The organism is Amantichitinum ursilacus, assembly GCF_001294205.1.
Classification (GTDB): Bacteria; Pseudomonadota; Gammaproteobacteria; order Burkholderiales; family Chitinibacteraceae; genus Amantichitinum; species Amantichitinum ursilacus.
The window spans coordinates 230686-346028 of record NZ_LAQT01000001.1; the positions used below are offsets into that span (position 1 = coordinate 230686).

At 59.3% G+C, this 115343-nt stretch carries 98 protein-coding genes (2 of these 98 only partly in view); 55 read left to right on the top strand and 43 right to left on the bottom strand.

The genetic code is table 11. The features are described from left to right. Positions 1 to 146: the final stretch of a response regulator gene (locus tag WG78_RS00995; protein WP_083458677.1), read on the top strand. It extends 217 nt beyond the left edge of the window; 146 of the gene's 363 nt are visible here — the last part of the coding sequence; its start codon lies off the left edge, out of view; its stop codon occupies positions 144 to 146. Positions 147 to 262: 116 nt separating this feature from the next. Here WG78_RS00995 and WG78_RS01000 read toward each other — a convergent pair whose 3' ends face one another. Further along, positions 263 to 1195, bottom strand: coding sequence for an NADP-dependent oxidoreductase (locus WG78_RS01000; RefSeq protein WP_053935918.1), 933 nt, complete (start codon positions 1193 to 1195; stop codon positions 263 to 265). Between the two features lie 111 nt (positions 1196 to 1306). Between WG78_RS01000 and WG78_RS01005 the strand changes: the two genes are divergently transcribed. Next, entirely contained in the window at positions 1307 to 2188 is an 882-nt protein-coding gene (locus tag WG78_RS01005) for a LysR family transcriptional regulator (protein ID WP_053935919.1), read from the top strand. A gap of 38 nt (positions 2189 to 2226) precedes the next feature. Here the strand turns inward: WG78_RS01005 and WG78_RS01010 are convergent, their stop codons facing one another. Then, positions 2227 to 3837, bottom strand: coding sequence for a methyl-accepting chemotaxis protein (locus WG78_RS01010; protein WP_201782309.1), 1611 nt, complete (start codon positions 3835 to 3837; stop codon positions 2227 to 2229). 402 nt (positions 3838 to 4239) lie between these two features. On the opposite strand from WG78_RS01010, the gene uxaC reads away from it, so the two are divergent. The 4 genes from uxaC (at position 4240) to WG78_RS01030 (ending at position 10280) form a co-directional block, all read left to right on the top strand. After that, positions 4240 to 5634, top strand: a complete 1395-nt coding sequence (gene uxaC, locus WG78_RS01015) for a glucuronate isomerase (protein ID WP_053935920.1) — start codon at positions 4240 to 4242, stop codon at positions 5632 to 5634. Between the two features lie 69 nt (positions 5635 to 5703). Continuing rightward, the gene (locus WG78_RS01020; RefSeq protein ID WP_053935921.1) at positions 5704 to 7302 is read left to right on the top strand and encodes a UxaA family hydrolase; all 1599 of its coding nucleotides are present in this window, start codon (positions 5704 to 5706) and stop codon (positions 7300 to 7302) included. Between the two features lie 21 nt (positions 7303 to 7323). Then, on the top strand, positions 7324 to 8757 hold the full coding sequence (locus tag WG78_RS01025) for a tagaturonate reductase (RefSeq protein WP_053935922.1): 1434 nt from the start codon (positions 7324 to 7326) through the stop codon (positions 8755 to 8757). A 224-nt stretch (positions 8758 to 8981) separates the two neighbouring features. Continuing rightward, a complete protein-coding gene (locus WG78_RS01030; RefSeq protein ID WP_053935923.1) occupies positions 8982 to 10280 on the top strand; it encodes an MFS transporter in 1299 nt (432 codons plus the stop codon). A 130-nt stretch (positions 10281 to 10410) separates the two neighbouring features. On the opposite strand, the gene WG78_RS01035 is transcribed toward WG78_RS01030, so the two are convergent. The 5 genes from WG78_RS01035 to trxB all read right to left on the bottom strand — a co-directional run bounded on the left by WG78_RS01035 (position 10411) and on the right by trxB (position 16040). Beyond that, positions 10411 to 11142, bottom strand: coding sequence for a GntR family transcriptional regulator (locus tag WG78_RS01035; RefSeq protein ID WP_053935924.1), 732 nt, complete (start codon positions 11140 to 11142; stop codon positions 10411 to 10413). A 157-nt stretch (positions 11143 to 11299) separates the two neighbouring features. Then, on the bottom strand, positions 11300 to 12241 hold the full coding sequence (locus WG78_RS01040; RefSeq protein WP_053935925.1) for a sugar kinase: 942 nt from the start codon (positions 12239 to 12241) through the stop codon (positions 11300 to 11302). A gap of 256 nt (positions 12242 to 12497) precedes the next feature. Further along, positions 12498 to 13754, bottom strand: a complete 1257-nt coding sequence (locus WG78_RS01045; protein ID WP_083458678.1) for a porin — start codon at positions 13752 to 13754, stop codon at positions 12498 to 12500. A 562-nt stretch (positions 13755 to 14316) separates the two neighbouring features. Continuing rightward, positions 14317 to 14940 (bottom strand): Smr/MutS family protein, encoded by a 624-nt coding sequence (locus tag WG78_RS01050; RefSeq protein ID WP_083458679.1) that lies wholly within the window; start codon positions 14938 to 14940, stop codon positions 14317 to 14319. Positions 14941 to 15086: 146 nt separating this feature from the next. Beyond that, complete coding sequence (trxB, locus tag WG78_RS01055) at positions 15087 to 16040, bottom strand: thioredoxin-disulfide reductase (RefSeq protein WP_053935927.1); 954 nt, start codon at positions 16038 to 16040, stop codon at positions 15087 to 15089. Positions 16041 to 16287: 247 nt separating this feature from the next. Between trxB and WG78_RS01060 the strand changes: the two genes are divergently transcribed. From WG78_RS01060 to ung, 26 genes are all read left to right on the top strand, one after another. Continuing rightward, positions 16288 to 17040, top strand: a complete 753-nt coding sequence (locus WG78_RS01060) for an ABC transporter permease (protein ID WP_053935928.1) — start codon at positions 16288 to 16290, stop codon at positions 17038 to 17040. After that, a complete protein-coding gene (locus WG78_RS01065; RefSeq protein WP_053935929.1) occupies positions 17028 to 17588 on the top strand; it encodes a hypothetical protein in 561 nt (186 codons plus the stop codon). Before WG78_RS01060 ends, WG78_RS01065 begins: the two co-directional genes overlap by 13 nt. A gap of 13 nt (positions 17589 to 17601) precedes the next feature. Then, positions 17602 to 18576: an MlaD family protein gene (locus WG78_RS01070; protein WP_053935930.1), complete on the top strand. Its 975-nt coding sequence runs from the start codon at positions 17602 to 17604 to the stop codon at positions 18574 to 18576. After that, entirely contained in the window at positions 18573 to 19397 is an 825-nt protein-coding gene (locus WG78_RS01075) for a hypothetical protein (RefSeq protein ID WP_152969004.1), read from the top strand. Before WG78_RS01070 ends, WG78_RS01075 begins: the two co-directional genes overlap by 4 nt. A 130-nt stretch (positions 19398 to 19527) precedes the next feature. Next, complete coding sequence (gene rpsB, locus WG78_RS01080; protein WP_053935932.1) at positions 19528 to 20247, top strand: 30S ribosomal protein S2; 720 nt, start codon at positions 19528 to 19530, stop codon at positions 20245 to 20247. Positions 20248 to 20335: 88 nt separating this feature from the next. Beyond that, positions 20336 to 21211, top strand: a complete 876-nt coding sequence (tsf, locus tag WG78_RS01085; RefSeq protein ID WP_053935933.1) for a translation elongation factor Ts — start codon at positions 20336 to 20338, stop codon at positions 21209 to 21211. A 229-nt stretch (positions 21212 to 21440) separates the two neighbouring features. Further along, entirely contained in the window at positions 21441 to 22160 is a 720-nt protein-coding gene (gene pyrH / locus WG78_RS01090) for a UMP kinase (RefSeq protein WP_053935934.1), read from the top strand. Between the two features lie 78 nt (positions 22161 to 22238). Continuing rightward, entirely contained in the window at positions 22239 to 22796 is a 558-nt protein-coding gene (gene frr / locus WG78_RS01095) for a ribosome recycling factor (RefSeq protein WP_053935935.1), read from the top strand. An 88-nt stretch (positions 22797 to 22884) separates the two neighbouring features. Continuing rightward, the gene (gene uppS / locus WG78_RS01100; protein ID WP_373278967.1) at positions 22885 to 23640 is read left to right on the top strand and encodes a polyprenyl diphosphate synthase; all 756 of its coding nucleotides are present in this window, start codon (positions 22885 to 22887) and stop codon (positions 23638 to 23640) included. 1 nt (position 23641) lies between these two features. Further along, positions 23642 to 24448 (top strand): phosphatidate cytidylyltransferase, encoded by an 807-nt coding sequence (locus tag WG78_RS01105; RefSeq protein ID WP_053935937.1) that lies wholly within the window; start codon positions 23642 to 23644, stop codon positions 24446 to 24448. Between the two features lie 44 nt (positions 24449 to 24492). Continuing rightward, on the top strand, positions 24493 to 25701 hold the full coding sequence (ispC, locus tag WG78_RS01110) for a 1-deoxy-D-xylulose-5-phosphate reductoisomerase (protein ID WP_053935938.1): 1209 nt from the start codon (positions 24493 to 24495) through the stop codon (positions 25699 to 25701). 4 nt (positions 25702 to 25705) lie between these two features. Next, the gene (rseP, locus tag WG78_RS01115; protein WP_053935939.1) at positions 25706 to 27055 is read left to right on the top strand and encodes an RIP metalloprotease RseP; all 1350 of its coding nucleotides are present in this window, start codon (positions 25706 to 25708) and stop codon (positions 27053 to 27055) included. Positions 27056 to 27124: 69 nt separating this feature from the next. Beyond that, positions 27125 to 29365, top strand: coding sequence for an outer membrane protein assembly factor BamA (bamA, locus tag WG78_RS01120; RefSeq protein WP_236691955.1), 2241 nt, complete (start codon positions 27125 to 27127; stop codon positions 29363 to 29365). Positions 29366 to 29391: 26 nt separating this feature from the next. Then, the gene (locus WG78_RS01125; protein ID WP_053935941.1) at positions 29392 to 29892 is read left to right on the top strand and encodes an OmpH/Skp family outer membrane protein; all 501 of its coding nucleotides are present in this window, start codon (positions 29392 to 29394) and stop codon (positions 29890 to 29892) included. Between the two features lie 7 nt (positions 29893 to 29899). Then, positions 29900 to 30934 (top strand): UDP-3-O-(3-hydroxymyristoyl)glucosamine N-acyltransferase, encoded by a 1035-nt coding sequence (gene lpxD, locus WG78_RS01130; RefSeq protein ID WP_053935942.1) that lies wholly within the window; start codon positions 29900 to 29902, stop codon positions 30932 to 30934. Further along, positions 30931 to 31389, top strand: a complete 459-nt coding sequence (gene fabZ / locus WG78_RS01135; protein ID WP_201782310.1) for a 3-hydroxyacyl-ACP dehydratase FabZ — start codon at positions 30931 to 30933, stop codon at positions 31387 to 31389. The genes lpxD and fabZ overlap by 4 nt, the downstream gene beginning before the upstream one ends. A 78-nt stretch (positions 31390 to 31467) precedes the next feature. Further along, positions 31468 to 32244, top strand: coding sequence for an acyl-ACP--UDP-N-acetylglucosamine O-acyltransferase (gene lpxA / locus WG78_RS01140; RefSeq protein ID WP_053935943.1), 777 nt, complete (start codon positions 31468 to 31470; stop codon positions 32242 to 32244). Positions 32245 to 32293: 49 nt separating this feature from the next. Next, positions 32294 to 33478, top strand: a complete 1185-nt coding sequence (lpxB, locus tag WG78_RS01145) for a lipid-A-disaccharide synthase (protein WP_053935944.1) — start codon at positions 32294 to 32296, stop codon at positions 33476 to 33478. Next, positions 33468 to 34082: a ribonuclease HII gene (rnhB, locus tag WG78_RS01150; RefSeq protein ID WP_236691956.1), complete on the top strand. Its 615-nt coding sequence runs from the start codon at positions 33468 to 33470 to the stop codon at positions 34080 to 34082. The genes lpxB and rnhB overlap by 11 nt, the downstream gene beginning before the upstream one ends. 205 nt (positions 34083 to 34287) lie before the next feature. Then, the gene (motA, locus tag WG78_RS01155) at positions 34288 to 35148 is read left to right on the top strand and encodes a flagellar motor stator protein MotA (RefSeq protein ID WP_053935945.1); all 861 of its coding nucleotides are present in this window, start codon (positions 34288 to 34290) and stop codon (positions 35146 to 35148) included. A gap of 73 nt (positions 35149 to 35221) precedes the next feature. Continuing rightward, on the top strand, positions 35222 to 36223 hold the full coding sequence (gene motB / locus WG78_RS01160) for a flagellar motor protein MotB (protein ID WP_053935946.1): 1002 nt from the start codon (positions 35222 to 35224) through the stop codon (positions 36221 to 36223). Continuing rightward, complete coding sequence (locus WG78_RS01165) at positions 36223 to 36936, top strand: class I SAM-dependent methyltransferase (protein WP_053935947.1); 714 nt, start codon at positions 36223 to 36225, stop codon at positions 36934 to 36936. The genes motB and WG78_RS01165 overlap by 1 nt, the downstream gene beginning before the upstream one ends. Beyond that, the gene (locus tag WG78_RS01170) at positions 36921 to 38414 is read left to right on the top strand and encodes an HDOD domain-containing protein (protein WP_083458683.1); all 1494 of its coding nucleotides are present in this window, start codon (positions 36921 to 36923) and stop codon (positions 38412 to 38414) included. The genes WG78_RS01165 and WG78_RS01170 overlap by 16 nt, the downstream gene beginning before the upstream one ends. A 114-nt stretch (positions 38415 to 38528) precedes the next feature. After that, the gene (locus WG78_RS01175; RefSeq protein ID WP_236691957.1) at positions 38529 to 39407 is read left to right on the top strand and encodes a TrmH family RNA methyltransferase; all 879 of its coding nucleotides are present in this window, start codon (positions 38529 to 38531) and stop codon (positions 39405 to 39407) included. A gap of 36 nt (positions 39408 to 39443) precedes the next feature. Then, entirely contained in the window at positions 39444 to 39956 is a 513-nt protein-coding gene (locus tag WG78_RS01180) for a hypothetical protein (protein WP_053935949.1), read from the top strand. Then, a complete protein-coding gene (gene ung, locus WG78_RS01185; RefSeq protein WP_152969005.1) occupies positions 39946 to 40620 on the top strand; it encodes a uracil-DNA glycosylase in 675 nt (224 codons plus the stop codon). Before WG78_RS01180 ends, ung begins: the two co-directional genes overlap by 11 nt. A gap of 135 nt (positions 40621 to 40755) precedes the next feature. Here ung and WG78_RS01190 read toward each other — a convergent pair whose 3' ends face one another. Beyond that, positions 40756 to 42858, bottom strand: a complete 2103-nt coding sequence (locus tag WG78_RS01190) for a 5'-nucleotidase C-terminal domain-containing protein (RefSeq protein WP_053935950.1) — start codon at positions 42856 to 42858, stop codon at positions 40756 to 40758. Between the two features lie 206 nt (positions 42859 to 43064). On the opposite strand from WG78_RS01190, the gene WG78_RS01195 reads away from it, so the two are divergent. Both WG78_RS01195 and WG78_RS01200 read left to right on the top strand, forming a co-directional pair. After that, positions 43065 to 44858 (top strand): monovalent cation:proton antiporter-2 (CPA2) family protein, encoded by a 1794-nt coding sequence (locus WG78_RS01195; RefSeq protein ID WP_053935951.1) that lies wholly within the window; start codon positions 43065 to 43067, stop codon positions 44856 to 44858. A 125-nt stretch (positions 44859 to 44983) separates the two neighbouring features. Beyond that, the gene (locus tag WG78_RS01200; protein ID WP_053935952.1) at positions 44984 to 46675 is read left to right on the top strand and encodes a glycoside hydrolase family 9 protein; all 1692 of its coding nucleotides are present in this window, start codon (positions 44984 to 44986) and stop codon (positions 46673 to 46675) included. Between the two features lie 88 nt (positions 46676 to 46763). Here the strand turns inward: WG78_RS01200 and WG78_RS01205 are convergent, their stop codons facing one another. Together WG78_RS01205 and WG78_RS01210 are read right to left on the bottom strand one after the other, a co-directional pair. Then, positions 46764 to 49649 (bottom strand): PAS domain S-box protein, encoded by a 2886-nt coding sequence (locus tag WG78_RS01205; protein ID WP_053935953.1) that lies wholly within the window; start codon positions 49647 to 49649, stop codon positions 46764 to 46766. Further along, on the bottom strand, positions 49649 to 51547 hold the full coding sequence (locus WG78_RS01210) for an ATP-binding cassette domain-containing protein (protein ID WP_053935954.1): 1899 nt from the start codon (positions 51545 to 51547) through the stop codon (positions 49649 to 49651). Before WG78_RS01210 ends, WG78_RS01205 begins: the two co-directional genes overlap by 1 nt. A 97-nt stretch (positions 51548 to 51644) precedes the next feature. Between WG78_RS01210 and WG78_RS01215 the strand changes: the two genes are divergently transcribed. Further along, the gene (locus tag WG78_RS01215) at positions 51645 to 53189 is read left to right on the top strand and encodes an MltF family protein (RefSeq protein WP_161805044.1); all 1545 of its coding nucleotides are present in this window, start codon (positions 51645 to 51647) and stop codon (positions 53187 to 53189) included. A gap of 78 nt (positions 53190 to 53267) precedes the next feature. Here the strand turns inward: WG78_RS01215 and WG78_RS01220 are convergent, their stop codons facing one another. The 4 genes from WG78_RS01220 to WG78_RS01235 form a co-directional block, all read right to left on the bottom strand. Further along, positions 53268 to 54419: a trans-sulfuration enzyme family protein gene (locus tag WG78_RS01220; RefSeq protein ID WP_053935956.1), complete on the bottom strand. Its 1152-nt coding sequence runs from the start codon at positions 54417 to 54419 to the stop codon at positions 53268 to 53270. Between the two features lie 45 nt (positions 54420 to 54464). Further along, positions 54465 to 55832: a pyridoxal-phosphate dependent enzyme gene (locus tag WG78_RS01225; protein WP_053935957.1), complete on the bottom strand. Its 1368-nt coding sequence runs from the start codon at positions 55830 to 55832 to the stop codon at positions 54465 to 54467. 288 nt (positions 55833 to 56120) lie between these two features. Then, the gene (alaS, locus tag WG78_RS01230) at positions 56121 to 58748 is read right to left on the bottom strand and encodes an alanine--tRNA ligase (protein ID WP_053935958.1); all 2628 of its coding nucleotides are present in this window, start codon (positions 58746 to 58748) and stop codon (positions 56121 to 56123) included. A gap of 122 nt (positions 58749 to 58870) precedes the next feature. Then, positions 58871 to 60133 (bottom strand): Bcr/CflA family multidrug efflux MFS transporter, encoded by a 1263-nt coding sequence (locus WG78_RS01235; RefSeq protein WP_083458684.1) that lies wholly within the window; start codon positions 60131 to 60133, stop codon positions 58871 to 58873. A gap of 173 nt (positions 60134 to 60306) precedes the next feature. On the opposite strand from WG78_RS01235, the gene WG78_RS01240 reads away from it, so the two are divergent. Then, complete coding sequence (locus WG78_RS01240) at positions 60307 to 61254, top strand: LysR family transcriptional regulator (protein ID WP_053935959.1); 948 nt, start codon at positions 60307 to 60309, stop codon at positions 61252 to 61254. A 7-nt stretch (positions 61255 to 61261) separates the two neighbouring features. Here the strand turns inward: WG78_RS01240 and WG78_RS01245 are convergent, their stop codons facing one another. From WG78_RS01245 to WG78_RS01260, 4 genes are all read right to left on the bottom strand, one after another. Continuing rightward, positions 61262 to 63547 (bottom strand): putative bifunctional diguanylate cyclase/phosphodiesterase, encoded by a 2286-nt coding sequence (locus WG78_RS01245; protein ID WP_053935960.1) that lies wholly within the window; start codon positions 63545 to 63547, stop codon positions 61262 to 61264. A gap of 467 nt (positions 63548 to 64014) precedes the next feature. Then, complete coding sequence (recX, locus tag WG78_RS01250) at positions 64015 to 64509, bottom strand: recombination regulator RecX (protein ID WP_053935961.1); 495 nt, start codon at positions 64507 to 64509, stop codon at positions 64015 to 64017. A gap of 38 nt (positions 64510 to 64547) precedes the next feature. Continuing rightward, the gene (gene recA / locus WG78_RS01255; RefSeq protein WP_053935962.1) at positions 64548 to 65600 is read right to left on the bottom strand and encodes a recombinase RecA; all 1053 of its coding nucleotides are present in this window, start codon (positions 65598 to 65600) and stop codon (positions 64548 to 64550) included. 58 nt (positions 65601 to 65658) lie between these two features. After that, positions 65659 to 66747, bottom strand: coding sequence for an MBL fold metallo-hydrolase (locus WG78_RS01260; protein WP_053935963.1), 1089 nt, complete (start codon positions 66745 to 66747; stop codon positions 65659 to 65661). A gap of 93 nt (positions 66748 to 66840) precedes the next feature. On the opposite strand from WG78_RS01260, the gene WG78_RS01265 reads away from it, so the two are divergent. After that, complete coding sequence (locus tag WG78_RS01265) at positions 66841 to 67437, top strand: acyl carrier protein phosphodiesterase (protein ID WP_053935964.1); 597 nt, start codon at positions 66841 to 66843, stop codon at positions 67435 to 67437. Between the two features lie 12 nt (positions 67438 to 67449). Further along, positions 67450 to 68175, top strand: coding sequence for a phosphatase PAP2 family protein (locus WG78_RS01270; RefSeq protein ID WP_053935965.1), 726 nt, complete (start codon positions 67450 to 67452; stop codon positions 68173 to 68175). Here the strand turns inward: WG78_RS01270 and WG78_RS01275 are convergent. After that, complete coding sequence (locus tag WG78_RS01275) at positions 68139 to 69392, bottom strand: DUF1615 domain-containing protein (protein WP_161805045.1); 1254 nt, start codon at positions 69390 to 69392, stop codon at positions 68139 to 68141. The genes WG78_RS01270 and WG78_RS01275 overlap by 37 nt on opposite strands. Before the next feature lie 141 nt (positions 69393 to 69533). Here WG78_RS01275 and WG78_RS01280 point away from each other — a divergent pair, with 141 nt between their 5' ends. From WG78_RS01280 to WG78_RS01290, 3 genes are read left to right on the top strand one after another with little or no spacing between them, the layout of a single operon-like run. After that, positions 69534 to 70328, top strand: coding sequence for a MipA/OmpV family protein (locus WG78_RS01280; protein ID WP_201782314.1), 795 nt, complete (start codon positions 69534 to 69536; stop codon positions 70326 to 70328). Positions 70329 to 70373: 45 nt separating this feature from the next. Then, positions 70374 to 70946 (top strand): hypothetical protein, encoded by a 573-nt coding sequence (locus WG78_RS01285; protein ID WP_053935968.1) that lies wholly within the window; start codon positions 70374 to 70376, stop codon positions 70944 to 70946. 34 nt (positions 70947 to 70980) lie between these two features. After that, positions 70981 to 71550 carry a lipid-binding SYLF domain-containing protein gene (locus WG78_RS01290; RefSeq protein ID WP_152969007.1) on the top strand — a complete coding sequence of 190 codons (570 nt, stop codon included), beginning with the start codon at positions 70981 to 70983 and terminating at the stop codon, positions 71548 to 71550. 214 nt (positions 71551 to 71764) lie between these two features. Here WG78_RS01290 and WG78_RS01295 read toward each other — a convergent pair whose 3' ends face one another. The 4 genes from WG78_RS01295 to WG78_RS01310 form a co-directional block, all read right to left on the bottom strand. After that, positions 71765 to 71965 carry a hypothetical protein gene (locus WG78_RS01295; RefSeq protein ID WP_053935970.1) on the bottom strand — a complete coding sequence of 67 codons (201 nt, stop codon included), beginning with the start codon at positions 71963 to 71965 and terminating at the stop codon, positions 71765 to 71767. Positions 71966 to 72258: 293 nt separating this feature from the next. Next, entirely contained in the window at positions 72259 to 74139 is a 1881-nt protein-coding gene (locus WG78_RS01300) for an MFS transporter (protein WP_053935971.1), read from the bottom strand. Between the two features lie 93 nt (positions 74140 to 74232). Then, on the bottom strand, positions 74233 to 76272 hold the full coding sequence (locus WG78_RS01305) for a methyl-accepting chemotaxis protein (protein ID WP_053935972.1): 2040 nt from the start codon (positions 76270 to 76272) through the stop codon (positions 74233 to 74235). Between the two features lie 225 nt (positions 76273 to 76497). Beyond that, the gene (locus tag WG78_RS01310) at positions 76498 to 77628 is read right to left on the bottom strand and encodes an anhydro-N-acetylmuramic acid kinase (RefSeq protein ID WP_053935973.1); all 1131 of its coding nucleotides are present in this window, start codon (positions 77626 to 77628) and stop codon (positions 76498 to 76500) included. Positions 77629 to 77784: 156 nt separating this feature from the next. Between WG78_RS01310 and tyrS the strand changes: the two genes are divergently transcribed. Next, positions 77785 to 79023, top strand: coding sequence for a tyrosine--tRNA ligase (gene tyrS, locus WG78_RS01315; protein WP_053935974.1), 1239 nt, complete (start codon positions 77785 to 77787; stop codon positions 79021 to 79023). Positions 79024 to 79185: 162 nt separating this feature from the next. Then, positions 79186 to 79497, top strand: coding sequence for a hypothetical protein (locus WG78_RS01320; protein ID WP_152969008.1), 312 nt, complete (start codon positions 79186 to 79188; stop codon positions 79495 to 79497). A 23-nt stretch (positions 79498 to 79520) separates the two neighbouring features. Here the strand turns inward: WG78_RS01320 and WG78_RS01325 are convergent, their stop codons facing one another. From WG78_RS01325 to WG78_RS01365, 8 genes are all read right to left on the bottom strand, one after another. Then, complete coding sequence (locus WG78_RS01325; RefSeq protein ID WP_053935976.1) at positions 79521 to 80432, bottom strand: histone deacetylase family protein; 912 nt, start codon at positions 80430 to 80432, stop codon at positions 79521 to 79523. Positions 80433 to 80471: 39 nt separating this feature from the next. Next, complete coding sequence (gene lolD, locus WG78_RS01330; protein WP_053935977.1) at positions 80472 to 81182, bottom strand: lipoprotein-releasing ABC transporter ATP-binding protein LolD; 711 nt, start codon at positions 81180 to 81182, stop codon at positions 80472 to 80474. Then, positions 81175 to 82410 (bottom strand): lipoprotein-releasing ABC transporter permease subunit, encoded by a 1236-nt coding sequence (locus tag WG78_RS01335; RefSeq protein ID WP_201782316.1) that lies wholly within the window; start codon positions 82408 to 82410, stop codon positions 81175 to 81177. The genes lolD and WG78_RS01335 overlap by 8 nt, the downstream gene beginning before the upstream one ends. A 131-nt stretch (positions 82411 to 82541) precedes the next feature. Then, positions 82542 to 83333 carry a pyruvate formate-lyase-activating protein gene (pflA, locus tag WG78_RS01340; RefSeq protein WP_053935979.1) on the bottom strand — a complete coding sequence of 264 codons (792 nt, stop codon included), beginning with the start codon at positions 83331 to 83333 and terminating at the stop codon, positions 82542 to 82544. Positions 83334 to 83436: 103 nt separating this feature from the next. Then, a complete protein-coding gene (gene pflB / locus WG78_RS01345; protein WP_152969009.1) occupies positions 83437 to 85752 on the bottom strand; it encodes a formate C-acetyltransferase in 2316 nt (771 codons plus the stop codon). A gap of 387 nt (positions 85753 to 86139) precedes the next feature. Then, positions 86140 to 87729 (bottom strand): peptide chain release factor 3, encoded by a 1590-nt coding sequence (locus WG78_RS01350; RefSeq protein ID WP_053935981.1) that lies wholly within the window; start codon positions 87727 to 87729, stop codon positions 86140 to 86142. 96 nt (positions 87730 to 87825) lie between these two features. Next, a complete protein-coding gene (gene acnA, locus WG78_RS01355) occupies positions 87826 to 90519 on the bottom strand; it encodes an aconitate hydratase AcnA (RefSeq protein ID WP_053935982.1) in 2694 nt (897 codons plus the stop codon). A 192-nt stretch (positions 90520 to 90711) separates the two neighbouring features. Continuing rightward, entirely contained in the window at positions 90712 to 91167 is a 456-nt protein-coding gene (locus WG78_RS01365; RefSeq protein WP_053935984.1) for a hypothetical protein, read from the bottom strand. A gap of 353 nt (positions 91168 to 91520) precedes the next feature. On the opposite strand from WG78_RS01365, the gene WG78_RS01370 reads away from it, so the two are divergent. The 3 genes from WG78_RS01370 to WG78_RS01380 are packed head-to-tail and all read left to right on the top strand — an operon-like array spanning position 91521 to position 95997. Continuing rightward, positions 91521 to 93683: an SLBB domain-containing protein gene (locus WG78_RS01370; protein ID WP_083458685.1), complete on the top strand. Its 2163-nt coding sequence runs from the start codon at positions 91521 to 91523 to the stop codon at positions 93681 to 93683. Further along, positions 93683 to 94852 carry a GumC family protein gene (locus tag WG78_RS01375; RefSeq protein ID WP_053935986.1) on the top strand — a complete coding sequence of 390 codons (1170 nt, stop codon included), beginning with the start codon at positions 93683 to 93685 and terminating at the stop codon, positions 94850 to 94852. Before WG78_RS01370 ends, WG78_RS01375 begins: the two co-directional genes overlap by 1 nt. After that, entirely contained in the window at positions 94852 to 95997 is a 1146-nt protein-coding gene (locus WG78_RS01380; RefSeq protein ID WP_053936178.1) for an MraY family glycosyltransferase, read from the top strand. Before WG78_RS01375 ends, WG78_RS01380 begins: the two co-directional genes overlap by 1 nt. Here the strand turns inward: WG78_RS01380 and gcvA are convergent. Further along, the gene (gene gcvA / locus WG78_RS01385; protein WP_053935987.1) at positions 95994 to 96872 is read right to left on the bottom strand and encodes a transcriptional regulator GcvA; all 879 of its coding nucleotides are present in this window, start codon (positions 96870 to 96872) and stop codon (positions 95994 to 95996) included. The genes WG78_RS01380 and gcvA overlap by 4 nt on opposite strands. A 191-nt stretch (positions 96873 to 97063) precedes the next feature. On the opposite strand from gcvA, the gene acnB reads away from it, so the two are divergent. Further along, the gene (acnB, locus tag WG78_RS01390; RefSeq protein WP_053935988.1) at positions 97064 to 99649 is read left to right on the top strand and encodes a bifunctional aconitate hydratase 2/2-methylisocitrate dehydratase; all 2586 of its coding nucleotides are present in this window, start codon (positions 97064 to 97066) and stop codon (positions 99647 to 99649) included. 73 nt (positions 99650 to 99722) lie between these two features. On the opposite strand, the gene WG78_RS01395 is transcribed toward acnB, so the two are convergent. Next, positions 99723 to 100205, bottom strand: a complete 483-nt coding sequence (locus WG78_RS01395) for a hypothetical protein (RefSeq protein ID WP_053935989.1) — start codon at positions 100203 to 100205, stop codon at positions 99723 to 99725. A 128-nt stretch (positions 100206 to 100333) separates the two neighbouring features. Next, positions 100334 to 101176 carry a DUF2145 domain-containing protein gene (locus tag WG78_RS01400; protein ID WP_083458686.1) on the bottom strand — a complete coding sequence of 281 codons (843 nt, stop codon included), beginning with the start codon at positions 101174 to 101176 and terminating at the stop codon, positions 100334 to 100336. A gap of 24 nt (positions 101177 to 101200) precedes the next feature. Here WG78_RS01400 and WG78_RS01405 point away from each other — a divergent pair, with 24 nt between their 5' ends. Then, positions 101201 to 101404, top strand: a complete 204-nt coding sequence (locus tag WG78_RS01405; RefSeq protein WP_053935990.1) for a hypothetical protein — start codon at positions 101201 to 101203, stop codon at positions 101402 to 101404. Between the two features lie 116 nt (positions 101405 to 101520). Then, complete coding sequence (locus tag WG78_RS01410; RefSeq protein ID WP_053935991.1) at positions 101521 to 102627, top strand: aromatic ring-hydroxylating oxygenase subunit alpha; 1107 nt, start codon at positions 101521 to 101523, stop codon at positions 102625 to 102627. Between the two features lie 79 nt (positions 102628 to 102706). Here the strand turns inward: WG78_RS01410 and WG78_RS01415 are convergent, their stop codons facing one another. From WG78_RS01415 to WG78_RS01425, 3 genes are all read right to left on the bottom strand, one after another. Next, positions 102707 to 103375, bottom strand: a complete 669-nt coding sequence (locus WG78_RS01415) for a YiaD family glycine zipper/OmpA-like lipoprotein (protein ID WP_053935992.1) — start codon at positions 103373 to 103375, stop codon at positions 102707 to 102709. A 200-nt stretch (positions 103376 to 103575) separates the two neighbouring features. Beyond that, positions 103576 to 103893 (bottom strand): RnfH family protein, encoded by a 318-nt coding sequence (locus WG78_RS01420; protein ID WP_053935993.1) that lies wholly within the window; start codon positions 103891 to 103893, stop codon positions 103576 to 103578. Positions 103894 to 103899: 6 nt separating this feature from the next. Beyond that, entirely contained in the window at positions 103900 to 104280 is a 381-nt protein-coding gene (locus WG78_RS01425; protein WP_236691958.1) for a type II toxin-antitoxin system RatA family toxin, read from the bottom strand. A 141-nt stretch (positions 104281 to 104421) separates the two neighbouring features. On the opposite strand from WG78_RS01425, the gene dnaB reads away from it, so the two are divergent. Then, positions 104422 to 105834, top strand: a complete 1413-nt coding sequence (dnaB, locus tag WG78_RS01430; RefSeq protein ID WP_053935995.1) for a replicative DNA helicase — start codon at positions 104422 to 104424, stop codon at positions 105832 to 105834. A gap of 269 nt (positions 105835 to 106103) precedes the next feature. Further along, complete coding sequence (locus WG78_RS22260; protein WP_152969010.1) at positions 106104 to 106616, top strand: hypothetical protein; 513 nt, start codon at positions 106104 to 106106, stop codon at positions 106614 to 106616. Between the two features lie 53 nt (positions 106617 to 106669). Here WG78_RS22260 and WG78_RS01440 read toward each other — a convergent pair whose 3' ends face one another. Next, entirely contained in the window at positions 106670 to 107737 is a 1068-nt protein-coding gene (locus tag WG78_RS01440; RefSeq protein ID WP_053936179.1) for a type II asparaginase, read from the bottom strand. A 167-nt stretch (positions 107738 to 107904) separates the two neighbouring features. Between WG78_RS01440 and WG78_RS01445 the strand changes: the two genes are divergently transcribed. Beyond that, on the top strand, positions 107905 to 108255 hold the full coding sequence (locus WG78_RS01445; protein ID WP_053935997.1) for a cupin domain-containing protein: 351 nt from the start codon (positions 107905 to 107907) through the stop codon (positions 108253 to 108255). A gap of 71 nt (positions 108256 to 108326) precedes the next feature. Here the strand turns inward: WG78_RS01445 and WG78_RS22265 are convergent, their stop codons facing one another. From WG78_RS22265 to WG78_RS01460, 4 genes are all read right to left on the bottom strand, one after another. Continuing rightward, positions 108327 to 108626 carry a hypothetical protein gene (locus tag WG78_RS22265; protein ID WP_152969011.1) on the bottom strand — a complete coding sequence of 100 codons (300 nt, stop codon included), beginning with the start codon at positions 108624 to 108626 and terminating at the stop codon, positions 108327 to 108329. Positions 108627 to 108693: 67 nt separating this feature from the next. After that, positions 108694 to 109467, bottom strand: coding sequence for a ParA family protein (locus WG78_RS01450; protein ID WP_053935998.1), 774 nt, complete (start codon positions 109465 to 109467; stop codon positions 108694 to 108696). 258 nt (positions 109468 to 109725) lie between these two features. Next, the gene (locus WG78_RS01455) at positions 109726 to 111135 is read right to left on the bottom strand and encodes a PhoH family protein (RefSeq protein ID WP_201782317.1); all 1410 of its coding nucleotides are present in this window, start codon (positions 111133 to 111135) and stop codon (positions 109726 to 109728) included. 75 nt (positions 111136 to 111210) lie between these two features. Continuing rightward, complete coding sequence (locus WG78_RS01460) at positions 111211 to 111669, bottom strand: peroxiredoxin (RefSeq protein ID WP_053935999.1); 459 nt, start codon at positions 111667 to 111669, stop codon at positions 111211 to 111213. Between the two features lie 194 nt (positions 111670 to 111863). Here WG78_RS01460 and dcd point away from each other — a divergent pair, with 194 nt between their 5' ends. Next, entirely contained in the window at positions 111864 to 112439 is a 576-nt protein-coding gene (dcd, locus tag WG78_RS01465) for a dCTP deaminase (RefSeq protein ID WP_053936000.1), read from the top strand. 61 nt (positions 112440 to 112500) lie between these two features. Here the strand turns inward: dcd and WG78_RS01470 are convergent, their stop codons facing one another. Then, complete coding sequence (locus WG78_RS01470; RefSeq protein WP_161805046.1) at positions 112501 to 113262, bottom strand: carbonic anhydrase; 762 nt, start codon at positions 113260 to 113262, stop codon at positions 112501 to 112503. Positions 113263 to 113402: 140 nt separating this feature from the next. On the opposite strand from WG78_RS01470, the gene mgrA reads away from it, so the two are divergent. Both mgrA and cysS read left to right on the top strand, forming a co-directional pair. After that, positions 113403 to 114446 (top strand): L-glyceraldehyde 3-phosphate reductase, encoded by a 1044-nt coding sequence (gene mgrA, locus WG78_RS01475; protein ID WP_053936002.1) that lies wholly within the window; start codon positions 113403 to 113405, stop codon positions 114444 to 114446. 78 nt (positions 114447 to 114524) lie between these two features. Next, positions 114525 to 115343, top strand: partial view of a cysteine--tRNA ligase gene (cysS, locus tag WG78_RS01480; protein ID WP_053936003.1) — the 5' portion only. It continues 558 nt past the right edge of the window; only the first 819 of its 1377 coding nucleotides appear in the window; the start codon lies at positions 114525 to 114527; its stop codon lies off the right edge, out of view.

Consider the following 115343-nt stretch of genomic DNA (forward strand, 5'->3'; position numbering starts at 1 on the left):
CGGGCCACATCAAAGTGGTGGTGGTGACCGCATTTGCCATGAAAGGCGACGAGGCGCGCATGCTGGCTGCCGGTTGCGACGGCTATGTGGCCAAGCCGATTCATTACGGTGATTTTCTGGAAAAGGTGAATGCGGCATTGGCCTGATTGGCTTTTGCCAACGCCAATAAAAAAAAGCCAGCGAATGCTGGCTTTTTTGTTTTGCGGCTTAAGCGAAAGCGGGCGCCCGCCATGCTGTGGCCAATGCGCCACGTTAGCGTGGACTACAGCGAAAAATCGACCAAGCTCTTGCCGGGTTGCGGCTGCGTGCGATTGCGTTCGATGGCGGCGGGCAGATCAGCAAACGGCACCACCGCGCCGATCCGCGATTGCACGCGTTGCTGCGCCACGTCATCAGCCAGTTGTTGCAGCAAGGCGCTGTCCGGCGTGTTGATAAACCACAGGCCGCGGCGACCCGGCGGGGTGCTGGCCACGATGGCGGGCGAGGCGGTGCTGACGATCGCGCCGTCTTGCGCCAGCACGCGCCACGAGCGGTCGAGTACCTCGCCCCCGACGTAATCGAGCACCAGATCGATATCGCGCATCGTGTTCTCGAACTGCGCCTGGTCGTAGGCGACGACGTGGTCCGCGCCGAGGCGTTGGACTGTCGCGACCTGCGAACTACGCGTGGTGGCGTATACCACCGCACCGGCCCGATGGGCGTATTGCACGGCAAAACCGCCCAGGCCACCCGCCGCGCCGTGGATCAAAATGCGTTGCCCAGCGTGGAGCGGGCCGGCGTGGTGCAGGCTTTGCCAGGCCGAGACGGTAGCAACCGGCAGGGCGGCGGCGTCCACATCGCTTAAGGCATCCGGCGTTTTGATCAGATTGGCGGCATTGACCGCCACCAGCTCCGCATAAGCGCCGAGGTCGCCCAGAGCGCCCATCACCCGATCACCCTGACGCAGATGGGTGACATCCGGGCCGACGGCTTCGACGACGCCCGCCAGTTCGATACCCAGCACAGTGGGCAGTTGCAGCGGAAAGGCATCGCGGACATAGCCTTCACGGACTTTCCAGTCGAGGGCATTGATGCCCGCGGCGCGTACTCGCACCAGTACCTGGCCTGCGCCCGCCGTGGGGGCGGCGATGTGGCCGATCTGTGTCGCGTTCTGGTCGCCGTATTCGTTTAAAACCAATGCACGGATGGTATTCATGATGGAGCTCCTGTTGAGTGGTGGCGTTGCCGACAACCGAACAATAGGCAGTTTCATAAACAAAACACAGACGCTAAGATCGAGACATATCGGATCAAAAATGAGACACGCATGGATTTGAACGCGCTGGATGATTTTCAGTTGGTCGCTGCGCACGGCGGCTTTGGCCGGGCCAGTCGCGCCAGTGGCCGCTCCAAAGCCACGTTGTCGCGCCGGGTGACGGAGCTGGAAGAAGCGCTGGGCGTGCGCCTGGTGGAGCGCGGCGCGCGCAGCCTGCAATTGACTGAAGCTGGACAGCAGCTGCTCGCGCGCACCGAAGGCCCGATGTACGAAGTGGCGGATGCGATCGCTGCCGTACGCGAAGGCGTCGCCACGCCGCGCGGCAATCTGCGCATTGCCGCGCCCTCGCTGTTCGGACAACTGGCGCTGGGCACACTGGTTGCGCGGTTTCGCACGCTGTACCCGGACGTGGAGATTGAAGTCGTGGCCGATGACCGCCGGGTTAATCTGGTGGAAGAGCAATTTGATATCGCCATCCGCATTGATCCAGACCCGGACACCGCGCTGGTGGGCCGCTGCTTTGCGCGCGACCGGCTGGTGCTGGCTGCGCCCCCTTTGCTCGCCCCGCCCAGCGGCGATCTGGACGAGGTAGTCCCGGTGCCCGCCGTGGTGATGCCCAGTTATCGCGAGGGCGACATCTGGACTTTGCGCGATCGCGCGCCCAGGTTGCTGCCGCGCCCGGTGTTGCGGCTGTCCTCGTTGCTGATGGTGCGCGATGCCATCGTCGCGGGCGCGGGCGTGGGGCTGGTGCCGCAGTCGATTATTGGCGGGCAACTGCAACGCGGCGAGCTGGTCAGCTGGGGTACGCGCGGCGGCGACGTGGCGCTGTGGGTGCTGCACACCTCGCGCCGCTTGCAGAGCCCCAAGGTGCGCGCTTTTGTCGAGTTTTTATGCGACCAGTATCCGGACAAGGCGTTTCTCGCGTCGGTCTGACCTGAGCGCGCCCACGCAAGCCGGGGCTGGCGGGGGCGTTACAGCGTAAAGCGCGCTACCGATTGATGCAGCGCGGCCGCCAACTGCTTGAGCATGTCCACATTCTGGTTGGCCGCGTGCACCGACGTCACCGCGCTTTCCACCATCTGCGCGATTTTCTCGACGTTGTTGGCCACGGTATTGCTGGCCAGGCTTTGTTCAGCCGCCGCGTTGGCGACATCGCGCACGCGTTGCAGGCTGGCGTTAGCCCCGTCGTTGATCTGCTGCAACGCGCTGGCGGCATTGCGTGCCATGTTCACACTGCCGGTCACCAACGGCGTTACCGCCTGCATGCTTTTGACTGCATCGGCGGTGTCGCTGCGGATACGGTGCACCATGCTGTTGATCTGCGTGGTGGCCTGCGTAGTGCGCTCGGCCAGCTTGCGCACTTCGTCGGCCACCACGGTAAAGCCGCGCCCTTGTTCGCCGGCGCGGGCGGCTTCAATGGCGGCGTTCAGGGCCAACAGATTGGTCTGATTGGCGATCTCCTTGATCTGCGCCGACATCCCTTCGATCTCGCGTGACCGTTCGGCCAGGCCGGTGATCAGCTCGGCGGCGCACGTTACGTCCCCCAGCAATTCGCCGATCTGCGCGGCCACGTGGGCGACCAGATCGCCGCCCTGATCAGCCAGCTCGGTGGTGTGGGCGGAGTTCTTTTCGGTTTCGCGGGCGCTGATCGAAATCTGGTCGATGCTGACCGACATTTGTTCGATGGCGGCAGCGGTGGAGGCGGTGGCGTCGGACGACTGGCGCGACGACAGATGGATATGGCTCATTTCATTGGACAGGCTGCGCGCCGCGTCCGACAGCGCGGCTTCGCCTTGCTGGATGCCGTGGATCATGTCGCGCAGGCCGCTTTGCATCGCGGCAATCGCGCCCAGCACGCTTTCGCGCCCGCCGCGCAGATCAACCGGGTGGCTCAGGTCACCGCCCGCGATGGCCAGCGCCACGGCGCGGGCGTAATCGGGCTCACCGCCCAGTTGAAAATAAATGCGCCGCGACATCACCACCGCCAGGCCCGTCACCGCCGCCAATGCCACACCGCCGATTAACAAAAAATGCCATACCAGCTGCCACCAGGCCTGGTCGATATCGTCGACAAACACGCCAAAGCCAATCAGCCAACCCCAGCCTGCTACTTGAGTGACGCCGTTGATTTTGGGCGCGAGCGGACTGTCGGCGGCCCGTTTGCTCATGTCGTTAAAGAAGGCGAAATCGGTGTTTTGCAGCTGATACAGATATTCCTCGAAGTTGCGGCGTCCGCTGGCCACCGGCGCGCCCCAATCGACCTTGCCAATTACATCGGGATTGGGATGGACCAGACCGACCGCGTCTTTGCTGCGGGCCCACAAATAGAGCTTGCCGTCGCGTAAGCCACTCAGCGCCTGCAGCGCGCGGGCCTGCGCTTCTTCGTGGGACAGTTTTCCGTCTTTTTCCAGCGTCTGAAACAGGCTGACTTGCTGCCGGGCCAGGCCCAGGACGGCGCGGATTTCTTCATGCCGGTCTGCCAGCATGGTGGTGTGCAAAGTCTGCAAGGCAAACAGCGCCAGTAACAGCAGGCCCGCGATGGCGCTGCCCACGATGAATGCAAGCCGAGTTGATAATTTCAATTTTCATGCTCCGGTACTTCATGCAAAAGACGCCCGCCGGCGACGCATCAGCGTGTTGGCGCGGTGTCAGGAAGGTGTTTCCGGAGTCATTGTTGATCGGTGTTTAGCGCGACAACCTGACAAATATCAAAAAATATTACGGCAGATTACGATAAACATGTGCTGCTGAGGCGCCGCCTCGGCATGTCTTTGCGGTGCGCCTGCGCGCCTTCTGTTGTTTTCGCTCCACGGCACGTCGCCATCTCCACAATGTTTGATCCAAGTCAGATGTAACCGGTCGCGAAGAGCCTACAAATGCGCCTGTCATCCTGATATATCACAACGCGCCACTTGATATATCAGGAACGCAGGGCCGCGATCTGACTGGATTGCAGCCTTGCCCCCATACATCGAGGAGGCCGTATGACTGCATTTATGGACGAAGATTTTCTGCTGGACAGCCACGTGGCCAAGCGCCTGTATCACGAGGTGGCCGCCGATTTGCCCATCATTGATTACCACTCGCACCTGCAGCAGGGCGAGATTGCCAGCCGCAAGCAATTTCGCAATATCGCCGAACTATGGCTGGGGGGTGACCATTACAAGTGGCGCTTGATGCGTAGTGCTGGCGTAAGCGAAGACTTCATTACCGGTAATCGTACGGATGAAGAAAAATTCCGCGCTTTCTGCAAAGTGCTGCCCCTGGCGATTGGCAATCCGATCTACCACTGGAGCCATCTGGAACTGCGCCGCATCTTTGGCATTGATCTGCTGATCAACGAAAAAAACGCCGCGCAAATCTGGGAACGCGCCAACGCCAGACTGGCTGGCATGGATACCTGGGCCTTCCTCGAACAAGCCGGCGTTGAAGTGGCCTGCACGACGGACGATCCGGCCGATGATCTGGCGCAACACGCCGCGATCAAACAGATGGATCTTAAAACCCGCGTGCTGCCGGCTTACCGCCCCGACAAAGCCATGCGTATCAACCAGCAGGATTTTGTCGAGTATCTGCAAAGGCTGGGTGCGGTGGCCGACGTCCAGATCGCCAGCTTTGCCGACATGATGCAAGCGCTGGCCCAACGCGTGACCTTCTTCGATGAACAGGGCGCGCGCATTTCCGATCACGCCGTCGATGTGGCCTTGCCGGTAACGCCGTTGCCGCCGGAACAGATTGAACAGCTGTTCCAGAAGCGCCTCGGCGGCACGCTGCTGGAAGCGGCCGAAGTGGCGCAATACGTGCTGGCGGTACTGACCGGGCTGGGCCGGGTCTATGCCGCGCATGACTGGACCATGTGTCTGCACATTGGCGCGCAACGCAACAACAACCGCCGCATGCTGGCGCGCCTGGGGGCGGACACCGGCTACGACTCAATCTCCGACATGAGCTGCAGCGCCGGTCTGGCGGGCTTGCTGGATACGCTGGACAGCGAGGCGCGCCTGCCCAAAACCATGCTGTTCTGCCTGAACCCGGGTATGAACGAAATCCTCTCGACGTTGATCGGCAATTTCCAGGATGGCTCGGTGGCCGGCAAGGTGCAGTACGGCCCGGCGTGGTGGTTTAACGATCACAAAGAAGGCAATTTGCAGCAGCTGATTACCCTGGCCAACCACGGCGTGCTGGGCACGTCGGTGGGCATGGTCACCGATTCGCGCAGCTTTGCGTCTTATCCGCGGCACGATTATTTCCGGCGTTTGTTGTGCCGCCAACTGGGCCAGTGGGTGGCGGGCGGCGAGTTTCCCGATGACTTCGAAGCGCTGAGCACCGTGGTGCGCGGCATTTGCTACGAAAACGCCAAGCGCTACTTCGCGCTGTAACCCCCGCGCGCTGCGGCGGCGGGTTGCCGTCGCATCGCGCTAATCAGAACGCAAAGAGAGGCCACGGCCATGCAAACAATTCTCTGCATCCATCCGGACGACGACATGCTGGTGGCGCTGGTCGATCTGGCGGCGGGCCAACTGGTGAGCTGGGAAGGTGATTCGATCCTGATCAATACGCCGGTTGCCGCCAAACACAAATTTGCCCGTCGCAATCTGGCGCAAGGCGAATTGCTCAAGCTGTACGGCGTGCCGGTCGGTCGCGCCATGGCGCCGATCAGGCGCGGCGAAGCGGTGACCACCGAGAACCTGGAACACTACGCGGCCGATGTCGAAATAGCGGCCACCCAACCGTATCAATGGACCGCGCCCGATATGGCACGCTGGCAAGACGCCACCTTTGAGGGCGTGGTGCGCGCGGACGGTCGCGTGGGCACGGCCAATTACTGGCTGATTTTTCCGCTGGTGTTCTGCGAAAACCGCAATGTGGAACATCTGCGCAATGCGCTCGAAGGCCCGTTGGGTTACGCCACCCAGGATCTGGCCGCCTACACGCTGGCTTTGCTGGGTGAGGAGATGGCGGCGCCGCGCGCAGTAACGCGTCCGTTCGCCAACGTAGATGGCGTACGCATCATCACCCACGCTGGCGGCTGTGGCGGCACCCGCGCTGACGCGCGCTCGCTGTGCAAGGTGTTGGCCGCATATGCCGATCACCCCAATGTGGCCGGCATTACCGTGTTTAGCCTGGGTTGCCAGAACGCGCAGATCAGCATGTTCCAGGACGCGCTGAAAGCCCGCAATCCGGCATTCGACAAGCCCTGTCTGATCTACGAGCAGCAGAAGTGGGATAGCGAAGACGCCATGATGAAAGCCGTGTTGCAAGACACGCTGAATGGCTTGAAAGCGGCGAACGCGGTGACGCGCCAGCCGGTGCCGCTGTCCGCGCTGAAGATCGGCGTTAAATGCGGCGGCTCGGATGGCTTTTCGGGCTTGTCCGCCAATCCGGCGATGGGTCTGGTGTCCGACATGGTGGTGGCCGTCGGTGGCGGTTCCATCCTGGCGGAATTTCCCGAGCTGTGCGGCGTGGAAGCCAGCCTGATCGAGCGTTGCCAGAACGACGACGACAAGCGTCGCTTTCTGGGCATGATGCGCGATTTTGAAGCCAGGGCGCAGGCCGTGGGCACCAGCTTTGCCGCCAATCCCAGCCCCGGCAACATCCGCGATGGTTTGATCACCGACGCCATCAAATCGGCAGGCGCGGCCAAAAAGGGCGGTACGTCGCCGATCGTGTCGGTGCTGGATTACGGCGAGCCCGCCGCCAGGCCGGGGCTGTCTTTGCTGTGCACGCCCGGCGGCGACGTCGAATCGGTAACCGGCATCGTGGCTTCGGGCGCCAATGTGGTGTTGTTTTCCACGGGCCTGGGCACGCCCACCGGCAACCCCATCGTGCCGGTGCTGAAGATCGCCACCAACACCCGCATGGCCACGCGGCTGAAAGACATGATCGATTTCGATTGCGGCCCGGTGATATCCGGCACGCCGTTGCCCGAGGTGGCCGAGGGCCTGTTCGAGATGGTGCTGCAAACCGCGGGTGGCCGTTATCGCGCCAAAGCGGACCGCTTGCAGCAATACGATTTTATTTTCTGGAAACGCGATATCTCGCTTTAAGCCGTGTGCCACGGAGGACCTATGCAACAACTCGACCGAACCCAGCCTGATACCTCACCAATCCGTTTTGTGCAATTTGGCGAAGGCAATTTCTTGCGCGCATTTATTGATTGGCAAATCGATTTGCTCAATGAACGTGTAGGCCTGGATGCCAGTGTAGTCATCGTGCGCCCGATTGCGCGCCCCGATATGCCTTTGCTGAATACGCAAGGCGGCGTTTATACCACCTTGATACGCGGTCTGAATGAAGACGGTGTGCCAGTCAAGGAATATCGGCAGATTCAATGCGTGAAAGGTGAAGTGGATGCCACCGCGCGCTGGAATGATGTATTGGCCCTGGCGCATGTGCCGTCATTGCGCTTTGTGGTGTCCAATACCACCGAGGCGGGCATCTGTATTAATAATACGGATGGATTTGAAGATTTTCCGCCAAGCAGTTTTCCCGCCAAATTAACCCGGTTTCTGTTTGAACGTTATCGCCATTTTGAAGGCGCTACGGATAAAGGCGTCGTGTTATTGCCTTGCGAATTGATTGACCATAATGGCGATGCACTCAAACAGGCGGTGATCCATTTTGCGGCGTTGTGGAAACTGGGCGATGCATTTAATGGTTGGCTGGATTCCGCCTGCACATTTTGCTCCACCTTGGTGGACCGGATTGTGACGGGTTATCCGCGCGGCGAAATCGCGGCGATCGAAAAAGAATTGGGTTATACCGATGCATTTCTAGTCACTGCGGAATATTTTTATCTGTTTGTGATTGAGGGTCCGGCGTGGCTGGCCGATGAATTGAAACTGGCCGGCGCCGATCTGAATATCCAGTTGGTCGATGACATTACCCCATATAAGCAGCGCAAAGTCGGCGTGCTGAATGGGGGGCACACCAGCATGGTGCCGGTGGCGCTGCTGGCTGGATTGGAAACCGTGGGCGCCGCGATGGATGATCCGCTGGTAAGCCGCTTTCTGTTGCGCACTCTGGACGAAGAAATCATCCCTGCGTTGCCATTGCCGCGCGCCGAGCTTGATCCGTTTGCCGCTGATGTTTTGCTGCGATTTCGCAATCCCTATATCCAGCATCGGCTGGAATCAATTGCACTGAATAGCTGGAGCAAATTTGCCGCACGCGTGATGCCGCAATTGCTGCAATACCAGAAAACCAATGGCGTATTGCCGCAACGGTTGGTGTTTGCCTTGGCCGCCAATATGTTGTTGTACCGCGGTTTGATGGTGACGCTGACTGATGACCCTGCACATCTGGCCTGGTTTGAAGACGCCTGGGAGAAATTCCGCACACATCGAATCAACTTTGCCGAAATCGCCCAAGGCTGGTTGGCCAATAAAGCGGTGTGGGGTGCGGATTTAAATCAAGTACCACAGCTGACGGAAAGTCTGGAAAAAACTTTGCAATTGATTGATATAAACGGGGTTCGTAAAGCATTGCTCGAATTAGTATAGGAATAATCCTAACTATTCGCGGCAAGTCATGAAAATAAAAATCACGCATTGCATCGTCAAATCAATGCGTGATTCAAAAACGACACCGATATAAACGTATTTACGAGAGGCAACGGTTGTAATCAGGCAACCAGTTACCCGATACCTGTTTTGAAAGGCAGATACACCGGCGTTGGACCGGTTAATTGCCAGCTTGCAAAACTTAAAGGTGCGAGGAAAAAATCATGGGTAAAGTCAAGGGAATGCGCTGGTGGATGGTCGGGATGGTAACGGCCGGGTTGATTGTTAATTATCTGGCGCGAAATACATTGTCGGTGGCCGCGCCAACAATGATGCACGATCTGCATATGACCACCAAAGAGTATTCATATGTGGTTGTGGCATGGCAGGCATGTTATGCATTAATGCAGCCGGTGGCGGGTTATATTCTGGATGCAATTGGCACCAAGATTGGTTTTGCCATATTTGCTTGCGCGTGGTCGGTTGCGTGCGCGGCGGCCGCTTTTGCCGGTAACTGGCAAGGGCTGGCAGTATTTCGTGGCATGTTGGGGTTGACCGAAGCGGCGGGTATTCCCGCGGGCGTTAAAGCCACTACCGAATGGTTTCCGGCCAGGGAACGCTCGGTAGCAATCGGCTGGTTCAATATTGGTTCGTCGATTGGCGCGTTGCTGGCGCCGCCGCTGGTGGTCTGGGCCATCATGGCGGGCAGTTGGGAATGGGCGTTTGTGATTGTGGGTGTGCTGGGCGGCATCTGGACGGCATTGTGGATGCTGTTCTACAAGCACCCCAAAAACCAGAAAGCGCTGTCTGACGCCGAGCGCGACTACATTCTGGCGGGCCAGGAAGCGCAGTATCGCGAAGAGGGCGCGGCCGTTGCTCCGCGCGCCCGCTGGACCGCCATTGTCAAAAGCCGCAACTTCCGTGCCATTGCCATCCCGCGCTTTCTGTCGGAACCGGCCTGGCAAACCTTTAATGCGTGGATTCCGCTGTATATGGCCACCGAGCGCCATATGAATCTGAAAGAAATTGCCATGTTTGCCTGGCTGCCGTTTCTGGCTGCCGACATGGGCTGCGTGCTGGGCGGCTATCTAAGCCCGTTCTTCCACAAGTATTGCAATGTCGGTCTGTTCCAGTCGCGCAAGTTGGTGATGATTACCGGTGCGGTGTGCATGATTGGACCGGCATGTATCGGCCTGGTGAGCAGCCCGTATACCGCGATTGCCTTGCTGTGTGTGGGTGGCTTTGCCCATCAGACGCTGTCCGGCGCGCTGTATGCCATTACGTCCGACATGTTCGGCAAAAACGAAGTGGCGACGGCAACAGGCCTGGGCGGGATGTGTGGTTATCTGGGCGCGACGCTCTTTACGCTGTTCTTTGGCGTGCTGGTGACGCAAGTGGGCTACAGTCCGCTGTTTGTGATGTTGGCAATCTTTGATGTGATCGCTGCGATTACGCTGTGTTTGCTGGCCCGCGAACGGACCACGCCGCCCGCCCTGCCTTTGGCTGAACCGGCCATGGCTTGAGACACGCGCAGAGTGCGATGCGGGGTAGGGTAAGGAAGAGCGCAAAACGCCCGCTGAGCAGTCAGCGGGCGTTTTGTTGTGGCGTGTTGCGGTTGGATTCGGCCACGCCGCATGGGGCGCGGCATGGCTGCTAGCGCGGCGGTGTGGCGGTCGGCAAATGTGCGATGAAATATTCAGGCCGCATGGTGCGGGTGACTTCAAGAATCGGCAGCACGTGATCCAGATGGACACGCATGGCGGCGGTGGCGGCGTTGCTGTCGTTATTGGCGATGGCGGCGACGACTGCTTCGTGCTCGTCGACCACGCCTTCCATCCGGCCCGGCATCGGCAGAGTAAGGCGGCGATAGCGGTCGATCTGGGTTTTGGCCTGCAGCACCATCGGCCACACGCCCGGGTGGCCCGAGATTTCGGCCAACGCGGCATGAAACGCCTCGTCGCCCTGGTGAAAACCACGCGTGTCGCCCTGCTGCGCGCAGTACCGCTGCGCTTTAAGAATATCTTGCAGGCGCAGGATGGCTGGCGCATCGGCACGCTCGGCCGCTTTGGCGGCAATCGCCAGTTCCAGCGCGGTGCGCACCAGCATGGCTTCTTCCAGCGTATCCAGCGGAATGCGCGCTACAAACGTGCCCACGCGCGGCATGATTTCGATCAGGCCTTCATCCGCCAGCCGCTGCACCGCTTCATGCACCGGCGTACGGCTGGTGCCATGCGTCTGCGCGATGTCTTTTTCATTGATGCGGGTGCCGGGCAGCAGTGCCATATCAATGATCTGCTGGCGTAAATCCTGATAAACCCGTCGTGCGGCGCTGGGTTGCAGCGCTTGTTTGTCGACGGCCACGGCCGGCTGGCTTTGCGCCTTCATAGGACTGGTCCGGTTGAGTGTTTGGGCGGGGGGCAATGCCGCGCGGCCCGATGTTGCGCTGAGCGCCGGGCGCAGCGCGCGCCCGGTGGCGATTTTACGGCAATTGCCCCGAGGCGTAATCGTGCGCTGCGCCGCGCGGCCTTTCCGCAAATCCGCGCTAGAGCTGGATGGCGGGCATTGCGGTGGGCGCGATAATTGCGCCGCGATGGCGGATAACGGTGCCCGCCACGGTGTTGCCGATTTCGGCGGCGCTGATGACGTCATGGTCACACAGCCGTGCCGCCAGATAACCCGCAGCAAACGAATCACCGGCCGCAGTGGTATCCACCACTTGCGCCACAGGCGCGGGCGGGATCGAGACCGGCGGTTGGCCGACCAGCCGCACCAGCGTGTCGGCGCCGCCTTGTTTAACCACCACTTCGGGCGTGGGCAATGTCCAGACTTGCGCCAATGCATCGGCAACGCTGATCGGCGCTTCCTGCATGGCGATATGATCATCGAGCGTAATCAGGGCGATATCGGATTGCGCAAAAGCGCGCGCATACCAGCGACGAGCCTCGGCGCTATCGGGCCACAGCCGTGCACGGTAATTGTTGTCGAACACCACTTTGCCGCCGTGCTGACGCACGCTGTGAGCAGCGGCCAGCAAGCGTTCGCGCCCCGCTTGCGGCAGGATGGCCAGACTGATGCCGCTGAAATACAGCACATCCAGCGTGGCCAGCTCAAGCTCAAGCGCGCTGATTTCCGTCTCGAAATAGGCGCGGGCGGCACTGCTGTCGCGCCAGTAGCTGAAGGTGCGTTCGCCGGCCGCATCCACCTGGATCATGTACAGGCCCGGCACGCGGCCCGGCAGGCGCGATACCAGATGGGTGTCGATATTTTCGGCTTGCCACGCGTCAAGCATGGCCTGGCTATGGCGGTCGTCGCCCAACGCGGTGACGTAGCTGACCTCGGCCGGGCGGCCCGCCAGCATGCGCGCGAGGTAAATGGCTGTGTTAAGCGTGTCGCCGCCAAAACTGCGGCGTAATTGGCCGCCCACTTGTTCCTGCAGTTCGATCATGCATTCGCCAAACAAGGCAATGCGCTGGATGGATTTCATGGTTGAACGTCCTCGTAATCCCTGACAAGAAAAGAGCCGCGACAAGCGCTATCCACTCGGTGCGCGGCGGGCTAGCGCTATAGTGCGGCAAGCCGTAAAACCGGCGCTGATCCTGATCAAACTATGTAGATCTGGCGCGGGTTGGCGGTGGTTTGCCGAGCGCTTCGGTTAAAAAAAGACCGGAATAGCGCGACGGCCTTTTTGAGGAGGCAGGGCGATATTCCGGTTTCGGAAAACAGCGGTAACGCGTTACGGCTTAGAAGCGTGCGATCAAACCCACACCGAGGGCGCGGGGGCTATCACCGGGCGCCAGATAGGCCGAAGAGGTGCCGGCGTTGTTGCTATAAATGGGCGCCTGGCCCAGATCGACGCTTTGCAGCGCCTCGTTCCTGATTTCGGTGTAATACACATAAGTGGCGATATAACGATTGAAATTGTATTGCGCGCCAATCGCAAATTGTCTGGCGCCGTAATCATCGCTGCTGCCGGTCAGCGCATTGCTTAATCCACCCAATCTGGCATAGGCCACTTTGACGGAAACGTCATCCCGCAAATCCTGCGCGGCAGAAATCATCCAGCCATCTTGTTTCATGCTGCCTTCGGCATTGTGGCTGTTATAGCCGTAACTGCCGCGCTCCACGCCCACGCCTAAATAGGTTTTAGTGGGAAAAGTATAAGATGCCACGGCTTTATAGAAGGATGTATTGACGTTATTGACTGCGCCGGTGCTAAAGCCAGTGCCTTTGGCGATATTGTCGACCAGTACCCCGGTATTGGCCTGGCGGTCATAACCCAGGCCCAGCTGGAATCCGCTATAGCTATATTTGGCGGCCAATGAATAACGTTCGCGATTGCTGCCGCTGCTTTGCGCTTCGTCAAAGCCATACGAACCTGCCAGTTGCAAGCCTTTAAAATCGGGCGAGAAATAATGCACCGAGTTTTTCATGCGCGATTCACCGCGGCTGAAAATACTGTTGGCATTGCCGGTCATTTGCGCCGTGGTGTTATTGAAGACATCAAGGCCATTGACGGTCAGGCCCAGATTGCCGCCCAGCAAGCCGCCCGAGCCCACCAGGCTGCGATAGGCCGAGTCGTTATTGCCTGCAATCAGGCGACCAAAACGAGTGTCGTCGATACCGACAAACGAGTTGCGCGATTCCAGTGTGGCCGAGCTGCCCTGATCATTGACGCCGCCATTTTCAAAGTTATTAAGACCGCCTTCGAGCTGCCACACGGCTTTGGTGGTGGCATTAACCGGAATGGCGCCGGAGAAACCCAAGCGCGAATTACCGTCGGAAACGCGGCCGCGCGAGTCGTACGGTGTGGCGCCGCCGTCGGCTTTTACCGATTCGATCTGGGCATTTAAAAAGCCATATACTTTGGTTTCGATTTTGAGATCGCCAATGGTGGCAGTGCCCAGATCCGCTGCGGCGGCCAGGCCGGAAATGCCGGCAAACACACTGGCGCCGATGATCAGCATTGTTTTTAGATTGCAGCAGTCGACCTTCTTCATTGTTCTGACTCCCCGATTAATGAATTAATGCTTTTTATTAATGAATGACAAATGCAGAAATTCTGGGCGAATTAATCCCCGCCGCTGCCTACAGCGGGAAAGGCGCGGAATATTAGCGCACGATATTTACCGAATGCCCGAAATCGGGCTATCGATGCCTGATGGTGTTTTTATCCATATCCGCCCTTGATTTTTTATGCATTATTTGTGATATATCAGAATAACGGCGCTAATATATCAGCGAGTGTGCGCGGCAATAACTGATCTAGCGCAAACAATAATCGGATAAAGACGATAAATGCGCAGAAAGCTGCCGACGCAACATTGGCGCGGCCTGGCGGCTAATTGAGGGTGGAATTGGTTTTAAATTGAAGGTTACGCTGGCGTAATTTAACTTCGCCATTTTGGTGTGGCCATGCCGATAAAACTACAGCGAATACGTAAAAAAAAGCAGGCCTATGCAAGAGGGCGCGCCACCTTGCGCCAGCTTTAAACACAAAAGCAAATGTAGCGGAAAGCATCTGTTCGACGTTGGCGATGCATGCCCGAAGCACGCGGCCATTTATTTTTCGCGCCAGCCCTTCAACAGCACCAGCAAGGCGCCCGAGCCGCCATCCACGGCACGCGCCTGGCTAAACGCCAGTACCTCGTTGCGCTGCACCAGCCAGTTTTTCAGCTTCAGTTTCAGTACCGGCTCTCGGTTTTTCGAGCCCAACCCCTTGCCATGAATAATGCGCACGCAGCGTTTGTTGTTTTGCCGTGCCTGCAGCAAGAATCCGGCCACGGCAGTGCGCGCTTCGTCGGTGTTAAGGCCGTGCAGATCCAGTTCGCCCTGGATTACCCATTCGCCGCGGCGCAGCTTGCGTAGTGTGTCCAGCTTTTGCCCGGCGCGCAGGTAGAGCAATTCTTCGCCGGATTCCAGCTCATCCCACGGCCAGAAATCGGTCATGGCATCGGGCATGACAGCGGCTTCGTCTTTCATACGCTGGCGCGGCCACGGGCTGGGCCATTCTGGGGGATGTTGGTAGTCCGGTTTGCGATACAGCGGCGTCACGTCGCGCACTTCGGCCATAAACAATTCGTGATCAGTGGGCGCTGGCGGCGGCGCGGGCGCGGGCTTGGGGGCCGCGGCTTGCGTCTGCAGGCGCTTTTTGATCTGTTTGAGATTGTTTTTGAGGTCGGACATTACGGCGGGACGAAAGTGACGCGGGGCGGGCGGCCGCAATGGGCAAAACATAACATGCCAATGGCACAAACGGCAGGGGCGCACAGACACAAAAGGCGACCCGAAGGCCGCCTTTTACGTCGGGTGTGACTGGCTAAGCGCGTGGCTTAACGCAGTGTTTCCAGATACTTGTCTGCATCCAGCGCGGCCTGACAACCGCTGGCGGCCGAGGTGACCGCCTGACGGTAGATGTGGTCTTGCACATCGCCTGCGGCAAACACGCCCGGCACGCTGGTCGAGGTGGCGCCGCCATCACGGCCGCCCTTGGTGATGATGTAGCCGGTTTCGTCCATCTCCAGCTGGCCGCGGAAGATGTCGGTGTTGGGCTTGTGGCCAATTGCGATAAACACACCAGCCACGTCCAGATTGCTGGTCGCGCCATCAGTACTCGATTTCAGCCGCGCACCGGTTACGCCGGTGGCATCGCCCAGCACTTCGTCCAGCGTCTGGTTGGTGGCCAGCGTCATCTTGCCTTCGGCCACTTTCTCATGCAGATGGTCGACCAGAATCTTTTCGGCGCGGAAGGTATCGCGGCGATGTACCAGCGTTACGTGGCTGGCGATATTGCTGAGGTACAGCGCTTCTTCGACTGCGGTATTGCCGCCGCCGACCACCGCCACTTTCTGGCCGCGATAGAAGAAACCGTCACACGTGGCGCACGCCGAAACGCCCTTGCCGGCAAACGCTTCTTCGCTGGGCAGGCCCAGGTACTGGGCGGATGCGCCGGTGGCGATAATCAGTGCGTCGCAGGTGTATTCGCCCGCATCGCCCACCAGACGGATCGGCTTTTCTTGCAGATAGGTGGTGTGGATGTGGTCGAAGATCATTTCGGTGCCGAAGCGTTCCGCATGTTTCTGGAAACGGCTCATCAGTTCCGGACCCATCACGCCATCGTTATCGGCCGGCCAGTTATCCACGTCGGTGGTCGTCATCAACTGGCCGCCCTGGGCCAGACCGGTAATCAACACCGGCTTGAGGTTGGCGCGAGCAGCGTAAACAGCGGCGGTATAACCTGCAGGGCCGGAACCAAGAATCAGCAACGGCGAGTGTCGGGTGGACATGAGGGTTTCCTTTTTATCGTCAGTTAAGCGGCCGTTAGTCTAAGTCATACGATCACGCCGATCTAATCGAAAATGGCTATGGCCGCGATTACACAGTGCGTAATGCCTGTGCGCCAATTTTAATAGCGCCCCTGTTAGCCGAGTTATGGGCGTAAAGCCGTGTTGCAAGGGCGTTGCGCGTCACTGTGCGGGCAGATACATGCTGATACCAACTGCCATTCAGCCTGATGACAGTTTATAGTGCGGCTTGGCGCTAACCCAAGCCGCCGCCATCCCGCACATCAAAATCCAGACCATGCGCCTTGCCCAACTATTTGCCCCGATCACCACGCCGCTGGCTGGCTTGCGCCATCAGCCGGTGCGGCGCGTCTTGCTGCGGCAAATCTACTTTACCGGCAACGAGGCGGTGTTTCTGGTGCTGGCGATTGGCTTTGCGCTGGGCGCGATCGTGATTTCGCTATTACATGGTCAGTATGGCCAGAGCCGCGATGCATCGTTGCGCTTGCTGGCGTCGCTGAGCTTTAAAGAAATCAGCCCCTTGCTGGCGGCGATCATCCTGGTGGCGCGCTCGTCCTCCGCGGTGGCCAGCGAACTGGCCACCATGCAGGTGCATGGCGAAATCCGCAGCCTGTTTCGCATGGGTATTCCACCGGGCACTTATCTGATCATGCCGCGCGTGCTGGGTATGACCATCGCCTGCGTCGGGCTTACTTTATATATCGCGTTGATGTCGCAAGCGGGCGGCACGCTGTTTTCGGCCGGCACCGATGTCACGTATGAAATCCTGGCCATCGACCGCATCATGCGCATCGATTTGATGCTGACCTGCCTCGGCAAGGCGTTTGTGTTTGGTCTGGGTTGCTCGCTGACCGCGTGTTATGTGGGGCTGCGCGTGGGGCCGTATGTGACGGATATCCCCAAGGCGTCTTCGCGCGCCGTGATGCGCGGCTTGTTTGTGATTTTTTTGATCGAAACGGCGTGGACGCTATGTACGATCTGACGCTTGCGCCTACCGGCCCGATCCGGCTGGAACCCGGGCAGCGCTATTGGTGCGCCGCTCCGACGCGCGCCGAGGCCGAAACACTGCTGGATCTGGCGGCGGGGCTGGTGCAACTCAATTATCCGGGCCGGGTGGCGGTGCTGGAATCGAATGGTGGTTTGCTCAGCAACCTGCGTGTTTGGGAAAACCTGATCCTGCCCGCGTGGTATCAAAAGATAGCGCCGTTGCCCGAACTGGAAGCGCGCTTTGTTACTGCATTACAGCGCCTGGGAATCGGCGATACCGAAGTCGAGCGCATCGCCACTGCATTGCCCGTTACCTTGGAGCGCGACCGCAAACGCATGCTGTTGCTGGTGCGCGCGGCCATCTTGCGGCCCGGGCTGATGCTGCTGGACCAGGATATGTGGGGCCATTGCGCGCGCTCTGCCTTATTGCGACCGGTGCTGGATGAACTCAGCGCCAACGCCGCCGTGCTGGTGATCGGCCAGGGCGCGCCCGAGCAGGCATGGGGCCTGCATGATCTGACCCTGACCCCCGAAACAACATGAACAAGAATCGACAATGGCCTTGAAATATCTGCGGGACACCGATGCCCGTTTTCAGTGGTTGGGCTGGCGCGTGGCGATGTTTATCGCAATCGGGCTGGTGTGCTTTGGCCTGTTGCTGAGCCTGTTGGCGCTGAAGCAGGGCTATTTTGTCAGTCGCACCCGCTTGTCGTTTGTGGCCGAAAGCGGCAACGGCATGAACAACGGCATGCAGGTGCGCTTGTCCGGTTTCAAGATTGGCGTGGTGGATCAGGTGACGTTGAATGACCAGGCCAAAGTGGATGTGGAAATGCTGATCGACGACAAGTATCTGAAGTGGGTCAAGCCCGATTCGGTGGCATTGCTGCAGCAGGATGGCTTGCTGGGCGATCATTACATTGAAGTGGCGGGCGGCACGCCCGGCGCCGCGCCGATCAAGGAAGGCGGCAAGCTGGTGTTTGCGCCCGCGATGGGCTTGCCGGAGATTGCGGCGGATTTGCGTCAGCGCACCATCCCGATTATCGATTCGGTGCATGAGACGCTGGATTATGTGAATGACCCGAAAGGCGATATCCGCGGCACGCTGGCCAATGTGCAGGCGTTTTCGGCCGAACTGCGTGAGACCCGCAAAACGCTGGATCAGGTACTGGTTAATCTGGAGCACGTCAGCAAAAACGAACTGCCCGCCACCCTGGTGGCCAGCACCGATGCCGCGCGCCAGGCGCAATCGGTACTGAACAAAGCCGATCAGGTGGCGTCCGAAGTGGCGGCGCATGCGCCTGAAATCGTCGCCCATGCCAATACGGCCGCCAGTGAAGTGGCGCATATCACCACCACCACGCGCGAAGCCGTCGACCAGGCCGCGCCGCGCTTGCCGGGCCTGGTGCGTAACGCCGATGCGCTGGTGCAAACCGGTACCGAACTGGCCAATGGCGCCAGCCGTAGCTGGCCGTTTAACAAGTGGATGAGCGCGCCCGACGCGTCCGCGCCGATGCCCGATAGCCGCCAATGAAGCGCCTCGTTCCCGTTCTTCTATTAATACTGACCGCCTGCGCCAGTCAGCCCGCGCCGGTGCAACCTGCTGCGGTTAAACAATACAACGCACATGCGGTGGCGGCGCAACGCGCGGCCATGACAGGCGCGTGGGCTGATGCCGCCGCGCAATGGCAAGAGGCGCTGTTGCTGAGCGCCGCTGTGGATGATTGGGCCGGGCAGGGTGAAGCAAGGCTGGGATTGGCCAACGCCCAGGTTGAACTGACGCAACGGGATGCCGCACGCCAGACCATCGCGCCGATGCCGGGGCAAATGCTGTTCCCGCGTTTGCAACGCAGCCGCGCCCATTACCAGTTGGCCTTGCTGGGCCTGCCAGATACGCACGCCGCAGCGGACCACGTGCAGCAGGCGCGCGCGCTTTGCGATGCGCCGTGCGGATTGACGCCGTGGTTCGATAATCTGGATGCGCGCATTGCACTGGCCGAGCAAGACGGACCGCGCGCGGCAGCGTTGGCCTCCGCTGTGACCGCGCAAGCGGACGCGCCTGCATCCGAGCGCGCGCATGGCTGGCGGCTGCTGGCGGAGGCGCAATTGCAACAAGATCAGGGCGAAGCCGCTTGGGCATCGCTGCAATCGGCGCTGACGCTGGACCGGCAACTGGCTGTGCCGGCGTGGCTGGCTGATGACTTTGCCCTGCAGGTGCGTATCGGCCAGCAGCTCAAGCGTGCCGATGTGCGGGTGGATGGCCAGGCACGGCTGGACAGTGTGTGCGCCGCGGTCAGTGCGCCCGCATGTGCGACACGGCCGGTTGAACGGCAAGCCGGGCTTGAGGCGAAGTAACAATTACGGCATAATCCTGCGTTCCGCGCTGTGCGGAAAAACTTCCCGGTTCGCCCCTAAGGGTGCGTCAGATTCAATCTGGCGTGTCGCGCGAACGGTAGGCCATAACCCTTATCAAGGAATTTTTGCAATGTCTATCAGCATGCGTCAAATGCTCGAGGCCGGTGTTCACTTCGGCCACCAAACCCGTTACTGGCACCCGAAGATGGGTCAATACATCTTCGGCGCACGCAACAAGATTCACATCATCAACCTGGAAAAAACCCTGCCGCTGTTCGAAGAAGCACTGAAGTACGTGCGTCGTCTGTCGGCAAACAAGGGCACCGTGCTGTTCGTGGGCACCAAGCGTCAAGCACGCGAAATCCTGGCTGAAGAAGCACAACGCGCCGGCATGCCTTACGTCGACAACCGTTGGTTGGGCGGCATGCTGACCAACTTCAAGACCGTCAAGCAATCGATCAAGCGTCTGGAAGAGCTGACCGCCATCATCGCTGACGAAAACAACGGCTACGGCAAGAAAGAACTGCTAACCATCAAGCGCGAAGTTGAAAAGCTCGAGCGCTCGCTGGGCGGTATCAAGGATATGAAGGGTTTGCCGGACGCGCTGTTCGTGATCGACACCGGTTACCAACACGGCGCCATCGTCGAAGCCAAAAAACTGGGCATCCCGGTTATCGGCATCGTTGATACCAACAACAATCCAGATGGCATCGATTACGTGGTTCCGGGTAACGACGATTCCTCGCGCGCTATCCGTCTGTACGCTCGTGGCGTGGCTGACGCTGTGCTGGAAGGCCGTAACCAGGCTATCCAGGAAGTGGTTGAAGCTGCGACTGAAGCTCAAGCGTAATTAACGCTCGGTAATATCCAGTCGAAAAAGGGGCGCAACAGCCCCTTTTTCGTAAGTATTCAAAAATCATCGAATCAGGAGAAACACCATGGCCGAAATCACCGCGAAGCTGGTAGGCGAACTGCGTGAAATGACTGGCATGGGCATGATGGAGTGCAAAAAAGCACTCGTCGAAACCCAGGGCGACATCAAAGCTGCTGAAGAGCTGCTGCGGATCAAGTCCGGCAACAAAGCCACCAAGCTGGCTGGCCGTACCGCCGCTGAAGGCACCGTTGCTGTTTATATCTCCGACGACAAAAAGCTGGGCGCACTGCTCGAAGTCAACTGTGAAACCGACTTCGTGGCTAAAGATGCCAACTTTGCCGCCTTCGCTGCGCTGGCAGTGAAAGCTGTTGCCGAATCCAACGTGACCGACATCGACGCCCTGGCTAACGTCAGCGTTGAAGGCGCCACCGTTGAAGAAGCACGTAAAGCCATCGTGGCCAAGCTGGGCGAAAACATCACCCTGCGCCGTTCGGTGCGTTACGAAACCAACGGCGCGCTGTCCGCTTACCTGCACGGCTCCAAGATCGGTGTTCTGATCGCCGTTCAAGGTGGCGACGAGCAACTGGGCAAAGACATCGCCATGCACATCGCGGCCAGCAAGCCGGTTTGCGTGTCGAAGGATCAAGTGCCGGCCGAACTGCTGGAAACCGAACGCAAGATCTTCTCCGCGCAAGCCGCTGAATCGGGCAAGCCGGCAGAAATCGTCGCCAAGATGGTTGAAGGCCGTATCACCAAGTACCTGGCCGAAGTGACCCTGCTGGGCCAACCGTTCGTGAAGAACCCCGACCAGACCGTTGAAAAACTGCTGGCCGAGAAGGGCGCCAAAGTCGACGCATTCACCATGTTTGTGGTTGGCGAAGGCATTGAGAAGAAAGTGGTGGACTACGCAGCTGAAGTCGCTGCTGCCGCCAAGGTCTGATCAGCCTGACAGACAGTCGGGCCCTGCAACCCAGGGCCGGGCTGCGAAAACCGTATCATTCGTCTATGCTCCTTGATGGATGACACGCAATACCAACGCCGCGCGGCGACGCGCGGCGTTTGTTCGCCTGGTGTGTGCTTCGCCATGCTCACAAGGCATCGCCAAGTGCATACTTCGACCGTACCGCGGTCAAATTCCCGTTTTATACCCCTCGCTTAAGGAATCTCGCATGAGCCTCGAACCCAAATACAAACGTATCCTGGTCAAACTGTCTGGCGAGGCCTTGATGGGGGAAGATAGCTACGGCATCAACCGCGTGACCATCGAGCGCATCGTCAATGAAATCAAGGGCGTGGTGGATTTGGGCGTGCAGGTTGCCATCGTGATTGGCGGCGGTAACATCTTCCGCGGCGTGGCGCCGGCTGCCGCAGGTATGGACCGCGCCACGGCCGATTACATGGGCATGCTGGCCACCGTGATGAACGCGTTGGCCCTGCAAGACGCCATGCGCCATGCAGGCGTCGTCAGCCGCGTGCAATCTGCGCTGACCATCCAGCAAGTAGCCGAGCCGTATATCCGCGGCAAAGCCATCCGCTATCTGGAAGAAAACAAAGTGGTGATCTTTGGTGCCGGCACGGGCAACCCGTTCTTTACCACCGACACCGCCGCCGCGTTGCGCGGCATGGAAGTGGGTGCGGATATCGTGCTGAAAGCCACCAAGGTGGATGGCGTGTACACCGACGACCCCAAGAAGAATCCGGACGCCGTGCGTTATCACACCGTTACGTTTGACGAAGCCATCAGCCGTAATCTGAAGGTGATGGACGCCACTGCGTTTGCCTTGTGTCGTGACCAGAAGATGAATATCAGCGTGTTCAGCATCTTCAAGGCGGGCGCGCTCAAGCGCGTGGTGCTTGGGGAAGACGAGGGTACGCTGGTACACTGCTGAGCTTCTCTGGCATTACCTTACCGTTTTGACAGTCGGCGCCTTGCAAGGGGCCGACCTTCGCTTTAAAGAGGCTTAGTCATGATCCCCGAGATCAAAAAAGATACCGAAACCAGAATGCAGAAGACGCTGGAAGCGTTGAAGACCGATCTGATGAAGGTACGTACCGGCCGTGCACACACCGGCTTGCTGGACCATATCCAGGTCGATTACTACGGTTCGCCGGTGCCGGTAAACCAGGTCGCCAATATTTCGCTGGCCGATGCGCGCACGATCAGCGTGCAGCCGTACGAAAAGAACATGATCAGCAAGGTCGAAAAAGCGATTCGCGATTCCGACCTGGGCCTGAACCCGGCCACCAACGGTGACCAGATTCGTGTGCCGATGCCGATGCTGACCGAAGAGCGCCGGAAAGACCTGATCAAGGTGGTGCGCACCGAGGCCGAAGGTGCGCGTGTATCCACGCGTAACATCCGTCGCGATGCCAACAACGATCTGAAGAACATGCTCAAGGATAAAGAGATTTCGGAAGACGACGAGCGCCGTGGCCAGGAAGAAGTGCAGAAACTGACCGACCGCTTTATCGCCGAGATCGACAAGGCGTTGGCCGAGAAAGAAAAAGAGTTGATGACCGTCTGATTACGGCCACCGCAGCGGCGGCTTTCCAGCAATGGTGGCCGCCGTTTTGTATCAAAACCTGAAGTTTGTTCCGAGGTGCGGGTTGGGTATTTTTCGCAGTTCAACGGTAGACACGCCGCAAGATGTCGCCACTGTGCCCGAGCACATTGCCGTCATCATGGATGGCAACGGGCGCTGGGCCAAACAGCGGCTGATGCCGCGCGTATTTGGCCATAAAAAAGGCGTGGAAGCGCTGCGCCGCGCAGTGCGCGCGTGCGATACGCTGGGCGTGAAATATCTGACCGTGTTTGCATTCAGCAGCGAAAACTGGCGCCGCCCCGCGGACGAAGTCTCGTTCCTGATGAGTTTGTTCTTGCGCGTGTTGCAGTCCGAAATCGACCGCATGCACGAAAACGGCATCCGTCTGAAGATTGTGGGCGACCGCACCCACTTTTCCGCCGAGCTGGTCACGATGATCGAAGCCGCCGAAAGCCGCACCGCAGGCAATACCGGCGTGACGCTGTCGATTGCTGCGGATTACGGTGGACGTTGGGATGTGCTGCAGGCCACGCACCGCCTGCTGGCCGATCGCCCTGATCTGGCCACGCGTTTTACTGAAGCCGATATGGCGCCGTACTTTGCGATGTCGTACGCGCCCGAGCCTGATCTGTTTATCCGCACCGGGGGCGAGCGGCGCATCAGCAACTTTTTGCTGTGGCACCTGGCCTATACCGAACTGTATTTCACCGATATGTTGTGGCCCGATTTTGATCAGGCCGCCATCGAAACCGCCATTGACTGGTATCGCGGCCGCGAGCGTCGTTTTGGCCGTATCAGCGAACAACTGCAAAGCGTAACGCCCTGACATGCTGCTAACCCGAGTCATTACCGCGCTGATCCTGATTCCCGTGGTGCTGGCCGCCCTGTTTTTGCTGGGTGCGCCGGGCTGGGCCGCGTTTGCCGCCATTGTGACTGCGCTGGGCGCCTGGGAGTGGGGCGCGCTGTGCGGTTACCGCATGCCGGCCCGCGTGGCGCTGGGTGTGCTGGTCGGCGCGCTGGTGATGGCATTGTCGCCGGGCCAGACCTTTGTGTTTCATGCGCCGTGGCTGTGGCCTACGCTGGCTGCCGCCAGTGTGTTCTGGTTTGTGATTGCGCCGTTGTGGCTGCGCAAGCGCTGGACCTTGCGAAGCACGCTGGCCAACGGTGCGTTGCCGGGCGTGCTGCTGCTGGTTGCGGCCGGCCTGGCTCTGATTACCTTGCGCGCCGAAGCTGGCCCGTTGCCCTTGCTGTTGGTGATGGCGATTGCATGGGTGGCTGATACGGCCGCGTATTTCTCCGGCAAAGCCTTCGGTAAGCACAAGCTGGCACCCGCCATCAGTCCGGGCAAAACCTGGGAAGGCGTCGCGGGCGCGCTGGTCGGCATTACTATCTATGCGCTGGTGCTGGGCGCTTTTACCACGCTGCCCTTGTGGAAGCTGGTATTCGCCGCCTGGGCGCTGACCGCGGTTTCGATTGTGGGCGACCTCATGGAATCGTTGTTCAAGCGCCAGGCCGGTATCAAAGACAGCAGCCAGTTGCTGCCGGGCCACGGTGGCGTGCTTGATCGCGTCGACAGTCTGCTTGCCATCCTGCCCATCGCCGCCTTGCTCTGGCCCTGGCTGATCCAGCATTAATCGCCCGGTTGTTTCCGCGGCGCTCTAGAAAACTACGGCAATCCATGACCGCACCGACCCTCAGAACACTCACCGTCCTTGGCGCCACTGGCAGCATTGGCGTCAATACGCTCGATGTAGTGGCCCGCCATCCCGACCAATATCGCGTGTTTGCCATCAGTGGCGCCACGCAACTGGATCGGTTGCTGGAACAATGCAAACAGTTTGCGCCGCGTTACGCTGTGGTGCTAACCGAGCAATCCGCCGAAACCTTGCGTGGCATGGTGCGCGCTGCGGGGCTCGAAACCGAAGTGTTGTGTGGCGAAGCCGCGCTCGAACAAGTGGCCTGCGCGCCGGAAGTCGATACCGTCATGGCCGCCATCGTGGGTGCGGCCGGGATGAAGCCGACACTGGCCGCGGCGCAATGCGGCAAGCGCGTGTTATTGGCCAACAAAGAAACGCTGGTGCTGGCGGGCAAGCTGTTTATGGATGCCGTCACCGCTGCAGGCGCAGAACTGCTGCCGATCGATAGCGAACACAACGCCATCTTCCAGGTACTGCCGCGTGCGCATCGCGAACATCCGTATCACGGCACGCTGCAACAAGCCGGTGTGCGCCGGATTCTGCTAACCGCTTCAGGTGGCCCGTTCCGTACCCGTCCGTTGGAAACGTTGGCCGCCATCACTCCCGAAGAAGCGGTGCGCCATCCCAACTGGTCGATGGGTCGCAAGATTTCGGTGGATTCGGCCACCATGATGAACAAAGGCCTTGAGGTCATCGAGGCGCACTGGTTGTTTAATGCCCGCCCTGATGAAATCACGGTAGTAGTGCATCCGCAGAGCATCGTGCATTCGATGGTCGAATACGTAGATGGCTCGGTACTGGCCCAATTGGGCGCGCCCGACATGCGTACGCCGATCGCCTATGGCATGGCCTATCCGCAGCGCGTGGAATCGGGCGTCGAAAAACTCGACCTGTTTAAAGTAGGGCGCCTCGATTTCGAGGAGCCTGATCTCAAGCGCTTTCCATGTCTGCGGCTGGCGTTTGAAGCGTTGCGCCAGGGTGGCCCGGCTACCGCAATCGCCAACGCCGCCAACGAAGTCGCGGTAGCTGCTTTCCTCGATCATCAACTGGACTGGAATGGCATTCCGGCGTTAATCGAACACACGCTCGGCGTGTGCTGCAGCAATGCCAGCGACGCCTCCATCGATCTGCTGTTGCAAGCCGACGCGCACGCGCGCGAAGTGGCGCAACAGTGGCTGCGCGAGCGCTAACCCCATGAACGGCCTGGTCGCGGCGCTCTCGTTTATCGTTACACTGGGCATCCTCGTGACCGTGCATGAATTCGGTCACTACTGGGTGGCGCGCCGTTGCGGCGTCAAGGTGCTGACCTTCTCTATCGGTTTTGGCAAAGCGCTGTACCGTTGGCAGCGCGGCGAAACCACCTGGCAGATTGCCGCCATCCCGCTCGGTGGCTATGTGCGCATGCTGGATGAGCGCGAATCGCCCGTGCCTGCGGCTGATCTGGATCGCGCCTTCAATCGCCAGCATCCGCTCAAGAAAATGGCTGTGGTCGTGGCCGGTCCGGCCGCCAATCTGTTGTTGGCGCTCGCGTTTTACTGGGTGCTGTTTATGGTGGGCGTCTCCACGCTGGCCCCGGTGGTGGGCGATGTCGGCGTTGATACCGTCGCCAGCCATGTCGGCATCCGCGTGGGCGACCGTATCCAGCGCATTGATCAAACGCCGGTGCGCAGCTGGGACGATATCCAGACCGGTTTGCTTGATGCCGCCAGTCAGGGCAAAAAGTTCTCGGTGTTATTACAGCGTAATGGTGCGGATGTAGCCGTTTCTATCGACCCGGTCGCTTATGGTATCGAGAGCGTCGACGCCGACACGCTCAACAAGCTGGGCGTGTCCCCGATGCATATCGTGCCGCAGGTGTCCGAGGTGTCGCCGGGCAGTGCGGCCGCGCGTGCGGGCATCCAGCAAGGTGACCTTTTGCAGAGCCTGAACGGCCAGCCATTAACAGGCTGGAGCATGTTGCAGCATCAGCTTGCCCAAAGCGCCGGCGCCCCCTTGCGCATTGGTTTGCTGCGCCACGGTCAGCAAGTTGAGGTGACGGCGCACCCGGATGTGGTAACGGAAAAAGGTAAACAAATCGGGCGCTTGGGCGTCGCACCCACGCCGGACGAAAAACAATGGGCCAGTCAGCAAATGAAGTTGCGCTATGGCCCGGTAGCGGCATTGGGTGAGGCTGTCAATAAGGCCTGGCAAACCATCCGGCTGAACGGCGTGCTGTTTGGCCGCATGATCACCGGCCACGTTTCGGCCAGCCAGGTAGGTGGACCGCTGACGATTGCCAAGATGGCAGGGCAAAGCGCACAGGCCGGACTGGAGCCATTTATCGATACATTGGCGCTGGTCAGTTTGAGTCTGGCGATACTTAACCTGTTACCTGTGCCCCTGCTTGATGGCGGGCATTTGATGTATCATGCTGCCGAACTGTTGACCGGACGACCGGTGTCCGCCACAGTGGAAGCAGTCGGCATGCGGTTGGGCCTCCTCTTTCTTGCCGGCTTGATGGCGCTCGCGCTGTATAACGATTTCTACCGACTCATAACTGGCTGATTCCGCCAGAATCCGATCCGACACATGAAATTAAAAACGCTTTCCCTGTTGCTTGGCGCTGCACTGTCCGTGAGCGCACTCCCGGTATGGGCTATCGACGCATTCGTCGTTAAGGATATCCGCGTAGAAGGATTACAACGTACCGATGCGGGTACGGTTTTCAATTATCTGCCTCTTAAAGTCGGCGACACGCTCGACGACGAAAAGGCGCAGGCCGCCATCAAGGCGCTGTTCGCGACTGGCTTTTTCAACGATGTGCGCCTGGAGCGCAATGGTGAAGTGCTGGTGGTTACCGTCGACGAACGCCCCACTATCGCCCAGATCAACATCAATGGCTCCAAGCTGCTGGAGAAAGACCAGATCAAGCAGGCGCTGGGTAGCCAGAACTTCACTGAAGGCCGTATTTTCGAGCAGGCCACGCTCGATGCCGCAGTGCAGGAACTCAAACAACAGTACTACTCGCGCGGCCGTTATTCGGTGATCGTCAAGACCACGGTAACGCGTCTCGAACGCAACCGCGTGGGTATCGAATTCAATATCTCGGAAGGCGCAACCGCGCTGATCCAGCAAGTCAACCTGGTCGGCGCCAAGGTCTTTAAAGAAAAAGACCTGCTGGGTGAGCTGTCGTTAAGCACACCGGGCTGGATGAGCTGGTATACCAAGGACGATCAGTATTCGCGCCAGAAATTCCAGGCTGATCTGGAAACCCTGCGTTCGTACTACATGGACCGCGGCTATCTCGAATTCAATATCGATTCGACCCAGGTAGCGATCTCGGAAAGCAAGGAAGATGTTTTCCTGACGATCAATATCACCGAGGGTGAGAAGTACACCGTCACCGACGTCAAGTTCGCCGGCGACAGCACCATCCCGCAGGCCGAGCTGGAAAAACTGGTCAAGATCAAGGCCGGTGAGACCTTCTCGCGCCAGAAACTGAACAAAGCCACTGCGGCAATCACCGATCGCTTGGGTGTTGACGGTTACGCGTTTGCCAACGTCAATGCCGTACCGGACGTCGACAAGGTTAACCACACCGTCGCGTTTACCTTCTACGTGGATCCGGGTCGTCGCGTTTACGTGCGCAATATCAACGTGGTTGGCAACACCATGACGCGGGATGAAGTGGTGCGCCGCGAGCTGCGTCAGGTTGAATCCGCGCCGTATGATGGCTCGAAGATCAAGCGTTCCAAGCAGCGCCTGGAACAGCTGGATTATTTCCAGGAAGTGGCCATCGACACCCCGCCGGTGCCCGATGCGCCCGATCAGGTCGACATGAACGTCCGCGTCACCGAAAAGAAAACCGGCCAGTTCAACATCGGTGCGGGCTATGGTCAGTCGGAAGGCGTGGTGTTGATCGCGTCGATTTCGCAGACCAACTTCCTGGGTAGCGGTAAACAGTTCTCGGCTGAATTCAACAACAGCTCGTCGCAGCGCGTGTATTCGCTAGGCTTGACTGACCCGTACGCGACGCCGGATGGCATCTCGATGGGCTGGAACTTCTACAAGCGCGATACCGATCCGTCGTACAACAACCTGGGTAACTACACCACCAATGGTTGGGGCGGTGCGCTCACGTTCGGCTTGCCGGTGACGGAAGAAAACCGCATCGGCTGGTCCTTCGGTTACGACAATCTGAAGATCGATACCACGACGTCGACCCCGGCCTATGTCGAGGACTTCGTCAACAAATACGGCAACAAAACCGGCACATTCAACTCCACGATCCGCTTTGCGCGTGACACGCGTGACAGCGCTTCGTACCCCACGCAAGGCTGGTCGTTCAATACCTCGGCTGAAGCCTCGATCCCAGGTTCGGACCTCAAGTACTATCGCCTGAACGCCACCAGTCAGTACTGGGTGCCGATTGGCGAAGACTTTGCGGCGATGTGGAACCTGGCCGCCGGTTACGGCAATAGCTATGGCAACACCGACTTCCCGTTCTACAAGAACTTCTACGCCGGTGGTGTGAACTCGGTGCGCGGTTTCTCGTACGGCACGATTGGTCCGAAGGATGAATACGGCGACGGCATGGGCGGCAACAAGATGCTGACCAACAGCTTCGAGTTGTTCTTCCCGATGCCGGGCATGAAGAACGACCACAGCACGCGTCTGTCGGTATTTGCCGATTCGGGCGGCGTGTGGGGCCCGAACGACAAGTTCTCGTTCAGCGATAACCGTTATTCGGTGGGCGCCGCGTTCTCGTGGGTCTCGCCAATCGGTCCGCTCAAGTTCAGTATTGCCAAGCCGCTGAAGTCCAAGCCGGGCGATGAGACGGAATCGTTCCAGTTCCAGATCGGCAATATTTTCTGACCGGATATAGAAAAGAGGTTGCAAGCATGAAGTTAGCGCGACAGATCGGAATGTTGTTGTGCGTTGCGTTAGTCTCGACTGCAGCGATGGCCGCTGATGTCGGTCTGCGCATCGGCTTTGTGGATACCGATCGCATCCTGAAAGAATCGGCGCCGGCAGCACGTGCGGCCAAGCGGCTGGAGAAGGAATTCGAAGGCCGCCGGCAAGACGTGCAAAAGCTGGCGGATCAGGGCAAAGCCCTGCAGGCGCAGCTCGACAAGGGCGGCCTGGCCGACGCGGATCGCAAGGACAAAGAGCGCCAGCTGGTCAAGCTTAACCTCGATTACCAACGGATGCAGCGCGAGCTTAATGAAGACTTGAACTCGCGCCGCAATGAAGAGTTGTCGGGCATTCAGGAGCGTGTGAACAACGCGATCCAGCAAATTGCCAACAACGAAAAATATGATCTGATCTTGCAGGAAGCGGCCTATCGCAGTCCGCGCATTGATATCACCGACAAGGTGCTCAAGCTGCTGTCAGACAAGTGAGCGGTGTATGTTTTTATCAGAATTAATTACCGCCCTCGGCGGCACCCTGCAGGGTGAGGATGTCCAGGTCAGCCGCATCGCGGCACTGGAAAACGCGCAGTCCGATGCGTTGACCTTCTTGTCCAATTCGCGCTTTAAAAGCCAGGCGCTGGCCAGTCAGGCCGCCGCACTGCTGATTCGCCCGGCCGATGCCGAGGGGATCAGCAAGCCGGCCATCCTTACCGATGACCCTTATCTGTACTACGCGCGCGCTGCCGCCTTGCTGCATCCGGCCCCGGCCGTGCAGCCCGGCATTCATCCGCGCGCCACGGTGGATGAAACCGCGCAAGTACATCCCAGCGCGCAGATCGGCCCCAATGTGGTGGTCGAGGCGGGCGCGGTGATCGGCGCTAATGTGGTGTTGCGCGCCAATGTATTTGTCGGCGCCAATGCGCAGATCGGCGCGGGCAGCATTCTTTATCCCAATGTCACATTGATGAACGAATGTATTTTGGGCGAGCGCTGCATTTTGCATCCGGGCGCAGTCATCGGCGCGGATGGTTTCGGTAACGCGTGGGCCAAGGATCATTGGGAAAAAATCCCGCAAATTGGCCGTGTGGTGCTGGGCAATGACGTCGAGATCGGCGCCAATGCCACGGTCGATCGCGGCGCGATTGACGACACCGTGCTCAGCAACGGCGTGCGTATTGATAACCTGGTCATGCTGGGCCACAACGTCCACGTCGGGGAACACACCGCCATGGCCGCCATGAGTGGCATTTCGGGTTCGGTGCGCATCGGCGCGCGTTGCCAGTTTGGCGGCGCTACGCGTATGGGCGGCCATATCGAGATTGGCGACGACGTCATCTTGTTGAATTCGGCGCTGGTGTCCAAGTCGATCCGCAACAAAGGTATTTACGCGGGTAGCCCCGTGCAGACCCACGATCAGTGGCTCAAAAACGCCGCGCATTTGCGGCACCTTGATGCACTGAGCGGCAAGGTCAAACAACTGGAAAAAAAGCTGGCGGCGCAAGACACTGCCGCGGCGCAGGAGGAAGAATGAGCGAAACAATGGATATCAATGAAATCATCAAATACTTACCGCACCGGTATCCATTTTTGCTGATTGACCGCGTTATCGAACTTGAACTGGGCAAGTCGATCAAGGCCATCAAGAACGTCACCATCAACGAGCCGTTCTTTCCGGGCCATTTTCCGGGCTATCCGGTCATGCCGGGCGTGCTGATCATGGAAGCGCTGGCGCAAGCCGCTGGCGTGCTGTCGTTTAAAAGCGATGGCAAAGAGCCCGATGGTAGCTCGTTGTATTTCTTTGCCGGCATCGACAATGCGCGCTTCAAGCGCCAGGTGGTGCCCGGTGATCAATTAACGCTTTGCGTCGAGCTGCTGCAGTCCAAGCGTGGCATTTACAAGTACGCGGCCAAGGCCTATGTCGGCACCGAGCTGGCGGCGGAAGCCGAGCTGTTGTGCGCAGAACGCAAGGTTAACAAGAGCCTGTAACCGCGCCAGAGCAAGACCCATCAGGCAGGCAGTTGCGGCGGGCGTTATGCCCGCTTCATCCTTTCAGGACCCGCATTTATGGCACATATTCATCCCGCCGCCGTGGTTGATCCGCGCGCGGTTCTGCATGACAGCGTGGTGGTCGGCCCGTACGCCATTATTGGTGGCGATGTCACGATAGGCGCGGATACCGTGGTCGATGCGCACGTGGTCATCAGTGGCGTGACCACCATTGGCGCACGCAATCGCTTTCACTCGTTTGGCAGCATCGGTTGCGACCCGCAAGACAAAAAGTACAAGGGCGAACCGACCCGGCTAACCATCGGTGATGGCAATACGTTTTTCCAGTACGTCACCGTCTCGACCGGCACTACGCAAGACGAAGGCCTGACGCGCATAGGTGACAACAACTGGATCATGGCCTACGTGCATGTGGCGCACGATTGCCGCATTGGCAGCAACACCATCTTTGCCAATAACGTCACGCTGGCAGGCCATGTCCACGTAGAAGACTGGGTGTTCCTCGGTGGCTTTACCACCGTGCACCAGTTCTGCCGCATCGGCGCGCACGCGATGAGCGCGTTTACCGCCGCAATTTCGCAAGATGTGCCGCCGTTTGTGGTCGCCGCAGGCAATCGCGCCAAGCCGGCCGGCGTGCATAGCGAAGGCATGCGCCGTCACGGCTATAGCGCTGAGCAGATCAGCGCGGTCAAGCGTGCCTACAAAGCTATTTATCGGCAATCGCTGAGCATGGAAGACGCGCAAGCGGCGCTGGCCGAGATGGCGCAAAGCTCGCCTGAAGTGGGCCAGATGCTGGCATTTGTGCAAGCCAGCGACCGTGGCATTATCCGTTGAGCCGCGCCCGCGCTGGCTTGTTTGTTAACTCTGTACACCGTGTGAGCCGATGATAGATCGACTCTTTCCGCAAGCGGGCGGTCATCCGCGTATTGCCATTGTCGCGGGCGAAGCCTCGGGCGATCTGCTGGGCGCTGCGCTGATTGAAGCGCTACGTCAACGTTTGCCCAACGCCATTTACAGCGGCATTGCGGGCCCGCGTATGAAAGCCGAAGGCGCGCACAGCGTGGTGCCGATGGAAAAGCTGGCCGTGCGCGGCTATGCCGAGGTGATCAAACATCTGCCCGAGCTGCTGCGTATCCGGCGCGAGCTGAAAGACGCCATCCTGCGCGAGAAACCCGATCTGGTGATCGGCATCGATGCGCCCGATTTCAATCTGGGCCTCGAAGCTGCGTGCAAAGCCGCAGGCATTCCGGTGGTGCATTACGTCAGCCCATCGATCTGGGCGTGGCGCTCCGAGCGGCTGAAGAAAATTGGCCAGTCGGTGTCGCACGTGCTGTTGCTGTTTCCGTTTGAAGAAGCGCTGTACCGCCAGGCGGGCATTCCCGCCACCTATGTCGGCCATCCGCTGGCCGACCAGTTTCCGCTGCAGCCCGATCAACCGGCGTTGCGCGAGACGCTGGGCGTGCCCGTCGCATCGACCGTGTTCGCCATGCTGCCGGGCAGTCGCCAGAGCGAACTGGCGCTGCACGCGGCGTTGTTTGTCGAAACCGCGCGCAAACTGTTTGAACGCTATCCCAGCGCCGTCTTTCTGGTGCCGTTTATCACGCGTGAAACGCGCGATATGTTCGAAACCGAAATGTGGAAGCAGGGCGCGCAAGAACTGCCTTTCCGCTTGATGTTCGGGCACGCGCATGAAGCCATGCAGGCGTCCGACGCCATCGTGGTAGCGTCCGGCACCGCCGCGCTGGAAGCCATGCTGGCCAAACGCCCGACGGTGGTCACCTACCGGTTGACCAACTTCACCTATCGCATGGTGCGCAAAAAGATTAAAACGCCTTACATCAGCTTGCCCAACGCTTTGGCGGCGCGCTTTGTGGTGCCCGAATTACTGCAATACGAAGCCACCGCCGACAATATCGTCCAGGCGGTTTCCAACATGATCGATGACAAGCGCTTCGCGGCGCAGATCAACGCGTGTTTCACCGAGTTTCATGAGCAATTGCGCTGCGGCGCGGCCGACCGTGCCGCCGACGCGGTGGTCAAGGTTCTGGGGAAAGGACGTGCCGGCTAATCCGATCACGGCAAGCAAGCCGATCAAACTGGTGTGTGGTGTCGACGAAGCCGGACGCGGGCCGCTGGCGGGGTCGGTGTTTGCCGCGGCGGTGATCTTGCCGCAGCGCCATCGCATCAAGGGGCTGGACGATTCCAAAAAGCTGAGCGAAGCACAGCGCGAAAAGCTGTTTCCGCAAATCCAGGAAAAAGCGCTGGCCTGGTCCATCGCCTTTGCCACGCATGAAGAAATCGATCAGATCAATATTCTGCAGGCCACCATGCTGGCCATGCAGCGCGCCGTGTCGGGCCTGCATACACCGCCCGAACTGGCGTTGATCGACGGCAATCGCGCGCCGCAATTGTCGTGCGAAGTCCAAACCATCATAGGCGGCGATGCGCTGCAGGCGTGCATTTCGGCCGCGTCCATCCTGGCCAAAGTGGCGCGCGATCGCGAGCTGCTGCAGCACCACGAAACCTGGCCCGATTATGGTTTCGCCCGCCATAAAGGCTACGGCACCCCCGAACATCTGGCCGCGCTCAAACGCCTCGGGCCGTGTCCGATTCACCGCAACAGCTTTGCTCCGGTGCGCATGGCCGTCGCACAAATGTCGCTCTGGGAGTAAGCCTGGGTTGTCGCTTACAAGCCCTTGCCTCTAAACTGCGGGAATGCGGGATAAATGACATCCGGATAAGGGGCCACAAACGTTGGTGGTATCACGGATGTCTGTGTTGATCAGGCGCACAGCAGCGCGCTGGTCTACATAGAAAAATCAAAGCGCCGTTACTCACGGCAGACCCCCGGAATTCAATACAGGGAACACACGGCGCATGTTCGTCATCATTGGTTATATTTTCATGGTCGCCTGTATTTTTGGCGCCTATGCGGCACACGGCGGCGAATTGGGCGTGCTGTGGCAACCGGTCGAAATCATCATTATTTTTGGTGGCGGTATTGGCGCCACCATCGTCGGCTATGGCGGCAAGCCGATGAAGGCTTTCCTCAAGTCGATTCCCTTGCTGTTTAAAGGCCCGCCTTACAACAAAAACTTTTATATGGATTTGTTTGCGCTGATGTTTGAGCTGCTGTCCAAAATTCGTAAAGAAGGTTTGATGTCGATTGAAGGCGATGTGGAAGATCCGCATAACAGCCCGGTCTTCAGCAAATATCCCAAAGTGGCGCATGACCACCATCTGGTCGAATTCATCACCGATTATTTGCGATTGATGGTGGGCGGTAACCTCAACGCGTTTGAAATCGAAAACCTGATGGATGTGGAAATCGACACCCACCATCACGAAGCCGCCGACCCGGTCACCGTGGTGACCAAACTGGCCGATGGCTTGCCCGCTTTCGGTATTGTGGCGGCGGTGATGGGCGTGGTGCACACCATGGGTTCGCTGCACTTGCCGCCGTCCGAGCTGGGCAAGCTAATTGGCGCAGCGCTGGTGGGTACGTTTATGGGTATTTTGCTGGCCTACGGTTTTGTCGGCCCGCTGGCGGCCATTCTGGAAGCGCGCAATGCCGCCGTGCACCAGGCGTTTACCGTCATCAAGACCACCATGCTGGCCAGCCTGAATGGCTATGCGCCGCAAGTGGCGGTGGAATTTGGTCGCAAAGCGCTTAACTCCACCGAGCGCCCCAGCTTTAAAGAGCTGGAAGAATTCGTGAAGAACGCCAAATCCAAGTAAACCCTGGCGCTGATCCGATCAACCAACGCCGCGCAGCCTGGCTGCTGCGGCGTTCTGCCTTGCAGGGGCAACCATGAGCGACGACTCACAACGTCCCATTATCGTAAAGCGCATCAAGAAGGGCGAACACGGCCACCACGGCGGCGCGTGGAAAATTGCCTACGCCGATTTCATGACCGCCATGATGGCGTTCTTTTTGCTGATGTGGCTGCTGGGTTCAGTTTCCAAAGGCAATCTGAAAGGCATTGCCGATTACTTTTCCAATCCGCTCAAGATTGCGCGGCGTGGTGGCGAAGGCGCGGGCGATGCCGATTCGCTGGTTAAAGGCGGCGGCAAAGATCTGACGCAGCAAGTGGGCCAGATGAAAAAGGGCGCGGTGCAGCAAGACGAGCAGGCCAAAGATCGCCGACGCCTGTCCGAGCTGCAGAAAAAATTCCAGGCCATGATGGATGACAAGGCCAAAACCAACAGCAAGCTGGCGCAATTTAAAAACCAGCTCAAGCTGGATATGGTGGCCGAGGGCTTGCGTATTCAGATCGTCGATGCGCAAAACCGCCCGATGTTCAAATCCGGCAGCAGCGAGCTCGAACCGTATGCGCGCGATATTCTTGATGAAATCGGCAAGCTGCTGGTGGATGTGCCCAACGATATTTCGCTGTCCGGCCATACCGACGCCGCGCAATTTGCCGGGGGCCAACGCGGCTTTAGCAACTGGGAACTCTCGGCCGACCGCGCCAATGCATCACGCCGCGAATTGATCGATGGCGCAGGCGTGCCCGGCGAAAAAGTACTGCGCGTAAATGGCTTTGCCGACCAGATTCCGCTGGATAAAGGCAATATCTATGCGCCGGTTAACCGTCGCATCAGCATCGTGGTGCTGAACAAAGAAGCTGCTGACGAAATCCGCAGCCAGGCTGGTGTGTCACAAGACGCCTCGGCTCCGGCCGATGCCGCCAATCCGGGCGCGGCCGCCATGGCCACCACGCCGGATGCGCCAGCCGCCCCGGCCACGTCCACCACCGGGCGCGTGGCCGGCCCCGCCAACGCCCATCCCGTCGCACCTGCTCACGAGTAATGTCTCAGCCGCTGCGGTTTGTCTTGCTGCAACTGGCCGCGGTGCTGCTGGCGTTCTGGCTGCTACCGCGCGCCGGGGTGCTTGATCAGGCCATCACGGCGGGTCTGCTGGCTGCCGTCGTTGCCCGCGTAGTGCACGACCGGCGCTGGTGGATGCTGATCCACGCGGTTTTCCCTGTCGCCATTGTCGGCGCACTGGCGCTGGACGTACCGCCCTGGGTCTGGCTGGTCGCCTTTGTACTGATGTTTGTGGTGTATTCCGGCGCGGTGCGCAGCCGCGTGCCGCTCTATCTCAGCAATCAGCATGCGCTGGGCAAACTGTCCGAACATATTCCGCCCAATGCGCGGCTACTTGATATTGGCGCGGGCACCGGCACGGTGCTGGCGTGGTTACGCCGCCAGCGGCCCGACGTGCAACTGAGCGGCATCGAACTGGCCTGGTTGCCTTGGCTGATTGGCCGTTTGCGTCTGGGCAAAGCCGCCACCTGGTTGCGCGGCGATGCCATGGCGCTCAACCTGGGCGGGTATGACGTCATCTATGCCTATCTCTCGCCAGAGCCGATGGCCGATCTGTGGCTTAAACTGCAACAAGAGTGGCAGCCGGGCAGCCGTCTGATCAGCAACAGCTTTGCAATCCCCGGTGTTCCGCCTGACGAGATCGTCACCGTCGAAGACTGGAAAAACAGCAGACTTTATATATGGCATCACCGATGACGCATCAGCCGTGGATCGACTACTGGTCGGGCCGCGCGCTGCCCATGTTGCAGCGTAGCCACGAGCAATTGCAGCCCATGCTGCGACGCGCCGAACGCGTGCGCCCGGCCGACGTGGTGGATCTGGTGCTGCGCGATCCCTTGCTGACGGCGCAAGTGCTGCGCGTGGTCAACCAGCGTATGCGCTCCAGCCTGTCGGCCGACATCGTCAGTATCGATAACGCGCTGCAGCTATTTGGCACCGCGCCGTTTCTGGACCGCTTTAGTCGCATGCCGGTGCTGGAAGATCTGATTCTGCCGGGCCACCCGCAAGCCTATGAACGCATCCAGAAACTGGTGGTGGATGGCCGCTTTGCCGCGCGCCTGACGCGTGACTACGCCAATCGCCGCATGGATGCCCGGCTGGACGAAGTCTTTATTGCTGCGCTGATGGCCTGTGTGCCGCCGATTCTGTACACGCTGGCCAGCACCGAAACCGCGCAGCCACCGGCACCGGGCGCGGCGCACGAGCTGTTTGGCGCCTGGCGCTTTCCCGAGGCCGTGCTGACCCTGATGACGCCCGCTGCCGAAGGCGGCCCGCGTGTGGTGCTGCAACATTCGGCGCTGCGGCTGGCGCATGCGCTGGACCGCGGCTGGTGGCAAAACGAGGTGCAAACCGAACTGGCCACGCTCTCGGGCGTGCTGGCGGAGGATGTTGCCAATACCTGGGCCACCGCACGCAAGATGATGCTGACGCAAGTCATGCGCGAACCGTTTGGCGAGATGCGCCTGCAAGCGCCGCGCTGGCTGCCGATGTTGCCGGGCGAATGGCCGCGGCCGTCGCGCCCGGCCACCGCGCCGGTGATGGCGACGCTGCCCACCGTCGAAGTCAGCGCCGCCCCGCCGCCCCGCGCCGCACCACAGACCATGGCCCCTGCGGCACCCATCACCGCTGCGCCCGCGCCTGCTGCGCCGGCTGCTGCCGATATCCCAGTGCGCGACGTGCTGGCGATGCGCATGCAGGCGCTGCATCTGGCGGGCAAGCAGGGCGCCACCGCCCAGCAACTGATCAACCTGAGCCTGCGTGCGCTGGTTGAAGGTCTGAATATGAAACGCGCGGCGTTTCTGGTTTACGTGCCCGCAGACCAACGTTTGCAAGCGCGGCTGGTGCAAAGCGCCGACCCGCACGAGCCATTACGTGATCTGGTGCTGACGGCCGTTACGCCGCATCTATTCACGCGCTTGCTGAGCAAGCCGCAGGCGGCCTGGTTGCACAACGGTACGCGCGCCGAAATCCAGCCCTTGCTGCCCGCGCCTTGGCTGCAACGCTTTGGTAGCGGCGATTTCTGCGCGATGTCGCTATTTATGGGCGCGAAGCCCATCGGCATCTTTGTCGGCGAACGACCCAGCGACGATCCGCTGGCCGATGGCGACTTCGCCAGCTTTAAACAAGTCTGCCTGCTGGTCGGCCGCGCCTTGACCGACAGATCACCCAAATAGGGTGGGTCTGGACCCACCACCCAAAGCCATAACCACGGGCCGCGAAATGGGCCGCGATATGGGCGGGCGGCTTTGAATGGTGGGTCATGACCCACCCTATGCGATGGTGGCTTGTTGATCGGTTTGCGCGGGGTGGGCGTCTTCGTGGCCGATGCAATGATGTCCGACCGCGCCGCACGCGGTATCATCTCGCCTTTCTCGTCGTTAGCCCCCAATCCCATGGATCTGATCCAGTCCGCGCAGAACCCGCTCTACAAGCTCTGCCACAAGCTTGCCGAAAACCGACGCGACCGCCTCAAGCTTGGCCAGACCTTGCTGGATGGCCCGCACCTGGTGGCGGCGGCACTGGATGCCGGCTGGCCGCTGGAACGCATCCTGATCAGCCAGAGCGGCCTGCAGCGCCCGGAGCACCAAGCCTTGCTGGCACGCCATGGCAAAGCGCCGGCGCTGCTGGATGACGCGCTGTTCGCCACGCTGACCGAGCTACCCAGCGCCACCGGCCTGATCGCACTGGCCGCTATCCCCAATGCGCCCGCTGTGCGCCACGCTGGCCTGTGCTTATGGCTGGATGGTGTGCAAGATCCGGGCAATGTCGGTGCGATACTGCGCACCGCGGCGGCGGCAGGCGTGCAGCAAGTGGCGTTGTCGCTGCATAGCGCCGACGTCTGGTCGCCGCGCGTTTTGCGTGCGGGCATGGGGGCGCATTTTGCGCTGGAGATCGTCGAACGTGCCGATCTGTTGGCCGCCGCCAGCCAGTTTAAAGGCCGCATTGCCGCGCTGGTGCTCGACGGCGCAATCGATCTGTATGACAGTGATCTGCGCGGCGATGTCGCCCTGGTGATGGGCGCGGAAGGTCAGGGCGTCAGCGCCGAGCTGGAAGCGGCCGCCACCTTGCGCCTGAAGATCGCCATGCAGCCCGGCATCGAATCGCTCAACGTCGGCCACGCCGCCGCCATCTGCCTGTACGAGCGCGTACGGCAGAGCCGCGTATAATCTCGCCTCAGTCCAGTCCGCCCACGAGTGTCCGCCATGTCCGCGTCCAATTTGTCCGCCTCGGCGGAAAGCTTTTACGTGCCGGCCACCTTGCCGCTGCGCTGGTCCAGCCAGCCGGGGCAAAGCGCGCTGGAAGCCACGCGTTATCTGCAAGTGCTGATGCTGTTGGAGCATCCCGAAGACGATGAGCCCGATCCGCTGCAACGGCGACTGGATCTGCAATTGCTGTGGCTGGGCCGCTTGCTGACGCCGCACACGCCAGCGCCCGCGGACGTGCAGTTTGGACTGGATGATCTGCTCTGGACTTCGACCCAACCGTTGCTGGCCGGGCAGCAAGGCTGGCTGGACGTGTCGCTGAGTCACGAATTCGCTTATCTGATCAGCCTGCCGCTGGAAATCATCGCCGCCGAGCCGCAAGGCGACACCTGGCAAATCCGCGCCCGCTATCTGTGGCCGCAACAATCCCTGCGCGAGGCGTTTGAACGCGTGCTGTTCAGTCGCCATCGCGTGCATATCCGTACTTTGCGTGGAGCAAGTCTTGATTCTTGATGCCGTACCCGCCGCCTGGCAACCGCTGCTGCAATCGCTGCGACACGATCCCGTTCTGCTGGCCTTGTCTGATTTTCTGGAGGCCGAAGCCGCCGCCGGCAAGGCCATCTACCCGCCGCGCGAACACTGGTTTGCCGCCCTCGAACATACCCGGCCTGACGACGTGCGCGTGGTGATCCTGGGGCAAGACCCGTACCACGGTCCGGGCCAGGCGCACGGGCTGAGTTTTTCGGTGCCACCGGGTGTGCGCATGCCGCCGTCGCTCAACAACATCTGGAAAGAACTGGCGCGTGATTTTGGCCTGACGCCGCCGCAACACGGCACGTTAACGCGCTGGGCCGAGCAGGGCGTGTTGCTGCTGAACACGGTGTTGACCGTTGAAGCCAACAAGGCCGCGTCGCATGCCAAACGCGGTTGGGAAATTCTGACCGACACGCTGATCCGCGAACTGGCCGCGCGTGAAACCGGCGTGGTGTTTTTGCTGTGGGGCAGCCACGCGCAGAAAAAAGCGGCCCTGATCGACCGCCAGCGCCACTGCGTGCTGGAGTCGGTGCACCCCTCGCCGCTGTCCGCCTATCGCGGTTTTATCGGCTGCGGCCACTTCAGCGCCGCCAACCAGTACCTGCAACAGCACGGCCGCACGCCCATCGACTGGGCGATCTGATGCCGCCCAACGTGTGTCCGAAGAAAGTATAGGGTGGGTCTAGACCCACCACCCAAAGCCATTCGCAATTGCTGCGACCTTGGCAAACCACTTTGAGTGGTGGGTCTAGACCCACCCTATGAGACAGCGGTTACATCACTGCGCCAGGTTTAACTGATATTGCGTCAGCGACGTCACCGGGTCTGGCGTGGTGCTGTACACGCTCAGGTTGGTCACGCCATGCGCCGCTGCTAGCGCCAGACTGCTGGCCACGCTGCTGAACACCACCGGGCCGGACGGCGTCGCGGTCTTCACAAACGACCAGCTGCGCGCGCTGCCATAGGTGGCCAGGTCCAGCGTGTTGGCGCGTTTGATGTAGTTGATCAACACATCGCGGCTGGCATCGGGCGCCTTCAGCACGATATCGCCGGTGCCACCCACCAGTCCCGGAAAGTTGCCACCACCGCTGGCGCGGTAGTTGTTGGTGACCACCAGAAACTGCGCATTCAGATCCAGCGCCGCGCCGTTATAGGTCAGGTTGGCCACGCGCGAACCTACCGGCTTGGTCACGTCGATCTGGTATTGCAGCTTGTTGCCCTCGGCGTACAGCGCGTCAAAGTTGAAGGTCGGGAACGCCGTGTTGACCAGTTGCTGCACATCGGTCTTGCTGATGTCGATCTGGTTAAACTGCTGCGCGCTCATTTCCAGCCACTGCCGCACGATATCGCCCGATACGCGCACCACTTGCAGCGTGTTGGGGTACAGGTACAAGTCCGCCGCGTTGTTGATGGCAATCGGGCCTTGCTTCACAAAGGTAAAGTCGCCCGGACCATTGCGGCCACCCTTGAACGGCGCAGCGGCCGACAGCACCGGCAGATTGCCCCAGCTCGGGTTGTTGGCGGCCACATAGCTCTTCAGATAATCGATCTGCGCCATGTTGACGATCTGCAGCGCAGACACGTCGCCTTGCAGCGCGTAATAGGTCGACATATCAAAGCTGGCGGTGCCAATCGGCGTTTTTACATAAGCAACAGTGGCGTCATTCACCGACTGCACCAGCGCTTCCAGGCTGGTATCCGGTGTTACATAAGTGGCCGGGGTAGTGCCTGCGGCGGCCGTCAGCAGCGTGGTCTGGCGGGCGACTTTGGTGGCGGTCTTGTTGATGCTCCATTTGCCATCCGCATAAGCCAGTTGCAATTGCACGGTGCCCAGGTTGTTGCCCCACTGGCCCGGCTGCACGGTCGGCACGCCGTTGATAAAGCCATTGACCACATCCACACCCGGCTGGCCGGCAAAGGTGGATTTGCCACTGTTATCGGGGAACAGCAGATGCTGGTGGCCCGTCAGCAAGACGTCGATGCCCGGCACCTGGCTCAGGTAGCCCGCCCCGTTTTCCATATCCGGCGCATACGGCGTCACCATATCGATGCCGCCATGTGCCAGCGCCACGATGATGTCCGCGCCCGCTGCTTTCATTTCGGGAATGTACTTCTGCGCGGTTTCTTTCCAGCCCGTTACCAGCACATGGCCTTCCAGATTGCCTTTGTCCCACTGCATGATCGGCGGCGGCGCAAAGCCGATTACGCCGACCTTGATGGTGGCGTCGAACAGCTTGCCGTTAGCATCCTTGGCTTTAAAGGTGCGTTCCAGAATCTGGTAGGGCTTGAAGATGGGTGTTTGCGTGGCTGCGGACACCACGTTGGCCGACACAAACGGAAAGCTGGGAGCCGCACACGTGGCCGCATTGCCCGGATTGGTTTTGCTGGTGCCTTTGCTGATGCCGGCCAGTTTGAAGTCGGTGTTGGTGACTTGGGACAAAAATGGCAGGCCGTAATTGAACTCATGGTTGCCCATGGTGCCGGCGTCATAACCCAGCTGGTTCATCTGCTTGTACACGGCCAGCATGTCGGAACATTGCACCGGATTGATCAGCGCCTGGTAGTCCGACAGCACGGTGCCCTGGATGGTGTCGCCGTTATCAAACAGCAGCGAATTGGCCCACTGCTTGCGCGCATTGGCGATCAGCGTGGCGGTGCGATCCAGACCGTAGCTTTTGTCTTCGGCCAGTTTGTAATAATCGTAGCCGACCACATTGGAGTGGATGTCGCTGGTTTCCAGGATGGCCACATCCATGGTGCTGCCGGCGGGCAGGAGGGTGGTGCCCACCGGGCCATCGTTGCCACTGCCGCAGGCGCTCAGCAGCGCGGCGACGGCGGTCAGGCCCAGTACGGATTGCAGAGTGCGCGTTGACGTTATCATTTCTTGACGACTTCCTTGCGTGAGAGGTTCGCGCAGTATCAAGAAGCGATGTGACTGGTTCGTTACAGGCGTTACAAAACAGATACACCGTCCAACCGGTCAGGCAAGCCGCATCCGCTGCCGATCTAGCCCATCTGCCGGTTTGGCCGGGCGGCGAGGGCAGGTTACACTCGCGCATTCCCCCTTACACCCACGGCCGCACCCTGATGCCCGGATTGACCCAAGCCATACTTTTGCTGGCCGCCGCCGTACTGGTGGTGCCGATTCTCAAGCGCTTTGGCCTGGCCGCCGTGCTGGGTTATCTGGTCGCCGGCGTGCTGATCGGGCCATGGGGCCTCAAGCTGGTGGGCGAGCCCGAACAGATTCTGCAAACCACGGAATTTGGCGTGGTGCTGCTGATGTTTGTGATCGGGCTGGAATTGCAGCCGTCGCGGCTGTGGGTGCTGCGCCGTGCGGTGTTTGGCCTGGGCGGCGCGCAGGTGGTGTTGTGCAGCCTGGCGCTTGGCAGTATCGCCATGGCGTGCGGGCTGAGCTGGGAAGCCGCCGCCGTGGTGGGTGTTTCATTGTCTATGTCCTCTACCGCCTTTGTATTGCAGATGCTGGCCGAAAAAAACCAGCTGACCACGCAATACGGCCGCGACGCGTTCGCCGTGTTGTTGTTCCAGGATTTGTCGGTGATTCCGGTGCTGGCCGCGCTGCCGTGGCTATCACCCGGGCATGTGGATCAATCCGGTATTCCGTTGTGGATGTCGCTGTTGGCGCTGGTTGCCATCATCGCGGCCGGACGTTTTTTGCTGCGGCCGGCGTTTGGCCTGGTGGCGCGCGCCAAGAGCCGCGATCTGCTGACGATGGCTACGTTGCTGGTGGTCACCGGCACCGCATGGTTGATGGAAGCGGCGGGACTCAGCATGAGCCTGGGCGCGTTTGTCGCGGGCGTACTGCTGGCCGATTCCGAATTCCGCCACGAAGTCGAAGCCAATATCGAGCCATTTAAAGGCGTGCTGCTGGGTATGTTCTTTGTCGCGGTCGGGCTGTCCGCCAATATGGGGTTGCTGGTCGCCAAGCCCTTACTGGTGGTGCTGCTGGCGGTGGGCTTGATGGTGGTCAAGGCACTGATCTTGTGGGGCATCGAGCGCGTGGCCGGTGCCACTGGCAAGGTGTCGCGTCGCTTTGCGGTGTATCTGTGCCAGGGTGGCGAATTCGCGTTTGTGCTGCTGTCGCTGGCGGATGAAGGCCGCATCCTGCCGCAAGCCACCGCGCAGTTGCTCAGCCTGGCCGTCACCTTGTCGATGGCGCTGACGCCGTTTGTGGTATTGGGCCACGAACGCATCATCGTGCCGTGGCGCGAAAAGCGCGCGACCCGCGAATTTGATGAGCTGCCCGAGCTGGATAACCCGGTCATCGTGGCGGGCTTTGGTCGCTTTGGCCAAGTGGTGGCGCGGATGCTGCGCTCGAAACGCATCAAGGCCACGCTTCTGGAGATCAGTCCCGACCAGGTCGATTTTGTGAAGCGCTTTGGCAACCAGGTGTATTACGGCGATGCATCGCGCGTGGATTTGCTGCGTGCGGCCGGTGCCGACAAGGCCAAAGTGTTTGTGTTGGCCATCGACGATATTCCCGCCTCGATCAAAACCGCAGAAACCGTGCGCGAACACTTTCCGCATCTGAAGATTTTTGCGCGCGCACGTAACCGTTTTCATTATTACCGGTTGATGGATCTGGGCGTGGAATCGGCGGTGCGCGAGACCTTTCCGGCCAGCGTGGAGTTGGGTATTGATGTGCTGGAAGCGCTGGGCACCACGCGCCTGGACGCCGAACGCACGGGCCGTATCTTCCGCCAGCATGACGAGGCGCTGCTGCAACGGCAGATGGCGATCTATCACGACGAGGACAAACTGATTCAGGCCTCGCGCGATGCCATGCAAGAGCTGGAGGCCTTGTTTGAGGCCGATGAAATCCCGAGCGAGCCCGCGCCGTACCATCCGGCAGAAGCGCGCTAATTTGATCGGACGTAGCTGCAATACGTTTCGCCGGGCGCGTCTTTTGCCCGGCTTGTCCGCCCACTTGGTCACCCCGCCGCGTGGTGCCAGACTGGCGGCTTCGGCTCATCACAAAAGTCACCGCCATGAAAATCCTGCTGAACCATGTTGGCTATACGCCGTCCGCGCGCAAGGCTGCGCTGATCGAGGCGCCCGCCGCCGCGCCGCTGACCGGCTTTACCGTCTATGACGCCGAGACACGCGCCGCCGTGCATACCGGCGCGCTGGTGGCCACCGGTGGCGTCGACCAGTGGAAAGACTGGCATTTCTGGAGTGCGGATTTCTCTGCGGTGGCGACGCCCGGCGAGTACTTCATCGTGGTCGATGGGCCGCAGCCCGCGCTGACCTCGCATACCTTCGCTATCGCGGCCGATCTGTTTGGCGGCCAGATGCTGTCGGACCTGGTGCATTACATCAAAGGCCAGCGCTGCACCGGGTTGTACGACCTTGCTGATCGCAGCCGCCCCAAATTTGGCAGCGACGAGCGCCGCGATGTGCATGGCGGCTGGTTTGATGCTTCGGGCGACTGCTCCAAATATCTGTCGCATTTGTCGGTCGCCAATTTCATGAATCCACAGCAAACGCCGCAGGTGGTATGGAATCTGATTGATGGCTGGGCGCAATTGCCGCCGCAGCTCAAGTGGTTTAACGAACGCATGGTGGACGAAGCGCTGCATGGCGCGGATTTTCTGCTGCGTATGCAAGACCCGGCGGGCTTCTTTTACATGACCTTGTTTGACCGCTGGAGCAAAGACGAAAACCAGCGTGATCTGTGCGCATACGCCACGCAGCAAGGCACCAAGTCAGACCGCTATCAGGCTGCGTTTCGCCAGGGGGGCGGCATGGCGATTGCGGCGCTGGCGCGCGCCAGCCAGTTGCCACGGGATGGCGAGTTTTCGCGCGAACAATATCTGCACGCGGCGCGTAGCGGCTTTGCCCATCTGCAAGCACACAATCTCGAATACCTGGACGATGGCGCGGAAAACATCATTGATGATTTCTGCGCCTTGCTGGCCGCCACCGAATTGCTGGCGGTGACGGGCGAGGGCGAATATGCCGACGCTGCCATCCGCCGCGCGCTTGATCTGCTGCAACGCCAAAGCGCGGCCGGCTGGTTTGCCGCTGATGCAACCGGCGAGCGCAGCTGGTTCCACGCCGCCGATGCCGGTTTGCCGCTGATTGCGTTGCAGCGCTATGTGGAGGTGGTGCCCAGCAGCCCGGCGGCCGGGCGTATCCGCGCGGCATTACGCGATGCTTATGAATTTGAAATCGGCATCACCTTTAATGATGTCAACAACCCGTTTGGCTATCCGCGCCAGTACGTCAAGCAGCCGGGCAGCGCGGGCCAGACGCAGTTTTTTATTCCGCACGATAACGGCACCGGCTACTGGTGGCAGGGCGAAAACGCGCGTCTGGGCTCGCTGGCTGCGGCCGCGTCGCGCGCGCAAACGCTGTTTGAAGGCGAGGATGATCTGGTGGCCGCGTTGGAACGTTACGCCCAAAGCGCGCTGGACTGGGTGCTCGGCGCCAATCCCTACGACGCCTGCATGCTGCAAGGTTGGGGTCGCAACAACCCGCGCTACGAACCGGGCTATTACAACGCGCCGGGCGGCGTATGTAATGGCATCACGGCCGGTTTTGAGAATGAACGCGATATCGACTTCAAAAAATCCGAAATAGCCACCATGGCGCACAGCTGGCGTTGGGGCGAGCAATGGATGCCGCATGGCGCGTGGTTGTTTAATGCGCTGTGCCAGCGCTTTCCGCGCGCCGATTGACCGGGATTGCGGCTGGATCGAATGAATGAAATAAAAACGGGGCGTCCATTTGGATACCCCGTTTTATCTGGCCCGTTAATTCGATGCTTTAATCGTCTTCGCCCACCGGAATCCACACCGTAAACACCGCGCCGCCATGCGGATGATTGCTGGCCACAATGCGGCCGCCGTGGTCTTCCATAATCTGTTTGCTGATGGCCAGGCCCAGGCCGGTGCCGCTGACGCTGGAACGCACGCGCGTGCTCTGGATAAACTTGTCGAAAATCGCATCGAGTTCGTTATCGGGAATGCCGGGGCCATGATCGCGCACCGTCAAGCCAATGGCGGGCGCGCCGTCCAGCGTGGCGTCGCTGATAAAATTGATTTCGATGGTGCTTTCTGGTGGGCCAAATTTTATGGCATTCGACAATAGATTAACCACCACCTGCATCATGCGTGATTGGTCAAACCAGCCTTCCAGTGGCGGTGTCATATCATCGACAAACAGCTTGAGATGTTTGCCCGCCAGCAATGGCGCAATTTCGTTGGCCGCGCCTTGCACGGTGTGTTGCAAACAATGCCGCGTTTTGTCGTAACGCATCTTGTTGGCTTCCAGCCGCGACATATCCAGCAAATCATTCAGCAATACCAGCAAGCGATTGCCGCTGGAATGAATGCGTTCAAAATAACGCGCCATCGCTTGCGGATCGGCTTTGCCTGATTTGGAAATGCCCATTTCAGAGAAGCTAAGAATGGCGTGCATGGGCGTACGCAATTCGTGTGACATATTGGCGAGGAACGCGGATTTGGACACGTTGGCTTCTTCGGCCGATTCTTTGGCCTCCACCAGGCGTGATTCGATATCCTTGAGGTGCGAAATATTGGTCAGAAAGGCGAATGCATATTCCAGTCGCTGTTGCTCATCATTAATTGAGGCCGAATTAACCAGAAACGGCAGTTTTCGCCCGGTGTTATCAGGCAGACTGATTTCGGCAATATGACTGACGCCATTGCCGTCTTTAACCAGTTGTTCGGGGAATAATTGCTGCGCGGTATCGCCCCACAACATATGCGGTTGCTTGCCGATCAAATCTTCGCGCCGAAAGCCCAATTGCTGGCAGAACGCATTGTTGACGTCCACAATATGCCGATGCGTATCAATCAGAATAAAGCCATCGGCCGTGGTGTCGATAATGGTGCGCTTTAGCCGCTCGGACTGGCGCAAAGCCTGCGCGGCAATCCGTTGCGCGGTGACGTCTTCCACCACCGTAATCATGCCTTTGCCCGGATCGCCCGGCACCAGCGCCTTGGCATATAGCATGGCCCAGAAGCCAGAATGATCGCGCCGATATAATTCAATTTCGCCGCGAAATACGCCCCCGGTATTGATGCGACCCCAGATGGCGCTGATCAATTCGGAATAACGCTCTTCCGAAGCATGAATAACGCGGGTGGGCAATCCGATAATATCGCTGGCGGCATAGCCAAACAGAATCTCGAATGCCGGGTTAACCAGGCGGATGGTGTTGCGCACCGACAGCATGATGGCCAGCGGGCTGGCATCCAGCACCGTACGGATTTCGGCGGTGCGTTCCAGTACCAGATCTTGCAAATGATCGCGGTGGCGGCGCAATTCGCGTTCGGAGTTTTGTTGCTCGGTAATGTCGCGCACCGTGGTGCACGCATACGCTTCCTGGAAAAATTCGATGTAATTAAAGGTGATTTCCACTGGCAATAGATTGCCACTGCGATCGCGTTGATGCGTGATATAGACCAGGCGTTTATCAACGGTGAGCTTGTACCAGAAGTCCTGCCATTGCGGATCGGTGATATTGGGAAATAGATCGAGAAAGCGATAAGTAACCAATTCTTCATTGGTATAACCGCTGCTCATTGATGCGGCACGATTGGCGTAACGAATAAATGCTTGTCGATCGGCCCAAAGCATCGCATCGGGCGCTTCATCCACGGTAAATTGCGTTAAATACAAACGTGATTCAATCTGTTCCACCCGACGAATCTGGCGCAGCAGGATATATAGCAATACGCTCACCACCAGAATCAATACAATCGCTGAAATAGCACGGCTGACCAGGTCGCTATGGAATTTCTGCATGACGGTATTGACGTCTGAGCTGACGCTAACCACCAACGGCAAATCGCCATTGGACACCAGATAGGTCAATAACTCATCGGAGCCTTCGCTGCCCATATCGCGGTAATGCGAGCCGGGTGCGGATTCCGGACCATTAAAGCGCACGCCATCCGGCTGACGCACATTGCGCCCCAGTTCAGCCAGCGCAAACGGGTAATTCATCAAAACGACACCGTCGCTGCGCAATAATTTGATATGCGTGCCGCGCGGCAATTTCAGCGAATCATAAAAGCGCGTGAAATACGCCGGATCAATGCCGGTTAACAGTACGCCGCCAAAGCTGCCGTCCTGCTTATTAATGCGATGCGATACCGGAATCAGCCAGCGGCCATCGGTGCGCGATAGCACCGGCGGCGACAGCAAAAAGCGCGCGTCGTCCACGTCGCGGTGATAGCTGAAATACGTGCGGTCCGACATATCCATCGGCTTGGACGGATAGCGCAGGCTGCTGCTGTGCAAAATGCCCTGGCTGTCGATGGTGATCATCTCGCCCACTTGCGTGGTCTGCCGGGTGCGGTCGTGGGTTTCGGCGGAGAGGTCGTGTTCTTCGGTTGAATCGATACCGTTGCTGGCGGCCAGCCGTTCTATGGTGGCCTGTGCCGATTGCTCGGCGCCCAGAAAGGTGCGGCTGGCTTGCTCGTCCAGCGAGCGCGCCAGCAACAGATCTTGCGCACGTGCTTCTTCGATATTGGCGTTGTAGTCGCGTAAGGTGAGCCACGCCAGCGTCAAGCCGCTGAACAGCAGCAACGCAATATAAAACCAGAGTAAGGCCGTGCGCAGCGGCTTTAATGCGGGCTGCGGTGTGTGGTGGCGGTGCGCCAGGCGCTCAAGCCAGTTCATCAACTACCCTGTTGTCTGGCTTCCAGTTGTTCCCAGCGTTCCATTTTTTGCAGTAGATCGGTTTCGATCTGTTCAACCTGCTGTTGCATCTCGCGTGCCTTTTTTGGATCTTGATAAGTGGCCGGGTCCAGTAACGACGCCTGGACTTGCGCCAGCTGCGCTTCCAGCGACTCAAGATCAGCCGGCAAGCGTTCCAGTTCCCGCTGCTCGTTATAACTCAACTTGGCATTGCGCGTGCGTTGTCGGTCGGCCGGTTTGTCGGCTACCAACGGTGCTGGCTTTGCGGCCTCAACTCGTGCTTGTTGCATGCGCTGACGCGCAACTTGCCAATCCTGATAGCCGCCTGCGTTTTCCAGCAATACGCCATTGCCTTCAAAAGCAATGATTTGCGTGACCACATTGTCGAGAAAGGCCCGGTCATGCGACACCAGAAACACGGTGCCCGGATAGTCGATCAGCAACTGTTCCAGTAATTCGAGCGTATCAATATCCAGATCATTGGTCGGTTCGTCCAGCACCAGCACGTTAGCGGGGCGGGTAAAGAGGCGCGCAAGCAACAGCCGGTTGCGTTCGCCACCCGACAGCGAGCGCACCGGGCTGCGCGCGCGTTCGGCCGGAAACAGAAATTCTTCCAGATAACCCATGATGTGCTTGCGCTGGCCGCCGATCTCGACCCATTCATTGCCCTGGCTGACCACATCGGCCACGGAGGCATCTTCGTCCAGTTGCTCGCGGAACTGGTCAAAATAGGCGACTTCCAGCTTGGTGCCGTGGCTGACCGTGCCGCTATCGGGTTCCAGCTCGCCCAGCACTAATTTAAGGAAGGTGGTTTTACCGATGCCGTTGGCGCCGACCAGGCCGATCTTGTCGCCACGCAGCAGGCGCGAGGTGAAGTCGGTGATGATGGCTTTTTCGCCAAAGGCGAGGCTGACGTTTTCAAATTCCGCCACCAGCTTGCCCGAGCGTTCGCCCGCATCCACCTTGAACGACACATTGCCAACGCGTTCACGCCGCGCGGCGCGATCGCGGCGCAGTTGTTCCAGCCGACGCACGCGGCCTTCGTTACGCGTGCGGCGCGCTTCCACGCCTTTGCGGATCCACACTTCTTCGGCAGCCAGCACTTTGTCGAACTTGCGCGCGACGGTTTCTTCGGCCGCGATCAGTTCGGCTTTACGCGTTTCATAAGCGGTGAAGTTGCCAGGAAAGCTGGTGAGCGTGCCGCGATCCAGTTCCACAATGCGCGTGGCCACATTATCGAGAAAGCGCCGGTCGTGGGTGACGAACACCACGCAGCCGTTAAAGTTGTTGAGCAAACCTTCCAGCCATTCAATCGCTGACACATCCAGATGGTTGGTTGGCTCGTCCAGCAGCAGCAATTGCGGCTCGCAGACCAGGGCGCGCGCCAGGGCGACGCGTTTTTTCCAGCCGCCCGACAAATCCTTGATCTGTGTATGCGGCGGCAGGCCCAGCGTGGTGAGCGTGGAGGCGATCAGCGCATCAAAACGCCAACCATCGCGCGATTCCAGCGCGTGTTGCAGCGCCATCAGGCGGTCCAGCGCGGCTTCGCTGCCATCTTGCGCATCGGCGCAGGCGTGATAATCAATAATCAGCTGGCGCAAATCGCCCAGGCCCTCGGCCACCGCTTCAAACACGGTTTGCTCGGGCTGGAATTCGGGCTCTTGCGCCACAAACGCCATATGCGCCGATTGCGCGATGCGGATGTCGCCTTCGTCCAGTGCGTGCACGCCGGCAATCGCCTTCAGCAAGGTGGATTTGCCCTGGCCGTTGCGCCCGATCAAACCCACGCGTTCGCCTTCGTCCGCCGACAACATGGCGTGGTCGAGCAGGGGCCAGTGGCCGAAGGCAAGGCTGGCATTTTCTACATAGAGCAAGGGCATGGCGGGCAGCAATTCGCAAATTGGACAGGCCGCGATTATACGCGTGTGTGACGCGATCACTGGCACAACCACGCCAAACGCCCCTACAATGCTGGCCATGTCACAGGCCAAACCCCTGATTTTCCTCAATTTCCTGGCGATTTTACTGCTGTTGGGCAGCGCGCCAGGCTATGCCGCGAGCCATACCAAGGCGCACGCCAAGGCGACCAAAGCCGCTAAAACCCCGGCTAAAGCCAAGGATGCGTCCGTCGCCGACGCGACCGATGCCGCCGCCAATGGCGTGGCGGACGACGCCGATACCACCCTGGGCGACGCGGATTTCAATCCCTCTGACCCACCACGGCAGATACGCGTGCTGGTGGCGCTGGGCGCATCGACCTTCTTTTTTCAGCATGGACGCCCGCACGGCGTCGAGTATTCGATGCTGCAAGAGTTCGAAACCTGGTTAAACCGCAGTCGCGGCAAGAACGGCACGCCGATCAAGTTCACCTATTTGCCGGTGGACGCGGGCGAGTTGCTGCCGCAATTGCGCGCGGGCAAGGGCGACCTGGCGGCGGGGCTGATTCCTGCGTCCGCAGGCTTGAACCAACTGGCCGCCACATCAACGCCGTATCTGAAGGACACCTGGTGCGTGGTCCAGCCCAAAGGCGCAGCGTCGCTGAGCGACTGGAGTGCTTTGTCCGGCCACGCCTTAATGCAGCCACCGGCCAGCTACGCGCGCCGCGTGGTGACGCCCGACGTCAAAGTGCAATTGCAGGAGGCGGGCATCGGCACGACCGCGGAAAGCATCCTTGGCGAACTGAAAGACGACCAGGCGACCTTGGCCAGCCGCTATATCACCAAGCTCTGGAGCAAGCGCTTTGCCCAGATGCAGGTGGATGCCTGTGCGCCCGATGCCGTCGAATATGTCTGGGCCATGCCGCAAGACAAGCCGGTGTGGCAGACCCAGGTTAACCAGTTTCTGGCGGCCAAAGGCGATGGCCTGGCCAACCGCGCGCTGGCGGGCACGCAGCGCTATATCACCAAAGACAGTGACGGGCACGTCAGCAGCCCCGAGCAATTGTCGTCGATGGACAAGCTGGGCTTTTTTGCGCCGATGTTCCAACTGGTGGCCACGGCCAACAATATGGATTGGCTGTTGCTGGCCGCCATCGGGCAAAAAGAAACCTCGCTGAACCCAGTGGTGCGCACCAAAGGCGGTCCAACCGGACTGATGCAGATCAACCCGCTGACCGCGCGCAAAATGGGCGTCACCAATCCGCATGACAACCAGCAAAACGTGACTGCGGCGGCGCGCTATCTGGGTTATTTGCGCGATATGTTTACCAGTCCCAGCATCCGGCCCGACGACCAGATGGCCTTTATGATCGCTGCCTACAACGCGGGCGAAGGGCGCATCCAGCAATTGCGCAAAAAGGCGGCCGCACAAGGGCTGGACCCGGACAAGTGGAACGGCAATGTCGAAAAAGTGGCCCGGCAAAGCGTGGGCACGCATTTGCTGGCGTATGTAAATTCGGTAGGGCGGATTTACAGCTCGTATCAGAGCGCTTCAAAGGTGGCGTCCGCGCCCGAGGTGGCGGAGCGCGATGAGATGGGTAGCAAAGAAACCACCGGCGCATGGGGCGCCAAGCCGAAACGCTGACGTGCTGACGCTGCGTGGCGCAGATCAATCAAGGCCCGGCATTGCAGCAATGCCGGGCCTTGATTGATTGCGGCGGAATTACGCGGCTTGCAGCGCGGCCAAACCGGCGGCCAGGTCGGCCTGCAAATCCTCGATATGTTCTATCCCCACTGAAAAACGCAGCAGATTGGGGCCGATGCCACGGCCAACCCGATCCGCCTCCGGCAGCGACGCGTGCGTCATGAACCACGGCACATTCACCAGGCTTTCCACGCCGCCCAGGCTCTCGGCCAGCGTAAACAGCTTGAGTGCATTCAGAAAGCGCCGCACACCCGCATCGTCGGCATCCAGCCGCACGCTAACCACGCCGCCAAAGCCTTGCTTGAACTGCTGCTGCGCCAACGCGTGCTGCGGATGGCTGGCTAGCCCCGGATAGATTACGTCCTGCACGCCGACTTGCTGCTCCAGCCATTCGGCCAAGGCTTGCGCATTGCTGCAATGGCGTTGCATGCGCAGGCCCAGCGTTTTGAGGCCACGCAGCGCCAGAAAGCTGTCAAACGGGCTCATCACCGCACCGACCGCATTCTGCAGATAGCGCACGCGCTCGGCCAACTCGGGCGTACGCACAATCACCGCGCCGCCCAGCACATCGGAATGCCCATTCAGATATTTGGTGACCGAATGCAGCACGATATCCGCGCCCAGATCGAGCGGACGCAACAGGTACGGCGTGGCAAAGGTGGCATCAACCACTACCAGTGCGCCGACCGCATGCGCGGATTCGATCACGCTGGTAAGGTCGATGATTTTCAGCAGCGGATTGGTCGGGATTTCCAGCCACACCAGTTTGGTGTTGGCGGTGATGGTGGCTTTGAAAGCGGCCTCGTCGGCCACATAAGTAATGCGATGGCCTGCGCTGCGGCCGCGCACTTTTTCAAACAGACGCCATGCGCCGCCGTACAGATCATCAATCGCGACGATCTCGCTGCCCGCGTCGAGCAAATCCACGAGCGTCGCCATCGCGGCCAACCCTGAGGCGAAGGCAAAACCGGCCGCGCCACCTTCCAGTTCGGCCAGCGCTTGCTCGAAGGCATTGCGGGTGGGGTTGCCGCTGCGGATGTATTCATAGCCGGTGTGCTCGCCCGGCGCGGGCTGCGCGTAAGTGGAGCTGGTGTAAATCGGCGGCATCACCGCGCCAGTGGCATCGGGCGCGTAACCGGCGTGGACGGCCAGCGTATCGGGGTGGGGCATGCTTGCTCCTGCAAAGTCGGGGTTATGAATTCTGTGATAGCGCTGTTAGCGCTTGTTGCGCCAGTAATTGATTACGTCGGCTTGCGTAATCAGACCAATAAAGCGCGCTTGATCATTGACGATGAGGGCGACCTTGCCCTGGTTAAAGACCTGCAGCAAAGCGGCCATGCTATCGGCCGGCTTCAAAGTCACCAGATCGGTGCTCATGGTGTCGCGCACCGGCGCGGCAAAATGCGCGGGGGCGGCGCTGACGGCTTTCAGGATGTCCCATTCATCGATGATGCCGAGTACCTGGTCGTTGGCCTCCAATACTGGCAATTGCGAAATATCGTGCCGCCGCATGCGCGCATAAGCATCGGCCAGGCTTTCGTCGGCGCGCGCGGTAATGGTGGCGCCCTGGTCATGCCGCCGCGTGATCAGGTCGGTCAGGTCGCCGTGTTGCGGCAACTTCTGCAAGCCCTGGTCGATGAGCCAGCCTTCGTTGAACTGCTTGGACAGATATTTGTTGCCGCTATCTGCCACAAACGTCACCACGCGCTTGGGCGTGGTCTGCGCGCGGCAATAGCGTAGTGCCGCCGCCAACAGCGTACCGGTGGAAGAACCGGCCAGAATGGCCTCTTTCTCCAGCAACAAACGCGCGGTGGCGATGCTTTCTTCGTCGCTGATGCGATGCGCTTGCTGCACTTTGCTGAAGTCGGCCAACGGCGGAATAAAATCCTCGCCTATGCCCTCAACGCGCCAGCTACCCGCTTCGCCGTAGCTGCCGGTCTCAACATAATCAGCCAGCACCGAGCCGACCGGGTCGGCCAGAATAAACTCGACGTGCGGCGCAGCGCGGGCGAAGAAGTGCGACAGGCCGCTGAGCGTGCCGCTGGAGCCCACGCCGACCGCAATCGCATCAACGTCGTGCGCCATCTGCTGCCAGATTTCCGGGCCGGTGCCGTTTTCATGCGCGGCCGGGTTGGCCGGGTTGTTGAACTGATCGATATAGAACGCGCCTGGCGTCTCATCGGCCAGCCTGCGCGCGTAATCCTGGTAATAGGCCGGGTGGCCCTTGCCGACATCCGATCGCGTAATCAACACCTCGGCGCCCAGCGCTTTCAAGTTGGCAATCTTCTCCAGGCTCATCTTGTCCGGCACCACCAGCTTGAGCCTGTAGCCCTTGCGCGTGGCCACCAGCGCCAGGCCCAGGCCGGTATTGCCCGCGGTGGCTTCGATAATGGTGCCACCCGGTTGCAGGCGGCCATCACGCTCGGCTGCTTCAATCATGGTGAGCGCAATGCGGTCTTTGATGGAGCCACCGGGGTTCTGGTTTTCCAGTTTGACAAACAGCTCACACAGGCCGGTGTCGATGCGGGTGATTTTGAGTAGGGGCGTCTGGCCGATCAGGCCTAGCAGGGCGTCTTGTGACATGGCGGAAAATCCTGCGCCACGCGTCGATTGTGTCGGCGGCGGCGAGTGGTTTTAGGGGGATGAAATGGGCGCGGCATGCAGCGCGCTGCGCTCTTCGGTATAGCCCGCAAATGCTTGTGGCATGCGGGAGTGGGCAGTCTAGCGACGCGGCGAAACGGTGTTAAAGAATTAGGAGTGCGCTTAAAAGCGCTGAAAGGAATTAGCTGCGCCTCGGCGTGGCGTCTGCGCCAGACGTAAAAAACCCGGCGCGAGGCCGGGTTTGCGGTAATGCCTTGAATCGGTTGCCGATTACAGCTTGGCGCTAACCCAGGCCTGCACGCCGGACAGGGCCGTCGCCAGGTTTTCCGGTTGCGTGCCACCCGCCTGCGCCATATCCGGACGACCGCCGCCTTTGCCGCCCACTTGCTGCGCCACAAAGTTAACCAGTTCGCCCGCCTTGACCTTGCTGGTCAGATCGGCCGTAACGCCAGCCACCAGGCTGACTTTGCCGTCGGCGACTGCTGCCAGCACGATGGCCGCGCTGCCCAGCTTGTCTTTGAGCTTGTCCAGCGTTTCGCGCAGCGCGTTGGTGTCCGCGCCCGGCAGTTCGGCCGCCAATACTTTGGCGTTGCCGATGGCGACGGCGTTGTTGACCAGCTCGTCGCCCTTGCTGGCGGCCAGTTGGCCTTTCAGCTTGGCCAGCTCTTTTTCCAGCGCCTTGGCGTTGTCTTGTAGCTTTTCCAGTTTGGTCAGCAGCTCGCCCGGCTGCGCTTGCGCCAGTGCGGCAGCGGCTTTCAGTTCGCGTTCTTGTTGCTGGACCAATGCCAGTGCGCCTTCGCCGGTGGTGGCTTCCACGCGGCGGATGCCGGCAGCCACGCCGCCTTCCGACAGCACTTTAAAGAAGCCGATATCGCCGGTGCGGCTCACGTGCGTGCCACCACACAGTTCGGTGGAGAAATCGCCCATCTTCAGCACGCGCACTTCGTCGCCGTACTTCTCGCCAAACAGCGCCATTGCACCGGCCTTGATGGCGTCGTCGTAGCTCATATTGGCGGTGTGTACTTCGTGGTTATGCATTACCACGTGGTTAACCAGCGCTTCGATGCGCGCCAGCTCTTCCGCGGTCACCGGCTTCGGGTGGCTAAAGTCAAAACGGGTGCGTTCGGCGTTAACCAGCGAGCCCTTTTGCTCGACGTGCTTGCCCAGTACTTCGCGCAATGCGGCGTGCAGCAAGTGAGTGGCGGAGTGGTTGCGCTGGGTGGCGCTACGTTTGTGCTGGTCGATGCTGGCGGCGACGCGGTCGCCCACTTTCAGCGTGCCACGCACCAGACGGCCTTGATGACCGAAGACATCCGCTTTGACTTTCTGGGTGTCCGTTACGTCGAACAGCGCATCAATGCCGCCAGCCGCAGCGATTTCGCCGGTGTCGCCCACCTGGCCGCCCGATTCGGCATAAAACGGCGTGTTGTCGAGTACGACCACGCCATCTTCACCGGCTTGCAGTTGCTGCACCGGCTCGTTGCCGCGATACAGCGCCAGTACGGTGGCGTCGGCGTTGGCTTGTTGGTAGCCATGAAAGCAGGTGCCTTCGCCTTCATAGGCCAGACCTGCCGCCATCTTGAACGTGCCAGCCGCTTTCGATTGCGTGCGTTGCGCTTCGAGTGCGGCTTCGAAACCGGCCATATCGACCGTGACATTGCGTTCGCGACAGACATCGGCGGTCAGATCGATTGGAAACCCGAAGGTATCGGCCAGCTTGAACGCCGTTGCGCCGTCGAGTTCTTTCTTGTCGCCGGCCAGTGCCGATTCGAGCAGCGCCATGCCGTTTTCCAGCGTGCGGCCGAAGATCTCTTCTTCGAGGCGCAGCGCGTCTTCGATGGCGCTCTGGCGTTGGCGCAGTTCCGGATAAGCATCGCCCATCAGCTCGGCCAGTTTGGCCACCAGTTGATGGAAGAAGAAACCCTTCTGACCCAGCTTGTAGCCGTGGCGGATAGCGCGACGCACGATGCGACGCACCACATAACCGCGACCATCGTTGGCCGGCAGGGCGCCGTCGGCGATCAGGAACGCCGAGGAGCGGATGTGGTCGGCAATCACTTTCAGCGACGGGCTGTTGATGTCGGCCGCGCCGGTAACGCGTTGCGCGTCGGCGATCAGTTGCTTGAACAGATCGATGTCGTAATTGGAATTAACGTGCTGCATGACCGCAGCAATGCGCTCCAGGCCCATGCCGGTATCCACCGACGGCTTGGGGAGCTTGTGCAGCACGCCCGCTTCGTCGCGGTTGAACTGCATGAATACGTTGTTCCAGATTTCGATAAAGCGGTCGCCATCTTCATCCGGTGAGCCAGGCGGGCCGCCCGGAATATGCGCGCCATGATCGTAAAAAATCTCGGTACACGGGCCACACGGGCCGGTGTCGCCCATGGTCCAGAAGTTGTCGGATGCGTATTTGGCACCTTTGTTGTCGCCAATCCGGATCATGCGTTCAGCCGGCACACCTATGGTTTTGTGCCACAAGTCGTAGGCTTCGTCGTCTTCCGCATACACCGTCACCGACAGTTTTTCGGACGGCAGGCCCAGCCATTGCGGGCTGGTCAGGAATTCCCACGCGTATTTGATCGCGTCTTCCTTGAAATAATCGCCAAAGCTGAAGTTGCCCAGCATTTCAAAGAAGGTGTGATGGCGGGCGGTGTAGCCCACGTTTTCCAGATCGTTGTGCTTGCCGCCGGCGCGCACCACTTTCTGCGCCGTGGTGGCGCGCGTGTACGGACGTTTGTCAAAGCCGAGGAACACGTCTTTGAACTGGTTCATACCCGCGTTGGTAAACAGCAACGTCGGGTCATTGGCGGGAATCAGCGACGAAGAAGCCACAATCTGGTGGCCCTTCGAGGCGAAAAAATCGAGGAACTTCTGCCGGATCTCAGCGGATGTCATGGTCTGGGGCAAGTCACACATGAAAAGGAACCCGTGATTCTAGTGCAAACGCCCGGTAGAGGATAGCGGCGCGCCCTGATGCGGGGCGGCCGCGACAGCAAGCAGCGTGCGGCGGGCAGCGATTAATGCGGTTGTGCGTTGCGCGGGTCTTCGACGCGCACGACCAGCAGCCGATGCACCGTAAACGCGAGGATGCCGCACACCGCCATCAAGGTGGTCAGCGGGCGCGCGCTGGGGTCTTGCCAGGCGCCCATCAGCGTGCCAACCACGGTGGCCAGCACAAATTGCAGGCTGCCCATCAGCGCGGAGGCCAGACCGGCGCGCTGGCCCTGGTGGCGCATCGCCGAAGCCGAGCCGTTGGGGCCGACAAAACCGAGGCTGGCCACAAAGCAGAACAGGCCCGACAGCAACAGGGTAAGCGTTTCCAGTCGCAGCCACGCCACGGCGGCCAGCGCGATGCCGGCCAGCATCGGCACCCACAAAGCGCGCCGCAAAATGCTGTCGATCTCAAAGTGCTTGAGCAGACGGCTATTGATCTGCGCCGCAAAAATCATGCCGAACGCATTGCTGCCAAATACCCAGCCAAAATGCTCGGGCTTGATGCCGTGCAGGGTAATCAGCACATAGGGCGAGCCGGTGATGTAGGCAAACATGCCCGCCCAGCCGAGGCCGCTGGCCAGGGTGTAGCCCACAAACCAGCGGTCTTGCAGCAGATTAAAATAGCTGCCGAGGATGCGACCCAGATGCAGCGGTTGCGCGGTGTCGCGATTGTGGCTCTCGGTCAGGCCAAAATGCATGCCCAGCAAGCAAATCACCGCAAACGCCAGTTGCACCGCAAACAGCACGCGCCAGCCGGCAAACACCACCAGGCTTCCGCCCAACAAGGGGGCCAGGATGGGCGCCAGACCCATGGTCAGCATCAGCAAGGCAAACACCTTGGCCGCCTCGCGCGGTTCGCAGCGGTCGCGCACCACCGCGCGCGCCACCACCATGCCCGCGCATCCGCCCAGCGCCTGCACAAAGCGGCAGGCAATCAACCATTCGATCGACGTCGCCATCATGCAGCCGACGCAAGCCAGCGCGTACAGCATCATGCCGACATACATGGGTGGCTTGCGGCCAAAGCGATCCGAAATCGGACCGTAGAACAACTGGCCCAGCGCCAGGCCGATAAAGAAGCTGGCCAGCGTCCATTGCACCTGGCCTGCGGTGGCGTGCAGATCGCGCTCGATGGCCGGAAAGCCGGGCAGATACATATCGATCGAAATCGAGCCGATGGCAGTCAGCGTGCCCAGCAGGATAATGGCGCCCTTGCTCAGGTTGCGCGGCTTGGGTTGCGTGGTGGAATCGGGGCTGGACGGTGTCGCGGCGGGCGTGTCGGGCATGGGGCGGTGTTCCGGTCAAACGGGCGGGGATGGCCGCGCAGTGTACGCAGTGCGGCGGCTGTACTCCAGCTTAGCCAGGTACAGCGCTTGTAGCGCGCGGTTAGCTAAAATAACGCGGGCGGATTACGCTACCGCCGCGACGGCCAGATGGCGCAACAAAGGAAAGGGCGCACATGGATAAATTGCAGGCAATGGCGGTATTTGTGCGCGTCGTCGAGGCGGGTAGCTTTGTGGGCGCGGCGGACAAACTGGGCGTTTCCAGTTCGGTGGTATCGCGGCTGGTGGCCGATCTGGAAAGCAGGCTGGAGGCACGGCTACTGCAGCGCACCACGCGCCGGCTGGCGTTAACCGATGCCGGCCGTATTTATCTGGCGCGCTGCCAGCAAATCCTGGCCGACATTGCCGAAGCGGAAAGCGAGATCGGCAGCAACGATGCCGAGCCCACCGGCACGCTGCGGTTTACCGCGCCCGTGTCGCTGGGTACGCGTCATCTGGCCAGCTTGCTGCCGCAGTTTTGCGCGCGCTATCCGCAGGTGCAGCTGGATATTTCGCTGGCTGATCGCAGCGTTGATCTGGTGGAGGAAGGGCTGGATTTAGGGTTGCGCATCGCGGCGCAAATGCCGGGGTCGTATGTGGCGCGCAAGATTACGCCCATCCGCGTGGTGGTTTGCGCTGCGCCGGGTTATCTGATGCGCTTTGGCACGCCGACGACGCCCGAGGCATTACGCGAGCACCGCGCGCTGACCTATAGCTATGCCGCCGAGGGCGAAACCTGGAGTTTTACCGACGCGCAACAGCGGCGCAGCAGCGTGCCGGTGAGATCGGTCATGCGCGCTAATAACGGGGACGTGCTGGTGGCGGCGGCGCGGGCGGGGGAAGGCGTGATTTTGCAGCCAACGTTTCTGGTGGGTGATGACTTGCGTTCGGGCGCGCTGGTGCCTTTGCTGCAGGACTACCATCTGCCCGCACTGGCGTTGCAGGCCATCTACCCCAGCCGACGTCATGTATCGGCCAAGGTGCGGGCGTTTATCGCGTTTCTGCACAGCGAATGGGGCGACACGCCACCGTGGGATGCGTGGTTGCAACCTCCGGTTGGCAACGTGCCGCCGCTTTCGCGTTAAAGCACGATCACGCTGACGGGCTTACGGTGTGGCTGATTGCGCTCGCTGCCTGGCTTAACGCGACGCGGCCTTGGGTTTCGCGCAGCCATTGTCCCAACATGCGTGCGGGCGCGGGTTTGGCAAACAGATATCCTTGCGCTTCGTCACAGCCTGAAGCGCGCAGCAATGCGGCTTGCTCGGCGGTTTCAACGCCTTCGGCCAAAACAGCGATGCCCAATTTGTGGCCCAGATTAATCACCATTTCGGCAATGCTGAGTGAGCCTTCATTAACGCCAATCTCACGGATAAAACTGCGATCAATTTTCAGGCGATCGGCATTCAGCTTTTGCAAATACGCCAATGAGGAAAAGCCGGTGCCGAAGTCATCAATCGACACCGTCACGCCCAATTGTTTAAGGCGGCGGATGGTGTCGATCACATCTTCCAGCGTTTGCATCGCCACTGATTCGGTGATTTCGATTTCAATCTGGCTGGGCTTGACGCCGTATTGGCGTAAACGCAAGGCCAATTGGTCGACCAACGTGTCGTGATTGAATTGCACCATCGAGACATTAATCGCCACTTTCAGATCGCCCAAGCCCTCGTTGCGCCAGGACACAATCTGCTCACATACCTTGCCCAATAACCAGTCGCCCAATTCGATAATCAAACCGGATTGTTCGGCCAGCGGAATAAAGCGATCGGGGCCGATAAACTGGCCGTTGGCAGTCGGCCAACGTAATAACGCTTCCATGCCAATGACCGCGCCATCAGTCAGCGAGATTTGCGGTTGGTAATACACCAGCAATTGCTGTTGTCGAATGGCGGCTTCCAGGTCGTGCAGTAAGTCCAGCCGTTGGCGCGAAGCCAGACTCATGGCGGGCGAATACCAGGTAAAGCTGCCTGGGCCTTCTCGTTTGGCGAGATTAAGGCCGATCGTCACGTCTTTCAGGCAGCCAATGCCGGTGGATTCGGTGTCGGTCAGCCGCGCGGCCGAACTGGTGATTTTGATGCGCAATAAATGCGAACCGACGTTAAACGGCTTGGCGAATGCCGCATGCAGCCGATCCAGTCCGATATCGCTTTCGCGCCCGGCCAAGCCAAACAAATCCACGCCAATATGTGCCAATGCCACTGAAGGCGGCACCAATGCGCGCAAGCGCTGGCTGACGCTTTGCAATAACTGATCGCCAATCAAATGGCCCAATGCGTCATTGATTTGTGAAAACTGGGCAATATCAAGCAATACCACAATCTGGTCCGGCTGAGGATATTGCAGCAAATGGTTAAGCCGGCTCACAAATTGCGTGCGATTGGGGATATGGCACAGCGGATCAATATAGGCGAGGTCTTGCAGTTGTTTAAACAGCGCAATATTTTCGAAACCGACCGCAATATTGCTGCAGAAAATCTCCAGCAATTGCTGATCGGCCAGCGGAATAGGGCGACCCGTATCCAGATAAATCGCGGCTTCTTGTGCCGACGCCCGGCGCAGATACAGCACTGTATAGCGCGCTGCATAAATCGAACTGCGTGAGCGAATGGCGTGCTCGATGGCGTTGAGCACATCGGGCTTATCCAGTGCATGCAAGGGCTGGTTTATTAGCGGTTGCAGTTCGCCAGCTGCACTGACGATGGTCCAGTCTTGCGGCGGGCTGATGCCCGCGCCGCGCGGTTGGTGCGTGCAGATCAGGCCGTCAGGCGGCAAACCCAACAGCGCGGCCAGTTGCGTGAGCGCCCCAGCGGCAAAGCTTTCCAGCGAGCGTCGCTCGAACAGCAGCGCAGAAGCCTCGACGATCATTTCGAGACCACGGCGGCTGGTATTGATGATTTTGAGTTGCTGATACGAGCGGATGGCCGCTGTCAGCGTGGTCATCAGCCGGACTTGAGTCAGATCGGATTTGGTCTTGTAATCGTTGATGCCGTAATCGCGAATGACCTGATATTCAGGCGCGTAACCAGGGTGGCCGGTGCGCAATACGATGCGGATTTCCTGCAGGTTGAGTTGATCGCGAATCGCGCGCGCCACCAGCAAGCCGTCTTCTTCGCCTTCCATGACCACGTCGAGCAGAACGACTGCGATATCGGGTTCGGCGGCCAGCAGCTTGAGCGCCTGTTCGCCGTTATAGGCGTGCAGAAACTCAAGGCGCTTGTCCAGGATGACGGCTTCTTTCAGCGCAAAGGTGGTGGCCTGATGCACGTCGGGTTCGTCGTCGACGATCAGGACGCGCCAGCGCTCGAAGTCGGCCGCGACCGGCAGCGCTTCTTGTTCAAACGACATCTCGTCGCTGAGGGGAATGTTGCGGCTACTCATGCAGTGCCCCACTGCATGCTAACCGGGCGTAGCAACGGACGATCAAATCTATCTCCCCACTTCCGGCATCCATGCCGGCCTTGCGTCAACGTTTTAAGTGATCTGCTGCGTTGGTGTGTTTCTTATTTTAAAACTGTATGCAGAAGACGCTGCTGTAAGTTTGCTAAGCAAGAAGTGACAATATGGCACAACCCAAGGTAGATAGTCTGGCGCGAGCGTGCTGATTTAGCGCAAATGCGACGGCTTTTCTTTCTCGGCCAGACAGACGGCGGAGCGGGGCAGAGGGAGTTGTAGGGGGTGTAGACGGGTTAAGTGCGCAGGCTAGGCGCGCGACCGTCCCCGGCGCGGCGGGCTGATAGAAAGTCGGGTGACCGGGTAGGTGATTCCGGTTTGAGGCGAGGGAAAGTCGAGCAGGCTACAGGGAGGATCGCGCGGGAAGTGCTGCGGCAAGCGCAAGCGCGACCCGCCTAGTCTTCGTCGCCGCTGACATCGAATTCGTCATCCATTGCGCCACCGACGATGCGATAGATGACGGAAGGAGAAAAACCGCGTGCTGCCAGAAAGCGTAATTGCCTGGTGCGCTCTTTCGGGTCGTCACTGGCTTGACCAAAACGCCGCTGCCACAGCGCATGGGCGCGCTCGGCTTCGCCATCACGCACCTGGTCGAGCGCTTCGTTAATCACTTCGGAAGCCACGCCTTTCTGCCGCAGCTCGGCGGCAAGCCGGCGGCTGCCATAACGCTCCGAGCGGAAATGCGTCCATTGCTCGGCAAAGCGTTCGTCCGATAGCCATTTGCGCGCTTCAAAATCGTCGAGCAAGGCATTGAGCGTTTCTTCGTCGGGCGTGTAGGGCTTGAGCTTGCTGTGCATTTCGCCGCGCGAATGCTCGCGCCGCGCCAATAAACGCAAGCCCCGGTTACGCAGGTCAGCCGCAGTGGGCGTGGGGTCACGCTTGCTGCTCATCTTTACTGACCTGGCGCCGGGGCTTGGGTAGGCAATGCTTAAGCGTCCAGCTCGGCTTCATCCGAAATCGAACCGCCCACTTCAATCGGCGCGCTGCTGATGCCAATCTTCTCGCGGATTTTCTGCACGATCTCGGCAGCCACTTCCGGATTGTCTTTCAGATACTGGCGCGAGTTTTCGAGGCCCTGGCCGATCTTGTTGCCGTTGTAGCTATACCAGGCGCCCGCCTTCTCAACGATTTTGTGCGTAACGCCGTGCTCGACGATTTCGCCTTCGCGGCTGATGCCTTCGCCGTACAGGATGTCAAAAGTAATGACGCGGAACGGCGGTGCAACCTTGTTCTTGGCAACCTTCACCTTGGTCTGGTTGCCGATGACTTCTTCGCCTTTCTTCACCGAACCAATACGGCGAATGTCCAGGCGCACCGAAGCGTAGAACTTGAGCGCGTTACCACCCGTGGTGGTTTCCGGGCTCTGGCCAGGCATCATTGCGCCAATCTTCATCCGCAGCTGGTTAATAAAGATCACCAAAGTGTTGGTGCGCTTGATGTTGCCGGTGAGTTTACGCAGCGCCTGGCTCATCAAACGCGCTTGCAGGCCGACGTGCACGTCACCCATTTCGCCTTCGATTTCGGCCTTGGGCGTCAGCGCCGCCACCGAGTCGACCACGATGATGTCGACGCCGCCCGACCGCACCAGCATGTCGGCAATTTCCAGCGCTTGTTCGCCGGTGTCCGGTTGCGAAATCAGCATTTCGCCCACGTTAACGCCCAGCTTTTGCGCGTAGATCGGGTCCAGTGCGTTTTCTGCATCGATATAAGCCGCAGTGCCACCCAGCTTCTGGATTTCGGCCACCACGTGCAGACACAGCGTGGTTTTACCGGACGATTCCGGCCCGAAGATTTCGACGATACGGCCGCGCGGCAAACCGCCCACGCCCAAGCCCAGATCCAGACCCAGCGACCCGGTGGAAACTACTTGCAGATCGTTTTCGATCTGGTTGTCGCCCATCTTCATCACGGCGCCTTTGCCGAACTGACGTTCGATCTGGGCCAGGGCGGCGGCGAGCGCCTTGCTTTTGTTGTCGTCCATGAATTGGTGTCCTGCCGGGTGCGGTTGGAAAGTGATGGCGGATTATAGAACAAATGTTCTACAGATTGGAAGCGGCGTGCGTTTCGGCCGCCGATTGCAGCACGCGGGTCTGGCCGTGGCGCAACACAAAGAAAGCGTCCTCGGCCACGCCATGCTGCAACCGCGCTGCGGCCAGGTCCAGCGCGGGCTGATCAAGTGCCTCGTCAGCAAGTTCAAACGTGCCCCAATGAATGCCGATGGCCTGGCGCGCGCGGAGTTCCTGCATGATTTGCACGGCTTCGTCCGGATTGATGTGCTGGCTTTGCATAAACCAGCGCGGTTCGTATGCGCCGATGCCGATCGCGGCCAGATCAAAGCCGTCAAAGCGTTCGGCGATGTCGGCGATGTCACGCGAGTAACCCAGGTCGCCCGAGAAAAAGAAGCGGAAACCGGCCTTTTGCAGCACCCAACCGCCCCACAGCGTGGCATTGCGGTCCAACGGCGTGCGCGCGCTCCAATGTTGTACTGGCACAAAGGTCAGCGTGGTGCCGGCCACATCGGCGGTCTGCCACCAATCCAGACAGACCAGGTGATCAGCCGGTAGCTTGGGGACATGACGCTTGAACCAGAAATCCAGCCCCAGCGGCACCGCGAACACCGGCGGCCCGCCTGCTTGCTGCATCAGCGCGTGTACGCTGCGCGCGTCCAGATGGTCGTAATGGTTGTGTGACAGCAAGACCAGATCGATATGCGGTAGTTGGTCCAGCGCGATGCCAGGCGGCTGATGGCGCTTGGGCCCGGCGAACTGCACCGGCGAACATCGGTCTGAAAACACCGGGTCAGTCAGGATGTTGAGCCCTCCGGTTTGCAACAGCAGCGTGTTATGCCCCACCCAACTGACTGTGTCCTGGGTGCGATTGCCGTACAGCAACGCCAGATCGGGCGCCACGGCGCTCAGGTCGGACGAGGGTGGATGTGGCAGGCCTTTTGCTTTACGTTCTGCGCGCCAGCGCCGGAAATCTTCGCCGCTGGGACGGCTGTGCGGATAGCGGTTACGAAAACCGGTGGGCGTGTGATGCGGCCGCGCCGGATCAAAATGCAGATTACGGTGCGGGTTGCCCGTGGCGGCGGTCAGCACCGAAGCGAGAATAGTCTTGAACCACGACATGTGCGGTTTCCACGTTTGTTTTGTGATTGATATGCCCACAGGCCCGTTGGCGGCGCAAAAGTTCAGCGCGCGCCCTCTGTTAGCGGTGATGGCATGAATTATCTGGCGCATACGCTACTGGGCGGGCCCAGCGCGGCGGACAAGACTGGCGCCTTGCTTGGCGACTTTGTCAAAGGCACCTTGCCGGGTGCGCTGCCGCTGGATCTGGCGCACGGCGTGGCCTTGCATCGTAGCATCGACGCGTTTACCGATGCGCACCCGCTGTTTGCACGCAGTCGCGAACGGGTCAGCCCGGCGCGGCGGCGTTACGCCGGCATCATGATTGATATGTTTTATGACCATCTGCTGGCGCGGCACTGGGCCGATCTGGGGCGCGGCGATCTGGCGCAGTTTGCCCAGAGCGTTTATGCCGCGCTGGATGAACACGCGCATTGGTTGCCGCCGCGGCTGGCCAGCATCTCGCCGCGCATGCGCCAGTTTGACTGGCTGACGGCGTATCGGGAACTGTCGGCGGTGCGCCAGGCCATAGATTCGATGTCGGTGCATCGCTTGTCGCAACCCAATGCGCTGGCGGGCGCGGTGGATGAGCTGGAGCGCGATTACGCTGGTTTTGAGGCCGATTTTCTGGCGTTCTGGCCCGAAGTTTGCCACCATGCCGCCGCGTTCAAATGGCCGCCGGTCGCCCATTAACATAAAGAAACCATGAATCCGACTTCTTATATTCTGTATTCCACGCTGACTGATTTTGGTGATTCCGCGCTGCTGATGCCCGTGGCGGGTTTGTTCACGTTGTGGATGGTGTTTGAACGCGCCTGGCGTGCGCTGGGCTGGTGGCTGGTGTTGTTTGGCGGTGGCGCTACGTTGGTGGGGCTGACCAAGGTGGCGTTTCTGGGTTGGGGTGTGGGTATCGAGGCCATCGACTTCACCGGCTTTAGCGGCCACACCATGTTTTCCAGCACCATTTATCCGGCGCTACTGGTGTGGATGTCGCAGCGCCGGGGCATCAAGGTGCAAGCCGTGGCGTGGTTGCTGGGGGTGTTGTTTGCACTGGCGATCGGCGTATCGCGCGTGGTGCTGCATCTGCATTCGCAGTCCGAAGTATTGGGTGGCTTTATGCTGGGCACCAGCATCAGCCTGGCATGGGTATGGACCTCTGGCCGCGATTTGCGCGCGCATCCGTACCAGTTTGTCGCCTTGCTGGCGATTGCGTTGGTGATGGGCAGCGCACATGGCCATCACGCCCGGACGCAAAACATGATTACGCGAGTGGCGCTGGCGTTGTCGGGCCGCACCGTGCCTTATACGCGCAATAGCGCATGGCCCGACCGCTATCAAAAACGCAACGCCAATCCCACGCAGCAAGTGCTGCTCACGCCGCCTGCCGCAGTGCCTCAGGGCATGACCGGGCTGGTAGCCAGACACGCCTGATAACGCCCGTCCACGCGTTTGGCAAACCACTCTGTGGTTAGCTTGCGCGTGATTTTGGGGCTCACCAGCTTGATTTGCGGCAGCGCTTCACGCGGTTGTACTTTGCCCAGCGTCTTGTCGGCATAAGCATAAAACCGTGTGTAGGTCTGCGTTTGCGCGAAAGCGGCGTAACGCTCCTGCTTCAGGTCCGCCAGCATTTGTGCGCGCGACAGCCCGAGCTGACTGGTTAACGTAAACAAGGCGCGCTGGCTGTCCGTCACGGCGTTGGTCGGCACCGTGCCGTTGTAGCTCATCAAATAGCCATCCTGCTTGAGCGTCTGGTGCGTCAGCTTGCCCAGTACGCCTTGCAGCGCCGCATTACGGCTGGCGTAGCGCCCTGCGTTGTAATCGGCAAAGCGATAGATCATCTGCGTATAGGTGGTGGGGTACTGCAGCAAATGTGCGGTGCCAAAGTACACGCTGCCGCGCCGGGTAAACACTTCGTCGCGCAGACTGCGTTCAATTTTGTACGGATACGGCCACACCTTGGTGTGCGCGGTGGCGAAATCGACGCCCACCTGCATCGGGCCGCCGGTGCGGATTGGATTGTCGCCCGCCAGTTGTTGGCCAAACGGCAGCTCGGTGAGCATGTCTTCAAACAGCGCATTCATCTGGCGCTCGGTGCGCAAGGCGTCGATGCGCTGGTTATAACTGCGGCCATCGGGCGAGCTTTTGGCAAACGCTGCCTGCACCACCAGCCGCGGCATGCCAAAGCGATGAATGCGCTTGTCGATTTCGCCCCAAACGATCGTGGGCAAGCCTGGCACCACGGGGTCGCTCTGCCAGGTGGATTCTTGTGCGATGACTGCCATGGCGGCGCAGTAATACGACGGCGTGTAGGGAATCTTGAGCGCGGCAAAGGCCGTGAAAATATCGTTGCTCCAACCGGCTCTATCCTTGATGTCGCGCGGCAGCAGCTTGTCGAGCAGCCAGCGGCCGTCCTTGTCACCCACCACGGCCTGATTGGGCTGCAACGGGCGCGGCGCGGGCGCGGGTGTCGGCAGCGCCACCGCGCTGGCCGTGCTGGCAGGTAGTGGCGCAGGCGTGGGCGTAACCGTAGGCGGTTGGGTCGGTGAAACAGCTTCGGGGAACAGGGCATCGGCCACGGCCGACGCGGTGTCATCGGCAAATGCGCTGCCGGCGGCCGCCAGCAACAGGGCAAGAACACAAACTCGCACAAGAAATCCGTTGAGACATTTCGGAAAGACGTAAGGGTAGCAATGTTTTAGCGTGCGATACCACTTGGGGTTCGGCAATTCGTCATCTTTAATGAAGTGCCCGCGCCGAGCTTGTCCGATTGTTCAGCTGGAGTCGCCCCCTTGCGTAATCTGATACGAATTCTGTTTTGTGTGTGCATGAGCGCTGCTGGCCTGGCGCATGCCGCCATCGACCTGCCTGACTTGCCCAATCTGGCGGGCGTCGGCGTAGGGGTGACCACCCAGTGCACCGGCTGCAAAGACACGCTGGTGGGCGTGATGCCTGCGCTGGAATACCACAGCGAACATTACACGCTGGAATGGTATGGCCCGGTGGCGCAGCTGGACCTGGGCGCGCCCGGTTCGTCGTTCCGTTGGGGCCCGGTGTTGGGTATCCGGTTGGGGCGCAGCGATCTGGATGACCCGGTGCTGGACGCCTTGCCCGGCATCCACAACACCATGGAAGGCGGTGCGTTTGTTGGCTACGAATATCTGCATGCCGGGGGCGTGCCCTATCGCGTGCGTCTTTATACCTATGTGATGACCAATGCGGGCCAGGAATATACCGGCGCGCGCGGCTCGGTATATGGCTCTGTCTGGCTGCCCGCTTCGCCCCGAATATTGCTGGGCGCGGGCTTGGGCTATGGCTGGGGCAGCCATAGCTTTATGAATACCTATTACGGAGTGAGCAGCGCAGGCGCGGCGGCCAGCGGCTTGCCGGCCTTCGATGCCCACGGCGGCAGTCAGCAGGTGTACGGCTGGCTGGGCGCGGTGGTGCGCGTGGCGCCGAAATGGTTTGTCGGCGTGGGCGTGATCGAGCAACGCCTGATTGCCGCCGCCGCGGATACCCCGATCGTGACCCAACGCGGCACACCCAATCAGCTGACTTATGGCGCGGGCGTTGGCTACAGCTTTTAGCGCTGGGATCTTTTCCTTTTTTCTGGTCGTAATGGAGTCTGCCTCATGAAAAAAATGCATCTTTCGTTGTTGGCGTTAACGTTGGCTACCAGCCTGTCGGTGGCGATGGCTGAAGACGTGCCCAAAGTGGCTGACGCGGGCGTGGCGTCCACCGAAGAGCGCGCCGGTGGTGTCATCCAGGCCATTGATCCGGCCACGCGCGAGATCACCATCAAGGGCGACAAGGGCCGCGTTGTGCAGATTCGGGTGGACGAATCGGTCAAGAATTTTGCTCAACTGAAAGTGGGTGATCGCGTGCAGGCGGAATACAAAGTGGCCGTGGCGCTGGCTTTGCGCAAAGGCGGCGAGGGTATTCGTGAGGATGTCGAGACTTCTGTGCAAGCGTCCGCCCCACAGGGCGACAAGCCGGGCGGCTACGAAGCAAGACGCCAGACGCTGGTGGCTAATGTGCTCAAAGTGGACCATAAAACCGGCATAGCCACGCTGAAGGGGCCAAAGGGTCGCGTGGTGGACGTCAAGATCGACGACCCGGCCGTTTTGCGTGACATCAAGCAAGGTGATCAGGTGGTGGCGGTGATTACGGAAGAGATTGCCGTGGCCGTTACGCCTGCGCACTAAGCCTTACCCAAAAGCTAAAACACGGAGAAACAACATGACCCGATCCCGACTCTGGACCCAGGTATTACTGGCTGGCAGCTTGCTGGCCGTTGCGGTGCCCGGCTTTGCCGCCGAAAACGCCACCAGCAATGTGGCGGAAAAGCGTGACGCACTGCGCACGCAGTCGTCGCATGAACTGGACGCGCTGTACGCGGCCGACCCGTCCGCCAAGGCCAAAGTGAGTGCGGCTGCAGGCTACGCCACGTTTAGCAACGCCAGTAAAGTGCTGACGGGTGGCATTTTCGGTAACGGCATGGCCGTCGAGACTGCGACCAAACACGCCACCTATATGAAGATGTCGCACGCGCCCAGCAGCTGGGGCAAGGGCCACAAAACCTATAACGTGGTGTTTGTGTTCGACAAAGCCGATACCTACAACGAGTTTGTGACCAAGGGCTGGACCTTCAGCCCGGATGGCAAGGCCGGTGGCGCCGAGGAAGGCAAGGGCGTGGGTGAAGTCGCGCCGGGCGTATGGATGTATGAGGTGGATGTGAAGGGCAAAACGCTGGCGCCCAAGCTAAGCGGCCAGGGCGTCAAGTTCTACCCGGACGATTCGCTGAACTAAGCCAGGCGGTAGGGTGGGTCTAGACCCACCACTCAATGTGGTTTGCTATGTCGGGTGAGCTTGGCATGCCACTTTGGGTGGTGGGTCTAGACCCACCGTATGACACGGCATCCGTCAAAACATCTACGCAGGACGAGCAGGCATAAAAAAACGGCGCTCAAGGCGCCGTTTTTCTGTCGGTCATCCGCGTAAAGCGAATGCGCTACAAGCAGCCTTAGCTGTTCTTGTGGCTTTGGCGACCGGCATTAACGTGTTGCTCGTGCGAGCCACCTTGCTGGCCGCTCACCTGGTTCTTCGAAGACGCAGGGGAGCTGCTGCTACGGCTATTGCCGGTTTGCTGCTTGCTGCTGCCGGCTTGCGATTGTTGGGAATTCGATTTGGAATCGTTGTTCGTGTGTTGGTTGTTGTGCGCCATGATGTTTCTCCTTTTGAAGGGATTACGATCGTGCTACTTCACCATTCGGGCCAGCTGCCGGATTGCAGTGGCTCGACGTGGAGCCATCTTAGCGAGCGCCGCAGGTGCGTTAAGCCGGTGCATGGACGGCTATGGCGTAGGCGCTTTTCGGCCTGTTGCGGTGCGGAATCGGGGATGTTCTGACGGACAAGTGCAAGTGTTGTGCGCTTATGCACCGATATAAAAAAGCGGGTTTGCCCGCCTTGGCGCGCCGGGGCGCAGGCGGACAAACCCGTTTTTAACGATGCGGCGGCTTACTTCCAGTCGCCCCGCAGCTCGCGCACACGCGCCTCCAGCGCCATGCGGTCGGCCGCTTCGGCCGGTACTGGAGCGCCGACATTAAAGCCGATGCGGGACCAGAAGCGGCGCGGCATCTTCATCATCGCGGCGCCATCTTTACGGCTGAAGAAACTGCCCCACAGACCTTGCAGCGCAATCGGGATCACCGGCACGGGCGTGCGCTTGATGATTTCCTCAATGCCGGGGCGGAAGGTGCGAATTTCACCATCCCGCGTAATGGCGCCTTCCGGAAAAATGCACACCACTTCGCCTTCCGCCAGATATTGCGCCACGCGATCAAATGCTTTGTCTTTGAGCGTAGGGTCTTCTTTGGCGGGCGCAATCGGGATCGCCCCAGCCACGCGAAAGATAAAGTTAAGTACCGGAATCTTGAAGATACGATGGTCCATTACAAAACGCACCGGGCGGCGCACCGTGCCGGCGATGACCATGGCGTCCATAAAGCTGACGTGGTTGCAGATCAGCACGCACGGGCCTTCATCCGGAATGTTTTCCAGGCCGCGTTCTTTGATGCGGTACAAAAGACCGATCAAAATCCACACCAGAAAGCGCATCAAAAATTCGGGAATCAGCGTGTAGATATAGATGGCCACCAGCACATTCAGCAGCGCTACGGTCAATAGCAGTGCGGGAATGCTCAGGCCGGCTTTAATCAGCGCGATGCCCATCGCGGACGCCACCACCATAAACAGCGAGTTAAGGATGTTGTTGGCGGCGATGGCGCGCGAGACAAAGCGTTTGTCCGAGCGCGTCTGGATCAGTGCATACAACGGGACGGTATAGAAGCCGCCAAACACGCCCAGCAACGCCAGATCAAACATCACGCGCCAATGGCCACTGTCACGCAAAAAGCTGATCCAGTCGTAATTGCCCAGCGGGGAATGGCCCAGCGCAAAGTACAAATCAATGCCAAAGGCCGACAAACCCATCGAACCAAACGGCACCAGACCGACCTCGATCTTGTGGCCGGACAGCTTGTCGCACAGCACCGAACCCGCACCAATGCCCACCGAGAACAGCGTGATCAGCAGCGTGTAAACCGAGGCATCGCCGTGCAGCACCACTTTCGACATCTCAGGTAGATAGGTGAGATAGATGGCGCCGACAAACCAGAACCACGACAAGCCCAGCAAGCTGTTGAATACCGTCTTGTTCTGGCGCGAGAAATTGATGATGCGCCAGGTCTCGCCCAGCACATTCCACGAGATTTTCAGATCGGGCGCGGGGGCGGGCGCAGGCGGCATACTGCGGCTGGCCAGCAGACCAATGACGGCCACGGCCACGCAGGCCCAGATGATCATCGTTTCGCCATGCGGCTGATGCTGCACGATGACGGTGCCGGCAATCTGGCCCAGCAAAATGGCGATAAAGGTGCCGCCTTCGATCAGGCCATTGCCCGCCATCAGTTCGCGCGGCTGCAGATATTGCGGCAGCACCGAATATTTGAGCGGCCCAAACAAGGTGGAATGCACGCCCATCATGAACAGGCAGCCCAGTAACACATAGGCGTTGTGCTGCCAGAAGCCATAACCGGCCGCCAGCATGATCAGCACTTCGAGCAGTTTGACCGCCCGCGCCATCCTGGCCTTGTCGAACTTTTCCGCCAATTGACCCGACACGGCCGAGAACAAAAAGAACGGCAGGATAAAGATGCCGGCCGATGCGCCGATCAGTGTTTGCGAATCCATGCCGCCTGCACTTAACCCGGCATAGACGATCATTACCAGAAACGCATTCTTGAACAGGTTGTCGTTAAACGCGCCAAAAAACTGCGTGATAAACAGCGGCAGAAAACGGCGGGTACCGAACAGCGAAAACTGATTATGTGATTGCATGAACGAGCCAGGCTCCAGAGCGGATTCGGCCGTAGTCTACCTGATTGCCGCTGTCAGGGAATCGCGGTCATGTCAGTGTGGCAATTCTGCCGCTTACACCTGAAAGCGGGCGAGTTTACCTTGCAGCGTTTGCGCGTGTTGGCGTAGCTGGCGCGCCTCTTCGCGATTGGTTTCGACTACGCCGGCATTGCTTTGCGCGGTCTGCGCTACGGCCTCGACGTTCTGCGCCAGCACCGCACTGGCCGACGATTGTTCACGCGTGGCATGCGCGATATCGGCAATGATGGCGGCGGTGCGTCCGGTGTGGCCGGCGATGGTGGTCAGCGCATCGCCCGTAGCGCTGGCCAGCGTAACGCCGCTTTGCATGCGGCCGGACACATCCACGATTTCGGCGGCAACATGGCCGGTTTCGCTGACGATCATCTCGATCAGGCGACCGATTTGCTGAGTGGCGCCGGTAGTGCGTTCGGCCAACTGCCGCACCTCGTCCGCCACCACGGCAAAGCCGCGGCCTTGCTCGCCCGCACGCGCGGCTTCGATGGCCGCGTTCAGCGCCAGCAGATTGGTCTGGTCGGCGATGTCCTTGATTACTTTGACGATGCCGGAGATTTCCGCCGAGCGCTGGCCCAGCGTTTTGATGCGCACCGCCGCATGCTCGGCCGCGCCGCCCAGTTCACGCATTTGCGCTTCCATACGCGTCACCACCTGGTTGCCGGAGCACGATGCGCCCTCCGCTTGTTGTGCCGCGCCGGAGGCATCGCCGGCATGGTCGGCGATATGCGAGATGCTGACGGTGATTTGCTGCACCGTGGCGGCCATGGCCGAAGCGGATTCGCTTTGCTGGCGCATGTCACTGGCCATGCGTCCGATGGCGACGTCAAAACGGTCACTGGCCTGGTCGACCTGGCCCGCGGTCTGGCGCACGTCGCCAATCAGATTCTGCAAACCCTGCGCGGCCTGGTTGAACTGCAGCGACAGTTGGTCGATTTCATTCCGGCTATCCCGCGTGGCCGCCAGAGGGATTCGCGCGGTCAGGTCGCCCTTACCGAAGCGGTCGACCGCCCGCACCACATGGCCCAGCGGCGCCAGCTTGAGACGCAAGCCAAAGTACAGCAAAGCCAGCGTGACGACGGCCAGCGCAACGCTAAACATCAGCAAGCGATTACGCAGCGTGATGCTGTGGCCGATAAATTCGCGAGTAAAACTGCCCGCCGCCACGGTCCAGTTCCAGCCATCGACATGAGTAAACGCCACCATTTTGTCTTCCGGCTGGTTGTTGTTGGCCGGATTGGGTAATTGATAATGCTGCAAGCCGCTTTGCTGGCTGAACATGGCCTTGAACAAATCAATCTGATTGGTGCCGCCCGCGCCATCCACCGTTTTGCCTTCCAGCTGTGGATGCACCACAAAACGCGCGACATGCTCATCGTGCGTGGGCGCGACGGCGTACACGTAGCCGGTCTCGCCGATGGTGAGCTTGTGCATCATCGCGCGCAGCGAAGTCAGCTCGGGGGTGAGATCGACGCGCACCTGATACCAGCCGCCGACCTGGCCTTGCGCATTTTTGAGTGGCACCGCGCGCGTCATGTAGTACTTGTCGTTGCGTAGCACCACGCCGGTGTAAATCTGCCCGGCCAGCACGGCTTTGGCCACCGGGTCATCCGGCTTGATAACGCTGCCCACCATCGATTTGCCGGCGGGATCTTTAAGCAGCGTGCTAACGCGCACAAGCTTGCCTTGCGCGTCTTTGGCGATCAACGCGGCCTCGGCGCCGGTTTGCTGTTTGAAAGTCTGCAGCAGAGCACTATCGCCGTTAAGCGTGCGCGTGCCGGCTTTGATTTGTGCGATGCCTGCGCTGTCGCGCTCATCGCTCAGCGTTGGTGGGTCGGCTTCGAGGCGGTTGAAGGCGTTTTCGATGCTGGCGGTGCGCGCGCTGGCGTCGGTGTAGGCCAGCTTAAAGGCGTCGCTTAGCAATTGCAGTTCGGTTTGCAAGGAATGCTCGGCGATGGTCTGCGCGGTATCGCGCACGCTAAGGCTGGTGAACACCACCAGTGATCCAAACACAATTACGCAGACAAAAGTGCCCAGCAACACAAACTGCGACACGATAGGACGACGAGCCAGCGCCAGCATGTTGCCTCCACAGCTTGTTATGTGGATTCAGCATAGTTCACGGCTGCGGTGAAATCGGCGTTGTTTGCGCAAGCGGATTTTCTCCGGCAGTGGGCAAAGAATCTGACCGCATCGGGTGGGGCTAGACCCGCCCATCAAAGCCAGATGCTCGCGCCACACTGGCGCGTCCTGCCACTTTGGTGGGTGGATCTGGCCCCATCCTATGCGTGGCAGCGGCTCTGCCGCTTACGCGGGGTAGATGGCGCCGAGGATGCGGTAACCTTGCGCGCCCGTCACATTTGGCAAATTACCGGGCTGGCCGTTCAGGCAGCACCACGCCAGCCATGCAAACGCATAGGCCTCCACCCAGTCGGGATCCACGCCCAGCAAAGCGGTTGTGCCCACGCGCACGCCCGGCAGGCGGGTGGCCAGCATCTCGCGCAGGGTGTGGTTGTGCGCCCCGCCACCGCACAAATACACCGCGCGCGCGCCCGGGCCGTGGCGCGCAATCTCATCGGCCAGTGTTTGTGCCGTCAGTGCGCACAGCGTGGCTTGCACATCGACAGGCGCATAGGCGTTGGCCCAGACCTGATCACGCAACCAGTCGGCATGAAACAGATCGCGCCCCGTACTTTTGGGCGGCACCTGGGCAAAGTAGGGTAGTTGCAACCATTGTGCCAACAGCTCGGGTAACACCTTGCCGCTGGCGGCCCATGCGCCATCGGCGTCATAGCTATGGCCTTGATGTTGATGAATCCAGCTATCCATCAGCACATTGCCAGGACCCGTATCGAACCCCTTGATGCCGCCCGCGCCATCCAGCAGCGTGATATTGGCAATACCGCCCACATTGGCGATTACACACGGCTCGCCGGTCTGGCCAAAAATCGCCTGATGAAACGCGGGCACCAGTGGTGCGCCCTGGCCACCGGCCGCCACATCGCGGCTGCGAAAATCACCCACAACGGTGATGCCAGTCAGCTCGGCCAGCAAAGCGTGATTGCCCAATTGCACGGTGTAGCCCAGTTCCGGCCGATGTCGCACGGTCTGGCCATGATTGCCGATGGCACGAATTTCGGCGGGCGCTACGCTGCTTTGCGCCAGCAATTGCTCTACCGCAATCGCATACGCGCGCGCCAGCGCATTGCCCGCCAGACAGGCGTGATGGAGTTCATCGGGCGCAGCGGCTTGCAATTGCATCAGTTGCTGGCGCAGCTCGATGGGCAGCGGCATTGCCTGTGCGCCCAGCAATTGCGGCGTGGCGTCGGTCAGATCGACCAGCACGGCGTCGATGCCATCCAGGCTGGTGCCGGTCATCAAGCCAATATAAAGATCGCGTGGGGTGGCGGTCAGGTTAACGCTGGGAATGGCGCTCATGGGGACTTCCTGCGGCGGCGCTTCTGGCCAACCGCCTGATTGAGTTAGAATCGTGCACCAGCCGGTGCAGCCCTGCCGCCGAAGCGTAACAAAGCTGCCCGCCTTCTGCCATCATTCCCGGCCCATGTCGCCGCTTTGCCAGGTTGCCTTACATCCATGTCTGAACAAGAAAAAGCGCCTCTTCATCCTGCCACCCAAGCCGCCCTGGAGGTGTTTCAGCGCGGCGCGGATGAAATCCTGCCCGTTGATGATCTGATCAAGAAGCTGGAATACAGCCGCACCAGTGGCAAGCCATTGAAAGTAAAAGCCGGTTTTGATCCGACCGCGCCTGATCTGCATCTGGGTCACACGGTGCTGATCAACAAGATGCGGCAATTGCAAGACCTGGGCCACGATGCGCAGTTTCTGATCGGCGACTTTACCGGCCGCATTGGCGACCCCACCGGCAAGAACACCACGCGTCCGCCGCTGACTGAAGAAGACGTCAAGCGCAACGCCGAGACTTATGAGCGTCAGGTCTTCAAGATTCTGGATCGTGAAAAGACCGAGGTGATGTTCAACTCCACCTGGCACAACGCGTTGGGCGCGGCGGGCATGCTGAAGCTGGCATCCAGCATTACGGTGGCGCGCATGCTGGAACGCGATGATTTCAGCAAGCGCTTTGCCAACAACCAGCCGATTGCCGTGCATGAATTCATGTATCCGCTGCTGCAGGGTTATGACTCGGTGGCGATGAATAGTGATATCGAGCTGGGCGGCACCGACCAGAAATTCAATCTGCTGATGGGGCGTATGCTGCAGCAGCAAGCGGGCAAAGCGCCGCAAGTGGTGTTGATGATGCCGCTGCTGGAAGGCCTGGATGGCGTTAACAAGATGTCCAAATCGCTGGGCAACTATATCGGCATCGATGAGCCCGCCACCGAGATTTTCGGCAAGGTGATGAGCGTGTCAGACACGCTGATGTGGCGCTATTACGAGCTGCTATCGTTCCGCGGTCTGGACGAAATCGAGCGCTTCAAGCAGGAAATCGCCGACGGCCGCAATCCGCGCGATATCAAGGTGCTGCTGGCGCAAGAGCTGGTGGCGCGTTTCCATAGCCAGACAGCTGCCGAGCAGGCGCTGGCTGATTTTGAAGCGCGTTTTCAGAAAGGCGGCATTCCAGACGAGATGCCCGAATTTACGCTGACGGCCGAAGGCGACAGCCTGGCGATTGCGCAGGTGCTGAAAGAAGCGCAGCTGGTCCCTTCGACGTCGCAAGCGTTCCGCGACATCCAGGGTGGCGCAGTCAAGATTGATGGCGAGAAAGTGGCCAGCCGCGATGTGACCATTGCCAAGGGTGCAACCGTGGTACTGCAAGTGGGCAAACGCAAGTTTGCACGCGTCACCATCGCGTAATCGGTCATTAATCGATTGTAAAAACGGCGGCCTGCGGGTCGCCGTTTGTCGTTGAAAAGTCGCCGTAGATCAATGCGTTGGGGTAATCGGCGATGGCCGCGCGCAGCAGGCATGCGCTATGCTTTGTTGCTCTGCAACATAGACTGTCTGGAAAGGCTCGGTATGAGCAATGTAGTACTCGATATTCCCCGTCCCCGTCGCGCGCTGGGCGTCATGCGCCGGATGCAGGCGGGCCATCCGCTGCTGGAAGCGGGCCCGCTGTCGATGATGACTTATCTGGATGGCTACGGCGCGGAAGCGGCGTTATGGCTGCGCTTCTTCAAGCACTACGGCTGGGTAAGTCCGCGCGACTGGCCCAATGGCATGCGCGCATGGCATTTGTCCGAGAAAGGCCACGAAGTGCTGCAACGCGGTGAAGCATGGTGGCGCAGCCTGACCTGGTTTCAGCGGCTGTATATGTGGGTGGCCGGTTAACTGCTGCGCCGAGCGCCCGCCCGCTAATCCCCGATGTGGTGCGCGTGGCCGTAGCGGCGCACTGCCTCCGCCAGGGTGGCGGCGTGGATGGCAACGGTGTCCTCGATGGGCGTGGCATAACCGCCGCCCATGGTAATCGCCATTGGCACGCCAAAGCGGTCGCACCAATCCATCACCAGATGATCGCGCTGCGCCATGCCCGCTTTGGTGAGGCCCAGGCGGCCGAGCCGGTCCCCGGCATAGGCATCAGCCCCCGCCAGATAAATCACCAGATCAGGATGATGCGCGCCGAGCAAGCCAGGTAGCGTGCTTTCCAGTACGTCGAGGTAATGCTCGTCCTGGCAGCCGTCTTCCAGTTCGATATCGAGATCGCTGTGTTCTTTGGTGAAGGGAAAGTTGTGCGCGCCGTGGATGGACAGCGTAAACAGACAGGGCTCGTCAGCCAGTAGTTTGGCGGTGCCGTTGCCTTGATGTACGTCGAGGTCGATCACCATCGCGCGCCGCACCACGCCTTCCGCCAGCAATACTTTTAGCGCCACCGCGCTGTCATTGAATACGCAAAAACCGCTGCCGTGATCGGCATAGGCGTGATGCGTGCCGCCTGCGAGGCTGGCGCCGCAACCGCTGACCAATGCGCTGCGACAGGCCGCCAAGGTTGCGCCGACTGATCCGCGCGAGCGCTGCGGCAGTTCGGGCGACCAGGGCAGGCCGATCTGTTGCTGTTCGGCTTTGCTGAGTGTGCCGTGCGTGACTGCCTCGATATAGGCGGCGGTGTGGACGTGTGCCAGTTCGGCGTCGCTGGCCAGGGGCGCGTCTTCAAACAGATGCGCGGCAAATGCACTGACGGCGTCATACAATACGGCGTACTTGCGCGCCGGAAAGCGATGCCCCGGCGGCAGCCACAACGGATACTGATCGGTGCGGTAGATCTTCATGCCTGCCTCCACCGGTACCGATCCAGTCAGCGCGGCTTGCTACAGCGCGGGAACAGCCACCAGCGGGGTCAACTGACCATCCGCCAATTGCAGTTGCCGCTGGCAACGCTGCGCCAGGTCGGTATCGTGCGTAACGATCACAAAGCTGGTGCCCAGCTCGCGGTTCAGTTCCAGCATCAAGCCAAATACATTGCCGGCCGTGGTGCGGTCGAGGTTGCCGGTGGGCTCGTCGGCCAGCACGCAGGCTGGATGGGTGACCAGCGCGCGTGCAATGGCGGCGCGCTGGCGCTCACCGCCTGATAACTCGCCGGGCTTGTGATGGTCGCGATGGCCCAGGCCTACGCGCGCCAGCATCGCTTTGGCTTGCGTCAGTGCCTGCTCTCTGGGCATGCGCCGGATCAGCAATGGCATCGCCACATTCTCGGCCGCGGTAAATTCGGGCAGCAGATGATGGAACTGATACACAAAGCCTAGATGCTGATTGCGCAAAGCGCCGCGTTGCGGCTCAGACAATTTTTGCGGATCTTGCCCGAGGATGCGCAAACTGCCGTGATCCAGGCTGTCGAGCGCGCCCAGCAAGTGCAGCAAGGTGGATTTGCCGGAGCCTGATGCGCCGACAATGGCCACGGTTTCGCCCTTGGCCAAGGTAAAGTCGACCGCCTGCAAGACGGGCGTTTCGAGCTTGCCGCTTTGATAGGTTTTGCCGACGCCAACGGCTTCAATAATCAGCGTGGGTTGGGGGTTATTCATAACGCAACGCCTGCGCAGGATTGACGCGCGATGCGCGCCAGCTCGGGTAAATCGTCGCCAGCAGCGCCAGCAGCAATGAGATCAGCGCAATGCTGGTCACATCATTCCATTCGACGCGTGATGGCAGTTCGGTGATCAGATAAACCTCGGACGACAAAAAGCGGGTGTTAAACAGGCGCTCAAAAAAGGGCAGGATGGTGCCGATATTCAGCGCCACCAACACGCCGCCAATCACGCCCGTGGCCGTGCCGACAAAGCCCGAGACCGCGCCTTGCACCATAAAGATCTTCATGATCGAGCCCGGCGATGCGCCTAGCGTGCGCAGGATGGCGATATCGGCTTGTTTATCCGTCACCACCATCACCAACGTGGATACCAGGTTAAACGCCGCCACTGCCACGATCAGCGTCAGAATCAAAAACATCATGCGTTTTTCGATTTCTACAGCACGGAAATAGGTGGGATTTTCCATGCTCCAGTCGCTGACCAGATTGTTGGGCATCTGGCTGCTCAGGCCCATGGCCACGTCGCGCGCCAGCAATGGATCATCCAGGCGCAAACGTACGCCCGAAATATCGTCGCCCATGCGGAACAGCTTTTGCGCATCGTTGATATGAATCAGCGCTACGCCTGCGTCGTACGGGTAGTAATCGGCGCGGAACAGGCCAACCACGGTGAACTGGCGAAAGCGCGGAATCAATCCCGCCGGGGTCACCTGGCCATCGGGCGTAATCAGCGTCACCTTGTCACCCGGATGGATGCCCAGATCGGCCGCTAACTGCCAGCCCAGCACAATGCCAAAGCCGCCCGGGACCAGATTGGTGAGCTTGCCACCAAACACATTGCCCAGCGTGGGGCTGACGCCAGGCTCCTGTGCCGGATCGATGCCGCGCACCAGCGCGCCTTTCACCTGGCCGCCACTGGTCATCAGGCCTTGGCCGATGACATAGGGCGCGGTGGCGATCACGTGCGCCGTACCTTTAACCTGGTTAGCGGTGGCTTGCCAGTTGGCCAGATGGTTTTCCGGGCCGCTGATCTGCACATGTGCAGCCATCGCCAGAATGCGATCACGCACCTCGCTCTGAAAGCCATTCATGACCGACAGCACGATGATCAACGCAGCTACACCCAAGGCAATGCCGAGGATGGAAACGAGGGAGATAAACGAGATAAAACTATTGCGGCGCTTGGCGCGGGTATAGCGCAAGCCGATCAGGAGTTCGTACATGGGCTTCATCAATAAATAAGCCGCCCGAGTTTAACCGAAATGCGTGCGCGCCGCTGCAGCACGGCCATGCCGCAGCACCGCCAAAACCGGCGAGGTTTTCACGTCAGCGCGGGTGCGGGCGGCTGCGCACATCAATACGTGGTCAAACCATGCTCGCGAAATTGCGCCTGCACGCGCTTGATCAGATCGCGCGAGGGCGGTTGTACGTCGGTGAGCTCGTAGGTCAGGCCCAAGTCGGCCCACTTGTGTTCGCCGAGTTTGTGAAACGGCAGCACTTCCACACGCTCAACATTGCCGAGGCTGGCGGCAAAGCGCGCCAGTGCATCGACGTCTTCAGCGAAATCACTGAAGCCGGGCAGCAGGACATATCGCAACCAGACTTTTTTCTTAAGCCGCACCAGGCGCTCGGCAAACGCCAGTGTGGGTTCAACCGGCTTGCCGGTCAGGCGCTCATGCCGTGCTGAATTGAATTCCTTGATGTCCAGCAGCACCAGATCAATCGGCTCAAACCAGTCGTCATCAAGGTTGCCGGACAAAAAGCCCTGCGTATCGATGGCGGTATGCAGCTTCAGATCGTGTTTGGCGCGGCGGAAGATTTCGCCGGTGAAATGCGCTTGCATCATTGGCTCACCACCTGAAATGGTCAAGCCACCGGCCACCCGCAAAAAACTGGCGTATTTGCCGATCTCGGCCACAATCTCATCGACGGTGTAGAGCTTGCCGTTATGCAGCTTCCAGGTGTCCGGATTATGGCAGTACAAGCAACGGAACTGACAGCCGCTCACAAACAGCGCAAAGCGCATGCCGGGACCATCAACGGCTGCGCCGGTTTCGATGGAGTGCACGTAGCCACAGGGCTGACCCTGTTCGTTGAACAGAGGCGGTGCAATTTCGCCCACCTTTTTCAGTTCAATGATGTTCATGTTGGCTCCGTGCGGGTTGAGTTCAAAAATCCGGGTTGCAAAGCAAAGGCCGGGGTGACGCTTGCACGCCACCCCGGCCGGCACTACTGATCAGACTAGCGTTTTAGCAGCGTTCGTGGAATGTCCGGCTGATCACGTCCAGCTGTTGTTCGCGCGTCAGTTTGACAAAGTTGACGGCGTAGCCCGATACCCGCACGGTCAGTTGCGGATAGTTTTCCGGGTGTTCCATCGCATCTTGCAGAGTGTCGCGGTTTAGCACGTTCATGTTCAGATGGAACAACTGGTCCACTTGCTTCTTGACGGCCGCGGTTGCATCGCACGCAGAGCCACCACCTTCACCATGCGGGCCAAACAGGCCATCAATCGAAGCGGCGAGGGTACGCACCCGGTCTTGCTCGTTATGGCCCAGCGCATCCGGGGTCATCGAAGCCGTCCACGAGATGCCATCCAGTGCGGCATCGTACGGAATCTTCGAAACCGAGAAGCCTGCAGCGATAAAGCCGTTTTCGTCGCGGCCGTTCATGGGGTTTGCACCGGGCGAGAACGGTGCGCCAGCGCGGCGGCCATCCGGCGTATTGCCCGTCTTTTTGCCGTACACCACGTTCGACGTAATCGTCAACACCGATTGGGTCGGCGTGGCATCGCGATAGAACGCTGGTTGCGCCTTGATCTTGGACATCATCTGTTCGGTGATGGCAACGGCGATGGTGTCAACGCGATCATCGTTATTGCCGTAGGCCGGGTAGCTGCCCTCGATCTTGTAATCGACGGCCAGGCCTGCCTCGTTGCGAACTACGTGCACTTTGGCGTGCTTGATGGCCGACAGCGAATCTGCCGCCACCGACAAGCCCGCGATACCGCATGCCATGGTGCGCAGGATGTCGCGATCATGCAGCGCCATTTCGATCCTTTCGTAGGCGTATTTGTCGTGCATGTAGTGAATACAATTCAGTGCCGTCACATAGGTCTTGGCCAGCCAGTCCAGCATCTTGTCGTACTTGGCCGAGACTTCGGCAAAATCAAGCACGTCGGCCTTGATCGGTTCAAAACCCTTGGCCACTACTTTGCCGGTCTTTTCGTCCACGCCGCCGTTGATTGCGTACAGCAGCGCCTTGGCCACGTTGACGCGAGCGCCAAAGAACTGCATCTGCTTACCGACCGCCATGGCCGAGACGCAGCAGGCAATCGCATAATCGTCGCCCCATTTCGGACGCATCAAGTCATCGTTTTCATACTGGATGGCCGACGTGTCGATCGACACTTTCGAGCAGAACTCTTTAAAACCTTGCGGGAAAGAGGTGGACCACAACACAGTCAGGTTGGGTTCTGGCGCCGGGCCGAGGTTATACAGTGTGTGCAGCACACGGAAGCTGGTGCGGGTGACCAGCGGACGGCCGTCCATGCCGACGCCACCAATTGACTCGGTCACCCAGGTCGGGTCGCCCGAGAACAGTTCATCGTATTCCGGCGTACGCAAGAAGCGCACGATGCGCAATTTCATGACCATGTGGTCAATCATTTCTTGCGCTTGTTCTTCGGTTAAGCGGCCTTCGTCCAGATCGCGCTGAATGTAGATGTCGAGGAAGGTTGAAATGCGGCCAATCGACATGGCAGCACCGTTTTGCTCTTTAACCGCCGCCAGATAGCCGAGGTACAGCCACTGGATGGCTTCTTGCGCATTAGTTGCCGGACGGGCCAGATCAAAGCCGTAAGACTGGCCCATGCTTTTCAGCTCGGCCAGCGCCTTGATTTGCTCGGACAGTTCTTCACGCAGACGGATCACGTCTTCGGTAAAGGCCACGTCGTCAAGCTCGGCTTTTTCGCGTTTTTTGTCTTCGATCAGGAAATCAACGCCGTACAGGGCTACGCGGCGATAGTCACCGATGATACGGCCGCGGCCATAGGCGTCAGGCAGACCCGTAATCACGCCGGAGCGACGGCAGGCCATGATTTCAGGGGTGTAGGCGTCAAACACGCCCATGTTGTGGTCTTTACGATATTTGGTAAAGATTTCGGCAATCAGCGGCGATTCTTCAAAGTGATACGCGGCCAGCGAGTTCTGAACCATGCGCAAACCACCGTTGGGCATAATGGCGCGACGCAGCGGGGCATCGGTTTGCAGGCCTACGATGGTTTCCAGGTCTTTATTGATATAACCAGGGCCGTGCGAAGTGATCGAAGAGCCCACTTGCGCGGAGACTTCCAGCACGCCGCGCTTGCGTTCTTCTTTAAGCAGTACCGACAGTTCTTCCCAAAGCTGTGTGGTGCGGGCGGTGGGGCCAGCAAGGAACTGATCGTCACCGGCATACGGTGTGTAGTTCAACTGGATAAAATCGCGTGTGGCGACCTTCTTTTGCCAGTCGCCGGCGGCAAAGCCACGCCAGGCGTCCAGTTGCAGATTAATTTCCGGTGCGTTCATGTTCATGCTCCTTGGTGACTGTCTTATGGACAAACCGTGGTGCGGTACCCGAGTGGCTTACAAGGGCTTGCGCGAGTCTTGTCTGCGAGCAGAATAGCACCGCGCCCTTGTTAATTTCTCGCCACTATCTACGCCGTTTTGTGCGCGCTTTTCAGGCAATTACTTGATGTAAATCAACATATGACGGTGGCCTATTTGAATCGTTTTGCAAGGCTCCGGATGGCTTTAGACAGTAATTACGCGCGCGACTAGCAATGACGCCGCCTGGCGGCCGACTGCATCAGCATAGGAAAGCCCGGCCGTAGCGGGGGCAATAAAAAAAAGCACCGGACAACCGGTGCTTTTTGTAGCTTGGCGACGCACGATTACGTGCATTTTTAATCTTTTTTACAGTGTGACCGCGTGTTCCCGGGTGGCGTGGAACACGATATCGGGCCAGCGCTCGCGCGTCAGATCGAGGTTGACGCGGCTGGTGGCCAGATACGCCAGGCTGTTGGCGGCATCGCGCGCCAGGTTGTTTTCGAGCGCGCGCTCAAATTCAGCCAGTTTTTTGCTGTCCGGGCAGCTGACCCAACGCGCCGTGTAGATCGTGATCGGCTCAAACATGGCGTCCACCCCATATTCATTGGCCAGGCGACTGGCGACCACTTCAAATTGCAGTACACCCACGGCACCCAGGATCAGGTCCGAGCCATTCAGCGGCTTGAAGACCTGCACCGCGCCTTCCTCGCCCAGTTGCTGCAGACCCTTCTGCAACTGTTTGATTTTGAGCGGGTTACGGATGCGCACGATGCGGAACATTTCCGGTGCAAAGTAAGGAATGCCGGTAAACGCCAGCACTTCGCCTTCCGAGAACGAATCGCCGATCTGGATGTTGCCGTGATTAGGCAGGCCGATAATGTCGCCCGCATAGGCCTCTTCGACCTGCTCGCGGCCCTGCGCCATAAAGGTCACCACCGAGTTGGCGGCGATTTCGCGGCCAAGTCGCAGATGCTTGAACTTCATGCCGCGCTCAAACTGGCCCGAACACACCCGCAAGAACGCAATGCGGTCGCGATGGCGCGGGTCCATATTGGCTTGAATCTTGAAGACAAAGGCCGAGAATTTTTCCTCGGTGGGCGCAACGGCGCGCGAGGTGGCGTCGCGTTCGGCCGGGGCGGGCGCCCAATCGACCAGCGCATTCAGGATTTCGCGTACGCCAAAGTTGTTGATGGCCGAACCAAAGAACACCGGCGTGAGCGAGCCCGCCAAAAACTGTTCCAGATCAAACGGATGCGAAGCGCCGCGCACCAGTTCCAGTTCCATACGGGTCTGTTCGATTTCCAGCGGAAACAGCTCATCCAGCCGCGGGTTGTCCAGACCTTCGATAATCTCGCTGACGTCGTTGCGGCCTTCGCCCGATTTGAACAGCAGAATCTGGTCGTTAAGGATGTGGTACACGCCGCGGAAGGTTTTGCCCATCCCGATCGGCCACGTCACTGGCGCGCAATTGATATTGAGTACGGACTCGACTTCGTCCAGCAGCTCAAGATTGTCGCGCACTTCGCGGTCATATTTGTTCATGAACGTGACGATGGGCGTGTGGCGCAAGCGGCAGACGTTCAGTAATTTGATGGTTTGTTCTTCCACACCCTTGGCCGCGTCAATCACCATCAGCGCCGAATCGACAGCGGTCAACACGCGATAGGTATCTTCCGAGAAGTCCTGGTGGCCCGGGGTGTCGAGCAGATTGACCACGTGTTCACGATAATCAAACTGCATCACGGACGAGGCCACCGAAATGCCGCGTTGCTTTTCGATGTCCATCCAGTCGGAAGTGGCAAACTTGCCGCCTTTTTTGCCTTTGACGGTGCCGGCGAGCTGAATCGCGCCCGAAAACAGCAGCAGCTTTTCAGTCAACGTGGTTTTACCCGCATCCGGGTGCGAAATGATGGCGAACGTGCGGCGGCGGCCCACTTCGCGGATAAGGTCGGGCATGATCAATCCGGCTGGCAAAAAACGCGTAATTGTACGCGCAAACGCGGGCGCGCGCGAAACCGCCGCGCAGCGCCCGTCTTCAGGCCATCGCCAGGGTCAGTGCAGCAGGTCGCGCAACACATACGGCAAGATGCCGCCGTGTTTGTAGTAATCCACTTCGATTGGCGTATCGATGCGGCACAGCACCGGTATATGCTGTTTCTGGCCGTCCGGATGGCAGATCACCAGAGTCAGGTCTTGCTGCGGCTTCAGGTGTTCGTCCACGCCCAGCACAGCAAACAGTTCGTTGCCGGTAATGCCCAGCGATTGCACGCTGTCGTTGCCTTTAAATTGCAGCGGCAATACCCCCATGCCCACCAGATTGCTGCGGTGAATACGCTCAAAGCTCTTGGCAATCACGGCTTTTACACCCAGCAACAGCGTGCCTTTGGCGGCCCAGTCGCGGCTGGAGCCCGTGCCGTATTCTTCGCCGGCAAACACGATCGTCGGCGCGCCACGTTCCATATAGGCCTGCGCAGCGTCGTAGACGGTGGACAGCGTGTTATCCAGCAGCGTAAAGCCGCCTTCGACCCGCCCGCCATCGGCTTTGGCCGGCAACATCAGATTCTTGACGCGCACATTGGCAAAGGTGCCGCGGATCATCACATCGTGATTGCCGCGTCGTGAGCCATAACTATTGAAGTCCGGGCGCGCCACGCCATGGGCGATCAGATACTGTCCAGCCGGGGTTTTTTCGCCAAACGAGCCGGCCGGGCTGATATGGTCGGTGGTCACCGAATCACCCAGTACCAGCAAGGCCCGCGCGCCCTTGATGTCGTCAATGCTGCCCGGCGTAGGGCTGAACTGGTCAAAGAAAGGCGGCCGCGCAATATAGGTGGATTCGGGCCAGCTATAGACCTGGCCTTGCGGCGCGGGAATGTTGTTCCACAAATCCAGGTCCTTGGTCAGGTCGCTATACAGCGTGCGGAACACTTCAGGGTCGAGCGCAAATTTCAGCAGCTCGGCGACTTCATCGCTGCTGGGCCAGATGTCGCGCAAGTACACTGGCTGTCCATCCTTGCCCGTGCCCAGCGGTTCGGTGGTCAGATCAATATTGGCGCGGCCGGCGATGGCAAACGCCACCACGAGCGGCGGGCTGGCCAGAAAGTTGGCGCGGATATTCGGATGGATGCGCGCTTCAAAATTGCGGTTGCCCGAGAGCACGGCCGCCGCCACCACGTCATGCAGCTGGATGGCCTCGTTGAATTCGGGCGCCAGATCGCCCGCATTGCCGATACAGGTGGTACAGCCATAGCCGGCGAGGGCAAAGCCCAATTGCGCCAACGGCTCAAGCAAGCCGGTGCGCGTCAGGTATTCAGTGACCACGCGTGATCCGGGTGCCAGACTGGTTTTGATGTGCGGTTTAACGCTCAGCCCTTTCTCGACTGCCTTTTTGGCCAGCAGGCCCGAGGCCAGCATCACGCCCGGGTTGGACGTGTTGGTGCAACTGGTAATGGCGGCAATCAATATATCGCCATTGCCGATATCGATGCCTTGCCTGGCGGTGGGGTAGCGCTCAGCCAGTTGCGATGATTTCTTGTTGAAGCCATTCGCAGTAACCGGGGCGGCAAACAGGCTGTTAAAGCTGGTCTTCATCGCCGTCAATGCGATGCGGTCTTGCGGTCGTTTCGGGCCAGCCAGGCTGGGCACGATGCCATCCAGATCCAGCTTTACCACCCGGGTGTAATCGATCTCGCCCGCTTGCGGAATGCCGAACAGATTCTGCGCTTTAAAGTAGGCCTCGAATTGCGCGATTTCGGCATCGGTGCGCCCGGTGCCCTGCAGATAAGCGATGGTTTTCTCATCAACCGGAAAAAAGCCCATGGTTGCGCCATATTCCGGCGCCATATTGGCGATGGTGGCGCGGTCGGTTACGGTCAGGCTGGCGGTGCCCGGGCCGAAGAATTCGACGAATTTGCCCACTACTTTTTCATGGCGCAGCAATTCGGTAACGGCCAGCACCAGATCAGTGGCGGTGACGCCTTCACGCAAGTGGCCTGACAACTCCACGCCGATCACATCGGGCGTTAAAAAATACACGGGCTGGCCCAGCATGCCCGCTTCAGCCTCAATGCCGCCAACGCCCCAGCCCACCACGCCCACCGCATTGATCATGGTGGTGTGGCTATCGGTGCCGACCAGGGTATCTGGAAAGGCAATGCCATCGCGCACCTGCACGCCACGGAACAGATATTCCAGATTAACCTGGTGCACGATGCCGACGCCGGGCGGCACCACTTTGAAGGTATCGAAGGCCTGCATGCCCCATTTCATGAATTGATAGCGCTCGCTATTGCGCTGGAATTCCATTTCCATGTTCTTGCGCAGCGCGTCGGGCGTGCCGTAGTAATCCACTTGCACCGAGTGATCGACCACCAGATCCACCGGCACCAGCGGTTCGATCAACTTGGGGTTTTTGCCCAATTTGTCCGCCACATTGCGCATGGCGGCCAGGTCGGCCAGCAACGGTACGCCGGTAAAGTCCTGCAGCACCACGCGCGCCACTACAAACGGGATTTCGTCCACGCGGTGGCCGGTGGGCTTCCAGTTGGCCAGTTGCCGCACATGCTCTTCGGTCACCTTTTTGCCGTCGCAATTGCGCAGTACCGATTCCAGCACCAGCCGGATCGACACCGGCAAGCGGCTGATCGGGCCGATCCCTGCAGCTTCAAGCGCGGGCAGGCTGTAGTACTGCAAGGCAGGGGCGGTATCGGGCAGGGTTTTGAGCGTGTTGTGCAGAGCGTGAGGCATGGCGGGCTTCCTTTATGGGAACGTGCTTCGCATTATCCGGCGCGTGATCGCGGCGCAAACAAAGCGCCTGCGCCGAGGGCGAGGCGTGTTGTCGCTAAGGATAGAACTGCAAGGCGCGGCCCGAAAGCCAGCTTTGGCCTACATGCGGCGTAGCCGGATGACCTGGATCGTCACGCCCGGCGCGCGGCACGGTTAATGCGCCAGCATGCCTTTGGGGCGACCGCGCAGATGGGCCAGCGTGCCGCGTGCGGCTGGCGTGCACGCCAGCGCCAGTAGCGTGATCGCGGCGCTGGTCAGTCCATAAGCCGCCCAGATGGAGGCGGTGAGTGAGCCCGCCAGACTCAAATCCACGCCTTGCGCGCTAAGCGCATGAAAGCCCACGCGCAATAACAGCCAGAATATCCACCACACAACCACGCATAGGCCAATACGCAACAATATTTGCCAAAAGTGTTTGGCCACCCGTTTAAAAGCCAGTTTCAGAATATGCCGAGCCATATTGCCGACCAGCAATACACTGCAAAACAAACCTGGCAGGATAATTCGGAAAAATTCGGGTAATTCAGTCGGAGCCATGGCAACAACCAGCCCGGCTATGGCCGCCATATGAAAGGTAAATAACACGCGATGCGTTTTGCGATAAGCCATGCGGCTGATTCCGTTGGTTTTGTCAGCTGGCCATCATCCCCAACCGGGAATTGTCGCGTCAATATCCGCTTTTCCGGTTATTCAGTTTTTATTTGATAAAGCAATCGCACCGCGCGTTCTTCAGGCCGTGAGTTAATTCCGAAATTGGAGTTAACGACGGGCATTAATTGCCTTGTTGCGCGGAATGGTCAATTTAAAGTGGCGAGCTTGTTTTTGGATGCCGACTCGAATTCTCGGGCGGTTCTATTTATTGCCGAGGTTGGTCAGTGTATTCAGCAAAGAAGTTTTTCCGCAGGTGGGCGCGTTGGGTTCTGGCGCTCTTTATATTTAGCGCCGGACTAATTGCAGCCCCCATGGCCAATGCCATGTGCACACCGGGCGATTCCGCTTGCGTGATGCCCGCCACCGCGAGCGCTTCCCCAGCCCCGGCACCGACAGTCAGTCCGCGTTTGCCTGCACCCGCAGTGCGCCCCGCACCCCCGCCCGCGACGCCCGCCGATTGCGCCCACACCGAGCTGACCTTGCAGCGCTATCTATGCCAGACCGCTGATCAATTTCTGCCGGTGTACGGCCTCGATCTGTTTAGCCGCGACGCGCAAAACGGTTTTGGCGCCGAAGCGGTAGCCGTGCCTGCCGACTATTTGCTGGGCGTTAACGACACCTTCAATGTGCGCATCTGGGGCCAGCTGGAATCGGATCTGACGCTCACCGTCGACCGCACGGGCGCCATCTTTATTCCGCGCGTGGGCGCGATTCATGTGGTGGGCGTGCCATTTGGTTCGCTTAAAGGCCACCTTGATGCCGCCATCGGCAATGTGTTTCACGACTACGATCTTGCCGTCAGCATGGGCGAGCTCAAACAGCAGAATGTGTTTGTGGTGGGCTTTGTACGGCATCCGGGCAGCGTAAGCGTCAGTTCGCTTTCCACGATCGTGAATGCGTTGTACGCAGCCGGAGGGCCCAGCGCCAATGGCAGCCTGCGCCAGGTGCAGCTCAAGCGCGGCGGCGTGGTGGTGCGCACGCTCGATCTGTACCAGTTGCTGCTGCGCGGCGATAAACGCGGCGATGTGATGCTGCAGGCGGGCGACGTCATCCATGTGCCGCCCGCAGGTGCGCAAGTGGCGCTGCTGGGCGCGGTGCGTCAGCCCGGCATTTACGAAGCCTTACCCAATGAATCGCTGCAAGCGCTGCTGGACATGGCGGGGGGTACGGCCAGCGAGGTACTGGATCAGCCGGTCTCGGTAGAACGCATCGTGGCGCAACAGCATCGCGTTATCCAGAACGTGCCGTTGCCGCAACTGGCGGGTTATGCGCTGAAAGCCGGCGATATCGTGCGCTTTTATCATCTGTCGGGCCAGGTGGGGCAGTCGGTGGCTTTGCGCGGCAATGTCGCGCAGCCGGTGCGGCGCGCCTGGACTGAAGGCATGCGCGTCAGTGATCTGATCACCAGCCGCGACATGCTGCTGGACCCGGCGTTCTGGCTGCGCCGCGATCCGCCGGCGCAACTCGCGGCGACCGACGCTGGCACGGTGCGGCGCAATCTGACTGCCGCCGCGGACGAAATCAACTGGCACTACGCCACCATCGAACGGCTCGATCCCAAAACCCTGACGCGCAAACTGCTGCCATTTGATCTGGCGCAAGCCATCGACCATGCGCCCGACGCCGATTTGCCGCTGCAGGCCGATGACATCGTGCATGTGTTTTCGCGCGCCGATATCGAAGTGCGCAGCGACGACAAATCGCGCTATGTGCGGCTAGAAGGTGAAGTGGCCGTGCCGGGCATCTATGAAGTGCAGCCCGGGGAAACCTTGCGCGATCTGGTGGCGCGCATCGGCGGTCTGGGCCCTCAAGGCTGGCTGTACGCGGCCGAATTCACGCGGCCCAGCATCCAGCAACAGCAGCAGCGCGAGCTGGATCGCATGCTGGATGAACTGCACGCGCAAAACCAACGCCAGAGCGCCGAGCAAGCCGCCGCGCCCTCGCCGGACAATGCCAATGCCGCAGCCGACGCGCGGATGCAACAGCAAGCCAACGAGCAGATGTTGCGGCGCCTGGCCACCCAGAAAGCCACGGGGCGGATCGTGCTGGGCGTGTCCGCCGAGGCCACCGCAGTGACGGCGTTACCCGGCTTGCCATTGGAGGACGGCGATCGCTTTTACGTGCCACCGCGACCGTCGACCATTGCGGTGGTGGGCGAGGTGTACAACCGCCACGGCGCGTTTGCCTTTGACCAAGGCAAGCAGATTGGCGATTACCTTGATCTGGCAGGCGGGGCAACCGGGCACGCCGACACGGGCCAGATGTATGTGGTGCGCGCCGATGGCAGCGTGGTGAGTGCGGCGCAGCGACGTTGGCCCGGCAAACTGGGCAGTTTGATTGCGCGCCCTGGCGACACACTGATCGTGCCGACCCAGCTGATCCAGCCAAGCGGCATGCGCGTGGCGCTGGACTGGTCGCGCATCCTTGCCAACTTTGCGTTGGGTGCCGTCGCGATCAAGGTGTTGGGCGACTGATGATGACCCATTCCAATGAAGAAATTGATCTGCTGCAATTGCTCACTGACATGGGCCAGCACAAGCGGCTGATGGCGGTGACGTTTGTGTTGATTGCCGCGCTGGCGCTGGCCTATGCGCTATTGGCCCCGGATCGCTATCAGGCCCGCGCCGCCATCATGCCGCCGCAACCCCGTCCCGGTGCGGGCGCATTGTTGTTCCAGATGGCCAAAGACCCGGTGACGCCCGATACGATGCTGGGCCTGAAAAACCCCAATGATCTGTATGTGGGCATGCTCAATAGCCAGTCGGTGGCGCGCCGCCTGGTGCAGCGTTTTGATCTGCGCAAACACTACAACGTCAAGCTCGAAAGCCAGGCAATGCGTCGCATGCTGAATTCGGCCGAAATCAAAGCCAGCAATGACGGGCTGATCCAGGTGTGGTTTACCGATCACGACCCTGCGTTCGCTGCGAAGGTGGCCAACGGCTTTGTTGAAGAGTTGAGTACGGTCAGTCAGTTGCTGGCGCAAAACGAGGCGGCACATCGGCGAGATTTCTTTAATGGCCAGTTGAACAAAGCGCGCGCCGAATTGAGCGGTGCGGAAAGCGCGATGCGCGAATTACAGGAAAGCACCGGTTTGCTGCGTCCCGATGTGCAGGCTGATGCCACGCTCGCCGCGATTGCCGCGTTGCGGGCGCAAGTGGCCACCAAGTCGGTGGAACTGGCCGGACTTAAACGCGCGGGCACGGAGCAAAATCCGCTCGTGCAACGTGCGCGCGCCGAGCTGAACGGCTTGCGCCAACAATTGCAGGAAATGACGCAGGTTGACCCGGAGCGCGTGGTGCTGGCGCGCCGTCGCGTGCCCGCGCTGACGCAGGCGTTTGAAGGCCAGCAGCGCGAGCTCAGCCAGCAAGAGGCGATCTATCAGACGCTGATGCAGCAATACAAACTGGCGCGTATCGACGAGGCGATGGCCGTTGCGCCGTTGCAGGTGCTGGATGTGGCGGTGCCGCCCGATGCGCCGACCGCGCCACGCCGCCTGGCAGTGATGGCGGTGGGTCTGGTGGTTGCCACGCTCTGCGCATTGTTTATCGGATGCATTGCCGCCCTGTGGCGTCGAGCCCTGAAGCAACAATGCGGCTGGTCGGCCTTTGTCGCCACCTGGTGGCCGCGGACAGGGTGGCGCTGATGCAGATTGCAATCTGGTTTGGTTTGGCCCTGGTCGGCGCGCTGGTGGTGACGGGTTTGCTGGTGGCGTCGCAGCGCTGGCATGGCGCGTTGAGCGCGGATAGTCAGATGCGCGGCAAGCAAAAATTCCACGCACGCGCGGTGCCGCGTATCGGCGGCGTCGGCGTGGTGGCGGGTATGTTGCTGGCGGCCGCAGTGGCGCCGTGGTGGGCTAACGCCGTCGGTGGCGATCTGGGTTTGCTGCTGCTGGCCAGCGTGCCGGCCTTTGCAGTCGGTCTGGCCGAGGATCTGTGCAAACGCGTGCGGCCGCTGTGGCGCATGCTCGGCATCATGGGCGCGGCCGTGTTGGCGATCTGGTTGCTGGATGCGCAGCTCAAGCGGCTGGGCATCGTCCATCTGGACACGCTGATGCAGATCAATGCCATCGCCATCGTCATCACGGTGTTTGCGGTGGCCGGGGTCTCTAATGCGGTCAACATCATTGATGGTTACAACGGCCTGGCCGGGGGAGTGGCGTGTTTGATCTGCGTGGGGCTGGCTTATGTGGCCTGGCGCGTAGGCGATGCGCTGGTGCTGCATGCCAGCCTGGCCTTGCTGGCGGCTTTGTTGGGGTTTTTGTGCTGGAACTTTCCGCGCGGCGCGATCTTTCTGGGTGACGGTGGCGCGTATTTCATCGGCTTTATGCTGGCCGAGTTGGCGGTGCTGTTGCTGGCGCGTAATCCGCGCGTGTCGGTGTGGTATCCGCTGGTGTTGTGCGCTTATCCGGTGGTCGAAGTGTTGTTCTCGGTGTATCGCAAAAAGTTTGTGCGTGGTTTGTCGCCGGGCCAGCCCGATGGCGCGCATATGCATATGCTGATTTACAAGCGCTTGTTGCGGCAGGACGCCCATGCCCACAGCGCCGACATCAAAACCCGGCGCAACGCGCGCACGTCAATCTATCTGTGGGGTCTGGCGGCCAGCGCCAGTTTGCCCGCAATGTTGTTCTGGGATGTCGATGGTGTATTGCGCGTGCTGTTTGTGACGTTTTGCCTGCTGTATGTCTGGCTGTACCGGGCGATCGTGCGCTTTCATCGACCGGGCTGGCTGATGCTGTCGCCGGGCACCGAAGAGGGTGCCGCCCCTGCGCCTGATCAGGACGAGCGTTAGCGCTGTTGTTCCAACCAATGACAGAACGCGCCGATCGCAGGGTCGTCCATCAATAGTCGCGGCACCACCCAGCAATAACCGCGCACCGTGGCCAGCGGGCCGGTTAGCGGGGCAATCAGCCGGCCTGCGTCCAGTTCGGCCTGCATCATGGGCAGCGGTCCCAGCGTAACGCCCAGGCCTTCCATTGCCGCTTGCAGCGTCAGATAAAAATGGTCGAATTGCTGAGTGGCGGCCGGTTTCAGGTCCGGCATGCCCGCCAGCGTTAGCCAGCGTTGCCAGGCGGTGGGGCGGGTGTCGGCGTACAACAAAGTGTGATGCGCCAGATCTGCCGGGCGCGCCAGCGGCAACTGGTCCAGTAAGCGCGGGCTGCATAGCGGCAATTCACTTTCTTGCAAAAACGGCTTGGCCACGTAGCCTGGCCAGTCCGCCGGGCCGCGGCGGATAGCCACATCGAATGGGGTTTCCACGCGACCGATGTCGCGGTCCGACGTCATCAGCCGCAATTCCACATCGGGATGCTGCGCGCGGAAATGCTTAAGCCGTGGCATCAGCCAGTGCATTGCCAGGGTTGGCGTCGAGTTGATCACCAGGCGGCGTTGTTGATCGGGTTGCAGCAATTGCGCGGTGGCGTTGGAGATGATGTCCAGCCCGTCCTGCACCTGCACCAGATAGCGCCAACCGGCGTCTGTCAGACGAACGCGGCCGCCGGCGCGCTCAAACAAGCGGGCGCCCAGCCAGTCTTCGAGTTGTCTGATCTGCTTGCTCACAGCGCCGTGGGTCACAAACATCTCATCCGCGGCGGCCGAAAAGCTTTCCAGCCTTGCGGCCGACTCGAATGCGCGCAGCGCGTTTAACGGGGGTAGGGTAAGCGGCATGCTGTGAGTATATCTCACAGTGTCTGTGGCGATTACTCGTTTGTAGGCGGATGGCGCACGCGGTATCCTGCCTGGCATCGCTCGAAGGGCTGGCTCTGTACACAGCAGGGATGCGCCGGATGCCGCAATGGCATCGCGCTGGAACCCTGCACCGCGGGCGGCTTTAACCCATAAAATCAGAGGCATTCGCTATGTTAGAAAGTTATCGCCAACACGTCGCCGAACGCGCGGCGCTGGGTATTCCGCCGCTGCCGCTGACCGCGCAGCAAACTGCAGCGCTGGTTGAGCTGCTGCAAAACCCGCCTGCTGGCGAAGAAAGTTTTCTGCTGGATCTGATCACCCATCGCGTGCCGCCGGGCGTGGACGATGCCGCCAAGGTCAAGGCCGCCTTTCTGGCCGCCGTTGCGCAAGGCAAGGATTCCTGTGCGCTGATCAGCCGCGCCCACGCGGTTGAGTTGCTGGCCACCATGCTGGGCGGCTTTAACATCAAGCCGATGATTGATCTGCTGGGTGACGCCGAAGTCGGCGCTGTGGCGGCCGAAGGCCTGAAAAAAACGCTGTTGATGTTTGATTATTTCCACGACGTCAAAGCCTTGGCCGATAGCGGCAATGCCAACGCTAAAGCCGTGCTGCAAAGCTGGGCCGATGCCGAGTGGTTTACCAGCCGCCCCGAAGTGCCGCAGTCCGTTACGCTGACCGTGTTCAAAGTCACCGGCGAAACCAATACCGATGATTTGTCGCCCGCCCCCGATGCCTGGTCGCGCCCGGATATTCCGCTGCACGCGCTGGCCATGCTGAAGAACACGCGCGATGGCATCACGCCGGAAGAAGACGGCAAACGCGGTCCGATCAAGTTTCTGCAAGACCTGGCCGCCAAAGGCCACGCCGTGGCGTATGTCGGCGATGTGGTTGGCACCGGCTCCAGCCGTAAATCGGCCACCAATAGTGTGCTGTGGTGGACCGGTGAAGACATTCCCTATGTGCCCAACAAGCGTTTTGGTGGTTACTGCCTGGGCGGCAAGATCGCGCCGATCTTCTTTAATACGCAAGAAGACTCGGGTGCACTGCCGATCGAAGTGGATGTGTCGCAACTGAATATGGGCGACGTGATCGAGCTGTTGCCGTACGCGGGCCAGATCAAAAAGAACGGCGCGGTGGTCTCTGAATTCAAGGTCAAATCCGACGTGTTGTTTGATGAAGTGCGTGCCGGTGGCCGTATCAATCTGATTATTGGTCGCGGCCTGACCGCCAAGGCGCGCGAAGCGCTGGGGCTGCCGGTATCCACGCTGTTCCGTTTGCCGACCGCGCCGGTTACATCGACCAAAGGCTTTACCCAGGCGCAGAAAATGGTGGGCCGCGCCGTTGGTTTGCCGGAAGGCCAGGGCGTGCGTCCGGGTACCTATTGCGAACCGCGCATGACTTCGGTGGGCTCGCAAGATACTACTGGCCCGATGACCCGCGACGAGCTGAAAGATCTGGCTTGCCTGGGTTTCTCGGCCGATCTGGTGATGCAATCGTTCTGCCACACTGCGGCGTACCCGAAGCCGGTGGATGTTAAAACCCACCACGAGCTGCCCGAATTTATCCGCAATCGTGGCGGCGTTTCGCTGCGCCCGGGCGATGGCGTGATTCACTCGTGGCTGAACCGCATGTTGCTGCCCGATACCGTCGGCACCGGTGGCGACAGCCATACGCGCTTTCCGATCGGCATCTCGTTTCCGGCCGGTTCGGGCCTGGTCGCGTTTGGCGCCGCCACCGGCGTAATGCCGCTGGATATGCCGGAATCGGTGTTGGTGCGCTTTAAAGGCGAACTGCAACCGGGTATCACTTTGCGCGACCTGGTCAACGCCATTCCGCTGTACGCCATCAAGGCTGGTTTGCTGACCGTGGCTAAAGCAGGCAAGACCAATATCTTCTCCGGTCGCATTCTGGAAATCGAAGGCCTGCCCAAGCTGAAAGTGGAACAGGCGTTTGAGCTGACCGATGCTTCGGCTGAGCGCTCTGCAGCCGGTTGCTCGGTGCGTCTGGATAAAGAGCCGATCATCGAGTATCTGAACTCGAACATCACGCTGCTCAAGTCCATGATCGCCAATGGTTATGGCGATGCCAAAACGCTGGCGCGTCGCGTTAATGCCATGGAAGCCTGGCTGGCCAACCCCAACCTGATCGAACCTGATGCCGATGCCGAATACGCTGCCGTCATCGAGATTGATCTGGCCGACGTCAAAGAGCCGATTCTGGCCTGCCCGAACGACCCGGATGATGTGAAAGTGCTGAGCGAAGTGGCCGGCACGCATATCGACGAAGTGTTTATCGGTTCTTGCATGACCAACATCGGGCACTTCCGCGCAGCCGGCAAATTGCTGGAAGGCAAACGTGATATCCCGGTCAAATTGTGGATTGCGCCGCCGACCAAGATGGACGCGCAACAATTGACCGAAGAAGGCTATTACGGCACCTTCGGCACCGCAGGCGCGCGTACCGAAATGCCAGGCTGCTCGCTGTGCATGGGTAACCAGGCGCAAGTGCGCGAAGGCGCAACGGTGGTTTCGACCTCGACGCGTAACTTCCCCAACCGCTTGGGCAAGAACACCAATGTGTTCCTCAGCTCGGCCGAGTTGGCGGCAATTGCTTCGCGTCTGGGTCGTATTCCGACCGTGGCCGAATACATGGCGGATATTGGCGTGATCAACGAGAAGGGCGCTGAGGTGTATCGCTATCTGAACTTCAATCAGATCGAAACCTATCAGGCCGAAGCGGATACTGTGACGGTCTAAGCTTGTCGTTGCCAGCAATAAAAAAACCCCGCAAATCTGATTTGCGGGGTTTTTTGTTGGGCAACGCCAAGGCTTAATTGCTGGCGGGCGCGGAGGCGGCAGCCGAGATGCGGCTGTGTTGCAACAGCGACTGGCCTGTCTGATTGGGAATGAATGCCAGCAACTGGCCCGATGCAATCAGCGAATATCCGGTGGCTTCCGATACGCCTTGCACCACCGAGCCCGCCACCACGCCTGCTTTGCGCAGCGCTTGGGCCGATAGGCGAATCACGGCTTTGCTGCCGTCGGCGGTTTTGGTAACCGAGATTTCGGCCGTATCCGAAGCAACCATCACCACGCCCACCACCACCAGCGCAACACCGGCTGCGCTGCCCACCGGCGCGCCGATACTGCCTTCAAACGGCTTACCTTCGGTCGATACCAGCACCCCTGCAGTGCTGAGCGCGAAGCCGCTGCCGATTGTGGTTGAGGCGTCGGTGGCAGCCTGAGACAGCAGCGGGCTGGCGGCCAGCACCGCAGCGGTAAACAGAGAGGCAAATAAACGGGTGCATAGCATGGTGTTGATTCCTTGAAATGATGATGTGGCGGCGGGTATGCGCCGCGCTGCAATGCATTTAGCCAGAGCGTGTGGGCGTCGGGTGGCGCGCATGGGGCGTATCGGATTTCGATACAACGGGTGGCAGATCAGAGCGCCTTGGCTTTGTCGCTGGCCTTCGCGCCGGGGCGTGTCAGATCAGGCGGCGGAATATGTCGCTCTTGCTCACCCGGATCAAGACGCTGCAAAAAGGCCATTACCGATTCGACGGTTACGGTGTCAATCTGCCCGCCCATGCGCCGATCGAACGGGTGGTCGTCAAATGCCACATTGGCCTTGAACACGCGGCCACCCAGGCGCTTGAGTGGATTGATCTGCAGCGTGCTCGGGCTATAGCCGTTGGCCCTTAACCATGCTTGCGTGCTGGCGCGCTGGCCCAGTGGCTCGGGGCTGAAGGCTTGCGCCATGACTTCGAGCACCCACTGGTTGGAGTTTTGATGCAAGGTACTGAAGGGATAAGCGACCACGTTGTAGCTGCTGCTATGCAGGCGTTCCAGCGCGGCGGGATCGTGCAGCAGGTTCCACAGCCGGTTTTGTGTCGCGGCATCAGGGATCAGCACCAGCGCGTCATAGGCAAACATGTCGTCGAGGAAAAAATTGCCCAGGCCTTCATGCCACAGCGCCGAGGTGGCCGCACCACAATCATTCAGCAAATGGCTGACCTGCCACGGTTGGTCATCGGCCTCGCGCGAAACAAACGCGATATGCGAGTAGTGCAATTTGTATTCACGCAGATCCTGGCCCACGCGTGCCAGCAAGGCCACGCGGGGTGCCAGCTTGTCCAGTTTCTGCTGCAGGTTATACCCCGTCAGCAGCGCGCTGCGGATGACTTCGGGAGAGAGTGGTTTTTCGCTACAGGTCTGGCCGGCAAAGGCGGTGGCGCTAAGGCAAGTGCACAGCGCCAATGCAAATCGGGCAAAAAGACGAAACATGACTAACCTTGCAAAGCTTTGTAAGTGGGCGTCATCCTGGCCGAGAACATCTCGTGCGGCAACAAGACAATTCTGTTCACGACCAGATCCGCGTTATTGATGAATACCGCCGTCGGGCAGGTGTCGGCGCGGGCGGCGCGCGAGATATACCCGCCGAACTTGCCGATGGCATTGATTTACGTCAAAATCCGCGGTTCAAAGTGGCTCGACGTCACTTTTTTGTTTTAAAGCGGCGTCGAAAACTGTTTATCAACTTGATGGCTTGCCCACCCATCGCTGCGCCACGGCGACAGCAAAGTGGCAAGACGTCTTAGACCCTCTAGCCCAGGGGGTGTGGGATTAATATGACCAATCTGGCTACGGCTGCTGCATTGCAGCTGGATATGTCGACCCAATTGCCGGTGTCGGCTTATTTTGATCAAGACCTCTACCAGCGCGAGCTGGAAATCCTGTTTGAACGTGGTCCGCGCTACCTGGGTCATCAGTTGATGGTGCCTGAGGCCGGCGATTATCACGTGCTGACCAATACCGCCAACGCCCGTTATTTAAAGCGCACCGCGCTGGGTGACATCAAGGCGCTTTCCAACGTCTGCCGGCATCGCCAGGCGCTGATGCTGGAAGGTCGCGGCAAAAATTCGCATACGGTTTGCCCGTTGCATCGCTGGACGTATAACGACCAGGGCCATCTGCTGGGCGCGCCGCATTTTGATGGCAATCCGTGCCTGCATCTGCCCGAGACCGAGCTGGTTAACTGGAATGGCATGCTGTTTGAAAAAAACGGCCATGACATCGAAGCGGACCTGAAAGACCTGGGCGTGGCCAAAGATCTCGATTTTTCCAATTATGTGTTTCATAGCGTCACGGTGGACGAATATGAAGGCAACTGGAAAACCTTTATCGAGGTTTATCTGGAGGATTATCACGTCGAGCCCTTTCATCCGGGGCTGGGTCAGTTTGTGACCTGTGATGATCTGAAATGGGAATTCGGCGACTGGTATTCGGTACAGACCGTGGGCGTGAATAACGCGTTGGCCAAACCGGGCTCGCGCACTTATAACGCGTGGCACGAGCAGGTATTGCGCTATAACGCAGGCAAAACGCCGCCCTATGGCGCAATCTGGCTGACTTACTATCCCAATGTGATGGTGGAGTGGTATCCGCACACGCTGGTGATTTCCACGCTTATTCCCACCGGGTCGCGTAGTTATAAAAACGTGGTGGAGTTTTATTATCCGGAAGATATTGCTTATTTCGAGCCCGAATTTATCGCGGCCGAACAAGCGGCTTATCTCGAAACCGCAGTCGAAGATAACGAAATCATCCGGCGCATGGAACAAGGTCGCGAAGCCCTGTACGCCATGGGCCGTAACGAAGTCGGCCCGTATCAATCGCCAATGGAAGATGGCATGCGCCATTTCCATCAGTTTTTGCGTCGGCAGCTTGGCATGTAATAGACGTTGGCATCACATATTAAAAAAAGCCCGCCCTCTGGATAGATGGCGGGCTTTTTATTTGCAGCGCACCGGGATATCAGGATGCGCTCACTGCACTGATCACGAGCTCAACACGGCGATTCATGGCGCGGCCTGCTTCGGTGCTATTGGTTGCACGCGGATCATTGGCGCCACGGCCTTCGGCCACCATACGCACCGGATTAACCGATTTGCCGATGAAATAATCCACCACGGCTTGCGCACGGCGTTGCGATAGCGCCATGTTGTAATCAGCCTTGCCCACGTTATCGGTATAACCAATTACGTCGATGCTGGTCTTGCCATATTGGTTAACGACACCGGCAATTTTGTTCAGCGTGGGTGTAAAGCCGGCTTTAACGGTGCTGGAATTGGTATCGAAGCCGGTGGCCGACGTCATGGTGACGATCAGTTTGCTATCGGACACTTTTTGCAGTGTGATATTGCCCGCCTGGATTTCCGGAGCCAGTTGTTTTTGCAAATCTTTGGCTTGCTTGTCCATATATGCGCCGACCGCGCCGCCCGCCAGGCCGCCGCCAATGGCGCCAATCAATGCGCCTTTGCCACGATGATTCTTGTCGACCAATGCGCCGACGGCTGCGCCGCCCAATGTGCCAATAACGGCGCCGGTTTCCGTGTTGTTCATGCTGCGCTTGTCGCCAACGTCGTTAGCGCAAGCGGAAAGCAGAAGGGCGCCAATCAGGGCGCCAATAATGGGAGTACGCATGGTGGAAATTCCTTTCTGACTGCAGTGCGGTTAAATTTTTATGGATACAGACACGGCCGCATCATCGCATGCGGTGCGCGCTGCTGGCTGTGACGTGCTCAGGCGGTACAAGTTTCCGTCACGCAATGTGGCTTGCCCGATTGGCGCGCGGACCAACAAAAAACCCGTCGTGGAGACGGGTTTATGGGGCTGGGCGCAATTCATTCTTCCAGATTGCCGCCACCTTTTTTCATGGCTTTGCCTTCGAGTGCGCGTTGACGACGCACTTCTTTAGGGTCGGCAATCAGCGGGCGATAAATTTCGACGCGGTCTTTTTCGCGCAAGACGGTATCGTTTTTGACCGCTTTGGCAAAGATCCCGAGTTTGTTTTTGCCCAGATCAATTTCAGGAAAATCATTAAGGATGCCAGAGCGACGCACAGCGTCTTCTGCCGTGGTGCCTTCCGGCACTTTCAGGCTGATCAGTTTCTGTTTTTCGCGTGTGGCGTAAACCACTTCGACGGTGATGTCCTGGCTCATGGGGGCTTAACCATAAAGTTTGTCGGCGCGCTGAACAAAGGCATCGACAAATGTGGTGGCAATCTTGTTGAACACCGGGCCGATCACCGCTTCGAGCGCGCGATTTGAAAATTCGTAATTAAGCTCGAATTCAATGCGGCAGGCATCGGCTTCAAGCGGCGTAAATTTCCAGTTGCCGCGAAAGGTGCGAAACGGTCCGTCGACGAATTGCATGTCGATCTGATTGGGCGTCTTGACGTCGCGGGTGCGGAAGAAGGTTTTGACCAGCATGAACTCGACACGGATGGTGGCGTCCAGCACATCGGGCGTGCGTTCATGCACTTCCACCCCGCCGCACCACGGCAGGAATTGGGGATAGTCCTCAACACGATCAACCAGGTTGAACATGCGTTCGGCGCTATGGGTAACAAGCAGGTTTTTTTGTATGCACTGCATCGGTATGCGGCGTAAAATTGGCAGTTTTTTGCGTAAAGCACGCCTCCAACACATGGGGCGCGACGCAAGTATTTAAAGAGATGGCGCTGAAAAATGACCGAGCATCCTAACGCCCCCATCAATGACGCGCAACTTGATAGTTTGCGCATGCCGCCGCATTCCGTTGAGGCCGAGCAATCGGTATTGGGTGGATTGTTGCTGGATAATCCTTCGTTTGACCGTATCGCGGATATCGTCAACGAACAGGATTTCTATCGCGACGATCATCGCCGGATCTGGCAACACATTATCAAGTTGATTGAGCACAATCGCCCGGCTGATGTCATCACCGTGGCCGAATCGCTGGATAACGCCAACGAGCTTTCCTATGTGGGCGGTCTGGCTTATCTGGGTGCATTAGCGCAAAACACGCCTTCGGCTGCCAATATTCGCCGCTATGGCGAAATCGTGCGCGAGAAATCGGTGATGCGGCAACTGGCTAGCGTGGCCACCGATATCGCCGACGCCGCATACAACCCGAATGGCCGCGAAGCCACGCAATTGCTGGATGAAGCCGAATCGCGTGTGTTCCAGATTGCCGAGCAATCGGCCAAGGGGCAGCAGGGCTTTATCGGCATGCCGCCGATCCTGAAAGAAATCGTTGAGAAAATCGATTATCTGTACAACCAGGACACGCAATCCGAAGTCACTGGCGTGGCCACCGGATTTGTTGATCTCGACAAAATGACCTCGGGCCTGCAACCGGGCGATCTGGTGATCGTGGCAGGGCGTCCTTCAATGGGTAAAACCGCGTTTTCGGTCAACATCGCCGAACATGTCGGCACTGAATTGCGTTTGCCAGTCGCTATTTATTCGATGGAAATGGGTGCGGTGCAATTGGGTCTGCGGATGGTGGGTTCGATTGGCAAGATTGACCTGCATAAACTGAAGACCGGCAAGTTTGAAGACGAGGATTGGACCAAGCTGACTTATGCAATCAATCGCTTGTCCGAAGCGCCCATTTTTATTGAAGAAACCGGCGCGCTGACTGCACTGGATATCCGCACCAAATCACGACGCCTGGCGCGACAGCACGGCCAATTGGGTTTGATTGTGATTGATTACTTGCAGTTGATGGCCGGCCGCGCTGGCGCAAAAGACCAGAACCGGGCTACCGAACTCGGCGAGATTTCGCGCTCGTTAAAATCGCTGGCCAAAGAACTGAAATGTCCGGTGATTGCGCTGTCGCAGTTGTCGCGCTCGGTGGAGCAGCGTACTGACAAGCGCCCGATGATGTCGGATTTGCGTGAATCGGGCGCCATTGAGCAGGATGCGGACATCATCATGTTTATGTATCGCGATGAGTACTACAACCCGGATTCACAATTCAAAGGCCTGGCGGAATGTATTGTCGGTAAGCACCGGAACGGCCCGACCGGCAAAGTGCCGCTGGTATTTATGGGCATGCATTCGCGCTTTGATAATGCGTTGGTGCGGCCGGAAGGCTGGTCGGGCGATCTGGAGTAAACCGCCAGAGCAACGGTCTGTTTCCAGCTTTGACGGCGCTTATGACGGGTGCATTAAGGCGAACGGTGCGCTGATGAGGTGGGATGCCCCGAATGGGGCCGGGGCCTTTGGCCCCAAACTGTGCGTTGTCCTCGGGGTAACGCACCCTACGGCTGATCCGCGAATCGCGCATGGGGTGGGTCGAGACCCACCACCCAAAGGCTTTGGAGAAGAACGCACAGATTTGCGTTTTATTCACTGGCATTGAGTGGTGGGTCTAGACCCACCCGATGCGTTTGTGGATGCTAAAGTTATGCGATTTTTCTGATGTTTTGCAAACCAGCGGTAGCGGATATTGGCGGCTTGTTGATCACAACGAGGCGTGTGTGCCGATGGAATATGTTAGTCAGGGTGAGCTGGTTCGTCGTGTCGAAGGGCTGGATGGCGCAATTCATGCGCAAAACTGTCAAATGAATGCCCGGATCGATGTGCTGGCATCAGATGTCCGGGCCGAACTCGGCGAACTTGGCAGCCGCATGTCCACCGGTTTTGATGTCGTAGATATGCGCTTCAAGATGGTCGACATGCGCTTTGATAGTCTGGAGAAGCAGTTTCAAAGCGGCAAGCGGATGATGGGTCTTGTCGCCACATTGCTGGCGACATGGTTTACCGCCGTGAGCGTGGGCGTCGCCTGGTTGCAGCTTGATCCCACCGGCAGCGTGGCGCGTTTTCGCCAGCAGCAAAAAAGCAGCCCGCAATGGTCGGTGGTGACACCGCAGTCCGCCGCCCAGACGCGCAGCTAAAAGCAGGCGGCCAGCCGCACCGCCTGCCTTCAGCGCGCTGCCGCCTACATTCATCAGTACGTGTAGAACATGTCCTGAATCTTTTTGGTGTCATGCGTTCTGGTCAGCGCCAGCATCAGCAGGATGCGCGCCTTTTGCGGGCTCAGCGTGTCCGATACCACAAAGTCTGTCTTGTCATCATCGTTCTCGCCGCCACGCACCGTCGGACCATTGCCAACGCGGGAAGAACGCAGGATGAAGAAGCCTTTCTGGCGCAGTTCGGTCAGCCGTGCACGCACTGGCGTCGACAGGCTGCCGTCACCGGTGCCTGCATACACAATGCCTTCGTCGCCTGCTGCAGCAAAGGCGTCAATCGCGATGGTATTGGCGTTGGCCGAACCATAAGCGATATCCACCGCTGGCAGTTTATCCAGCTTGCTGATGTCGAACTCGGTGTCCGCCGTGTGCTTGCGCGTGGTGGCACGATAGAACTTTGGCTTGCCCGAAACGATATAACCCAGGTCGCCCAGCTCCGGGGAGCGGAAGGTATTGGCCAGCATCGTGTTGGTCTTGGTCACGTCGCGCGCGCCCAGGATTTCGTCGTTCATGGCCACCAATACGCCACGGTTAACCGAATCGGCGCTGCCTGCCACTGCTACGGCGTTGTACAGGTTGATCGGGCCATCGGCGCTGATGGCGGTCGACGGGCGCATCGAGCCCACAATCACCACTGGCTTGCGGCTCTTCACGGTCAGGTTAAGAAAGTACGCGGTCTCTTCGATGGTGTCGGTGCCATGCGTAATGACAATGCCATCGACATTGCTTTGCTTGAGGAGTACGTTGACGCGCTTCGCGAGGGTGAGCCAGTTTTCATTGGTCATATTCTCGCTGGCGATCTGGAAGGTTTGTTCGCCACTGACATTGGCAATCTGCTTTAACTCGGGCACGGCTTCAATCAGGCGATCCACGCCGACCTTGGCGGCGGTGTAACCCACGGTGGTGGTGCTGGTGGCGCCCGTGCCGGCAATGGTGCCGCCGGTGGCCAGAATGACCACGTTAGGCAGTTTGTCGGCAGCTTGTGCAAATACGGCGCTACACGTTACGGCAACAAACAGGCTGCGTTGAAACAGTCTGGAAAGCATGCTGATCTCCTGGATTTTTTGTTTCATGAATATGAAACTGTAGAAAAGCATGAACCGTGCCCTGACCAGAGGTTATTGCTGAAATTACCAACAGGGAAAGCGTTAATACCATTTATTGCGTCCACCCCACGTAACGGGGCTCAACCGTCTGATCTGTAAGGAAAACCATGCACGTTATCCATCTCGGAAAACAGACTCCGCCAGCCGAAATTGATTACCCGCGTGAAGATCGTCGCGTGGACGGCGTACCGGAGCGCACAACCTGGACGCACTATTCCAATGCGTCTGGCGCACTCAATGTCGGAATCTGGGCGTGCGAGAGGGGCAGTTGGAAAATCCGCTTCGCGGCAGATAGCGCCGAGTTCTTCTGCATCATCAGCGGGCGTGTGCGCGTGCATGCGGACGATGGTAGCTATGAGGAGTTTGGCCCCGGCGACGCCGCCGTGATTCCGGAGGGCTTTGTCGGCAAATTCGAAGTGCTGGAACCGGTTAAAAAGTACTTCGTCGTGTTGAACTAAGCCCGGCTGGGACGGCAGAAACGCAACCGGCGACCCTCAGGTCGCCGGCAGTGGGGGCGTAACGCGGCCTTCTAGTGGCGGCGTTCTACCACCAGCGCGTTGTGCGGCGCGAACAGATAGAACGGTGCAAACAGCAATTTCCAGCCGTGGATACTGCTCTTGACGGTGAAATGCACGTCATCGCCTTCAAGATCAAATTCAACGGGCGGCGTTTTGCCCCAGTCCAGCTGGGCTTGCAACACGTGCCGCCCCGGCGGTAGTGCGGCGGACAAACACGCGCCGTGAGTCGTCAGACCGACAGGGCGACCGTCCACCAACATGCACGGTTGCCGACCCAGACTGCCCGTACGATGAATCTTGATGCTTGGCATGAAGTTAATCCTCCTCGTTCCCGCTATTTATTGGACTGACTTGACTGACTTTGTTTGTACTGACCGGTTAATCCGACTGCATTTCCAGCAAACCTGATTCCAGCAATTCGTCGAGCAAAAACGCAAAATCGGTCGCCGCCTTGCTTTCAGGGGCAAACTCGAAAATATCTTCGCCACTGCCCGCCGCGGCGGCAATGACCTCTTGTTCACGGATGCGCGTGCGCAGAATTTCGCCCGGAAAAGTGCGGGCCAATTGCCCGGCAATCTTTTCGCTGGTGACTTGATCTGGCACATAGCGATTGATCAGATAGCGGCGCGGGATGCGCGGGCCAAACTTTTCCAGGCCCGCCAGCGTACGTTGCAGCAGATTGGCGCCATTGACCGCCAGGTATTCAGCGGCGACGGGCACCAGCACCATGTCGGCGGCAAACAGTGCCGAAAACGCCAGCACGCCCAGATTGGGGGTGCAATCAATAATGATCGGCATCTCGCCGCCACTCAGCATTTCGGCGGTCAGACCCAATTTAAGCCGCCAAACGTTATCGCGATGGCGCGTAATTTGCGCATCGACTTTGCCCAGTTCCAGGTGCGAGGGAATAAAGTGCACGCCATTGGGTAACGACGTAATCAATTCCGTCAGCGGCCCGGTGCCGCGATAGAAATTGAAAATGGTGTCCACCGACGCGGGGCTCATCCCCACCAGCGAAGTCAGGTGCGCCTGCGGATCAAGATCGATCACCAGCGGTTGCACACCGTTGCGCGCCATAGCGGCAGCCAGATTGGCAGATACCGTGGTCTTGCCCACGCCACCTTTCTGATTGAACACTGCGATGATGGTCATTGCCTTGCACTTGCCCCGTGTCGTCGGCCGCCGCTTCGGGCGGCCTTCTTGTAAGCGGCAAGACTACACAAGTGCCAGACGGCCGACTACCCCAGCGGCTAAAGCGGTACTATCGGAAAGTACGGTTTTATTGGGTTGGCGGGCAGGGGCGGGGTGCCGTTCGTCGGTCGGGTAACGGGTGCCATCAACATGTAACGGCGTGTACGACATCTGGGCCGTAAACCGCGCTGCCGGATAGAGGGCAGCGCGGTCTCAAACTTACAACGTTTCGGCCGCGTAATCGGCCAGGCGCGAACGCTCGCCGCGGGTCAGCGTGATATGGCCCGAATGCGACCAGCCTTTAAAGCGATCCACAACATAAGTCAGGCCCGACGAGCCCTCAGTCAAATAGGGCGTATCAATCTGGCTGACGTTACCCAGGCAAACTACCTTGGTGCCCGGGCCGGCACGCGTGATCAAGGTTTTCATCTGCTTGGGTGTCAGGTTTTGCGCCTCATCGATGATCAAAAACTTGTTCAAAAACGTACGGCCACGCATAAAGTTAAGCGATTTGACCTTGATGCGACTGCGGATCAGATCGCGTGTGGCCGCCCGGCCCCAATCGCCTGCCTCGGCGTCGGACTGGTTCAGCACATCCAGGTTGTCTTCCAGCGCGCCCATCCACGGCTGCATCTTCTCTTCTTCAGTGCCCGGCAAAAAGCCGATATCCTCACCCACCGGCACCGTCACCCGCGTCATGATGATTTCAGAATAGATTTTGGATTCAAGCGTTTGCGACAAACCCGCCGCCAAGGTCAGCAGGGTTTTGCCGGTGCCGGCCTGGCCCAACAGCGAGATAAAATCTACATCCGGATTCATCAGCAAATTAAGCGCAAAATTCTGCTCGCGATTACGCGCACAGATGCCCCAGATGGCGTTTTTCTGATGCGAATAATCTTTCAGGCTTTCGATCAGCGCGGTTTTGCCTTCCAGCTCGGTCACGCGAGCGGCAAACGGTTTATCGCCTTGCTGATATAGCAACTGGTTGGGGTGCAGATCGAAGACATCCGGGCCCTTCAGGCGGTAGTAGCCGCGGCCGCCGTCTTGCCAGCTCTCCAGATCCTTACCGTTTTTCTCCCAAAACGCCTGATCAATTTCGCGCATGCCGGTGTAAAGCAGGTCGGTGTCTTCCAGCACCTTGTCGTTAAAGTAATCCTCGGCCGCCAGACCCAATGCGCGCGCCTTGATGCGCATATTGATATCTTTGGAGACGAGGATGACTTCGCGCTTGGGTTGCATCTGCTGCAGATGGTGCACCACGCCCAGAATCTGGTTATCCGCCTTGCCCATCGGCAATTGCGCTGGCAGCAAGCTGCTGATGGCTTCGGTTTGCAGATACAACTTGCCCGACGCCTGGCCTTTGCTGGCGTCTTCCAGCGACACGCCGTCTGATAAATCCGTCTCGCGGCCCGCGATCAGTTCTTCGATAAAACGGCTGGTCTGACGTGCATTACGCGCCACTTCAGACATACCTTTCTTGTTACCGTCGAGCTCTTCCAGCGTCATCATCGGCACAAACAAATCGTGCTCTTCAAAGCGGAAGATCGAGGTGGGATCGTGCATCAGCACATTGGTATCCACCACAAACAGCTTGGTGTCCTGCGCTTTCTTCGGCTTGCGAGCGGCCATCGGGCTCTCCTGTGGGCGGGATAACGAGATTAAACGCATCAACAAAAAAGGCGACCGTTGCGGGTCGCCTTCCGTTTATGTGAGCTGTTGCACGGCACTTAGCACCGCTTCGACATGGCCCGGCACCTTGACGCCACGCCATTCCTTAACAATGCGGCCCTCCTTGTCGATCAAAAAGGTACTGCGTTCAACACCACGAACCTGTTTGCCATACATATTCTTCATCTTCATCACGCCAAACGCTCCGCACGCGATCTCGTCGGGGTCCGACACCAGATCAAACGGGAATTCCATTTTGGCTTTGAAGTTTTCATGCGATTTGATGCTGTCGCGGCTGATGCCGAACACCTGCGTTTGCGCGGCGGCAAAGTCAGCGGCGCGGGCGCGGAAGTCGCTGCCTTCCACGGTGCATCCAGGCGTGTTGTCTTTGGGATAGAAATACAGCACAAACGCCTGACCCTTGAGCGCAGCCGGGTCAAAGGTTTTGCCACCCGTCATGGGCAACTGAAAAGACGGGCAGGATTGATCGAGCATCAGGTTCTCCTTGTTATCGTAATGCTTGCCCCTCTGTCTGCATTCTGGCTAAAGGATCCGTCAGCAGCAAGAAGGAAAATCGAGGTTGTTGCGTAGCTTGTTGTCATGCTCGCTCGCACCCGGCCCGTGCTGCGGACAGCGCCGCGCCGACCCGGTACAATAGCGACCATTTTGTGCAAATGGTGTGACAAGCAATGAGTATCAAGTCGGATCGGTGGATCAAACGCATGGCCGAAGAACACGGCATGATCGAGCCCTATGTGGCGGGCCAGGTCAAAGTGGCCAATGGCGAACGCATCGTGTCTTACGGCACGTCCAGCTACGGCTACGATATCCGTTGCGCGGATGAATTCAAGGTGTTTACCAACCTGAATTCCACCATTGTCGACCCGAAAAATTTTGACGAGCAAAGCTTTGTCGATGTGTCTGGCAAAGGTTATTGCATTATCCCGCCCAATTCGTTTGCTTTGGCGCGCACGGTTGAATACTTCCGTATTCCGCGCAATGTGCTGACGATTTGCCTCGGCAAATCCACTTACGCGCGTTGCGGCATTATCGTTAACGTCACCCCGTTTGAACCAGAATGGGAAGGTTACGTTACGCTGGAATTTTCCAACACCACGCCGCTGCCCGCCAAGATTTACGCCAATGAAGGCGTGGCGCAGGTGCTGTTTCTCGAAGCCGATGCCGACGATATCTGCGAAACCAGCTATCGCGATCGCGGCGGTAAATATCAGGGCCAGGTGGGCGTTACACTGCCCAAAACCTGAGCGAGTTGTGCAATAAAAAAGCGACCCGATGGTCGCTTTTTTATTGGGCTGCGCAAACCGCTTATTTAACTTCGTACACCACGCGGCCGTTCAACGGCTGCACCGGGCGTTGGTTGCCACGATAGTAGTTTTGCATGGCTTCCAGCTGATCCTGGCTGATTTCTACCGCTTGCTTGAATTCAATCCACGTTACGCCTTCAGAACACGGCGGTGTGGTCAGCGAGCCGTCATAAGTGTAATAACCACGTTTGCGCGGCAATAAGGCCGTTGGATCAATCCGGACATTGTCCATCTTCTGCTCTTTGCCCGGTTCTGCCGGAATCTGCTCCAGCAATTTTTGTAATTCACGATTCGGATGCATGCCGATATTGAATTGAACCGCCAATACCGCCAATTGGCCCTTCGAATTTTTGTGCACAAAATGCGCATCCATATCGCTGGATTTGCCGCCAAATCGTTCTTCCCCGGGTGAATGGAAATGGAATTGCTGCAACTGATATTCCCCTTTACCCAATAAAATTTTGCTGTCGCTGGCTTGAGCCTGAAACTGGATAGCATGGCCGGTATTCAAAATATCCAGCGGCAAGGTTTTATAACTGACGGCCAGTCGCGGATATTTAGGCGGGGCGGGTTTGGCATTTTCGATATTGATGGGCGATTCATGCCGGCCAATCTCGCAAGCAGCAAAACCATGGTCCACGGCCGACCAGTGCGCCGGGCCGTGCTCGCCGGTATAAGTCCAGACGGGATGTTCGTCGGCGGAGACTGCGGTGATGCTGGCGGCCAACAGCAAGGCGCTGCTGAATGTGTTAACAAGGTTCATGATGAAATGTTCAGGGTTTAAGGGTTTGCGCAGTGTGCTCATCACGCCAAAAGTCGATTTGATTGATATCAATACGGAACCATAAGCGGATTAATCCGGTCTTGTAGCAGGGCAATCGTCAATAAACAGGGAGAGTAGTCATGGCATATCAGGCCAATGCGGCGCGGTACGACAATATGGTCTATCGGACATGCGGACATAGTGGATTGAAATTACCCGCCTTATCGCTGGGTCTATGGCATAACTTTGGCGATAGCGTGCCGCTGGATAAACAACGCGCACTTTTACGCACCGCATTTGATCTCGGTATTACGCATTTCGATCTGGCCAATAATTACGGACCGCCCTATGGCAGCGCTGAAATCAATTTCGGTCGTTTATTGCGCGAGGATTTCAAGCCTTATCGCGACGAATTAATCATCAGCAGCAAAGCTGGCTGGGATATGTGGCCGGGGCCGTACGGGCAGGGCGGTGGCTCGCGCAAATACGTTTTGGCCAGTCTGGATCAAAGCTTGCAGCGCATGGGGCTGGATTACGTCGATATCTTTTATTCGCATCGCTTTGACCCCGATACGCCACTGGAGGAAACCGCCAGCGCGCTGGCGACGGCAGTACAACAAGGTAAGGCGTTGTACGTGGGCATCTCTTCTTATTCGCCGAATAAAACGCGCGAAATGGCGGCTTTGCTGCGTGAATGGAAAGTACCGTTATTAATCCATCAGCCGTCGTACAACATGCTTAATCGCTGGGCCGAGGACGGCTTGCTCGATACCTTGCAAACCGAAGGGGTGGGCTGCATCGCCTTTACGCCACTGGCGCAAGGTCTGCTCACCGACAAATATCTGAACGGTATTCCCGCTGATGCGCGCGTCAATCAGCCCGGTGGCGATTCGCTGCAAAAAAGCCACCTTAATGACGACAATATTGCCCGGGTGAAAGCCCTTAACCAGATTGCGCAGCGGCGCGGACAAAGCCTGGCGCAAATGGCGCTGGCCTGGGTATTGCGCGATAGCAAAGTCACCACCGCATTGATTGGCGCCAGCAGCCCGGCGCAATTGCAGGAGAACGTGGGCGCGCTATCCAATCTGCAATTCAGCGCGGCGGAGCTGGCCGAAATTGATCAATACGCGGTGGAGAGTGGCATCAATCTGTGGGAGAAACCCTCGCACGATCAACGCCCCTAGGCGCATCCGGCCCGGGCGTTGCACCAGCGTTGCTTGGGCCTGTTAGAATGCCGCTTTTGCATAATTTCCGACCCCACCATGCTTAATATCTACAACACGCTGGCACGCCAGAAACAGCAGTTCGTCCCCATCACGCCCGGCAAGGTCAATATGTATGTCTGTGGCATGACGGTGTACGACTTCTGTCACCTTGGCCATGCACGCGTGATGGTGGTGTTTGATATGGTGGCGCGCTGGCTGCGCGCCTCGGGTTATGACGTTGACTACGTGCGCAATATCACCGATATCGACGACAAGATTATTCAACGCGCTGCGCAAAACGGCGAAACCATCGGCCAATTGACCACGCGTTTTATTGACGCGATGAACGAAGATGCCGATGCGCTGGGCGTGCAGCGCCCCACGCATGCGCCCAAAGCCACCGAATACGTGGACGAAATGCTGGCGATGATCGGCCAATTGGTCGCCAAAGGCCTGGCTTATCCGGCGCCGAATGGCGACGTTTACTACGCCGTGCGCAAGTTTGATGGCTACGGCAAATTGTCCGGCAAATCGCTGGAAGATCTGCGCGCCGGCGAGCGCGTCGATATTGACCACAACAAACAAGACGCACTCGATTTTGTATTGTGGAAAGCCGCCAAGCCGGGCGAACCGGCATGGGAATCGCCATGGGGCGCGGGCCGCCCCGGTTGGCATATCGAATGCTCGGCCATGAGCTGCCATCATCTGGGTGAACACTTTGATATTCATGGCGGCGGCGAGGACTTGCAGTTTCCCCACCACGAAAACGAAATTGCCCAATCCGAAGGCGCGCATGGCCACCAGTACGTTAATTACTGGATGCATAACGGCTTTATCCGCGTTGACGATGAGAAGATGTCCAAGTCGCTGGGCAAT

Excerpts from the sequence above, each read along its gene's own strand:
- gcvA (WP_053935987.1), bottom strand. The coding sequence starts at position 96,872 with ATGCCGCTTACCCTACCCCCGTTAAACGCGCTGCGCGCATTCGAGTCG.
- lolD (WP_053935977.1), bottom strand. The coding sequence starts at position 81,182 with ATGAATAACCCCCAACCCACGCTGATTATTGAAGCCGTTGGCGTCGGC.
- WG78_RS01415 (WP_053935992.1), bottom strand. The coding sequence starts at position 103,375 with ATGCGTACTCCCATTATTGGCGCCCTGATTGGCGCCCTTCTGCTTTCC.
- motA (WP_053935945.1), top strand. The coding sequence starts at position 34,288 with ATGTTCGTCATCATTGGTTATATTTTCATGGTCGCCTGTATTTTTGGC.
- WG78_RS01265 (WP_053935964.1), top strand. The coding sequence starts at position 66,841 with ATGAATTATCTGGCGCATACGCTACTGGGCGGGCCCAGCGCGGCGGAC.
- WG78_RS01035 (WP_053935924.1), bottom strand. The coding sequence starts at position 11,142 with ATGAAGGCGCAAAGCCAGCCGGCCGTGGCCGTCGACAAACAAGCGCTG.
- trxB (WP_053935927.1), bottom strand. The coding sequence starts at position 16,040 with ATGTCCACCCGACACTCGCCGTTGCTGATTCTTGGTTCCGGCCCTGCA.
- WG78_RS01235 (WP_083458684.1), bottom strand. The coding sequence starts at position 60,133 with ATGCCCGACACGCCCGCCGCGACACCGTCCAGCCCCGATTCCACCACG.
- WG78_RS01050 (WP_083458679.1), bottom strand. The coding sequence starts at position 14,940 with ATGTCCGACCTCAAAAACAATCTCAAACAGATCAAAAAGCGCCTGCAG.
- WG78_RS01170 (WP_083458683.1), top strand. The coding sequence starts at position 36,921 with ATGGCATCACCGATGACGCATCAGCCGTGGATCGACTACTGGTCGGGC.
- uxaC (WP_053935920.1), top strand. The coding sequence starts at position 4,240 with ATGACTGCATTTATGGACGAAGATTTTCTGCTGGACAGCCACGTGGCC.
- pyrH (WP_053935934.1), top strand. The coding sequence starts at position 21,441 with ATGAGCCTCGAACCCAAATACAAACGTATCCTGGTCAAACTGTCTGGC.
- WG78_RS01400 (WP_083458686.1), bottom strand. The coding sequence starts at position 101,176 with ATGTTTCGTCTTTTTGCCCGATTTGCATTGGCGCTGTGCACTTGCCTT.
- WG78_RS01225 (WP_053935957.1), bottom strand. The coding sequence starts at position 55,832 with ATGTCACAAGACGCCCTGCTAGGCCTGATCGGCCAGACGCCCCTACTC.
- WG78_RS01240 (WP_053935959.1), top strand. The coding sequence starts at position 60,307 with ATGGATAAATTGCAGGCAATGGCGGTATTTGTGCGCGTCGTCGAGGCG.
- WG78_RS01195 (WP_053935951.1), top strand. The coding sequence starts at position 43,065 with ATGCCCGGATTGACCCAAGCCATACTTTTGCTGGCCGCCGCCGTACTG.
- WG78_RS01350 (WP_053935981.1), bottom strand. The coding sequence starts at position 87,729 with ATGCCCGACCTTATCCGCGAAGTGGGCCGCCGCCGCACGTTCGCCATC.
- WG78_RS01305 (WP_053935972.1), bottom strand. The coding sequence starts at position 76,272 with ATGCTGGCGCTGGCTCGTCGTCCTATCGTGTCGCAGTTTGTGTTGCTG.
- WG78_RS01005 (WP_053935919.1), top strand. The coding sequence starts at position 1,307 with ATGGATTTGAACGCGCTGGATGATTTTCAGTTGGTCGCTGCGCACGGC.
- frr (WP_053935935.1), top strand. The coding sequence starts at position 22,239 with ATGATCCCCGAGATCAAAAAAGATACCGAAACCAGAATGCAGAAGACG.
- WG78_RS01395 (WP_053935989.1), bottom strand. The coding sequence starts at position 100,205 with ATGCTATGCACCCGTTTATTTGCCTCTCTGTTTACCGCTGCGGTGCTG.
- rpsB (WP_053935932.1), top strand. The coding sequence starts at position 19,528 with ATGTCTATCAGCATGCGTCAAATGCTCGAGGCCGGTGTTCACTTCGGC.
- WG78_RS01020 (WP_053935921.1), top strand. The coding sequence starts at position 5,704 with ATGCAAACAATTCTCTGCATCCATCCGGACGACGACATGCTGGTGGCG.
- WG78_RS01045 (WP_083458678.1), bottom strand. The coding sequence starts at position 13,754 with ATGAAGAAGGTCGACTGCTGCAATCTAAAAACAATGCTGATCATCGGC.
- WG78_RS01070 (WP_053935930.1), top strand. The coding sequence starts at position 17,602 with ATGGCCTTGAAATATCTGCGGGACACCGATGCCCGTTTTCAGTGGTTG.
- pflB (WP_152969009.1), bottom strand. The coding sequence starts at position 85,752 with ATGAACGCACCGGAAATTAATCTGCAACTGGACGCCTGGCGTGGCTTT.
- recX (WP_053935961.1), bottom strand. The coding sequence starts at position 64,509 with ATGAGCAGCAAGCGTGACCCCACGCCCACTGCGGCTGACCTGCGTAAC.
- pflA (WP_053935979.1), bottom strand. The coding sequence starts at position 83,333 with ATGAACATCATTGAACTGAAAAAGGTGGGCGAAATTGCACCGCCTCTG.
- WG78_RS01420 (WP_053935993.1), bottom strand. The coding sequence starts at position 103,893 with ATGAGCCAGGACATCACCGTCGAAGTGGTTTACGCCACACGCGAAAAA.
- WG78_RS01410 (WP_053935991.1), top strand. The coding sequence starts at position 101,521 with ATGACCAATCTGGCTACGGCTGCTGCATTGCAGCTGGATATGTCGACC.
- WG78_RS01325 (WP_053935976.1), bottom strand. The coding sequence starts at position 80,432 with ATGAAGATCTACCGCACCGATCAGTATCCGTTGTGGCTGCCGCCGGGG.
- WG78_RS01030 (WP_053935923.1), top strand. The coding sequence starts at position 8,982 with ATGGGTAAAGTCAAGGGAATGCGCTGGTGGATGGTCGGGATGGTAACG.
- WG78_RS01040 (WP_053935925.1), bottom strand. The coding sequence starts at position 12,241 with ATGAAATCCATCCAGCGCATTGCCTTGTTTGGCGAATGCATGATCGAA.
- tyrS (WP_053935974.1), top strand. The coding sequence starts at position 77,785 with ATGTCTGAACAAGAAAAAGCGCCTCTTCATCCTGCCACCCAAGCCGCC.
- ispC (WP_053935938.1), top strand. The coding sequence starts at position 24,493 with ATGACCGCACCGACCCTCAGAACACTCACCGTCCTTGGCGCCACTGGC.
- WG78_RS01125 (WP_053935941.1), top strand. The coding sequence starts at position 29,392 with ATGAAGTTAGCGCGACAGATCGGAATGTTGTTGTGCGTTGCGTTAGTC.
- lpxA (WP_053935943.1), top strand. The coding sequence starts at position 31,468 with ATGGCACATATTCATCCCGCCGCCGTGGTTGATCCGCGCGCGGTTCTG.
- WG78_RS22265 (WP_152969011.1), bottom strand. The coding sequence starts at position 108,626 with ATGCCAAGCATCAAGATTCATCGTACGGGCAGTCTGGGTCGGCAACCG.
- WG78_RS01295 (WP_053935970.1), bottom strand. The coding sequence starts at position 71,965 with ATGGCGCACAACAACCAACACACGAACAACGATTCCAAATCGAATTCC.
- WG78_RS01445 (WP_053935997.1), top strand. The coding sequence starts at position 107,905 with ATGCACGTTATCCATCTCGGAAAACAGACTCCGCCAGCCGAAATTGAT.
- WG78_RS01165 (WP_053935947.1), top strand. The coding sequence starts at position 36,223 with ATGTCTCAGCCGCTGCGGTTTGTCTTGCTGCAACTGGCCGCGGTGCTG.
- WG78_RS22260 (WP_152969010.1), top strand. The coding sequence starts at position 106,104 with ATGCGTTTGTGGATGCTAAAGTTATGCGATTTTTCTGATGTTTTGCAA.
- WG78_RS01105 (WP_053935937.1), top strand. The coding sequence starts at position 23,642 with ATGCTGCTAACCCGAGTCATTACCGCGCTGATCCTGATTCCCGTGGTG.
- WG78_RS01425 (WP_236691958.1), bottom strand. The coding sequence starts at position 104,280 with ATGTTCAACCTGGTTGATCGTGTTGAGGACTATCCCCAATTCCTGCCG.
- mgrA (WP_053936002.1), top strand. The coding sequence starts at position 113,403 with ATGGCATATCAGGCCAATGCGGCGCGGTACGACAATATGGTCTATCGG.
- lpxD (WP_053935942.1), top strand. The coding sequence starts at position 29,900 with ATGTTTTTATCAGAATTAATTACCGCCCTCGGCGGCACCCTGCAGGGT.
- WG78_RS01300 (WP_053935971.1), bottom strand. The coding sequence starts at position 74,139 with ATGCAATCACATAATCAGTTTTCGCTGTTCGGTACCCGCCGTTTTCTG.
- recA (WP_053935962.1), bottom strand. The coding sequence starts at position 65,600 with ATGGACGACAACAAAAGCAAGGCGCTCGCCGCCGCCCTGGCCCAGATC.
- lpxB (WP_053935944.1), top strand. The coding sequence starts at position 32,294 with ATGATAGATCGACTCTTTCCGCAAGCGGGCGGTCATCCGCGTATTGCC.
- acnB (WP_053935988.1), top strand. The coding sequence starts at position 97,064 with ATGTTAGAAAGTTATCGCCAACACGTCGCCGAACGCGCGGCGCTGGGT.
- WG78_RS01365 (WP_053935984.1), bottom strand. The coding sequence starts at position 91,167 with ATGGCTTATCGCAAAACGCATCGCGTGTTATTTACCTTTCATATGGCG.
- motB (WP_053935946.1), top strand. The coding sequence starts at position 35,222 with ATGAGCGACGACTCACAACGTCCCATTATCGTAAAGCGCATCAAGAAG.
- WG78_RS01210 (WP_053935954.1), bottom strand. The coding sequence starts at position 51,547 with ATGCCCTTGCTCTATGTAGAAAATGCCAGCCTTGCCTTCGGCCACTGG.
- WG78_RS01190 (WP_053935950.1), bottom strand. The coding sequence starts at position 42,858 with ATGATAACGTCAACGCGCACTCTGCAATCCGTACTGGGCCTGACCGCC.
- WG78_RS01450 (WP_053935998.1), bottom strand. The coding sequence starts at position 109,467 with ATGACCATCATCGCAGTGTTCAATCAGAAAGGTGGCGTGGGCAAGACC.
- WG78_RS01025 (WP_053935922.1), top strand. The coding sequence starts at position 7,324 with ATGCAACAACTCGACCGAACCCAGCCTGATACCTCACCAATCCGTTTT.
- WG78_RS01220 (WP_053935956.1), bottom strand. The coding sequence starts at position 54,419 with ATGCCCCACCCCGATACGCTGGCCGTCCACGCCGGTTACGCGCCCGAT.
- fabZ (WP_201782310.1), top strand. The coding sequence starts at position 30,931 with ATGAGCGAAACAATGGATATCAATGAAATCATCAAATACTTACCGCAC.
- WG78_RS01245 (WP_053935960.1), bottom strand. The coding sequence starts at position 63,547 with ATGAGTAGCCGCAACATTCCCCTCAGCGACGAGATGTCGTTTGAACAA.
- alaS (WP_053935958.1), bottom strand. The coding sequence starts at position 58,748 with ATGACATCCGCTGAGATCCGGCAGAAGTTCCTCGATTTTTTCGCCTCG.
- dcd (WP_053936000.1), top strand. The coding sequence starts at position 111,864 with ATGAGTATCAAGTCGGATCGGTGGATCAAACGCATGGCCGAAGAACAC.
- WG78_RS01375 (WP_053935986.1), top strand. The coding sequence starts at position 93,683 with ATGATGACCCATTCCAATGAAGAAATTGATCTGCTGCAATTGCTCACT.
- WG78_RS01470 (WP_161805046.1), bottom strand. The coding sequence starts at position 113,262 with ATGAACCTTGTTAACACATTCAGCAGCGCCTTGCTGTTGGCCGCCAGC.
- acnA (WP_053935982.1), bottom strand. The coding sequence starts at position 90,519 with ATGCCTCACGCTCTGCACAACACGCTCAAAACCCTGCCCGATACCGCC.
- WG78_RS01310 (WP_053935973.1), bottom strand. The coding sequence starts at position 77,628 with ATGAGCGCCATTCCCAGCGTTAACCTGACCGCCACCCCACGCGATCTT.
- WG78_RS01320 (WP_152969008.1), top strand. The coding sequence starts at position 79,186 with ATGAGCAATGTAGTACTCGATATTCCCCGTCCCCGTCGCGCGCTGGGC.
- WG78_RS01440 (WP_053936179.1), bottom strand. The coding sequence starts at position 107,737 with ATGCTTTCCAGACTGTTTCAACGCAGCCTGTTTGTTGCCGTAACGTGT.
- WG78_RS01205 (WP_053935953.1), bottom strand. The coding sequence starts at position 49,649 with ATGAACTGGCTTGAGCGCCTGGCGCACCGCCACCACACACCGCAGCCC.
- WG78_RS01335 (WP_201782316.1), bottom strand. The coding sequence starts at position 82,410 with ATGTACGAACTCCTGATCGGCTTGCGCTATACCCGCGCCAAGCGCCGC.
- tsf (WP_053935933.1), top strand. The coding sequence starts at position 20,336 with ATGGCCGAAATCACCGCGAAGCTGGTAGGCGAACTGCGTGAAATGACT.
- WG78_RS01200 (WP_053935952.1), top strand. The coding sequence starts at position 44,984 with ATGAAAATCCTGCTGAACCATGTTGGCTATACGCCGTCCGCGCGCAAG.
- rseP (WP_053935939.1), top strand. The coding sequence starts at position 25,706 with ATGAACGGCCTGGTCGCGGCGCTCTCGTTTATCGTTACACTGGGCATC.
- WG78_RS01075 (WP_152969004.1), top strand. The coding sequence starts at position 18,573 with ATGAAGCGCCTCGTTCCCGTTCTTCTATTAATACTGACCGCCTGCGCC.
- WG78_RS01455 (WP_201782317.1), bottom strand. The coding sequence starts at position 111,135 with ATGGCCGCTCGCAAGCCGAAGAAAGCGCAGGACACCAAGCTGTTTGTG.
- WG78_RS01065 (WP_053935929.1), top strand. The coding sequence starts at position 17,028 with ATGTACGATCTGACGCTTGCGCCTACCGGCCCGATCCGGCTGGAACCC.
- WG78_RS01215 (WP_161805044.1), top strand. The coding sequence starts at position 51,645 with ATGTCACAGGCCAAACCCCTGATTTTCCTCAATTTCCTGGCGATTTTA.
- WG78_RS01290 (WP_152969007.1), top strand. The coding sequence starts at position 70,981 with ATGACCCGATCCCGACTCTGGACCCAGGTATTACTGGCTGGCAGCTTG.
- WG78_RS01285 (WP_053935968.1), top strand. The coding sequence starts at position 70,374 with ATGAAAAAAATGCATCTTTCGTTGTTGGCGTTAACGTTGGCTACCAGC.
- WG78_RS01000 (WP_053935918.1), bottom strand. The coding sequence starts at position 1,195 with ATGAATACCATCCGTGCATTGGTTTTAAACGAATACGGCGACCAGAAC.
- WG78_RS01260 (WP_053935963.1), bottom strand. The coding sequence starts at position 66,747 with ATGTCGTGGTTCAAGACTATTCTCGCTTCGGTGCTGACCGCCGCCACG.
- WG78_RS01370 (WP_083458685.1), top strand. The coding sequence starts at position 91,521 with ATGGCCAATGCCATGTGCACACCGGGCGATTCCGCTTGCGTGATGCCC.
- WG78_RS01180 (WP_053935949.1), top strand. The coding sequence starts at position 39,444 with ATGTCCGCGTCCAATTTGTCCGCCTCGGCGGAAAGCTTTTACGTGCCG.
- WG78_RS01380 (WP_053936178.1), top strand. The coding sequence starts at position 94,852 with ATGCAGATTGCAATCTGGTTTGGTTTGGCCCTGGTCGGCGCGCTGGTG.
- WG78_RS01460 (WP_053935999.1), bottom strand. The coding sequence starts at position 111,669 with ATGCTCGATCAATCCTGCCCGTCTTTTCAGTTGCCCATGACGGGTGGC.
- dnaB (WP_053935995.1), top strand. The coding sequence starts at position 104,422 with ATGACCGAGCATCCTAACGCCCCCATCAATGACGCGCAACTTGATAGT.
- WG78_RS01270 (WP_053935965.1), top strand. The coding sequence starts at position 67,450 with ATGAATCCGACTTCTTATATTCTGTATTCCACGCTGACTGATTTTGGT.